The following is a 115,343-nucleotide window of genomic DNA, read 5'->3' as shown; positions in this document are numbered from 1 at the left end:
CTGGAAGCTTGCCATAGCCTGCATAGTAATAATGATACCTATAGGTTATATGGCAATAAAGCTTGAGAAGGACTTTGCTACTGTATATGATAACATCAGTGACCAGACAGCTGAGATAAATACAACTGCTCAGGAGAATATCGCTGGTGTAAGATTGGTTAAAGCTTTTACAAGAGAAAAACATGAAATTCTTAAGTTCTTAAATATGAATAGAACTTACTATGATCTAAATATGAATCAAGCTAAAATAGTAGGGAAGTACTTTCCTCCAATGGAATTCCTAACGAATATATCATTAGTAATAATGATTATATTAGGTGGCGTATTTGTTATAAAAGGCGAGATAACTTTAGGAACTTTAGTAGCCTTCAGTGGATACCTAAACTCTCTTATATGGCCTATGAGGAATCTAGGCTGGTTAACTAATATGCTTGCTCAAAACCAAGCATCTGCTAAGAAGATATTCGATATACTAGATAGAAAGCCAGAAATTTCAAGCAAAGAAAATGCTATATCTCCTGATAAAATAAAGGGAGCTATAAAATTTGATAATGTTAGCTTTAAGTATAACGAAGAGCTAGTTCTTAAAAATGTTAATCTCGATATCCCTGCTGGTAGCTCTGTAGCTATAATGGGAACCACCGGGGCTGGTAAGTCGTCGATACTACAATTGATAGGCAGATATTATGATGTAACTAGCGGTGAAGTTTTAGTAGATGGAATAAATGTAAAAGACATAGACCTAAAGAAACTTAGAAGTAATATGTCTGTGGTACCTCAAGATACCTTCTTATTCTCAGATACTATAGAAAACAACGTTAAGTTCGGTAATAAAGACGCTTCTATGGAAGAAGTTATAGAAATATGTAAAACAGCTTGCTGTTATGATTTTATATCATCTTTCGAAGAAGGCTTCGATACAGAAATAGGTGAAAGAGGTATTGGACTTTCTGGAGGCCAAAAGCAAAGAATATCTATTGCTAGAGCTCTATTAAGAAAAGCCCCAATCCTAATACTAGATGACTCAACTTCCGCATTAGATATGGAAACAGAGTACGAGCTTCTAAAAAACTTACATGTAAAAGAAGAAAAGAGTACAACTTTCATAATCGCACATAGAATTTCTGCGGTAAAGAATGCAGATATTATCCTATTTGTAGAAGATGGGGAAGTTAAAGAGCAAGGTAATCACAGTGATCTTCTAGCTAAAAAAGGAAGATATTATGACATATACTGTGAGCAATTTAAAGACTTTGATATGGCCGAAAGCGAGGTGGTATAATGGCTAAAAATACAGTAAGTCGTGATGAAGAAGGAATGCTTCGAAGTAAAACTGAGTTGACTATAAGGCTCTTACAATATCTAAAGCCTTATAAGCTTAAAGCATTTATAGTTATTATACTATTATTGTTCGTTATGGTTTGCGGCATAATAAATCCTTATCTATTAAAAATAGCAATCGATAGTTATATAGGTGACAGCAACTTTAAAGGTCTAATGTTCATTGGTGCCCTACTTTTAACATTAAACATCCTATCAATGATTGCTTCCAAAATAAGAATAGTTATGATGTCAGCTATAACCAATAATATATTAGTAAATATAAGACATGAACTTTACACTCATATTCAAAAATTATCATTTTCATTTTTTGATAACAGACCCGTTGGAAAGATATTAGCTAGAGTTATGGGAGACGTTAATGCTCTTCAAAATCTGTTTAATCAAAGTATACAAACTCTTATCCCTGAACTTATGAGTTTAGTATGCGTTTCAATAATGATGTTATTCTTAAACTTTAAACTAGCATTAGCAGCTATTGCAATTCTACCATTCTTGGCTGTTGCTATGTTTTTTATAGAAACGCAATCAAGAAAAAGGTGGGAAGTTTATAGAAAAAAACGTTCAAACCTTAACGCATATAATCATGAAGACTTTTCAGGAATAAAGGTGGTTCAAGCTTTTGCTAATGAAGAAAATACGCTTTCTAAATTTAAAGTTATGGTTAGCGAACTAGTCAATTCCTTTGTAGCCGCTGTAAAGTTAAATGACTTCTTCTGGCCTCTAGTAGAGCTATCATGGGGAGTTGGTATAGTAGTAGTATTCTATGCTGGCTACTTATTAGTAAGATCAAATGATGTTACTATAGGTACACTTATAGCATTCTCTATGTATATAGGTATGTTTTGGAGACCTATAATGAATCTTTCAACCTTTTATAACACATTAATAACTAACTTCTCAGCTGCTGATAGAATCTTTGATATAATGGAAATTGAGCCAGACATAGTAAGTGCAGAAGGCTCAAATAAAATGCCTAAGATTAAGGGTGCAGTTGAATTTAAAGATGTTACCTTTGCTTACGAAGAAGGTTCTGCAGTATTAAAAGATGTTAACTTTAAAGTTTCACCTGGTGAGACCGTAGCTCTTGTTGGAGGAACTGGTGCAGGTAAGACTACTATAGTATCTCTTCTTAGCAGATTTTATGACCCAACCTCTGGCGAAGTACTGGTAGATGGAAAAAATATAAAGAATGTAGAATTAGAATCTTATAGAAGTCAGATGGGTATAATGCTTCAAGATACTTTCCTATTCTCAACAACTATTAAAGAGAATATACGATACGGAAAGCTTGACGCTACTGACGAAGAAGTAATTGCTGCTGCAAAGGCAGTAAATGCACATGAGTTTATAATGAAAATGGAGAAAGGTTATGACACTGAAGTAAATGAAAGAGGTTCTAGGCTTTCTTTAGGACAAAGGCAGCTAATTTCTTTTGCTAGAGCTCTTCTTGCTAATCCAAGAATATTAATATTAGATGAGGCTACATCTAATATAGATACTCAAACTGAAAAATTAGTTCAAAAGGGTATAGAAAAACTTCTATTCGGAAGAACCTCCTTCGTAATCGCTCATAGGTTATCTACAATTAGAGACTGCGACAAGATAATGGTTGTAGGCGACGGTAATATAAAGGAATGTGGTACCCATGATGAACTTATCGCAATGAGAGGTGTTTATTATAACCTATACAATGCTCAATACAAGTTCTTAAATGAAGGTGCATAAACCAAACCTTTTACCGATAGCATAGAGACAAAAAATAGCTTAAATAGTTAAAATTATAAAAACAGTTTTTTATAGTTTTATATAGTAAAAAATTGCTAAAGTTAATTCTTTAGCAATTTTTTTGTTTAACTATCATTTCTCTGACAAAATGTATAAATTGTGTTTTATAAATAAGTCTTTTTAGCATATGTTCAATATCTTATTTTTATTTCATTATTTCTTCGCCTAAAGCAGCAAAGGCTTTAAGCATCATATAAACTTTTATATCCATCTTAGGATTGCTATCGATAAGCTTCTTCGCTTCTAGTGGACTAACCATACATACTTCAATGTCTTCATCATCCTCTAAATAAGCATTGGAAATTTCTCCACTACAATAGCAATATACTAAGGCTACTGATTCATCTGTCATTCCTACAGAGACGTAAAGAGCTTTTATATCTTCCTTATTTACTATGTCTACTACCTTAAGTCCAGTCTCCTCTTTAAGCTCCCTGCTTACTGCAAACTTTATATCCTCATCTCCGTCTACAAGACCTGCCGGTAGTTCATAAACATAATCATTTAATGGTACTCTGAACTGTTTTACCAGAACTAACTTTTTACTTTCTTCATGTAAAGCGACTATCATTACAGCATCAACCCGCTCTTCTATCTTCTTTTGAAGCTGCAAATTCAATATATCTATGTTTTTTCTGGAGGCTACTATCCAGCTTCTAGAATCACCTTTTTTGTTTGTATATTCGGCATTATATAAACTGAGATATTTTGTTTCTGCCAAGGAATTTAAGTTATTAATCTTAGGTTTAAGCTTTTTCATGTTATCACCTTCATCGATAAATTTAAAGAAGTACCACTTCAATCCAAAATGTATTGCTAAAGCTTCTCTGGTTTATGAGAATAACTTTGGAAAATATAAATTTTATTGTAAAGTGGTTCATCTATAGTAATATAAAAATTTTAACACAATACTATAATTATAAGAAATACTTCTAAGCAAAAATTGCATTTAATGATTAGATAGTATGAGTAAAGTGGCTTAATCACTATAAATTCTTAAGAAGTTATATTTATAAGAATTTATCTTTTTAAATTTTTGCAGTCATCCTATCATAAATTTACTTATGTGGTTGGTATAAAAGCAAAATGGATTCAAAGATAGAATTATCATTTGACCTTATTACCCCACTTACTTAAAACTTCCCACGAAAAAGACAAGCTTTTTCATTATATCTTTGTGAGATGCTTAGACTTCATGAAATATTTTTAAAAAGATTTTTTTATTCTTGATAATATATGAAATTTAAAGGTATAATTAGAAAAAATTAGATACAATGAGCTAACATATCAGCTTGACCAAAAATGGTTCAGAAACATTTAACTGTTATCCAAAACACTTTTTGCGTTATTCAATACCACATTATATAATTACATCATGAGTTAACCACTTTAAGATGAATCTTCAATAACTAATATCTAAAAAAACTATTAGCTATATTGTGAGTAAAACTTAAAGTTTAACTATAACAAAAATTATTAAGGGAGAGGTTTTTTTATGAGCCACGAAACAATCTTATTATTAGTTAAAGTAGGGATAGGAATCTTAGCTTTCTTCTTACTAGTTTGGGTGTCAGGATTTAGAATTATACCTAACTCCAAAGTTGCCATCATAGAAAAATGGTGGTCATCAAAAGGGTCGCTAAAAGAACAAATCATAGCATTAAACGGTGAAGCTGGATATCAGCCAAATGTACTAAGAGGTGGTATTCACTTTTTAAGTCCATTAGTTTATAAGGTACACACAGTTCCATTAGTAACAATACCACAAGGTAAAATAGCATATGTATTTGCTAGAGATGGTAAACCACTAGAGCCAACACAAACTCTTGGTAAGATAATTCCTGAAAGCAATAACTTCCAAGATGTTAAAGGCTTTATCACAAATGGCGGTCAAAAAGGACCACAAAGAGGTATCATTCGTGAAGGTACTTACGCATTTAACTTAGCACAATTTATAATAATAACAGAAAATAAAACATACTATTTGCCAATGGGTAATGACTCTGAACAGAAAACAATAATGGAAATGGCCCAGAAAATAGCAGCTAGAAGTGGTTTTGACCCTGTAGTTATCCAAGGTGAAACCGATCAAGTTGGTATAGTTACAGTTCATGATGGCCCTTCACTAGGAAGAGATACTATAATCTGTCCTACTGTCGGTGATGAACCTAGTGATCCAAACTATCATAATAACTTCCAAGATCCTGAAAAGTTCTTGTCAGCAGGCGGGTATAGAGGTAGACAGTATCAAGTGCTTGCAGATGGTACTTATTTAATAAATAGACTATTTGCCACAATAGAATTTATACCTAAAACAGTTATTCCAGTAGGTTATGTAGGCGTAGTTGTTTCATATACTGGACAAAAAGGCGCAGATTCATCAGGAGATGATTATAAGCATGGTGAGCTAGTTCAAAAAGGATTCAGGGGTGTATGGAGCGAACCTCTTATGCCTGGTAAATATGCTTTTAATACTTATGCAGGTAATATAATAAAGGTTCCTACTACTAACGTAATTTTAAAGTGGATAAGCAATCAAAACGGTAATCATAGATATGATGAAAATCTTAAAGAAGTAAGCTTAATAACTAAAGATGCATTTGAGCCTTCTTTACCTCTATCAGTTGTTTTCCATATAGATTACAAGAAAGCACCAATGGTAATACAAAGATTTGGAGATATAAAGATGCTAGTTGATCAGACTCTTGATCCTATGGTATCTGCTTACTTCAAAAATATAGGACAAACAAAAACTTTAATCGAATTAATACAACAAAGAAATGAAATACAGAATCAATCTTCTGTAGAGATGAAAACTAAGTTCACTCATTACAATCTAGAGCTTGAAGAAGTTCTTATAGGTACTCCTACAAGTTCAAAAAATGATACAAATATAGAACAAATATTAACACAACTTCGTTCAAGACAGATTGCAAAAGAGCAGCTTGAAACTTATTCAACTCAACAGTCAGCTGCTGAAAAGGAAAAGGAACTTAAGGAAGCAGAAGCAATAGCAAAACAACAAACATCACTTACTGAATCAGATATTAATATTAAAATCCAAGAGAATCAAGGTAAAGCAGATCTTATGAAATCAAGACAAGATGCTGAAAAAATCCAAAGACTTTCTGAAGCAGATGCATATAGAGTTAAACAGCAAGCCGAAGCTGAAGCTTATAGATTGAAGCAACAGGCTGAAGCAAATGCATATCAAGTAAAACAACAAGCTGATGCAGAAGCCTTTAGACTTAAACAAACCGGTGAAGCAGAAGCCTTCAAGATAAAGACAGTTGGTCAAGCTGATGCAGATAGAGAAGCTAGGGTTGGTATATCAAAGGCTATTGCAGCAAAAGAACAAGTAAATGCTTTTGGTGGAGCTCAATATAAAGTAGTACAAGAAATAATGAATAACTTTGCTGATGCTATAAAAACATCAAAAGTAGATATAGTTCCAAAGACTCTTATAACTTCAGGAGGAGGCGAAGGAGAAAACAACTTACACAATGCTTTTGAGAATCTAGTTATGCTTTTATTAAGTGATAAACTTACTTCTCAAGCCTCTAATGTCAGTGAGTTATCTGAAGAAGCAGAGATACTAAAAAAAGAAATATTAAGCAGCGTTAAACCTTCAGATATAAAGAACAATAATTAAACAAAATAGACAAACTATGAAAATAGTTTGTCTATTTTTATGTTATATATTTTATTAATTCATATATTAGCGAACTCCTATTTTTTTCAGCTAATATATATATCTTATTGATAGCTTTAAATCTTGTATCATCATCAAAATGTAAAATTATATATTTTTTATCTTCTATCTTAACAATCTCTTCTCTTACAGTTCTAAATTTTTTATCCTTCTTGTGATTTACAATAGATAACACAGCCGTTATATCCTCTCTGTTAGATGGATTAAGCTGCCATATTATTTGATTTTCCCTTAAGTTAAGATGTTTCTTTATAGCCGTAATATCAGATTTTATATATTTGCTATAATGATTGACATCATCATCTAAAACACTATCATCTATATAATTATTAACTCTTATAACACTTTGAGGAAAGCTCCCCTCTATAAGACCTGAGTTTTCATAAACTTCATCAGTCATTCTAACCCCAAAATTTGCTCCTGCTATTTTTCTTATTTTTTCTTCGATTAAACCTAATTCAGTTTTAAGATTTATTTTTCCATCCATTAAGTCAAATATAAGAACTATTCTTTTACCATAATTAGTTAATACTAAATATCTATTAAATTTAACTTCAGATAGTTCATGTTCAACCTTCCTAGCTGTTTCTAATACTTCAGCCCTTAAACAATCGCTAAGCGAAAATAAAATCAAATCACTTACCTCCTTAATAAACCAAACTATAAATATAGTTCATATCTTTAGTTATATAAATAATTAAATTCTAAATACTAAAATGGGCTTAAAAAGAAAAAAACTTTCAATCTAAAAAATAAATGTTTTTGTTCACGTTAAATAGCACACAATATACATTATACATTTTTGTAAATTATATACAACACCTCTTTTGCTCCATTTCATATTTTTCAGATTTTTTTTACGCATATTTCAAAAAAAGATTATTTCTATTAAGAAAATATTTTTATATAACATCTTATTTAACATTTCCGTAATACCTAAAAAGTTTTCATCCCCCATAAATCAAACTACATTAAATAGCATATCATCTAACTATGAACTCTATTTAACCTTTTCTTAAATAAAGAATAATTAATATACTTTAAAACATAGATTTTTGTTTATCAATTTATCTTTATAAATTATAATATAGATAAAGGATAAGTTATTAATAATATATTTACTTATCAGAAATCAAAAGATTTTTTTCGGGATGTAAACCATACATTAATAGAAGTTATAAAAAAATATTGTTTTATTTATTTAGGGAAGCGCTTACACATCTACATCCTTTTAATTAATTTCGTAATGGATACACTATATAATAAATTTATTTTGCGAGGTGTTTATAATGATAAAAAGAGTCATATGGGTTGTCTTAGATAGCGTTGGTATGGGAGAACTACCTGATGCTGAAAAATATGGAGATATTGGTTCCAACACAATAGGGCATGTAGCTGAATTTAATAATGGATTAGCAATTCCTAACATGGAAAAGCTAGGACTAGGAAATATTACTGGTATGGTAAATTTAAATAGGGTTGCAGAACCTATAGGTTGCTATGGAAGAATTCATGAAGCTTCAAATGGCAAGGATACTGTCACTGGTCATTGGGAGATGGTCGGAGTGAAATCAGAAATAGCTTTTCCAACTTACCCAAATGGTTTTCCAAAATCAATAATAGATAAATTTGAAGCTTTTACAGGAAGAAAGGTGATAGGAAACAAATCCGCTTCTGGTACTGAAATACTTGATGAGCTTGGCGAAGAACACATGAAAACAGGCGCTCTAATAGTCTATACTTCTGCTGATAGCGTGTTCCAAATAGCTGCTCATGAAGAAATCGTTCCACTTGATGATTTATATAAATACTGCGAATTTGCTAGAGAAATGCTTACAGGTGAAGAATCAGTAGCAAGAGTTATAGCTAGACCTTTCTTAGGAACTCCTGGAAACTTTACAAGAACTCCTAACAGAAGAGATTATGCTTTACTTCCACCTCATGATACTCTACTAGACGTTCTAGCAAAAAAAGGACTAAATGTTATGGCAGTAGGTAAGATTGAAGATATATTCTCAGGCAGAGGCATAACTGATGCTGTTCATACAAAAGATAATATGGATGGCATTGATAAAACTATAGAATATCTAAAGCAAGATAAAGATGGTCTAATATTTACTAATCTTGTAGATTTTGATATGAAGTGGGGCCACAGAAGAGATGCTAAGAGCTACGGAAAGGGCTTAGAGGATTTCGATGCAAGACTACCTGAGATTCTAAACAATATGAAGGATACTGATGTATTATTCATCACTGCTGATCATGGCTGTGACCCTACATTTAAGGGAACAGATCACACCAGAGAGTATGTACCATTCTTAGCTTATGGAAGTGAGTTAAAGAAAGGCTTTGATCTTGGAACAAAGTTCGGGTTCTTTGATATGGGGCAAACAATTGCAGATATCTTTGATGCTGATAAAATAAAAAATGGAATAAGTTTCTTAAATGAGATAAAATAATCATGTTACAATTAAATAATATTTACTTGAGGTGAAAAAATGGATTTAAGTAAAAAAATAGAAGAAGCAGCACAATTTATTCTATCTAAGAGCAAATACAAACCACAAATAGGTTTAATTTTGGGTTCTGGCTTAGGTGCAATAGCTGATGATATAGAAGATGCTGAATACTATAATTACAATGAACTTCCTAACTTTCCAGTATCCACAGTTGAAGGTCATGCAGGCAGATTAGTAATAGGAATGTTCCAAGGAAAACAAGTTGTAGCAATGCAAGGAAGATTCCACTATTACGAAGGATATGCTATGGACCAAGTAACTTTTCCTGTAAGAGTTATGAAGCTTCTAGGCATAGATACAATAATAGTGACAAATGCTGCTGGAGCTGTAAATACAAGCTTTAAACCAGGAGATCTTATGATAATAAGCGATCATATAAATCTCTCAGGTTCTAATCCTTTAATAGGAAAAAACCTTGATACCTTTGGAACTCGTTTCCCTGATATGTCAGAGGCTTATAATAGAGAGCTTATGGATAAGGCAAAGAAAGCGGCTTTAGAGTTGAACATAGATATTAAGGAAGGCGTTTATACTATGTTTAGTGGTCCTACTTATGAAACTCCTGCTGAAATAAGAATGGCGAGAGTTCTAGGTGGAGATGCTGTTGGTATGTCAACCGTTCCAGAAGTTATAGTAGCTAATCATAGCAAGATAAAAGTTCTAGGAATTTCTTGCCTTACAAACATGGCTGCTGGGATATTAAAACAACCTCTAAGTCATGTTGAAGTAATGGAAACCTCTGCTATGGTAAGAGACAACTTTATAGCACTTATGACTAATATAATTAAAAGCTTATAAAACGAAGGTTGATGGCGCTATACTTAGCCATCAACCTTTATCTTTATTAGGTGTTCTATTTAAAAATCTATTGTATTTATTTAATGCATCATTAAATCTTTTGCCAGCCTCGATAATATCTTCTGACACAAGATTTCCTTCTCTAACTTTTATTAGGTATTCCAACTTTTCTCTAAAATAGGTAATATCATTTAGTAAAATATCTTTATCAGTCAAACTAACACCTCCACTTATATTTTTTACATATAGTTCCAATTATAAACATAGTGGATTAAGTTTTATTGCCTAGTTTACACAAATATATTAATATCTATGATTTATACGCAGACTTACCTAAAAAAACTTCACAAATAATACTACTCTATAGAAGGTTTATTTTAAGGCTATGCTTAATTTAAACATTCTAATTTAAGACAGACTATTTTAATACTCTTAATTCTTTAGAATAGTTATTTAATACCTCACAGCCATCTTCTGTAACTAATACTAAGTCTTCTATTCTTACACCTACTTTTCCTTGTAGATATATTCCTGGTTCAATTGAGAAAATCATCCCTGGCTTAACCTCTTCTTTGTTCACAGAGCTAACATCACCGAAGTCATGTACCTCTATGCCAATAGAATGCCCTGTTCTATGAGTAAAATACTTTCCGTATCCATACCCCTCTATAACATCCCTAGCAGCCTTATCAATATCGCAGAATCTAGTGCCAGGCTTTACCTTACTGATACCAGCTAAGTTTGCTTCTAGAACTATATTATAGACCTTTCTAGCCTCTTCTGAAGGTTCACCATAGAAGAATGTCCTTGTCATATCAGAGCAGTAAAATTCATTTCTACATCCGGTATCTACTATGATACTATCCCCTATTGCTGGTAGAGATAAATCTGTTTCATGATGTGGATCAGCTCCATTTGCACCATATGCAACGATAGGTGTAAAAGAAAATCCTTGAGTACGCTCTTCTTCATACAATTCGCCTAGTATGTTACTTAGAGCTTTTTCAGTTTTGTCTTTTGAAAATCTTTCTACAGCTCTTCCAATAACCTTATCGTTTATAGCAGAAGCCTTTCTCATAAGCTCTATCTCTTCAGCATCTTTTATAGTTCTTGCTTTATCAATTATTGGAGAGCCATTAACAAAAGCAGTTGCTGCACCTTTTTCCATAAGTCTTATCAAAAAATGTGCCTGCCAATTTTTATCTATACCCAATGTTTTAGATTTATCTATTATATCGCAAAGAGCCACTATAGGATCTTGAGTATCGTTATACCAAACTAAGTCTAATCCTAAGTCTTCATGTATCGGGAAAAGCTCATTTATAACTAGTTTTTTATCTCCATTTGTATTTATATATAACGCTAAAAGCCTCTCTCCAGACTCAATCCATTTTCCAGTAAGATAAAAAATCGCTGCTGGCGATGTTAAGATCATCTGATTAAGATTTGTATTACTCATTTCTCGTAAAATATTATTTAATCTATTCTGTTTCATTACACTATCTCCTTAAGCTTACAATTTATATCAATATAAAAATAATAACTTCATTCCATTATTAATTATATACAAAAAATTATATATAATCCATTTAATTAAACTATGAAGTTAGAAACCTGTGTATGCTAATATAATGTTTTTAAAAACTTTATGAATAATAAATAAACAAAATTATGAATATGTATTAAGTGGTATAATATAGATATCAATAAATTTATGTAGTGCACAATTTTCTTTAAGGATAATAACCTTATTAAAGATATAAAATATGTAAACTTATTATAAATTTATAGAGCTATAATTAATCTAAAGCGGTCCATATAATTAAAACTAGGAGGAAAAAGTATGAGAATTGCAGTTATATCAGATATACATAGCAATCTTTATGCTCTACTTAGAGTTATCGAGGATATAGATAGTCAAAATGTAGATACAGTAATTTGTTTAGGTGATTTAGTAGGGTATGGTCCTCAACCAAATGAAGTAATTGCTATGATAAAAAGAAGATCCATATTATGCATAAAAGGTAATTATGATGCCTCTGTTGTGGATAATGGTTTCACATATATAAGAGACACTAATATAAATTCATTTTCTTTGCCTTGGACTGTAGATGAACTTAGAGCCTCAAACAAGTACTATCTGGAGAATCTTCCAAGTAGTATTACTCTAAACATCGACAACAAGAAAGTCCTTTTTGTTCATGGTAGTCCTAATAGAATAGATGAATATTTGTACGACAACAATCCTGACTTAGAAAGTATAGTAAGTAATATAGAAGAAGATATTTTAGTATGCGCACATACTCATCTTCCTATGATAAAGCAGATCAATGATAAAATGATAATCAATGGAGGAAGTGTAGGAAAACCTAAGAATGGCTCTCCTGACTCAACTTATGCAATTATAGACATATCAAAAGGAAGAAGTGTCAAAGCGGAAATAAGAAAAGTAAGTTATGAATATAAAAGGACTATGAAGGATATGGAGATGAAGAAGTTTCCTTCTCAGTTAGTTCATTCCTATGAAACAGGATATGAATAAACTTTACACAGTTATGTGAGCTATAAATTAAGGTATAAGTATCATACAATCTAAGCTTTATAGAATTTTGTCACACTTATACCTTAGTATTTTAATCACTAATCTTTCAGCACACCAACTATTCGTATATTTTTTAGAAGCTGTTTATTAAGCTTGCCTGAATTAAACTCCTAGGAAAGATCTGTCCCTGCTTTTATTCCTAAGCCTGCTAACACATTAAATAATTTTTCACCAGTTATATCATATACGGTGCCATTTACAGCTATATAGGCAGAATTGTCTCCTAGCCCATTGTATTTTTCTAGATCTTTCATACTAAAATCCCTAGCCCTATACACTTCTCCCCTCTTATTCGGTTTGATAGAATCGTTATTCACCTTCGTACTACTGTAATCCAACATGGTTTCGATCTGCAAAGTTAAAGTTTCTATATCCTTTATAAAATCTAACCTATCTTCCTTTGTAGCTGTTAAAAGCATCTTTTTACAAAAATTTATCTTATTGAACTTTTGTATTATTAACTCTTCCATAGAATCAATCATTGCTCAACCTCTTAAATATCAATATATATCTATATTTTATGAGTGAATAATTGCATTTATTAAACTATTAGTGTAAAATAAATATTATTTAAGGGTTAAAGTGTTAAAATTAGTAGGCTTAACCGGTTACAACCGTTATATTTTAAGAACTACAAAACTATTTATAAGGTCATTTTTATGACAAATTAGATGGTACCGTGAAAATAAAGCCTTTCATCCATAAAAGTGGATTGATAGGTTTTTTAATGTTTATGTACAAATTAATAAAAATGCTAATTATAACCTATAAAATACTTTTGAAACGCAAACAATAATTAAGAAAGCGAGGTCATAAAATGAACACTACATTAGTAAGAGCTCTTTATAGAGAAACACAAGAGCATATTGAGAAAAGTGTAAAAATTTCAGGTTGGGTAAGGACATTAAGAGCATCAAATGCTTTCGGGTTTATAGAAGTTAATGATGGCTCATTCTTTAAAAATGTTCAGGTAGTATTTGATTCTAATATTTCAAACTTTAAAGAGGTATCTAAGCTACCAATAAGTTCCTCAATATCTGTTATAGGTAAATTAGTACCTACTCCAGAGGCAAAACAACCTTTTGAAATCCAAGCAGAGGAAGTTATTATAGAGGGTATGTCATCAGCTGATTACCCATTACAGAAGAAAAGACATACATTTGAGTATTTAAGAACAATAGCTCACTTAAGACCTAGAAGTAATGCATTCTCTGCAGTGTTTAGAGTACGTTCTGTAGCTGCTTATGCAATACACAAGTTCTTCCAAGACCAAAATTTTGTTTACGTTCATACACCAATAATAACTGGAAGCGATTGTGAAGGTGCTGGAGAAATGTTTAGATTAACTACTATGGATCTAAACAACGTTCCTAAAACAGAAGATGGCAAGATAGACTTCAAAGAAGACTTCTTTGGAAAAGAAACTAACCTAACTGTTTCCGGTCAGTTAAATGGAGAATCTTATGCTTTAGCATTTAGAAATATATATACTTTTGGTCCTACATTTAGAGCTGAAAATTCAAACACAGCAAGACATGCTGCTGAATTCTGGATGATAGAACCTGAAATATCCTTTGCTAATCTTGAAGATGATATGGAACTAGCTGAGCAAATGCTTAAATATGTCATAAAGTACGTTATGGATGAATGTCCAGAGGAAATGGATTTCTTTAATCAATTTGTAGATAAAGGTCTAAAAGAAAGATTAGATCATATATTAAGTTCAGAATTTGGTAAGGTTACTTACACTGAAGCTGTAGACTTACTAAAGAATTCTGGTAAAACCTTCGACTACCCAGTTGAATGGGGTATCGATTTACAAACTGAGCATGAAAGATACCTAACTGAGGAAATCTTTAAGAAACCTGTATTTGTAACTAACTATCCTAAAGAGATTAAAGCATTCTATATGAGATTAAACGAAGACGGAAAAACCGTTGCTGCAATGGACTGCTTAGTACCTGGAATAGGTGAAATTATAGGTGGAAGCCAAAGAGAAGAGAGACTCTCTATGCTTGAAGCAAGACTTGAAGAGCTTGGTCTTAACAAAGAAGATTACTGGTGGTACCTTGAACTTAGAAAATATGGTGAAACTGTACACTCAGGCTTCGGTTTAGGCTTTGAAAGATTAATAATGTATATTACAGGAATGTCAAACATAAGAGACGTAATACCATTCCCAAGAACAACTGGTCAATGCGACTTTTAATCAATAATCCCCAGCAATCATGCTGGGGATTATTTTAATCTTTAAAAGACATAACTTCATGACTATTTATTATGTTTTTCCTTTGTACTGCTCTTTTCGCTTTCATTTATTGGCTTATTGCCTTTCTGTTTCTCCTCTACATTGCCCTTGTTTTTGTTATCTATATTAGTATCATGCTTTGCATTATTATTATAGCTATTATTAATATCCCCATTAGTATTTTCTTTTTTATTTATATTATTATTCTTTTTATCTTTATCATTATTTCTATCTTGCTCACTATTATTATTCTCTTTTTTGCTATTATCACTGCTGTTTTCTGTATCTTGCTTATTGCTACTATCCCTATGTTCTTTGTTTTCTATATCGTTATTTTTTTCAGCTTTACTTAGACTGCTGATTTCACTTGTTACGGTGTTCATATCTGGATTCCCCTTTATTGGTTTAACGCTTAACTCCGAATATGAAGCTACTATATTCTTGTCCTTAACCTCATTTGAAAGCATTATCAAGCCATCATTCAAAGACATATTCTTTACTTCATCAACATTTATTACATCCTTAATCTTTTTATCATCTGTACTTACCCTAACAATTCTATTCCATCTATTAGCTTCTAATAATATTTTTGATTTGGCACTTAACTCTACAGCCTTTACTGGGTTATAGTAATCTACTATACCAATTGTGAATATTAATAAAAAGCTTGCTGCCAGCACTGCTATCCTTTTCATAGAACTTCCGTTACCTACCACATTCCCTTCATAAGTTTCTCCTTTTATCGGCAATACTTTAGATGCTTTCACAAGTGTAAACTCTCCGCTGTCAGTAAGTATAACCACCTTGTTTCCCTTTATATCAACAACTAATCCTTTTTTATTCATTATACTACTCCTTCCTTCTTATATTTAGATAGGATTTTAGATATATGTAATCCTTGCTAGAAAGTAATATTATTAATGAAATTATGTACTTTCTCCATTTCTCAATAAACTTTCTGTTTCTTCCTGTTACCTCAATCATTCTAACTATAGGTAACTTCTTACTATCGTATAGACTTCTCATTATTTCTTCATCACGAACACACAATAGAGCCAAATTAAGAATATCTTCTCTAGTATCTCTATGACTTGGCGAACTCTTAGTAAGATCAAAAAAATCTATTTTGTATTCTTCAAGTTTTTCTTTATATGAATTAATTTCTTCTAGCCTACTTCTATGCTCCATCTCTCTATCGTATTTATCTAAGGATATTGTATTATCTATTTCTCTAGCCCCTTCGTCTTCTTCAAAGTAAAGCACTGGAATATTTTTAGAGTTTCTAAAATAATCAATCAATGAGTTTCTTATTACTGTTTTTGCATAAGAAAAGAAATTACCTCTTTCTTCTGAGAAGCTATCCCAAGCCTTATTAAATGCTTCCATAGCTATGCTAAACTCTTCATCATTGCTTTTATCTAATCTTTTCTTACATATAAAAGAAGAGGTTTTATGTATAAAATCTATATTTTTTTCTATAAATTTATTTTTATCATCTATAAAAAACTGTTCACTCAAGTTTTATCACCATCCTACTTAGAGCATTTTACTAGAATCTAAGTGATACACATATTTATATACGTGTAAGACTAAAAATTTAAGGGGATAGTATATCACCCCCCTAAATTTTTTTTATTCCCCGTATATTTAAGTGCAAGGGCGATTTATGAAAGTTATTTTTCACTTCATATAAAACCCTATGTCTATAATATTATTTTTAATTAACGGGAGGATTACTCATGAAGAAAAGATTTATTTTAGGATTATCAATAGCTTACTTACTATCATTTTCAGTTCCAGCCTTTGCAGCTGAGACAACCACTACAAAAGCAACTAAAGATTATACTTCTTATGCCGGCTTAACACCTAACAGCATATTTTATCCTTTAGATAAAGCTATAGAAAACATAGAGTTACACTTTACAAAGGATCCTGCAAAAAAAATCGAAAAACTTTTAGCATTACAAAAAGAAAGATTAGGCGAAATACAAAAGTTGATAGATAAGAATAAGGAGAGCTTAGTTTCTACTTCCTTAGCTGGCCTTGAAGAAGTTAATACACAGACTATGGAAGAAACTCAGAAGCTCATAGCTGACAATACAGCACCTATTGAGAATAATGCTACTGAGGTTGATCAAACTGCTACTGAACCTACAACTGAAGGGACTACTACAACTTCACCTTCAGATACTGCTAATCAACCTAGTGATGATGCTACTACTAATCCAACTACTGATAATAGTACCGATATTGTAGATACTACTACTGGCTCTGTAGAAGATGTTACAGAGGACTCAAATGAAATACTTGACTCTGTAAAAGACAAGCTACCAGAGCAAGCTCAAACTAAACTAGCTGCTGTAATTGATATGCAAACTAAAAGAAAAGAAGCTGTAAAGCAAATGGTAACTGCTAGACATGAACTAAATGCTGCTAAAAAACAAGTATCTATAGCTAAAAGAGATCTAAAGAAGGCAACTAAGTCTGGAGATGCCGATGCAATATCAAAAGCTCAAGAAGCATTAGCTACAGCAAACAGTAGCTTAACAGAAAAACAAAATACTTTTGTTGCTACAAAGGAAAATAAGAAACAGGTGATTGATCAGACGAAGATAGGAGGCAAAGATTCAGATAACAACGACGAAACCACTCCTAGTTCCGATGGTACAACAACTACTGCTCCACAAGATTCAACTACTGTACCAGAAACTGATCCAGCTACCACTGCACAAGAGCCATCAAGCAATGATACTACTGCAGCAACTGAAGACAAGGTAACTGTAACTTCAGTACCTACAGTTACTAGTAGTGCTAAGATAGCTACTTCAGATAATAGTAAAAAGTCCAAATCAACTCAAAGTAATAGCATTGCTACATCAAATAAGAGCAATACTGGAGAAGTAAAAAGAGAAGCAGTTACTGAAAAAAAGGAAACTAAAGCTGCTGAAAAGGCTGTAAAGAAGGAAGATAAGTCTACCGAAAAAGACAAAGGTAAATCAACTAAAAGCCAAAAAGAAAATAAAGCTTCTAAAGAAGAAGAAAAAAGTAACGACTAATTTGTGAGTTTTAATCTCTAAAAATACTACAAATACACATAAACACTACCATCTCTGGTAGTGTTTAATATTTATATACAGTATTAACTTCTAGCTTTTGCTAATTCATAAAGAGTTCTTACTCCTGCTCCAGTTCCACCCTTTATAGAGTAGTCCTCTGCAGCATCAGCCCATGCTGTACCTGCTATATCAAGATGAAGCCAAGGTTTATCTTCAACAAATTCTCCTATAAATAAACCAGCAGTTATAGTTCCAGCATTTCTTCCACCTATGTTCTTAAGATCTGCTATATCTGATTTTATTAATTTCTTATAATCATCAAATGCAGGAAGCTGCCAAACCTTTTCTCCTGATATATTAGAAGCCTTAACTAGCTCTTCGTAGAACTTATCATTGTTAGTTACTACTGCAGTAGTTGTTGTTCCTAGTGCTACTAAAGCAGCTCCTGTAAGTGTTGCTAAGTCTATGACTTCATTTACCTTTTCTTTTCTAATTATATAAGTAACAGCATCTGCTAAAGTTAATCTTCCTTCAGCATCAGTATTTAATACTTCTATTGTTTTTCCAGCCATTGAGCCTATTATATCTCCTGGCTTATAAGCCTTACCTGATACCATGTTTTCACAAGCAGCTACTACTGCAACTACATTAAGCTTAAGCTTGCTCTTAGCAATAGCACTCATAGCACCTATAACTGCAGCTGCTCCTCCCATATCTGACTTCATGGTTACCATACCATCATTAGGCTTAAGTGAATATCCACCTGAATCATAAGTAAGTCCCTTTCCAACTAATCCAAGTACTCTATCCTTATTTTGATCATCACCAAAATATCTCATTACTATTAATCTCGGTTTCTTCTTAGAACCTCTAGCAACTGATAAGAATGCATCCATCCTTAAATCAGATATTTGATTTTTCTCAAATACTTCTGTTTCAAATCCATATTTTATTCCAGCCTTTATAGCCTCATCTGCTAAAGTTTCTGGATATATTACATTTGCAGGCTCATTTACAAGGTCTCTAGCCAATATTGTAGCTTCTACTAGAGTATTTGCTTCTGCTATATACTTATCAACCTCTATAGCCTTTATATCATCTACATTAGGACTACCTAAAGAGAATTCAAATTCTTTTTTGTCTTTGTTATCAGTTTTATATTTATTAAAGGTGTATGTACTTAGTCCAGCACCTTCAACCATAGCCTTTACTAAAAGGCTTAATTCAATCTTATCTGTATCCACAAGCCTTAAGAACACCTTTGAGCTTTTAAGTTCCACAGCTTTCTTTAAAGCTTTACCAACAGCTCTTCTTATTTTTTCAGCATCTATAGATTCTTCCTTACCAAGACCAACTAATACCATATCTTGTGTCTTGCCATCTATAGTCCTAACAAAGTTATAAACTTCTCCAAACTTACCTAAGAAGCTCCCCTTACCTTTAACATATTCTAATATAGAATTAACGTCGCTGTTAGGAGTTTGCAATTTATCTTCAAAAAGAGAAATTATAGCTACATCTCCTTCTGAACATCCAAATTTCTTAAATCCAATATTCATTACTTTTACACCTCTTCCTAATAACTTATTAAGCTTTATTTAAAGCTTCTTTGAAATAGCATTAATAATTTTAATGCGAACTTTTCATATTTTTTAATTTATAGGGTTCCAACTTCAACTATTAAGTTTTCGTAATGTAATCCTATATAGATGTACCACTTCGTAATAATATTTTTAATTCTCCTCTCAAAACCCAGAGGAGCTTTGAAAATTAACTTCGAAATGAAGTGTTACATCTTTATACAAGCTCTAAAAAGATACTTCAATTCTGTTATCTAGATATATATATATACTAGAAATATTTAGTAACTGTAGAAACCTAATCAGAACATGTATTATTGAATTATTATTACTTAATAATATACCATATTTAGATAATTATAGATAGATTACATTTATATTATGTTAAAATTTTTTTATTGTTTTATCAAATTCCTATCTATATATTTACTATCGTACATAACTTTAGAATGATTTTGTACTATTAGCTTCTCATCAATTATATTACCATCAATTTTATTAATTATTCTTCTGAAGACTTTATTATTCCTATAATATCCGTCCTTTTCTAAAGAAAAGTTCATATCTTTTTCTATTATGTGATATGATAACTTTTGCTCATTTAGGCTTCTTAACTCACCACATAGATGTTCATCCGTTGTATAGGTGATTAACTGATAAGTGTTGTCTGTATTATTCTTAAATTGATAATCTAAATAATTATAGACAATAGATGTACCTGTACCAAAGGGTAAGGCCCTATTAAAGTCTGGGAAAAGATCAAATTGGTCATGGTGATGATGCTCAACAATAGTTAACTCACTATGAAGAACCATCCAATGAATTAGATTTGTAAACTGACACATGCCACCGCCTATACCTTTACTAGCTCCAGCATTATTTATAGTAAGACCTTCCAAATAGCCTTTTGACTTAGTGCATCTTCCTACCAGCTTCCAAAAAGAAAAAGTCTCTCCTGGTCCTATTATTATGCCATTTATCTTAGGGGCAGTAAGCGAAAGATTTTTTGCTTTATTTTCTTGAAGTTGTATATCCACATTTCCCAATTTTCTTCTTATAAGTGATTTATGAGAATAAATTAAGATAGGTAATTTATCTTCAGAACAATGCTTAGAATATCTTTCCTTTGTAAAAAACCATTTTGTATACCTTTTAAATTGTTCCTTTACCACAGAAATCTTGTAGGTTAATGGGCTTATCTCGCAAAATAATCTTCTAGCCATAACTTTACTCCTTTTATAAATTAATTAGTTGTACTTATCGGTTGTCCTATTTGCAAATTACTGCAATCACACCACTTTACTGTAAAGTTTATCTTTTCAAATTCTCCTATCAAATCAAAAATTATTTTTAATAATATCCTTCAATTAAAGCATTATTTATTTAAATAACCATATTTATATACGATATTCCTAAGGTTCTAGTTACCAGTAAGCTTCTACATTCCGCTATGAAATAGATTTAATTCTATTTAATTACGACAAAAAAGGCTATAAATCTTTATAAATTTGGTATAATTGATTATGTTGAAACTATTAACTTAGGAGGAACTAGATGTGAAAAGGTGGATTAAATCAGCTTTTTTAATTTTTATATTTCTAGTTATATTATTGACTGGAATAAACTACTTTCAAACCTTTATAATAGATAATTCATTTCAAAATAATACAGATAATATAGCTAAAGTAGACAACATAAATATAAACTATAAGATAAGTGGTAATGATAAAAATCCTCCTATATTATTGATACACGGATTATTTTCATCATCTGATGATTTTCTTAATTTATCTAAAAAATTATCTGATAGATATAGAGTTATATCTTTAGATCTAATAGGTTTTGGTTTGTCAGACAAAGGAAGTAATCTAGACTATAGCAGTGAAAACATGGCAAAGCTATGTAATGACTTTATGAATAGCCTTGGATATAAAAAGTTTTCCGTTCTTGGCCACTCTATGGGTGGAGGTGTAGCTATTCATATGGCTCTTAACTATCAAAACTCTATAGACAAATTAATCTTAGTAGATAGCACCGGTATCGGCGAACATTTACATATTGATCCACCAAAAATACTATTAAAAGAAGGGCTACTTAGCTATTTTCCTCAGTTAGCTATGTACAGCTTAAACTTTAATAATCCTAAATATATAAACTATAGTGTCTTTGAAAAAAATCTTTTTTACAATAGACATATGGACAGTAACACAGTAGAAAAAGTAATAGAAAACTGTAAATCCATTGATAATGTAAAGGATAGATTAAAAGACATTCATGCTAAAACATTAATAGTATGGGGTTCTAAAGACGATGTACTACCTGTAGACAATGCTTATGTATTTAATGATCAAATAAAAGATAGCAAGCTTTCTATAATATCAAATTGTGGTCATATGCCTTTTGCTGAAGCAGAAGACTTGTTTGTAGGTGAGGTATTATCATTTATGGCTAGTTAAAAAACTTCTCTTATAAACTGAGGCCACTGAAAGAATTTAATAGCTTTTTTCAGTGGCCTCTATAAACTAGAGGAATTATTTAATTAATTTCATCTCGATGCAAAACATATCTATTCAACTAAAAATTTGAATTCTATTAGTACATAGTCACTATATTATTATCTCTCAAGGATTCCTTCACATCTATTACTCTTTGATTGGAAGAACCTCTATATCTTATGTTCTCATCTTTTAAACCTATTTCAAACCTTCCGTCTACTAATACATCTATATTACTTATAAGCCTTTGCCAATAAGGTTTATTAGAAAGATTTTGTACTATGTACTCAAAAGTATATCCTGTGTAGCACCAAATATTAAGACCTAAGTCTTTTATTTTTTTAGCCATGTAAGAAAACTTATCTGCCTGCTCAAAGGGATCTCCTCCACTAAAGGTTACTCCACTTATTATAGGATTATTTTTTAAATCCTCTATTAGTTCATCCATATCTCTAAGCTCTCCGCCATCAAAACTATGTGTTTCTGGGTTGAAGCAGCCTTCACAGTTATGTATGCATCCTTGAGAAAAGAAAACTCTTCTGATCCCTGGTCCATTAACTAAGCTTTCGTGTATTATTCCAGAAAGCCTTATCATCTTATTATCCATAAAACTTCATCCCCTCAATTTGAATATCATATATTTAAAAATTAAAATCCAATTATATTAAACAATAGTATTTAGATTTCTCCATCCCATTCTTTATAAAACCTTTCTAAAAACTGCTCCATAAATTCATGTCTCCCCTCTGCTAATTCTCTTCCTCTTTTAGTATTCATCATGTCTTTTAGAAATAGCAGCTTTTCATAGAAATGGTTTATTGTATTACTTTCACTATTCTTATAAGCTTCAAAGCTATCATGAAGCTGATGCGCTACCTTTGGGTTATACATTTCTCTACCTTTAAATCCACCATAAGCAAAAGCTCTTCCTATTCCAACAGCTCCTATAGCATCTAATCTATCTGCATCCTGAACAATCATTCCTTCAATAGATTGCATATTGTTAGTAACCTTAGCCCCTTTAAAGGTCACATTATCGATTATTTCGCAAACTCTCACTATAACTTCCTCTTCAGCATCTTGTTCCCTTAGCCATTGTCTAGCAACTCTACTACCTGCCTTCTCATCGCCGTCATTAAACTTCCAGTCAGCTATATCATGCAATAATGCCGCTAATTCAACTATTTCTTTATCACATTTCTCATACTCGGCTATATTTTTAGCATTTTGCCACACTCTATATATATGCCACCAATCGTGACCACTTCCCTCACCTTCAAATCTTTCCTTAAGCATATCAGCAGTCTTTATTATTATATCTCTCATACTTATCCTCCGTATCCTTAGCTACTCTTTAAATATAATTATCCAATATAACTATACACATTAAATTATAATACATAGAAATAATTAAATCACATCCACTTGTTAAAGTGCTAAAAAAATCTTGTATTTTCCTGCGAAAAAAACGACCTCTTTTTCATTATACTTTTGTGATGACTTTTTACATCATACTTTTGTGATGACTTTTTACATCATAGGGGATTATTGTACAGTAAAAAAAGTATAAGTTGCTATAAAAATTCTATAACCACTTATACTTTATACCTTTATTAATTATTTTTAATTATTATACTACATTAATAATATATCTACTATTTATCATTCTTAAAGCCTTGCTTCTCCATAGTTTCTTTTACTTTAGGATAATAAACTGTTTGATATAATGATGAAGTCAAGTTACTCCAGTTACCTTCTTGTTCTCTTCCAATCTCTTTCAAATACTTTTCCATGTATTCATCATAGCTATCTATATCAGCCTTTAAAGTTTCCTTATGATATTTATCTACATGCTTGAAAGTTTCAAAAGGCAACCTTGGTTTTTGCTTTGAATTATTCTCAGCATATCCTAAAACTAATCCACAAACTGGATAAGTAAATTCAGGAAGCTCTAATATCTCAATAACTTCCTCTGGACTTCTTCTTATTCCACCTATAGGCACTACAGATAAGCCTAAGGACTCTGCAGCTATTATTGCAGCTCCCATAGCTATTCCAGCATCAAATACTCCTGCTGCAGTTCCTTCAACACTTTCATGTATGATCTGCTTTCTATCATACTTTTCAGCACCTATATTTGTTTTATAAAAGTCCATTACAAAAACTAAGAATACAGGGGCTTTATCTACATATACTTGATTTCCTGTAACTTCAGAAAGCTTTTTCTTTTTTTCTTTGTCTCTAACAACTATAACTGATGTTTGTTGTCCATTTATTGAGTTAGGCATGGCTTGAGCTGATTTTAAAATCTCATCAACTAGTTCTTCCGAAATGTCCTTATCTAAATACTGTCTTATGGATCTATGTTGTTTTATTATATTTATAGTTTCATTCATATTAGCACCTCTATTGATAATTATTATTTAATGATATTATATATCAACACAATTAAATTGTAAACAACTTAAATTATATTATTTATAATTTTCACGATTATAATAAAAAATATTCAAAAAAATCACAAATACACTTCCTAAACAAAAGACATTACCTTTATATTAAACTTTTCAAATAGCATTAGTTTTCATAGCTGATTTCTAAATAATAATAAAAATAAGAGATGAATAACCTTCACCTCTTATTTTCTCAACTTATTATTTTTCAATATGATAGCTATGCTTATGATTTTCTGTATGCGTTACTCTGTCTTCTCTTTCTTCGTACTTACCTGGACCAAATCTTTCATCAAGACTTAGGTACCCTGTTACTCTTGAAACACCTTGAATATCATGGCTTCCACAACAAGTACATTTTGATTCACCATTATTTAAATAAGTTCCACAGTTTTTGCAGTATCTTATGTGGAAGTTTATTCCTAAGTAGCTTATATTAGTGTTTTTATAAGCATAATTAAGAATATTCATTATTGTTTCTGCATCAGGAGTTCCATCCACCTCAAGGTAGGATATATGACCACCATTACAAATCTTATGATATGGCGCTTCTATCTTTATTTTATCAATTATAGAAATTGGATATCCTACAGGAACATGATAACTGTTTGTATAGTAGTCCTTATCAGTAACACCTTTTACTATGCCAAATATCTTTTGATCTTGTTTTATGAACTTACCACTTAAGCCTTCTGCTGGAGTCGCATAACAACTCCAATTTAAATGAGTTTCCTCTTTAAGCTTATCTGTGTATTCTCGTATATAAGATATAACTCTAATTCCTAGTTCTCTTGTAGCATCATCCTCAGCATGATGCTTTCCAACTAGTGCGATCAAGGTTTCTGCAAGGCCTATGAACCCTATAACCCAAGTACCTTGTTTTAGTATAGGCTCAATATTATCATCAGGACTCAATCCTTCTGCGCCCTTCATAAGTCCTTGGCCAGCTACGAAAGGTAAATCTTTAACTTTCAAATTCTTAAGTACCGAATATCTGTGCATTAAAGATTCTTTTGCAAGTTCTAATCTACTTTGAAGTATATCAAAAAACTTATCTACATTTCCTTTAGCTTGAAGTCCTATTCTTGGCAGATTAATTGTTGTAGGTGCTATGTTTCCTCTTCCCTTACAACCATGATCACCATTTATGTTGTTCATGAGATAAGTTCTACATCCCATAGTTGCAGGCATATATCCCTTATCATAATACTCTTTATTAAAATCTGCATCTATATTCATAAATGTAGGATTCATTCTCTTTGCAGCAACTCTACATGCTAATTCGAATAAATAGAAATATGGATCTTCCTTTTCTCTATTTACCCCTTCCTTAACTCTAAAAATTATGTTAGGGAATATTGGCTGTTCTCCTTTTCCAAGTCCCTTCTCATATTCTAATAAGAATACTTCGCATACTAATGCAGCATCTTCGTTGTTTGGTATTCCTAAATTAATCGATGAAAATGGTACTTGAGAACCTGCACGGGAATGCATTGTATTTAAATTGTAAACAACCCCCTGCATAGCCTGATGAACACTTTTTCTAAGCTTAGTCTCAACTAACTTATCTAGAGCTTCACCTTCTATTCCATAGCTTGAAAGCTCTTCCCTTATCTCGCTTCTTGTTGGTTCAATAAATATTGACATATCATTGTCAAAGTCTGGATGAGATTGTCCTCCAAACATATCATTTTGAGTTGACTGAAGCAATATACAAGAAAGCTCTGCTGCTGTTTCAATTCTTCTTGGTTTATTTATTGTTCCATAACCAGTATTAAATCCATTCTCTAACATCTCTTTAGTTGGTATATGTAAGCAGTTAGTAGTTAAGTTATAGCTATCTAAATCATGATAGTATACATCACCATTTTCATGAGCTTTAGCCAAGTGTTTTGGCATTGAAGCAAGATTATGCCACTTATTTGATTCTGAAGCTATTCTAAGTAGTTTTGAAGAGAAGTTATTTCCTACATTTGCATTATCTCTATCAGTTTCAATTCCAATTTTACCTATAGCTTTCATTAAGTCCGATTTTATCTCTCTGACCTTTGTTCTTTCGTTTCTGTAAGTTGAGTATGCTTGAGCTATGTTTTTAAACCCATTATCACTTAAAGCTTTTTCAACTAAGTTTTGAATTTCTTCTACTGTAACATTTGATTTCTCAGACATTTCAATATAATTGATAACTTTTTGTATAGTATCAATTACTTGACTTTCCTTCAAACTTTGACCAATTTCTTCTGCGGCACCCTTTATTGCCTTCCCAATTTTCTCAGCATTAAAGCTAACCCTTCTACCATCACGTTTCACAACATCTAGCATACCGACGACCCCCATTGCACTATATATTGTACTGACTTATTATACTTCACTAAAAACTTATAGGCAATTTCAAATTGAACTTTTTTTAAATAATAGCAAAGTATATGTCATTATATCTTCTATTTTTAAACTTTTTTACAGTATTTCTATTGTTGACATTAGTAATATTTAAGAAAATACTGGCAAATTAATTATACTAATTATGATTTTCGTTCAAATCTTAATTATATTAATACATTGTCGGCATATATTTTAATATAACTGTAGAAAATAAAATTTTTATTTAATTTGGACATGCATACCAACTAATGAAGTTTTATTTCTCCAGAATATATTAAATAACTGGGAGATGATTTTATGAAAAAAATCGCCTATTTTATAATTCTAGCAATGTGTATTTCTTTGTTTGGATGTACTTCAAACGAGAGAAAGACATCAATAAAACCATTCAAAAGAGAAGAACCTCCACTAATCGATTTAAACGACAGTACTGATAACAAAGATGACGCTTGCTGCTACACAGAAGAAAATTTAACTGAAGATGAGAAAAATAATACCGCTTTCATGGCAATAATAGAAAACTCAAAGGATGCTAGACCTCAAAGCGGTTTAAGTGAGGCTGATCTTGTTTTTGAAACTATGGCAGAAGGTGGAATACCTAGATTTATAGCATTATTTCACAAAAACAGCCCTAAGCAAATTGGTCCTATAAGAAGTGTCCGACCCTACTTTATATCTATCGCTAAAGAATTTAATGTTCCATTTGCACATTGTGGTGGTAGTGAGGAAGCGTTATCAATAATTAAAAGCACTTCCTCAATAAATAATATAAATGAGATATCCAATGGTGAATATTTTTATAGAGATAATTCACGAAAAGCACCTCACAATCTGTACACTACCGCAAATCAAATACGCAAATATATTAGTACAAAAAATATAAAAACAGACCTTAAATGTAACTTTAACTTTGATAACAAGTTTTGGGAACGCGAAAACATGGACAAGGCTACAACAATTGAGCTTGGCGTAAATAAGAGCTATTCAACTAGCTATAAGTATGTAAATGGAAGGTATGAAAAATATATGGATGGTGTTAAGGTAATAGATAAAAACAACAATCTTCCGGTTACTTTTTCAAACGTAGTTATACAAAACACCGACATAAAGTTACAATCCGATAATACTCACTTAGATATAAATTTGATAGGTAAAGGCACTGGATTTGTATTTTCCTCAGGTAAGGTAAAGAGAGTAACCTGGCAAAGAAATTCCGAAAATGAGCAGACAGAGCTATTCACTGAAGATGGCAATAAAGTCTGTTTTTCTAAGGGAACCACTATATGGCACATAATCGATAATTCTGTTACCTCAAAATACAACTAATGAGTTACTAAAAACATAAGGTTCACTAAAAGCAATATCTTCAGTGAACCTTTTTTTACTATCTAGGAAGTTAGAATCTTTTTTTCTTTTTTATTTATATACATGTTTCTATCTGCTATTGAAAGTATTTCATCCATACTTAATTTACTTTCTCCATCTACCTCTGCCAGACCATAACTAAAATCTATAAGATTCCTTTCATCACAATTTATATGTAAATACTTTTTTATATTCAAAATCTTATTTCTCGCCTCTTTTTCAGAACAGTTTTTAAATACAATGACGAATTCATCTCCTGACATTCTTGCATATAAATGATTTCTATCTAAATTGAACTTTAAAGCCTGTGACATTATAGTAAGAGCTTTATCACCTTCATTATGCCCATAGTTGTCATTGATAAGCTTAAAATCGTCCAAGTCTATAAGAGCTACTTGAGATATATGTTTTTCACGATTAATTTTTATCAATTCCTTGCTAAAGTTATCCTTAAAGCTTCTTCTGTTATAAAGGTCTGTAAGCTCATCATGAGTAGCAATATACCTAAGCTTTTGGTGAGATAAAAAGTTCTTAAGAGCCAGTTCTAACTCATGATTAATATACCTCATTTTTACTATATCTTCCTTGTTAAAGCTTGTATTTGTTCTAGTAATATCAAGATTGATCACTGCTATAACTTTATCATCCACATAAATTGGAGAAAATAGGGCACTGTTGATCCTATTATAATCTCCCATATCATCTATTCTACGTGATACTTCATCATCAAACAAACTTTTGTTATTATCCGCTTTTAAGTTGAGTACATGTATATCTCCAAATTTATTAAGTCTATACAAATACACATCTTCTTTTTTCAACTTCATATTAAGTAGCTCTTTCGAATACCCCTTTACAGCCTTATACTGAAAATACTCATCATCCTCAAGTACTAACACACTACCTCTGTCTGCCTTATCAATTACCGTCATAGCTGATTGGAGCATTACCTCATAAACTAGCTTTTTGCTGCTAATATTGCTTATCTTTTTTCCCATATTATAAATTTCTTTTTTTATTTCCTCTGTTTCCATAAGATTATTCTTTAACTTATAATTCTTTATAAGAAGAATTATTATGAAAAGTATTAGAAACGAAAATAATATAATTATAAAAAAATCCTTCTTCAAGAACTTCACCTCATAATATTTACGAAAATGCTATAAATATTGTTCTACTGTTGTTTATTTATGTTACATATATAACTATTATAATTAATTTTCTAATATAATTAAATATAATAGTAATTTATTTACTATATTTTTAAAATATATTGTAATAAATTTTAAAATACTTAATTATTTTAAACAACTATATCACTATTGATATAGTTATCACTTGTGATATAATTTAATCATAACAAAGTCTTTTAACTTAAAGGCTTAATTAATAACTTATGAGCTTATGATAGCAATATACAGCTTAACAGAAAACATTAACTTTACTATAAATAGTATATTTATGAATATGAGGAGGAATAAAACTTGCAAAAAATAGCTTTAATCACCGATAGCGGTTGTGATTTAGAAAATGAAACATTAAAAAAATATGGTATTTTCTTTTTGCCATTAAGAATTATATATAAGGATAAAGATTATTTAGATAGAATTGAAATAAGTCCTGAAGACCTATATTCATCACTTGAAAATGAAATACCTAAAACTTCACTTCCTGATGGAAAATATATGGATGATATTCTAAACAAGATAGAATCAGAAGGATATACACATGCTATAGCAATAACTATATCTTCTGGTCTTTCAGGAACATCAAATAGCTTAAGAATCATTGCAGAAAATCATCCTAACCTACACACACATATTTTTGATACTAGAATCTTAAGTATGCCTCAAGGAGTCTTAGTGCTAAATGCAATCCAAATGTTAGAAGAAGGCAAGAGCTTTGAGGAGATAATAGAAGTATTGCCTAAATTAAGAGAAAAAACTTATGGCTACTTTACTCTAAACACATTGGAGTACTTAAAAAAGGGTGGTAGAATAGGAAAAGTTTCTGGAACAATAGGTGAAATGTTAAATATAAAACCAGTTATTTCTGTAAATGATGATGGTATTTACTATACTCATTCTAAGGCAAGAGGTAGAAAACAAGCTATTAGTAAACTTAAGGATATATTAAACGAACATTTGAGTGTATCTAAGTGTAAGATCTGGGTTCTACAAGGTGGTGCTTTGGAAGAAGCAAAAGCCTTATTTGCTGAAGTAAAAGATTGGGCTAATATCAGTTTTATAGATATAGCTACAATAGGCCCTGCTCTAGGAGTCCACACAGGTCCAGGACTACTAGGACTTGCAGTTCAAAGGGAATAGTGTTTTATTGTGGATGAGTTTAATTTCAATAGCTTAGAGGATATAAAAGCTGAAGAGAGAAGATTATATAATGAATATAAGCAAAAAATTAATGAATTAAAAAAGGTTCAAAAAGAAAAAGAAGCTGTAGGTCAAGTACTTACGAAAGGTCTTCTTCCAATATATGTTCTTTATATATTAAGCTTAGGTCCTACAAATGGAAATGATATAGCTCATAAAATAGGTGAAAGAACCAACGGTTTATGGATTCCTAGTACTGGTGGAATATATCCTTTGTTAAAAAAGTTTGAAAAAGATGGTCTTATATCAGGCGAGTGGGATGATCCTAAAAAGAAGTTTATGAAAATCTATACTCTAACAGAGAATGGATTCAAAGAATTTGAGGATAGAAAAACTCTCCTTAAGGTTAAGATAGAAGAAGCCTTAGAAGTCTTCAAAATCATCTATACTGACCTCTATTAAAGCATAATTATTATATAAAGTAAGGTTATAAGATATAGCCTTACTTTATTTTTCTTTTTAAAAGATTCTAACATACTATCTATAAGTGAAAAATCAAGATTATAATGATTAAACTACCTGTCTTTTTATAATCATTAAAATTTTATTCCTTCCAAGAAAAAAAGAAGTATATGATTTCAAGTATAAATCTTATATCAAAGTAAAGAATACTATATAAATCATATTTTAAGAGGTGATAACTTGAAAGGAAAAGTTTTAGATATGAACAAAACTGATGCTTTTATATCTCTCGAAGATGGTACAACAATAGATTTGTCTGTATCAAGACTATCTCAAAATGTTAAAGTTGGAGATACCATCGATGTACCTATAAGTATAAGAAATTCAATAGATAACAGCTCCTTCTCACACGATAAAGCCACTAGTGACAAACTGATTGATTTTTTCTAAAATCTGGAGTATAATTGTGGTAAATTAAAATAGTGTGGCTAGGGGTGCCTTTAAGGCTGAGAGATGATTCTTATCATTAACCCTCATACCTGATCTGGATAATACCAGCGTAGGAAAGCGTTATTGATATTATATCAACCGTATTCCTTCTGGAATGCGGTTTTTTTGCTCTCGCTTTCCACTCCTCATACACTAAAAGGGGGTTCTTTTTATGATTAATTATTTTAAACAATTGTTCGGAGACTTTTGGGAAGCAATGTCCAAGTTTGGTAGCTTACCAAAAAATATCGTTGACATCTTTACAAATCCTACTTATGTTATAGCTATATTAGGCTGTGCAGTGCTTATCGGTGTTTTTGTTGCTTCTAAAAAGATCAAATTTGATGCTAAGCTTATAGCAAGAATAGCTTTAGCCTTAGCCCTAGCAACTATACTTCAAGCGCTCAAACTTTACCATTTTCCTCAGGGTGGTAGCATAACTCCAGGTAGTATGATTCCAATAATACTTATAGGATTGATATACGGTCCTTCAGTAGGACTATTAACAGGCTTCTTATATAGTTTAATAAATCTACTTACTGATCCTTATGTAGTTCATCCAATACAACTATTATTTGATTACCCATTGGCTTTCACAGCTCTTGGTATATCAGGATTTTTCAAGAATAGCAACATTCTAGGAAGAAATACAAAACTATTAGCTTGTATCGTAGCTATATTTGGAAGATTTATATGCCACTTTATATCCGGAGTAGCATTCTTTGGTTCATATGCTCCAGCTGGTACATCGGTATGGATATATTCGTTAACTGTAAATGGATTATTAATGGGTGCAGAAGCAGTCATATGCGTTGTGATACTTTACTTCTTACCTGTAGAAAGATTTATTAAGCAAGCTTCTTTAAGCTCTTATTAAGAGGTGTATTAGATGGTGATAGCAGATATAGCCGTAATGCCACTTATTCCATGTGTTACGGAAGATGAGATGTATAAAGTAGTTGATAAGGTTATTGAATATATAGAGAACACCGGCTTAAAATATGAAGTAGGTGCCATGAGTACCACTTTAGAAGGCGACTTTGACGAAGTTATGGAAGTGGTAAAAAGAGCTCATAGGATTCCTTTTGAACTTGGAATAGAAAGAGTTATAACAGTAGTTAGACTTGATGAAAAAGCTGGCGGAATATCTATTGATGAAAAACTAAAAAATCATAGATAGGGATGTACGCCTTCATTCCAAAAAGTATTTTTAAAACTCCTCTGGCTTCTGATAGAAGAATTAGAAAATTAAATTGGTTAAAAATAATATTACTTTTAAAGTATATTTATAAATTATTATGAATAAAAGCCATGCATAAAAGGAGATTAATTTACCTTTTTATTGCATGGCCTCTATTTTTAAAAGGGCTTCTATGCCTTATGTAGCAGCCCCTATCAATATCATTACTATTCTACTGATATTGCGTTAACTGGACATCCCTCTTCTGCTTCCTTAGCTGAATCCTCAACATCCTCTGGAACCTCTGGGTTCACTGCTGCTGCCTTTCCATCATCCTCCATATCAAAAACTTCTGGACAAATAGATGGGCATAATCCACATCCTATACAAGTATCCTTATCTACATTAGCAGTCATAAAAATTCCTCCCTTAAAAAATAATTAACACCTATATTATTTACTAAAGTTTTCATATTATGTATATTCACACTATCTATATGTGAAATTTTAAATAACATCAGCCTATAGACAAATATAGCTTTACCTCTTAAGTTGGATTATAACTAACAGATAATCAATCTATATACTAATATAATGATGAAAACATCATATCATAAAGTGCATTTTCCGCAACATAACTTTCAGCTTTTCCTTCTTCTAAGGCTTCAGTTAAGTCTACATTAATTGGTAACTCACATATTAGTGGTAAACCTAAATAATCTGCATGTTCTTCAGCTGACTTTTTAGAGAACACTCTCATCTTAGTACCGCAGCCATCACACTCTATGTAGGCCATATTCTCTACAACACCTCTTATAGGAACTCCAACCTTCTCTGCCATTATTACAACCTTTTTTACGATCATAGAAACCATGTCTTGAGGTGTAGAAACTACAACTATCTCATCTATTGGGAAACTTTGCATTACAGTTAAAGCTATATCACCTGTGCCTGGAGGCATATCAATTAGTAAATAATCTAATTCATCCCATACAGTATCTGTATACATCTGATTTAGAACTCCAGTTACTACAGGGCCTCTCCATATTACAGGCTGAGCCTCCTCTGCTGTAAGTAGGTTCATTGAAATAACCTTTATTCCCATTTCAGTTTCAACTGGAATGAACTTAAAGTTATTCTTATCATCTATAGGAATCATTTGAGCTCTCTTTTCATTGATTCCAAAAAATCTTGGCATTGATGGTCCAGTTATATCTGCATCCAATACACCAACTTTATATCCCTTTTTTCTTAAATGAGTCGCTATTATACCAGTAACAGTAGATTTACCTACTCCACCTTTACCACTTATAATGCCTACTATGTTTTTTATATTTCCATACTTAGGCATGACCTTCACGCATACATTAGTACCACTCTTAGCACTTGAGCACTTATCTTTGCTTGCACATGTTGAACAACTTCCCACTTTTAGTTCCTCCTATTTTTACCAGCTATCTGGTTTTTTATCTAATACGCTTATCTGCCATGCATTAAAATCATCATATTTTGCATCTACATAATAGTTAGTTTGAGAATTATCCTTCTTACTAGTTATAGTAACTATTGTCTTAAAAGTCGTGGTCTTGTATCCTTGATTCTTAACACTTATTAAAGTATCGTACTTGTCAGTATCTTTAGTTACTAACTCCCCTTTAGGAACAACTGCTTTTATATCCCTTTTGAACTGTTCTAAGTCAGTAGATAGTATATACTGTGCACAATCTCTATCTTCAGAGATATCTACACCTATATTTCCACCATCTTGAATTAGTTTATCTTTATCTTTTTTCATTACGTCAATGATAGATTGATAATATACGTGTTCAAACTCTCTTGGCTTTCTAATAAAAGAAAGATTTTGTATTATATCATTATCTAATCTTTTAGGTACTACATATGTGGATTTATCATCATAGAAATTACCGGTCTTTTTATCATATATACCTACAACATAGTTAAATTTCTTTATATCTTTACCCATTTGCATTTCAAAAATATAATCAGGGTCAAGACTAGACTTTTCTGACACAGCCTTGGCTGATGACAATAAATCATATATCTCAGATATGGTACTCTTATCGGTTACTACAAACCTAAATCCAGTATCTCTAGTGCTCTGAATTACTATCTTATCAACCTTATTTTGTTTTATATATTCAAAGTCTTTGTTTTTATTACCAAGCTTGCTTTGTATGGCATCGGTTATACTACAGGATACAAGTATTAACGATACTAAAACGGATATCAATGATAAAATAATATACTTTTTACTATTCACTATGTACCAATCTCCCCTTATACAGATGTACTACTTCGTAATTAACTCATAATTTAAGATTATTCTAAAGTCAAGAAATAATCTTATGCTACATAAAATTCTAAGTATTCCATACATCTATCAGTTAATTCTCAAACTAAAAACAATATTTAAAGGAGAAGCTTTATGCTTCTCCTATTTTGTTTATTTAAATTATAATACTAAAGAGTTCTAAACTCAACCTTTTAAAATTATCAACCTTTATGGTATTAACTATTTGTTGCTTTTAAAACTTTCAATCACAGTATCAAATACAGAAGTTAAGCTTTCCTTATACTGGTCTTGGCCTATGCTAAAGTCCACCTTAAAAAGTACTCCATCTGACTCACTAACATAATATGTACTGTGATATACTAGCTTCCCCTTATTGAGCTTCTCTTTATAGTTAACTTTTTTGCATTCATTACCATTAATCTTATCGCTTACTACCTTATAATCTAATATCTTTTCTGTACTCAATCTATTCTTATCATCACTGACAACCTTGTCCAACTTTTCATTTGAGTTTATAACCTGAGCATAGCCTAGTATACCTAAGTCATCATTTTTAAAATTATTATCATAGACTATATAATTTCCAGGATAGCTCTTTTGCTCACTTTCCCATTCACTTGGTAGTTTAAATGTATATTTACCATTAACTACAGAATACTGCTTAAAATCCGTTATATTACTATTCATTAATGATACAATTCTAAACCTATCATTAAACCCGGTTTGAGCTATAAATAGCACTGCCATTAAGGCTATAAGAATTAACATAACTCCTAATTGTTTTCTATTAATGATCTCTTTCACCTTACCCCTCCCAAAATATATGTTATATACTTCAGTATATTAAGGGTACAAGCTATTTATTACAAATAAAGGTGGTGAAAAGATATCCTGCTTTAACTTAATTAGTTTAAGTAGACTATCCAATCTCACCACCTTGATTTTATTTCATTGGCACAACTATCATCGAATTCTTAAAATCATAGAACATTAACCAATAACCATATTCCCTTTCCTTTTTAGGATCTGGCATCCAGGTTACAAATCCTGACTTACCTCCATAAGGTTGCTCCAGTTTATCCTTTGTTCCTGGTACTGCATACACTAAATACTTAACTCTTCCCTCATCATCACATTTGAATCCAATCATAAAATGACCATACTTTTTAATATATGGATAATAGTTTATCATAGGATAGTATACAACTGTATACTTATTATAATTTGATATGTTGCACATAACGTCTAAATCTTTAACGGGAACTTTGTACCACTTGCAGTACTTTATGTCTCTAAAGCCTTTAATCTCTTCGAAATCCTGAACAACATTTTCAAAAAATTCTCCTATGCTTCCCCTAATAGAAAAGTCAGGTTCTTCATATTGTTCTTCTGGCTCCTGGCGACTATCCTCAAAATTAGCTTTCGAATCAATAATAGATCTCTCATACTGATCAAATTTGTCGTCTTTTGGTTCGTCTTCTTCTCTATCATCTATATTCTCTAGAATAGCTTCCACAGGCTCATCACTTTCAGAAGAAGTCTTCTCAACTTTGTCCTCTACCCTAGTTGATACTTCATCTGCTACCTGTTTAGACTCATCACTAGGTTGTACTGATTTTTCTTCAGCCTTTACAGAATCCTCTGCCTCTAAACCAACATCCTTTGATTCTGCTTTACTTTGTTCTTCTCTGTTGATTTTCTTTTCGATTTCTTGTTCAATCTCTTCTTTAATCTGTACTTTAACCTTTTCTTCTTCATCATGATCTAGTTTTTTATGCTCATCTTTATGATCATCTTTATGATGATGCTCATCATGATGTTCTACTTTTTCTTCTACTTTGACCTCTACTTTTTCATCAACCTTTACCTTTGCACTAATTACCTTATAAGACTTCCAATCATCAGAAGGAGTTTCACCGTTCATAAACCCACCTAATACAAAGGTCAATTTTCCATCTAGGTCTTTAGCAAGTGCTGCACCAGAAACCTTATCAAACAGGATTCCAGCACCGCCGATATCATTTGCTAGATACTCAAAGCTTGTTTCTGCCTTACCTTGTTCAGTTATGTTCACCGGACCTAAATTAATTAATTGCTTATTATCTTTTTTTGAACAAATAAGTATCATACACAGCTTGGTATTATCTTTCTTTAAGTTCTGCGCATAGAAGGTTATCTTACATTTATCATTCTTAGCCTCGATCTTCGCATATCCTGACAAAGGCTTATCTGATGATACAGAATGCCCTCTTTCGTCTTCTTGAAGTATAATAAAACTCCTATATAATTTTCCGTGTGACAACTTAATAGTCCCTCCACATTATATTTATTCCTTATATTATATGTGGAAAGTCTTATAATATGATTGAAAAGCATTCATATATAGTTATACTACTTGCTTAGTCTATTACTCATATCATCATTATCACCGGTTATGTTTAAGCATATTCTTGAATCTAGGTGGTTATACAAGATATACTATGTAATTAACAAAAAAGTATTATGTACTAGCACTATTTCACTTTGTCCTTTTCATCATAAATAGCATCACTAAGCGCAGCAAATTCTTCTATACTTAAAGTTTCTCCTCTTCTCTTTTGGTCAATTCCACTACTTTCAAAAGCTCTTTCCATATTTTCTTTAGGAAGACCTATACTCTTCACAGCATTCCATAAAGTCTTTCTTCTCATATTGAAAGAACTTCTAACTACATCAAAAAACAACTTTTCACTCCTAAGCTCTACTCTAGGTTTCTCAAGTCTATCTAACCTTATAACTACAGATTCAACCTTAGGTCTTGGAATAAAGCAATTAGGTGAAACATATCTTATTATATTTGTATCACAATAGTATTGAACAAGAACTGAAATAGATCCGTATTCCTTACAATTTGGCTCTGAGTTTATTCTTTCAGCTACCTCTTTTTGAATCATTACAGTTAAAGACTTAAAGTTGTACCCTTCATTTAACAACCTAACTATGATAGGGGTTGTAACATAATAAGGAAGGTTAGCCACTAGCTTTACACTTTTCTCATCTCCAATAAGTTCATTAAAATCTACCTTAAGTGCATCCTTATGGATTAATTGAAAATTAGGATTTTCTCCAAGTTCATTTTGTAATATTGGAACCAATTCATCATCAAGTTCTATAGCTATAACTTTCTTAGCTTTTTTAAGCAGCTGAGCAGTTAGTGTTCCTACTCCAGGACCTATCTCTATGACCACATCTTCTTCAGTTACTTCCGCTCCATTTACTATATCCTCTAAGACTGAATCATCGACCAAAAAGTTCTGTCCCAAGCTTTTAGTAAATTTAAAATTATATTTTTTTACTAACTCTTGTGTCTTTACATCTCTTATATCCATATATCTATTCTCCTATACTTAGCTTTTTATCTACCTTTTTCATAGCTTCCACAAATTCTTCCTTAGTTATTCCATAATTATTTAATCTTGAAAGGAGCTGATTTCCATTTCCATAGCCTATACTTAGCTCTTTACCTAGTGCAGCTCTTCTATTCTTGGCATCACCATCTCCAACTAACTTAAAATATAAAAGATCTTGAATTGTAAAATCTTCTCTCTTCTCCTTTTGAGTTGCCTTAGCCTCCGTAAGTGCACGTATAATAACTTCAGGAGTTGCATTTTCTACTCCTATATCACCATCTTTTGTACCATCTTCCCTTGCAATATAAGCATGTTTTATGCCTTCTACCCTCTTTGAGATAATTCTTCTTATTTTTTCACCAGCAAAATCAGGATCAGTTAAAACTATAACTCCCTGCCTTTTTTGAGCCTCTTTTATCCTACCAATAACCCTTGCGTTTATTCCAAATCCACCAACAGCTATAACCTCTGCATCTACAGCTTTCTTTACAGCAGTGACGTCATCTCTTCCCTCTACTACAATAACTTCTTTTATCACAAAAAGACTTCCTTTCTCAATTTGATCATACTCTTAATTTAACTAGTTATACTATTTATGTCAACTTTTTAGCAATCTACACAGATTCATTAATATCTTTATCTAAAATATAATTTTATAAAGAAGAAAATAGAGATAACAGTCTGTTATCTCTATTTTCTCATTATCCTTGACCTGGATAAGCAATAATGTAAACATCTACGTTTCTAACACCCCACGAATTTGCATCGCTATTTGAGTTCATGTAAAGATCAACTCTATTATTCTTTATCGCACCACCAGTATCATGTGCAATAGCAAATCCATAACCAGGTATATAAACCTTTGTTCCTAAAGGAATTACCCTAGGATCTACTGCTATAGTACTAGTTCCACTAGAATTTCTCTTGGGTATGTTTCCAGTTGCAGTGGTACCATTTCCAGTATAAGCTGTTGCAACAACCGACATCTTTTTCTTGTACGATATTGAGTCTCCTCTGGACAATGCCAGAGTATTCATAGTTCCCTTAACAACAACTTTGTTCTGCGGATCCTTTACAACCCTTTCAGCTACTGCTTTTCTACTTACTTCTTTACCATTTTCAACGATAACCTTATAAGTAACTTCCTTCTCTCCAGGAGCACCTTCCTGAATTGTTTTTACAACGCTTCTGTCCAAATTGTCATCATTATTAACAATAGTGCTAAAGTCTAGCTGTTGACTTTCTTTAACAACCTTTGACTCTACTCTTGTAACTTCTATTTTCATTCCTGCTGTTATTTGGGTGTTTACTGCCGGAGATATCTTATCAAATTCTTGAAGCTTTATACCTTCAGCACTTAACATTTCATTTACGTTACCTTCTGCGGTTTGTATCTTTAGCTCTTTTCCATCAACTCCAACCTCAACATCAACTGCTTTTTTTATGTTAATCTTTATCTTGTTCTTCACAGCTTGATCTAGAGATGGTTGAATCTTGTCCTTAGGGCCTAGAACTATACCGTTATCGTGTAATGCCCCTTTAACAGTCCCTTTAAATGTCGTTAATGTCTGTTCATTTCCGTCTATACTAACTATTACAGTCTTTCTCATGTTGAAGATAATTATAACCAAGCCTGCTGCAACAACAAGCCCCAACACGATTTTTGCCTTAGGACCATTAGAAAAAATCTTTTTTACATTACTTCTTATTTTTTCTACCATTTATTTTCCCTCCTTTGGCAAGAGCGTCTGTAGCATTATAACTTAAAAGATCGATTTTTGTCAAATTTTAGCCTCTTGCTTTGTTATTGACTGTCTTTAAATGCACCATCTGCATATATTGGAATAACTTTATTAATTAAAAATGAGAGCATTAATGAGGAAACAGTCAGTTTGGGGGATATTTACAGATAAATGGCCCAAGTTTATTACTGTATATATATATTAGTTTTATCGTTCAGTTATTACTATTATTTTCTGCTTCCATAAAATGTAAAACAGTATGTATATTTTAACCTATTATCATAATTTTAGCAACTCTTTTATATTTCTTACAAACTGTTCATTAATTTCTTTTAGTTCTACTCCTTTTATCTCTGCCAATTTTTCTATTATATATCTTATATAGTCAGATTGATTTCGCTTACCTCTATAAGGCGTAGGAGCCATATAAGGACAATCTGTTTCTACTAGCATTCTATCTAATGGAACCTCACTAGCTACTTCTAAGATCTTCTTAGCATTTTTAAAGGTCACCACACCAGTAAAGCCTATATAATATCCTAACTTCAGGCATTCTTTGGCAAACTCAACACTACCAGAGAAACAATGAATAGTTCCTTTTACATTTGGAAATTCCTTAATTATTTCAAGAGTATCCCCATGTGCTTCTCTATCATGTATAACTACTGGCAACCCCAACTCATCTGCCAGCTGCATTTGAGCCCTAAAGGCCTTCTTTTGAACTTCCTTAGGTGGGTTTTCCTCCCAATAATAGTCAAGTCCTATTTCACCAATAGCCTTTACTTTATCATACTTAGCTAATTCTTTTATTCTACCAAAGTTTTCGTCATTAAATTCATTGGCATTTTCCGGATGTATTCCTACCGCTGCATAGAATATGTCGTACTCTTTGGCCAACTTAACGGACATCTCAGCACCATGCATTGAGGATCCACAATTAAGTACTCCTATAACGCCATTATCTTGAATACGTTTTACAACTTCAGCTCTATCTTCTTCAAATGATTCATCGTCATAATGAGCATGGGTATCAAATATATTTAATGTCAAATCACCCATAATATTCACCTCGCAAAATTGAATATATAAATTATCACATAAGATGTATAAGCTGTCAAATTGAATTTTCAAACAATTCCATCAATATGGATAATTTCTAAGCAAACCCAATATCTAATTGTTGTCATAAATTAACAAAAATATACAACTATGCCCCTATAGTAGCAAGTAGAGGAGATAAGATTCCTAATATACCACCTAAAAGGGCGCCAAGCCAAGTTATAGCCGCTAACTCCTTATTTGCAATTTCTAATATTATTTTTTCAGCATAATCTACGTCAAAAGAGTTAATTTGCTTTTCCACTACTTGTGGTATATTAATTAAGTTAATAATACTCGAAGCCTCATTATTGATAAACTTATCATATATCCTCTCAGCTATGCTATATATTTCATCAGCTACTTTATTATCATAAGGCATTGCTATAGACATTGAGTTATCTAGTATATCATCCAAAGTTACCCTTATAACATTGTTAATTTTAACAGAAATATCACTACTCTTAAAAGTATTTCTTAATACTCTTCTTATATAATCAGTTATCTTATCCTGATAGTTCTCTGATATTCTAATTAAAATTTGGTGATATGAATGAAAATTATCCACTTTATCTGTAATAAATTTCAATCCTTCATCTATTATTTCCTTTGATAAGGCTTTTTCTACTATAGATTTTGATATAGTATTCATTATACTTTGCTTTGAGTTCTCTGGAACTGCGCTCAAGACTTCACCAACTGTTTTTTTACCAAAGTTTGATGCAGCCTCTCCCAGATAGGATACTATATAAACTATATTATCTTCTTCGCCAAGGTACCCGTCTATAGCGACAAGAAATTTGTCATATAAAGAATCTACATTTATAAACATTGATGCTAAAGAATTCATACCTGATAGAACGTTATTCTTTATAGCTTCTTTAATTTTAATTTCCACTTCCTCTTCTCTAAGCATAGACAAAAGTTTATTTACTATACTATGCCTTTCATTGAACATATAAACATTTAACGCTGCAAATATTTCTGAAGGAATTAGTTCTTCTATACACTTATCTTCATTTATAAACTTATTTAAGTCCTCGTCTAGATTACGACATATGAAACTTGACAACTTTTCCTTATCTTCTTCATTTGCAAATTTGTTTAGGAACAGTGCATAAAACTTATCATTCTCTAAAACAGCCTTTAACTTATCTGGTTTTTCTGATAATCCAATTATTATTTTGTCTGTTACAAACTTCGAAACAGTATCGATAAGCCCCTCATCATTAAATCTATTTAATATATAGTCTGATATTTTATACTCAGCTTTTATTCTTAACTTAGTATAATATTTACCAAGCTTCAGTTGTAATACTTCATTAATAGATTGATTCGAGTTAGAAAACTCATTTACTTGTTCTTTTATTATGTTTTTGAGATGTATCTTTATATTATCATTGTTCAACGCATTTATAATAACTTCATTAGTAAGTAAGTGATTACCTACAGTTTCTCCTATGCTCTTAGATATCCTACTTTTTTCCTTAGGTATAAGTCCTGGTGTAAAAGGCACCTTAAATCCCAATATCCTTTTTTCATAATGAGGTCTAAAAAGCATTTTAATAGCAACCCAATTGGTTATATACCCTATTATGGCTCCAATTAAAACACCAAAGAAATACTTCATAATAATCAATCCTTTCTATAATCATCTTGTCTTTACTCTATGTGTAATAGAATTCATACCACAAATTTGTTTGTAAAGTTGTTAATTTACATATCTTTAGATATAATATCTATTAATATAAAAGCAGCATAATGTTTAGGCTATAAAGATTTTTATATAGTGTAAATTATGTACTTTTAAAGTATCCTTATACGGTTGGTGATAATATGAATAATACTAGTTCAATAATTATAAATCTTCAAAAATGCAAGTTATTTTCCCACTTTAATGAAGAAAATCTTAAATCTATACTTTCAAATAGTAAATCATCCTTAAAACGCTATGGTACAAATGATATTATCTTTATAGAGGATGAGCAATGTAAGCATCTTAGTGTTATTCTATCTGGCAAAATTGATATACAAAAATTTGATTCTGATGGTAATGTACTTGTAGTTTCCACCATAGAAACCGGAAATGTATTTGGTGAAAACTTATTATTTGGAGATACAAACAAGTATCCTATGTCAGTTATATGTAAGGAACCTTCTGAGGTACTCCATATAGCCAAAGAAGCAGTGTATGAGCTTTGTGAAAAAGACCATGTATTTATGCTAAAACTATTTAGGATACTGTCTAACAAAGCAGTTGCCTTAAGCTCAAAACTAAAGCAAGTAAGTATGAAATCATTACGTCAGATGATATGTCATTATTTAATGATAAAATATAACAAATCAAATAATCCTTTAATAGAACTTAATATGACTAAAAAAGAATGGTCTGATAAACTAGGTGTTCAACGACCTTCACTATCTAGGGAGCTTATAAAGATGAAAGAGGAAGGTTTAATAGATTATGATAGAAAATCTATTAAGATATTAGATATAGAATCCATAGAAGCTCAAAGTTAAATTTTGTGTTCATAATTTTTTTATGTTTTTGACATCAAACCGACATATTAATGATTTATAGTTATATATGTAAAGTAGCTAAGCACAAAATAATTTTACCCCTTAAAACCATTTATAAATAGGCTAAAACCCTTGAAAGTTGTTCCCCTTACACATACTTTCAAGGGTAATTTTTTTACTGTCTAGGCCTTACCTGCTTTTAATCTCATGACCTCATATTCAATTGTCTTCTTATCAATTCTTTCAAATAATAAATCTAAATTATTTATTTTAATATCTTTTAGTTCTTGTAGGTTCCAACTAGCCTTCTCTATACCTAAGAAGCCTCTTAACTTTTCACAAGAAAAAGGTATTATAGGATTTAGTAAATTCGATAAATTAACTATAATCTGAACACAATTGTATAGGGTCTCCCTGCATCTTTTTTCATCTTCCTTGATTGTTATCCATGGTGTCTCTTCGTCAAAAAGCTTATTGCCTTTCTTCACTAGTGCAAATATAGTGTTTATTGCATCTTTAAACTCACCATTTTCAATACTTTTTCCTGCATCAGTATAGGTCTTTTCTATATCATTTCTTATCTTTAAATTTAATCCACAGTTAGGCAATGTTCCATTGTAGTTTTTGTTGATAAAAGTTAGAGTCCTGTTGATAAAGTTACCAAAGCCCCCTAAAAGCTCACTATTGTGAGCATTTATAAATTCTCTCCATGAAAAATCTGAATCTCTCTTTTCAGGGCCATTTGACATTAAAAAGTATCTTATAGAGTCTGGATTATAGTGTTTTATAATATAAGGAACCCACACTGCCCAGTTTCTACTAGTTGAAAACTTTTTTCCCTCCAGATTCAAATATTCGCTAGATACTATTCTAAGGTTCACATCTTCAAATCCAAGCGCAAAAAGTATAGAAGGAAATATAACTGTATGGAACGGAATATTGTCCTTACCATGTATTAAGTAAACTCTACTATCCTTTTCACTCCAGAATTTCTTAATCAGATTTTTATCCTCGTTGCAACATCTAAGAGAAGCTGACAGATATCCCATAACTGCTTCAATCCAAACATATATCTTTTTGTCCTGGAAGCCTTCAATAGGAACATCAATTCCCCATTCTAAGTCTCTTGTCACAGCTCTATCTCTAAGACCATCATTGATATATCTTTCAGTTAACTTTACTGCATTGTCTCTCCAACCATGTTCTGAATCCAAAAGGTTTCTTAGCTTCTTATCAAAATTAGAGAGTTTAAAGAATAGATGTCTACTTTCTTTTACAACTGGCTCTGAACCACATATCTTGCATTTTCTATCTATTAAATCTTCAGGATCAAGAATCTCTGAACACTGTTCACACTGATCCCCTCTGGCAATTCCTCCACAATGAGGACATATTCCTTCAATATATCTATCTGGAAGAAATTGATTACAGCTTTCGCAGTAGGTTTGTGCTACAACTTTTTCATATATAAACCCATTATCATATAATTCCTTTATATACTCTTTTACCACCTTGTGATGATTAGCGCTATCAGTTTTATCATACACATCATAAGATATTCCTAATGATTTAAAGCAGTGTTCGAACTCTCTATGATAATAATCTGATATCTCTCTTGGAGCCTTCTTTTCTTCCTTAGCTTTTATGGCTATAGGTGTTCCGTGACAGTCACTGCCTGAAACAAATATAACCTCATCACCTTTCGCTCTATGGTACCTAGCAAGTACATCTCCTGGAATTACAGATGATAACCTACCTAAATGCAATGAACCATTGGCATAAGGCCAAGAATTGCCTATAACTACTTTCATTTATTTAGCCCCCTATTTAGTATTGATTAAGCAAAAACTCGCCTATCTAATAGACGAGTTTTTGCTAGTTCTTATCTTACAATGCTTCCAGTTTCAAGATCGCCTGGATCAACTACAAACAACTTACCGTCATCATCAGTTGCTGCTGCAAGAATCATTCCTTGAGAAAGTTCTCCTCTAAGCTTTACAGGCTTTAGGTTAGCCACTAAAACTATATTCTTGCCAACTAGCTCTTCTGGCTTATAGTATTGTGATATTCCAGATATAACCTGTCTTTCTTCTCCACCTAAATCCACCTTAAGCTTTAATAATTTCTTAGCACCTTTTACAGGTTCACAAGCAATTACTTTCGCAACTCTTAAGTCTATTTTTTCAAAATCTTCAATAGTTATTTCTTCTTTAATTGGCTTCATTTCAGTTTTTTTTGTAGCTTTAAGCTGAGCTTCTCTTAGAGCTTCTAGTTCCGCTAGCTTTGCATCTACATCTATTCTTGGGAATATAACTGCACCTTTATTAACCTTATTACCAGCACTAGTTCCATCAAAAGCTGAAAGACTATTCCAAGTTGTAACCTCAGCATTTATCTGTTCATTGATCTTTGTACTTGTTGTTGGTAAGAAAGCAGATATCATAACTGAAGCAAATCTTAAGCTTTCTATTAGGTTATATAAAACTGTCCCAAGTCTTTCTTTCTTAGCTTCATCTTTTGCAAGTATCCAAGGAGTAGTTTCATCTATATATTTATTAGCTCTACCAATTAAGTTCCAAATAGCTTCAAGAGCTTCAGGAATCTTTAATTCATCTATTGCCGCTTCTACTTTTCCAGGAGTGTCTAAAGCTAATCTTATTAATTCATCATCAATCGCTTCTTTTGCAGTTGGAGCTGGAACCACACAATCAAAGTATTTCTCTATCATAGTTATTGTTCTTGATAAAAGATTGCCCAAGTCGTTGGCAAGATCAGAATTTATCTTCTTTATAAATATCTCGTTATTAAATAATCCATCAGATCCAAATGGTATTTCTTTAAGAAGATAATATCTAACTGGATCTACTCCAAAGCTATTTACAAGAGCCACAGGATCTACTACATTACCCTTTGACTTTGACATCTTTCCACCATCTACTAGTAGCCAACCATGACCAAATACTTGCTTTGGCAGTGGAAGGTCAAGAGCCATTAACATAATTGGCCAATATATTGTATGGAATCTTAATATATCTTTTCCTATTAAGTGAACATCTGCTGGCCAGAACTTCTCATAAAGAGTTGTATCTTCATTGCCATAGCCTAAAGCTGTTATATAGTTTGAAAGTGCATCAATCCATACATATATTACGTGATCAGTATCAAAAGTTACTGGTATACCCCAGTTAAAGCTTGTTCTTGATACACAAAGATCTTGAAGTCCTGGTCTCAAGAAATTGTTTAGCATTTCATTTTTTCTTGATTCTGGTTGTATAAATTCAGGATGCTCTTCGATATATTGTATCAATCTATCTGCATATTTACTCATCTTGAAGAAATAAGCTTCTTCCTTAGCCTTTTCTACTGGTCTACCACAATCAGGACACTTTCCATCTACAAGTTGAGTTTCTGTCCAGAAGGATTCGCAAGGAGTACAGTACCAACCTTCATATGAATCTTTATATATATCACCTTGGTCATATAGCTTCTTAAATATATCCTGAACTGCCTTAATATGATAGTCATCTGTTGTTCTTATAAATTTATCATAGCTTATATCCATAAGCTCCCATAAACTCTTTATTCCTGCTACTATCTCATCTACGTATTCTTTTGGTGTAACCCCTTTTTCTTCTGCTATTCTTTGTATCTTTTGTCCATGCTCATCTGTTCCTGTAAGAAACATAACATCATACCCTGTAAGTCTCTTAAATCTTGCAAGCGCATCTGCTGCAACTGTAGTATAGGTATTTCCTATATGTAGATTTGCGGATGGATAGTAAATTGGTGTTGTAATGTAATATGGTTTTTTACACATATCTATGTCCTCCTAATGTACATTATATTTATATTATTTCCTGTATTATTCTATAGATTAATAATTATACATAATATGAACTTACAAAATTATATTAAATATAGCTATTCATGAATTTTCTTTATACTAAAACCACAAACGGCTAAACTTTTTAATATCAATCCATAAAATAAAGGCTTTGTTAACGTAGCGTGTTGAAATTAAACACATCAAAAACAAAAAACCTCTGCACAGACTATATATGTCCATGCAGAGGCGAATTCACGCTGTACCACTCTACTTTATATCTATCTCACAATAGATACCTTATTAAGTGACTCCACTAAAAGCTTTCATCACTTTGCAATATAACGGTTGCTACCGTACTTCCCTAAAAATTCAGGAAATCTACTCCGAGTCCATGTTCATGAAACTTTCTGTCACTGGCTTTCACCTACCCCAGCTCTCTTATAGGCAGTCCATATCATTACTCTTCTCTTCAATGTATTTCTATATATTATATTAGTTTACATTAAAACCAATGTCAATAGCTTTATTATATTATAGCTCATCAGCTAATTCTTCTTATTCAGCCTTATTTATTCCCTGAATACCAAGGTATAAATATACAAGGCCTAACACAAAAGGTAATATTGTAGTTCCACGGAAGTTTAATCCTGCTACTGCAAAAATTGCACTTAATACTACCGAAGGAGTCGTAGCATATAAACTTAATTTATATCTTTGACCAAAGGTTGTTTCACCTTTAAATATTGTTCCCAACAATGCAACTAATAATGCTCTAATATAAAGTCCTATTATAAATGTAATAGTTGAGAATCCAAATAGTAATGCTGCTAGTGTAGCATGCATGTTTAAAAAGTTTCCAATCTCTGCTTTACCAACTTCTAAATTCAACAAAGAGTATTTTTGATTTAAAGCAGTTGTCCCCTCTGATCTTAGCACTAAACTATCCCTTCCAAAGATCACGGCATTTTTATATTTATCTGCCAAAACATTAACATCAGAAGTGTTATCTAGTACAAAAGTGCTTTTATCACTTACTATCTCAGCACCTTTATTATCAGGTATTTGTAACTGTCCACCTTTTATCTGGAAATCAGGCACTTTTTCATTATACTCACTAGCTAAATCCTTCATAGTACTGTTTACTTTGTATGTAATAGGACCGAAGGCCACTATAGAAAAAACAATAGCTAAAAGTAAGCTATAAAGAAATGATTTACCTCCTGATTGCTTTTTAAAAACAGCATAACTTTTGAAGTCATAAAAACTTTTAATGAATCCCTTAAAAATATTCATTATAATACCACCCTTTTCAATTATAATTATTTTCTTAACTCATATTATTATTGTAGAGCTGAAAACTTAAGTTCACCTTAAGAAAAGTTTATGACTATCTTAAAATTTACATAGATATAATTATATTCCATAAAAAAAGTTACTTCAGCGACCTTTCCTTAACATTAAAGAAATCACTGAAGCAACCTAGATAGTAAATTACTTTATCTGAACAAATCCTTAAGTTCTTCTAAGGACATATCACTAAAAGTACTATAATCTCTTATGTCTTCGCCTATTATCTTTTGTATAAATTCTTTTTTCTTTCTTTGCAGGTCATATACACGTTCTTCTATTGTGCCCCTAGTAATAAGCTTAATAACTTCTACAGCTTTCCTTTGACCTATTCTATGAGCTCTATCAGTAGCCTGTTCTTCTATTGCTGGGTTCCACCATGGATCGTAATGCACCACTATCTCTGCTCCTGTTATATTAAGTCCAGTGCCGCCTGCTTTTAGTGATATAAGGAAGACCAAATCATCTCCAAGATTAAAGCGCTTTACCATCTCAGTTCTTTCTTTTATGTCAGTATCTCCATCTAAGTAAAGATATCCTATATTATTCTCCTCAAGATGAACTGCTATATTTTTAAGTACAGTTGTAAAAGAAGAAAAAACTAAGATTTTCTTTCTATTTGCCTTTGATTTTTCTACTATATTCATTAAAGCCTCAAGCTTTCCGCTATGTCCCTTATATCCTTCAATGAGCACAGATGGATCGCTACAGATCTGCCTAAGCCTCGTTAATGCGCCAAGTACTTTAAGCTTAGGAGCATCTAACCCCTGTTTCTCAAATTCTCTTAATGCCGCCTTAGAATAGGATGCATATATCTTCTTCTGCTTATCAATCATATCAACAGAGATAGAATACTCTATCTTAGGAGGTAGCTGTTCCAGTACCATATTCTTAGTTCGTCTAAGAATAAATGGCTTTATCTTTCTATTTAATTCCTCTAGTGCTCCTGTATCTCTATCCTTCATGATAGGTGACTCATATCTAGTGGAAAAATTCATTTTACTCAAAAGATATGTTGGCATTATAAAATCAAATATTGACCATAAGTCTCCAAGGTTGTTTTCTATAGGGGTTCCAGTTAGAGCGAACCTACAGGTTGCTTTTATCTTCTTTACACTTTTAGCATTCTGAGAATTATTATTTTTAATATTCTGTGCCTCATCTATTATGCATACAGAAAATTCTTTATTTGAATATAACTCTATATCTCTTCTTAAAAGAGCATATGAGGTAATGATAACATTATAATTTTCATATTGCTTTAGCAAGCTTTCTCTAAGCTCTTTATTCCCTTGAACAATTGCAACTTTTGTATCAGGTGAAAATTTATCAAATTCATCTCTCCAATTATATACAAGAGAACTAGGCACTACTATTAAAGCTGGTAATCCAATATTTATTGACTTTAGAAAACCTATAGTCTGAAGAGTTTTTCCAAGCCCCATCTCATCCGCTAATATACCCCCAAATCTAAACTTGTATAGCATATTAAACCATCTGAAGCCATCCTTCTGATAATCTCTCATAATCTTATCAAAAGCTTTAGGTATATCAATATCTGAAACATCCATTTTCTTTGTTCTAAAATACAGATTATCAAATTCTCTGGTATTCTTCATAAATTCCAATTGATTCTTTTCTATAATATCTTCTATGTAATACCCTTTGTAGGAAGGAACCTTAAAGCACCCATTATTAAGTTCATCTTTTCTTACCTCTGCATAAGCAAGTATTTCTTCTAAAACCTTTAATTCCTTCTCTTCAAGGGTAATAAAATCACCATTCTTAAGCTTGTAGTATTTCTTCTTCTGCTTTATCGAGGCAAATATGTTCCATAACTCCCTATTATCTACCCCTTCTATAGAGAAATATATTTCTAAAAGTCCATTGTCACTCATTCTTATAGCACCTTTGTAACTACTAGGCGTATGTACCTTTAGCTTTTTAAAACTCTCAGAATAATATATTTCTCCTAAACCTGATAGTGCCACCACTCCCCATCTTAAAAATTCCACTACCTTTTCTTCCTCCTCAAGAACAAACCTATCTTCTTGAGTAAAACCATAGCTATTTATTCTATTTACAATCTCTTGCTCTTTAACCTTTTCTCTAATGATATATTTAGGTACGTCTACTTCTTTAAGAGGATCAATCTCATACTGGCCGTAACAGTAAACTATATCTATAAATATATTGTCATTATCTCTATCTATGTAAAATCTAGTTTTAAGAGGCACTACTTCTAGTTCTTCCCTAGATACCTCATCTATGTTAACAAAACTACTATGTTGGCTTAAAGTTGGCAACACCAAAGAAGTAAGTTTATCTCTATCCTCATTTTCAAAAGATATTGATGCTTCCTTTTTCAAAATATTAATTATAGGCTTAAGGACTTTAATACTATTTTCATCAGGCAAGTATATATTATTGTTAAGAAACAATACGTCATTTGTAGAAGTTAATGCTATTGGAATGTCCTCGCCGTAGGAAAGTTTTATTGTATTCTCATAAGCATTAATTATAAAATTCATTGGATTGTCTTCTATTATTTTTACACCGCTATATTCTCTTCCATTAATGCTACAATCTATATCTCCCTTAATTGTTCTAAGGAGCCTTTTTAATTGAGTTAAAGACAGATAAACCTTTCTACCTTCTATCAATCTCATATTGGGAGTAGAATAATTGTATAAGTTTCTTGTAAGCCTATCATTTTCATCTATCTCTCTTATAAGCTCTATAATCTGTTTACTGTCTTCGCTAAAATAATGAATAGCTCCATCAAATTCAAAATTTTTAGATAAGCTTACTATTTTCCCCTCATCGTAAGCTTGCAAGAATTCCTTTATGTCCTTTACTAAAAAATTTCTTTCTTTCCCAACCTTTATTTCCATTGAACTCTCAACAAAATTCATTCTATTGAACTCGAGTTTAACACTCAGATTAAGCTCTTCTCGTTCTTTACTCAATAAGGCTGTACTCATCTCATCAAAAATCTTTCTAACCTGTAGATTATTTCTTTTATAAGCTACAGTATTCTGCTTTTCCCTAAAAAATCTTACCATTACCGCAGCTATGTGCTTACATATTCCTTTTCTCCTATACTCCTGATTAAAGAACTGACAATTACAATTGAAGCTTGTAAAGCCAACATTATCATTTAATGAAATACGTACATTATACCTATCATCATTAATGTCCGATTTTACATATGTATCTATAAAATAAGAGTTAGCCCCCTTACCTTCTAATGATTTTATATTTATTGAAAAATCATCAACTAGACTATCTTCATAACATTGTATTCCCTTTAAGTATTGTCTTTTATCACAATAATTCAATATAGAATTCTCTTCCATAGATATAGCCTTTCTCCGTTTCTAAAAATGCCCCACCTCAATGCAAAAATATAGCTCTTAATATTAAGTGGTACATCCATATATAACTTTATAAAAAAATTATACTTTGAATAATAAAAAAAATATACTTATAATTTGATGAATATTTATAGTGATTTTTCTAAAAATATACTATTGTTACCAAATAAGTATAGAAATCTATCTAGTTTTATGTAAAAATAATACTTGTTATAATTTGTTAATTATATCGTTTTTTTCAAGTATATGAAAGGTGGTATGTTATGGAAGAAAAAAAAGAAAAGCGAAAATTCCTAAATAGATTTAATGCGCTTCTAATTATAATGCTGTTTGTCTTTATATGTATAATATCAAGGTTGATATATCTACAAGTTTTTAAATATGATGATTATACGGAAAAAGCCAACACTCGATCAAGGAGAGTTATATCAGAAAAAGCTGCAAGAGGTAAGATATTTGATTCTGCTGGTAATATACTCGCAACTAATAAAACTATTTATAAGCTTACTTTTACTACAACAGATGAGTCCTCAGCAAAGTTTTATGATACCATGAGAAAAGTATTTAAGATATTAGATGATAGAGGCGATGAACAACAAGACAGCTTTAAACTTAAAATAGATAAAGATGGAAAGCCTTACTTTGATTTTACTGGTGATTCTGATGATACACGAAAGAATCAAGAAATATCTTTTAAAAGATCCAGAAATCTTAACGATGTTGTGAAAAAGACTATCCCAGCTTTAAAAGATAAAAGCGACCTTACCTTTGATGAAGAAAATCAAATTAATGAAAAACTTTTAAAAATCAGTGCAGAAGATACTTTTAATTATCTACTAAAGTATTATAACATGTACGATATACTTAACCCCACAGATAAAGAAAAAAAGAACTATAAAAATAGTTATACACCTAAGGAAATAGCAACAACACTATTAAAAAAATATTCTATTCAAGAGCTTAGAAGATATATGCTAGTTAAAGATGCTATTAAAATGCAAGGTTCTTCAAACTTTAAACCTATTACAATAGCATATAATCTAAAGCAAGATACTCCTTACATCTTTTATCAAAAGCTTAATGACTTGCCAGGAATAGATATATCTGTAGAGCCAATGAGAACTTATCCCTATGGCAAGGATACTTTAGCTTCTGGTGTAATAGGCTATGTTTCATCAATAGATAGTTCAAAGAAAGATAAGTACGAAGAAAGAGGCTATGATGTATCCACTGACCTTATTGGTAAGTCTGGTATAGAGTCAGCTTTCGAATCTGTATTAAAGGGTAATACAGGTCACACAATCGTGAATGTAAATTCTGAAGGAAGAAAAACCGAAGAACTATTTAAGCAAGACTCTAGTCCTGGTGAAAATATATACCTAACTCTAAATAAAGATATTCAATATGCTGTTGATAAAACCCTACAAGATAGGCTAAACTTTGTAGCAACACAATATGTGGATCATGAAGATGGCAATAAAAGCAACTTTAATGCCACAAGAGGAGCTGCTATAGTTATGCAGGCTAAAACGGGCAGAGTTCTAGCACTATCCAGTTATCCAGGCTATGATGCTAATATTATTTCTGATCCTAGTCTACTTACTCCAGAAGTATCTAAGCAATACTTCTCCCCAGACTACGATAAGATTGGTCAGGACTTCATAAACAAACATCATCTAAATAAGACTGTTGATGATTTGTTTCCTAAGGATAAAAGTGGTGTAAGACAAGATCCATATGATCTTATTCCTAAGCCTTTTTATAACTATGCTACCACGGGGCTTATTCACCCTGGTTCTACCTTTAAACCACTTACAGCTTTAGCAGGCCTTCAAGAAGGAGTTATCGATAGTAGAACTACTGTTAATGATGCTGCTCCTTTTACAGATAAATTACTAGGAAGCCAGCAATTTCATGATGATGGATATCACGGTTCTGCAGTAGACATAAAAAAAGCTATAGCTGTTTCTTGTAATTATTTCTTTTATCAAACTGGACTAAAGCTTTATGAGAAAAACGGAATGAACACTTCCGCCTTGGACAGCTTAGCCAAATACGCTTGGCAACTAGGCATGGGTAGCGACCCTAAAAGTAAAACAAAAGGAAGCACCGGAATAGAAATAGGTGAAAGTTTTGGTCAGACTTATAATTATCAATATGCCAAGGATCAAACTCTACTGTATGCCAAATTTGAACTTGTCAACGCCCTTGAAGCAGGAAAGTATGGCGATAGTACTACATTTGTACCTCTAGATATAGCAAGTAAGGACGACGACAGTGATGACTTAAAAGCTACAAAGCAAAAAATTAAAGACTATATTTTAAATTTTATAAAGAATACAAACAGCTCAAATATAGTAGGGTTAAATGATTTCGATAAAGGCTTAGATCCATTACTTAACCAGCTCCAAAAAGATTCTAAGGTTTTTGAGGATAGAGTGAAAAAATATACTGACTCTGGGAAAAAATACTCCAACTATAATGTAAAAAAGGCTATTGAGCAGTTTATCTACGATAAAACTGCTATCATAAACACACCGGCTCAACTAGTTCTCGCATCCATAGGACAGGGTATGAATGACTTTTCAATAGTTCAGTTAGCAAACTATATAGCTACTATAGTAAATGGTGGTACTAGATATAAGGTACATCTAGTAGATAAAATAACGGATTCCACAGGTAAAGTAGTGCAAGAATTTAAGCCTGAGGTATTAAATAAAATAGATATTAGTCCTACAAATTTAAATTTAATAAAACAGGGTATGCAACAGGCCAATACAGATGACTTAGGAACTGCTAGTTCAGTATTTAGGGACTTCCCAATACCTACAGGAGGTAAGACTGGTACAGCAACTTACAACGAACAAACCCAGGAATCAATAGGAAGAAGTGCATACGGAGTTTATGTATCTTGTGCGCCAATAGACGATCCTGAAATAGTTGTAGCTGTAGTAATGTATGATGGTGCACATGGTTTCTTAGCTGCAGATGTAGCAAAAGCTGCTTACGAAGTATACTTTAAGGATAGACTTCAAAAAGAATTTCCTAACTATCAGCCTACTTTTCCTTATACATTTACTTCTGGGCTTCCTGACTATAAAGACGACACTAAACCTAGATAGTAAAAAACAGGCCATATCATCCAACAGACATTGGACGATATGGCCTGTTCTACTTTAAATTACCAGACCTTATTATTGATATTAGAAGCCAAAGTGCAAATATTCCTGAAGCAAAGTATCCTGTTATACCTATAACGGATATATCTCTTACCTTTGGGCCAACATTGGAACCAGTTATTATAGAAGAACCAATGATCATACCTGCTACTATAAGTCCAAAAACTACTCTATTGATCATCTTATTAAGATGGTCAACTGTTTTTTCAAGGTCTGGGATTTGAAGGTTAACCCTAGCTCTTCCTTGAATTACACTATCCGATAGCTCTACTATTTTTGATGGAATCTTTATACTGTCTCTTAATATAGTATAAGTCTTTAAAGCCAGCTCATCACTTTTTAACTTGTTTAAGATAAAGTACTTGTTCTTCGATTTTACAAAAGGTATTGCTACATCTAATATATTCATATCAGGAGCAATTTCAGCTATTACTCCTTCTAATATAACCATTCCTCGAACTAGTATTATTAGTTCTGTCGGAAGCTGTATGTTATTTCTTTCTGCAATATCAAAAACTTCTCTAAGTAAAGTGGATATTCTTATATTTTTTAAGGAAGTGGATAGATAGTTGGTAAGGAGATACTCTATATCATCATATAAAACCGTTCTATCTACTCTACCTTTCTTTACTCCTACCTCCATTAAGAAATCCATTACTTTGTCTATATCCTTTAAGGCTATAGCCATCATAGCATCATTTAATGATTCCTTTATTGATTCTGAAAGTTCTCCCATAAGTCCAAAGTCAATAAAACATATCTTACCATCTCTTATTAGAAGATTACCTGGGTGTGGATCTCCATGAAAGAAGCCATCATCAAATATTTGCTTACAATAGGAAAGAGCCAGTTTTTTTGCAATATCTGTCCTATCATAGCCTTCTTTCATTATATTATATATATCATTGATCTTAAAACCCTGTATATTCTCCATAGTAAGCACTCTAGTTGAAGTAAACTCTTCAACCACATAAGGTACTGCTATGCATTTAACACTCTTATTTAGGCTCTTAAACCTGCTTATATTATCTCGTTCTCTTTCAAAGTCCAGTTCCTTGCTTGTTGCATCCATAATCTCTTGTAGAGCCTCTACAGGATCCATAAGCATGCCGTTAAACCTAGTTTTCGTTAACTTTACTATCCTCTTAAGTATGGAGATATCCAGTTCCATCTTTTCACGTATATTAGGTCTTTGAATCTTTATTACAACTTCTCTTCCATCTTTCATAACCCCTTTATGCACCTGAGCAACTGAAGCAGAAGCTAGCGGAACACTCTCAAGATATAGAAAAACATCATCAATGTTCATATTAAACTCTTCTTGAAATACTTTTGCTATAACACTAAAAGCTTCCCAAGGCACATCATCTTGAAGCTTAGCCAATTCCTTAGTGTATTCTTCGTCTAATAAGTCAGTTCTAGTACTAAGAATTTGGCCAATTTTTATAAAAGTAGGCCCTAGTTCAACAAAGGCTTTTCTTAAATTTTCTGGTGATTTATTTGCAGAAGGTTTCACAGTGGTATTAATTAAATATCCAAAACCATAGTAAGCAAAAACCTTAACAATTTCTCTAAATCTCTTTAGTGTTTCTTTTCTCATAGTTCACCTCAATACATAAAGGTAAAGGGGTGCAAAAAGCCCCCTTATTGTTGTTCTTTATTTTCATCAATATTTTGCAAATCCACTTTTCCCATTATTTCTGAAAGCTTATTTTCTAGATATTCAACCCTATCTTTTAAAGAATCAAATTCTATTCTTGTAGGAATATCTTTATCCTGTAGCTCAGTATTTAGTTCTTGCTTTGTAAGAGGCATCATATCGTCAATCTTATCCATAACCTTATTTGTTGTAGTTGATGCCTTTCCTTTAAAGTCCCTCATAAGTTCTTCGGATAATTCTTTTCCTTCATCAACTGTTATCTTGCCTTTTTCAACCATCTCATTTACGATTTCATTAGCTTTTTCATAAGTAGTTGCAACAGCTCCTACACCTGCAAGCATAACCTTTTTTAGTTCGTTAAACATATAACCATCTCCTCATAAATCAAGTTTTCATTTTAAACTCATTGGCACACTTTTTACAAGTAACAACTATCTTCCCTTTACCTTTTGGAAGCCTTAGTTTTTGACTGCAATTAGGACATTTTACTATCTTATAATTTTTTCTTTCGTTATACCACGAAGCTACCTTATCTTTATAATTGCCAAAATTAAAACCTTTATTACTATACATACTACTGCTACCATAATTATTTCTATTGGACAAAACATTACCTAGCTTATTTCTTATAAAACTCTCAAATTTGAAAGCTTCATTACTTCTTGCAGTTATATTCTTTGAAAAAGCTCTATAGGTTCCATATGCCACCAAAGCAAAACCAATAGTGAGAGTAATGATGTTTCTCCAAACCAAGAATATTAACCCTAGTAGAACTAATATCTTAGATAAGAGATCAAATCCATACCTTCCTTGAAAGAATCCCATTTAATCTCCTCCTATAACTTAAGAAATTATCTATTTGCCATAAACTTTTCAATATCCTCAACTGACTTTATCATTTCTTTTGTAAGAACTTCATTGCCACTTTCAGTTATTAAAACGTCATCTTCTATTCTTACTCCAATTCCCTCTTCTTCAATATATATGCCTGGCTCTACTGTATATACCATCCCAGGCTTCAAATCCACATTTCTCTCTCCAACATCATGAGTATCTAAGCCAAGTCCGTGTCCTATACTATGCCAATAATAATTTCTGACATCCTTCTTATCTTTTATAAGTCCTAGCTTGATACATTCATCAGCAATTAAGTCCGTTGCCTTATTATTTATATCTATATAGTTCACTCCTGGTTTCAATGCTTCTATTATAGCTTCATTTACCCTAAGTACAGCTTCGTATACTTCCTTCTGTCTAGCAGTATACTTGCCGCTTATAGGGAAAGTTCTTGTTATATCTGCATTATAATAGTTATATTGAGCGCCTAGATCAAATAATATAAGATCATCTTCTTTTATTACACTATCATTATCTACATAATGAAGAATAGTTGCATTTTTTCCAGCTGCTGCTATTGTCTTGAAAGCCACATCTTTAACACCACTTTTCTTCAAATGGAAATCAAAGAAGGCTTCAAGTTCATACTCTTTGATACCAGCCTTAGCATTTTTCATTAGAGAGTTTACACCATCAATAGTTATCTTAATAGCCTCTCTCATCTCGTCGATTTCTTCCGATGCCTTTATTGTTCTAAGCTCTGATATAATACCATAAACATTTTTTATAACTATATATGGATATCGTCCTGCTGCTTCCTTAGCAAATTCCTCTGTTAAAGTAGTTCTTTCCTCAAAGCTTCTTCTTTCTAAATCCACGTAAAGAGCGTTTGCTTTACCAGAAGATAACTTTTGATTGATATATCCGTTAAAGTCTTCTAAATATAAAACCTCTTCTACTCCAGATACTTCAATAGCCTCATTATCTCTTATAGTTTTACCAACCCATCTTTCCTTAACTGGATCTGGTTTTTGTATAAATAGAGCTTCTTCTACTTTTCCGTTTATTTTAGAAATTACTACTTTATGCTTTTCTTCATCTATACCTGTAAGATAATAAAAGTTTCTATTTGGGGTAAAAGGATATGCTTCATCTGCAGTCTTTTTTGGAGCTTCTCCTGCTAGAAGTACTACCACTGATCCCTCTTCTAACTTTTCGGACAACCTTTTTCTGTTATTTATAAAAACCTCTTTCTTCAATTACGTCACTCCCTTGTTATAATTATATAATTTAAAATGGTTTGATATATTCAAACCATAAGCTTTTCTTATAACTATAAATTTTCTGAATATTAAAAGTTGCTTGATAATCTTATATTAATTGTAATTATATCATAAATTATTCCATTGCAAACAGTTTTACCTTAATTACTCCTTTAAGTGTATCAATCTGCTTAATCAAAGCCTTAACATCAATCTCTAATCCAGCAATATCCAAGGTTATGGTTGCGTTAGCAATCATATTCATAGGTATATCTTGATTTATTGTAAGGACATTTCCTTTCATTTCAGCTATCTTATCTAAAACCTTTGAGAGAACCCCTGCTTCATGGCTCATGCTCACTGCAAGAGTTATCTTCTTAGAGTTTATACTTTCACTCATAGGAAACACATGATCTTTATACTTATAGTAAGCACTTCTACTTATACCAACTTGCCTTATTCCCTCAGTAATATCCTTAACCTCACCTGTATATAAAAGCTCATTAACCTTCAATACTTTTAAAAAGATTTCGGGAATCACTCTCTCACTCACAACATAATATCTGTCATCTGCCACCTAATTCACCTACTTACCCTTATTTAGACTTGTTTTATTATTTAATTATATCATATATAGGAATTGGCAAATCATTTATAATTTACACATATGAATTTACAAAAAACTAGATTTTATATATTTACTTGATAGAAATCATAAATTTATTCGTATTTGTTTAATGAAGAGCTCTTCAGGAGGTAGACTATGAGTATTGTAAAACGAATTTTATATTATATTTAAAGGAGTCTCTAAAGATAAGAAATATAGAATTGCATCAAGTAGATTAGATAAGTTCTATAAGATTGATGAAGCTTCGAAGTTTACTATAGATTTGAAGTAATAATTATAATAGCTAAGGATTTATCCTTAGCTATTTATATATGTATCCGCCCATAATAGCTTTTAAGGAGGAAACTTTATAGGACAGATGACTATCGTTTAATTTATAAAATAATAAAGTAATAATAAACTGCAACAATGAATACAGCTAAGACATTAAGTGAAATATTAATTAATACTCTGATGCTTGACATAACTCCCTCCACTATATAAAACATAATTATGAACATTATTAAGTTTACTCTTCCAGAAGTTCCATAAAGCGTTCCTATATTACGCACTTTTCAGTTCTTTGAAGAGATCCCTAGAGCTGCACTTACAGCTATATTAAATATTTCACCACTCCCCAAAAATAATTTGTTAAAAGTTGTATAATTTATCTAGTGTATAAATACTATCAGATTTTTATATGAATCGCTATACTTATATACCAAGATATACTATTTAGCTTCCCAAATATACTATTTTGTCTTCGAAACATACTTTTTTATCTATGTTAATTATATTGTACATATTAATAACCCTGTGATGGCTTATATATTAAGTCCTTAAATATAACTTTCTAAGTCTTAACTTGCTATGTCTAATATATTATTTTATAGTTCATAAACAGCAAAAAGCACCTGAGTATTCAGGCGCCTATTAGAACTACTATCATTCTTCCTAATATGGTTGGGATTTTAGACTTTATCAAGTTCAAAGTATGCTCCACCACCATATAGAATCAATGTATTCTTGTCCTTTATATAAAAGTTACAATGATTTCCCTTTGAGTCTTTAACATTTACTTCAGTAAGAGAATTAGCTTTTACGCCAAGTTTCTCAAAGGTTACTTTATTTTTATTACCTTCATCAAACTTACTTTTAGATATAGATGTTTTATTATATACAGGATTATTTATGGTCTTATTCAAATCACTTACCTTTTCAACAAAGCAACTTGATTTATTCTTTGAAAAACTCAACCTTTTACCTACCATCTTTTTTATATCAGCCTTACTTAAGGTCTGTACTGGACCAGCGCCTACTTCTTTTTTTACTACCCATGTACCGATGTAGGTTTCTTTAGCATTTGAATCTTCAGTGGTTTTGGTGTTGGATTTATCATCTTTAGCCTTGCTTGCAGAATCATCCTTATCACTAGTGGCTGACTGATCTGTAGAATCAGTTTTATCTTCATCTTTAGAGTTTGTTGTAGAATCCTTATCTTTAGAAGTGTCAGAAGCTTCCTGAGTTTTTGTACTATCAGAAGCAACATTTTTCTTATCCTGAGCCTTACTACACCCTTGAAAAAGAGCCATTGTTATAACCAGTAAGGTAGCTACTAACTTTCTATTCATTGGATTAATTCCTTTCTTACTTGTATTTAATCACAAGATCCTTGCAAAATAATATGCACTATCTATAGATAATTTAACTTCAGCTGAATAATTACCATATTTTTTCTAGGACATTGTAAATTATAACACAGTAGCTTTTTTAAAATCAATGAAAAAAAGATTACTATTTGGTAACATCTTACATAAACCATAAATAAATTCTTTACCCGAACTCATCTAATCATCGGATGACTTACCAATTAATTTCAACACAGTACTTTAACATAGTCTAAAATTAAAACTTAATTTTATCTAACAAAGCTTTAGTATAACTTTTTGATAGGCAACAGGTCTGTCCATTTCTCATGTATATTAATTTCTCTTTTTTATCTATTGATTCAATATTATCTAAATTTACTATAAAAGACTTATGGCATTTTATAAATCTCTGATCCAAAGATTCTTCTATGTCCTTAAGCTTGCTATAAAACTCTTTACTCCTATTAAAACAATTGACTTTTATTTTATTTTTTGTGCTTGTAGTTTCAAAAAATAGTATATCTCTAAAATCAATCTTTGTTATAGACCTTCCATCCTCTATGGTAAAGTACTTGTCACTAACATTACTATTACCTAACCTCATGTTAATCTTTAACAAAGCATCACTAATCCCTCTGTATAATTGTTCTCTAGAATTCTTAATTATGTAATCAAAGGCTTCAACCTTATATTTGAAGGTTAGGTGAGTCATTTCTGAATGACTGGTAATGAATATTATAAAGGAATAGGGATCCTTGTCCCTAATTTTATCAGCTAATTCTATGCCATTAATATTGCATTTAAGATCTACATCTAAAATATATACGCTTAGCTCTGGAGTATCTTTTATTGACTTTATAACATCGTAGGGATTTTCTGTAGAAAGATAAACCTTCATATTTAAGTAGTTTTTTCTTATTATGTTGTCTATCTGTTTTACAATATCTATTCTTTGCTTTTCAGAATCCTCACAAACTATTATATTCATTTATACTCCTCACCTACCTTACTTGTATTTAATATGAAACTTAGGCTCTGTTAAAGCACCGTTTTTAAATTAATCAATCAGTAATCAGATGCTTTAATCAGCTTGCTCATAGAGTAGTTCCTTCATTACTACTGTATTTAAACAATAATCTTAAACACAGCTAAAATTTCAAACTTTTTAATAATTAAAATAACGTTTACTAAAAGTTAAAAATCGATTATATAAGCTCCTTGTTACATATTACAAAATAGATAAAGCCACTCTTTCTTTACCATTATAAGTAATATAATTATATTTTAATTTAGATATTTTGTAAATATATGTTATCCTTTGCACCTAATTACACCATCTATCAGACTTATGATATAATATTTAAGGTTTTCTATAATGTTCAAGAAAGGAGCACTTAATGAAAATTCATAAATCTACGATTTTAGATGTTTTAACTATAGCACTGCCAGCTGTAGGCGAAATGATCTTATATATGATGATTGGCGTCTTTGATACCATGATGGTAGGAAAATATGGCGGCAACTTAGCTGTAAGTAGTGTTGGACTAGGCACAGAGATAATATACACCTTCTCTAACATACTAGTTGCTAACGGAATATCAATAGGTATATCTTCTTTAGTAGCCAGAAATATAGGTGCAAAAGAAACTGAACTTGCAGAAGAGTATGCTACTTTAGGTTTCCTAGCTTCTTCAGTAATATCTATATTTGTGTTCATTACTCTGTTTATGGGTTCGTCCATAATATTCAAACTAGTAGGAGCTGAAAATGCTATAATCAATTTAGGCTCTCCATATATGAAAATAGCTTCTATAGGTATTACTTTTAATATGTTCATGAATAGTCTTAACGCTTCACTAAGAGGCTCAGGAAATACTAAAATACCTTTGATAGCTTCAATAATAATAAATATAATAAACATAACCTTAGACTATATATTAATATTTGGTAGACCTGGATTGGCTCCTCTTGGAGTTATGGGTGCTGCAATTGCAACAACCACTGCTCAAATAGTTGGATTCACTTTTATACTTTTTTATATGTACAAATATTCAAAAATAAAAGTACGATTAAAATATATAACTTCATTAAATTTAGATATGTTCAAAAGTCTTATGAATTTATCTGTACCTTCAGCCTTGCAGGAAGGTGCCTTCAGTATAAGCAGACTCTTAAGTAACTTCTTCATTGTTTCATTAGGTAGCTTAGCTTTTGCAGCCAACCAAATAACTACCTCTATTGAATCAATATCCTTCATGCCAGGGTGGGGTTTTGCTGTAGCTGCTACTGCACTAGTAGGGCAGAAAATCGGAGAAAAGAACTACAAAATGGCCAAAGAATATGCTTATTGTTCAATATCTCTAGCAACTATAGTTATGCTTATATGCTCAATATTGTTCCTGGTAATACCTAAGGTTTTAGTATCGCTATTTATCAGTCCATCTGAGACAAAGGTAATAAATGAGGGTATCATTTGCCTTATGATAGCGGCTATAGAACAGCCCTTTATGGCTTTATCCATGGTTGCTGGCGGTATACTTAAAGGCTCCGGAGATACGAAAACCCCCTTCAAAGTATCTATGTTCTCAAGTTGGGTCATAAGACTACCTTTAATGTTCTTAGCAATTTATATCCTCAAACTTCCTGTTATGTATGTGTGGATAATAACAAGTGTTCAATGGGCAGTGGATGGATCAATTATATTTATGTTGTTTAGAAGAAGGTTTAATGAACTACAATGTGTTAAATAAGTAATAAAAGCCACTGAAGCCACCTTCTTCAGTGAGCTTTTTCTCGTCTTTCTTCCTAAATGAATATGAGAAAAATGTAGTAAAAAAGGGTTTGAAATGATTTCTTCATCTCAAGCCCTTTTATTATTTATTAAATTACTTTTCTTTATTGCTAGTAATCTTTTTATATATAGAATATACAGCGGAAACAATTATGCCAAATACCCCACCTAAAGAAAATCCTAGAGGAATATTATTTATAAAGAAGCCTAGAATTAATCCAGCTGTGGTACCTATTCCTATACCGTATGCCAAATACTTTATATCATCATCTGTAACTGATAAAAGTTCTTTCAACTTCCTTTCCATAAACACTCTCCCCTGGATTTATTTAAGTTAAAAATTCAAACAATCCAACTCCCCTTGGATAGCTTAATATTTTATGCTAGGATACCATATAATTAAGAAACTTATTACTCCTTTCAAAGGATTTTCAATCCATCAAAAGTAGCTTTATTTATTTAATTCATCATATATATAGACGTAATAAGTGAACCAAAAGTTTCATACCTTTTATATATTTAACACTTATTTAACATTTCATAACATGTCTAGTCTGCTATCTTATTAAAAAGCTTATACCCTACTGTGCTTAAAACCTTATACAGTAATACATCTGCTATCAAGGTAAATAATGCCAATGCAAAATAAGATATGATATAATTAGCACCAATAAATATAGTCGCTGCAGTACCTATTCCTCCAACAACCAAGCCTAAAAGCAAAGATTTCATTGAATTAAAGTTCTGCTTAACAGCTTTTTGTTCATCATCCCAGACAAGTTTGGGCGAGTGAAGATCTATTAATAGACCTATCATTGCAAACATAACTATTTCTAACATTGCTAGTATAAATATTAATAATATTAAAGTAATTGGTACCTTTATAATAAGTGCTCCTATAGCAAATACTACTATCAGTATACTATTTATAGCTACAGAGCTTAATACCTTTGCCATCATCTGAGTCATAAAACTTACAGGCAAAAACTTTGATACATAGACATTGTCGCCTTCTCTTGATATAGAGGTTGAAGCCACTGGATTAGATGCAGTAAAGAATATTATAACCGCAAAGGCAACAGCAATAACTATATTATAACTCTTGGGCTCAGCTAAAATTTCGCCTACATCTTTAGAAATATTATCGATACTACCACCTTGTGAAAGCATAGGAATCAGCATAACAACTGGAATAATAACTATTGTTGATATGCAGTTCAGCAAATAAGCTGGAGTCCTAAACAAAAGTACCATCTCTTTGTTAAACCAAGTCATAAGCTGAGACTTTTCCTTAGTGCTCTTATCTAGTACTTCTTTCTTTAATTCTTTTCTAGAGCTAAAGCTTTCAGAATTGCCTACTGCCCCCTTAAGATATAAGGCATCAGCTATAAATATAAACATTACTATTGCTAGTATATTTATAAGAACGAATAACAATAAGTTAACTGCCATCTTTGAAGGAGTTTCTGCTACAGTAGCATAAGTTCCGATCTTTGAAGTTATAAATACATTTGAAAGACTATCTAAAGCTGAGTTCTTATTTGTCATCCAATGTTCAAGAAGTTGTCTTTGGGCTTCTGGATTAGCATTAGCCTTTGAACCAAAGGAATTTGATACAAGATTTATGCCTATTGGTATACATATAGCTATAAGACCTGTTATTACTCTAAAGCCATCCTTATGCTTAGCTAGATTAGTGAATCTCATAAGAAGCATAGCTACAATAGAACAATAGGTTACTGGAAGTATTGGCATAAATATAAAACATACAAGACCTGCTAGATAGAATTGTACTCCTGCTCCAGTTCTAAAACCATATATACCTATCGCCGGCAATAATATGAAGGCCTCCAGCATATATTGATATACCACAACGGTGATATATTTAGCTAAGGTTATTTCATGAGGTTTGAAAGGTAGTGGCAGTACAAAATCAATATCCTTAGAAAAATAAAATATACTTATTACAGACATCATACCAAATACAAATATAATTAAAGAAACCAAGCTATATGAAAGACCTATTAAAAGTGCATCTTGATTAAGCATATGAAGTCCTTCATAAATACCGAACATCATAGCACCAACACCAAACATAATCAAAGGAAGTGTAATAAGAAGTAATATTATATTACCTATCTTTGAATTAGTCCTTTTTTTACCTCTTCTTGTGTTGCCAAAGCCAGTTTTAAAAAATATCTTAGTCAATAACCAAACTCTATTCATTTTCTGTCATCTCCAAGAACATCTGCTCTAAGGACTCATTGGTCTTAAAGTGTTCCTTCATTTCCGCTAAAGTTCCACAGAACAGGATTTTACCCTTATTTATTATAGCTACTCTGTCACAGACCTTCTCTGCTACATCTAATACATGAGTTGAGAAAAATACGGACTTACCAGAGTTAGTATGTTCTCTCATCATCTCTTTTAGTATAAAAGCAGATTTAGGATCTAGCCCTGTAAGCGGTTCATCTAATATCCATACCTCTGGATCATGTATCAATGCTCCCATTACAACGATCTTCTGTCTCATACCATGTGAATAAGATTGTAGTTGATCTGAAAGCGCTGACTGCATATCAAATCTTTTTGCAAGCTCCTCTATCTTATTCTGCCTTTGATTCTTTGGCACATTATAAACATCTGCCATAAAGTTCAAGTACTCTATACCTTTTAATCTTAAAAACATATCAGGACTATCAGGCACATAAGCAAACTGCTTCTTAGCTTCTAAAGGATTTTCAGTAATACTTACCCCATTTATTTTTATGTCACCTTGAGTTGGAGAAATAATACCTGTTATCATCTTTATAGTTGTAGTCTTACCTGCTCCATTAGGTCCTAAAAAGCCAAAAATTTCTCCATCGTTTATTGTGATGTCTACATTGTCTACAGCATTGCTAGTCTTATTGTAGCTCTTAGACACATTTTTTATTTCAATCATCTTTCTCTCCTCCTTTTATAGAAAAATTTTACCATAGTTTTCTTAATTTAATCTTAAGATTAGTAAAAAATTTGCTAAAACTACTTTCTTTAGTTATTCTGAATAAATTTTATTTTTTTAAACATATAAAAGGATTTAACCATTCTATTTAAAGAACATTATTTTAACTACAGTGACAGCTACTATTATGGCTGTCAGGTCTGCCATAATGGCTCCCCATAAGGTATGTCTTATCTTTTTTATTCCTACTGCTCCATAGTATACCGTAATAGTATAAAAAATAGTTTCAGTAGTTCCCATTATTACCGATCCTACCATCCCTATATAGCTGTCCGCTCCATATTGTTTTAGTATATCCGTAAATACCCCTAGCGCACCACTTCCTGAAAGAGGCTTTACTAATATAAGTGGAATTAACTCCTTTGGAAGCCCTATAATAGAAGCTGCTGGTGCTAAAAGGTTATTAAGCATGTCCAAAAGTTTTGCTTCCCTAAATATCTTTACAGCTATTATCATTGATAAAAGATAAGGGAATATTCTATAACACACATGAAGTCCTTCTTTAGCTCCCTCTACAAACCATTCATAAACCTTTCTTCCCTTTATCATTCCATAAATCAATATTGCTATAAAAATTATAGGTATTATGCTTTTTAATAGATAATTAAACATAAAATCCTCCTAAAAGTATTTCTCCAGTATTTTTGTACAAGTAATCCCAACTATGGCAGCACATCCTGTTGCTATTAAGGATGGGATTATTATGGATCCAGGGTTAGAGGACCCAGCTGCAGCTCTGACAGATATAACTGTAGATGGTACAAACTGAACACAAGCAGCATTTATCACTAAGAATAAAGCCATATCATTTGAAGCAATACCTTTCTTAGGATTTAGCTTGTCCATACCTTCCATAGCCTTAATTCCAAAAGGGGTTGCAGCGTTAGATAAACCTAGCATATTGGCTGTAAGATTCATAACAATAGAACCTAAAGTCTTTTCATCTCTTGCAGCATCTTTAAACAATACCTTTAATATTGGTTTAAGTAAGCTTGCTAGTATATTTGTAAGACCACTTTTTTCTGCAACCTTCATAGTTCCACACCAGAAACACATAATCCCTAAAAGACCCAAGAGTAAATCTGTAGTTGATGCTGTAGAATCAACTATTGCTTTTGATATAAGCTCACCATTTCCTGTAAAGATACCTACGGCTATTCCTAAAAGTAACATGAAAAACCATATGTAATTAATCATATTTTTCCTCCAATTAATATTATTAAATGATACATCTTTGGGTATCTATACAATATATGCCTTGCACTGCTGGTTTAGTAATGATAACATTAAACTATACTTTATAATATTTTTTATAACTAAAGTAAAGGAGATTACTTATGGATGAAAATAACCTTAAGCTTGCTCAACAGGATATTGAGGAAGCACTAGCTGCTGTAGAAGAAATTGAAAAGAGCATTGATGAAAATGAATCAAAGGATGGATTAAAAAAGAAATTCATCGTATTAACTGAAAAAGTTCAACAGCTTGAAGATATATTAAAAACAGAAGGAATTCTATAAAAACAATACTAAAGCATTAGTTTTAAGATTGTTAATTTTCTAAGGAATAAAACAAGGGACAGATAAATTCTACTTAAGAATTATCTGTCCCTTTTACAATATCTAAATATAGATTATTACTTTAAAGCTTTTACATCTTTATAAAACACTATAGCTGTTATAAGTGCTGAAAGTACATCAGATATTGGTCCAGCAAGCCATACTCCATTAAGTTTAAAGAATATAGGCAATATAATAAGTAATGGTATTAAAAGTATCACTTGTCTTAGAAGACTTAAGAACATAGCCATCTTAGCTTTACCTATACTTTGGAAGTAGTTAGCACTAATCGCTTGGAAACCTACCACAGGAAGCATGAACAAGAATATTCTAAGTCCATTGCTACCAACTCTTACAAGCTCTGCATCACTATTAAATATAGTTATAACAAAATGCGGCACGATTTCTACAACTAAGAACCCAACCACTACTATTGCCGTAGCTCCTATAGAAGCCTTCTTAACAGCTTCCTTAACTCTCTCATACTTTTTAGCCCCATAGTTATACCCTATTATAGGCAATGATCCCTGATTTATTCCGAAAATAGGCATCATGAAAATCATAGCTACTGAGCTTATAATGGACATTGCTGCTATAGATACATCTCCACCATAATTTCTTAAGGCATTATTTGATATAATCTGAACCACACTAGATGCCAGCTGCATAGCAAAAGGTGAAATACCTATAGCAAATATACTTATGATAAATTCCTTTTTCAATTTAAAGTTCTTTACTCTAAGCTTAAGAATACTATTTCCTCTAGTAAAATAATTTAGTATCCATAACATAGAGATGAACTGAGAAATAACTGTTGCAGCAGCTCCTCCTCTTACGCCTAAATGAAGCACAAATATAAATATAGGTTCTAAAATAGTATTTAATATAGCACCTATAAGCATTGTGAACATAGCTATTTTAGGATTACCGTCTGCTCTTATTGAGTGATTAAGTCCAAAGCCCATTACATTAAATATTGAACCAATAAATATTACTTGAATAAATTGTTTTGCGTATTTTAACGTTACCTCGCTAGCTCCAAAAGCATTTAAAACAGGCTCCATTGTCAAAAGACCTACAATAGTTATGACTACTCCTGTTATTATCAAAAGTACAAAAGCATTACCTAAGATATTTTCTGCTTCTTCCTTCTTTCCTTGTCCAAGTCTTATTGATATTGCCGTTGCGGTACCAATACCTACAAGCATACCAAAGGCCATTATGATAGTCATTATAGGAAGCGTTATTCCCACCCCAGTTAAAGCATCTTTTCCTATATCAGGAATATTTCCTATAAATATTCTGTCTACTACGTTGTAAAGAGCATTAACCATCATGCCGATTATTGCCGGCACTGAAAACTTTAATAATAAAGAACCTATCGGTTCTTCACCTAATCTCTTTTGTCTATCCATTATCCTTTTCCCTCCCTGCGCATATTCTTTGGTTTCTAGATATCTTTGCCATTACCTCAAGGGTAATTTTTTTTTCTTCCTCACTTAAATCTGAAGTTAGTTTATCGTTCCAATTCTTTAGGACTTTCTTAATATCTGCTTCTATTTCCTTAGCCTTGTCAGTTAAAGAGACTTTATACATTCTCTTATCTGCTCCATCTCTAACTCTTAATACATACCCTTCTTCTTCAAGCTTCTTAATTGCTCTTGCAGTAGTTCCCTTATCTATGTATAGCATCTCTGCTAATTTCTCCTGACACAAACTACCATTCTTATATAATTCCATCAGAAATCTAAATTGGCCATATCCAATATTAAATTGTGAAAGCTCCTTAGAGATAAAAGCACTTCCAATCCTATACAATTGAGATATATAAGCTCCGAGCATTTCATTATTATTATCCATAAAAAGACTCCCATATTATAAAGATAATTTTTACGACAAAAATTAGTATAATAAAAAATGGTTGCAACTGCAACCACATTTTTTACCAATTTGTTTTAGTAAACGTTCTTATTGTAAAATTATTTTAAGGATCTTACTACCAATTACAATACTTACTACTACTAGTATTAAGGAAATTTCTTCTTTCTTTATAGTCTGGGATTATTTTCTCAACTAACCCCCAGAATTTATCAGAATGATTTCTCTCTAAGGTATGACACAATTCATGAATTATTACATAATCAATTATTCCCTCAGGCATGGAAATCAGCTTTATATTGTAGTTTATATTATTCTTTGAGGAACAGCTCCCCCATATGGTTTTAACATTCTTTATGTATACCTTGTTTACAGACAGCCCTAACTTATCAGCCAATTCAAAGGTTCTCTTATTCAAGTATTCTTTTGCCTCCTTCCTAAACCAATTCATAAGCATATCTTTAGCTATTTCCTCAAGAAGTGGATTTTTGCCATTCTTACTGGCCTCTATGGTAAAAACAAATTTATTTTGCTTAAATTGCAAAGAGTTTTTTAAACCATAGTTAAATTCTAGTTCATAGGGCCTTCCTAAATAATATACTATTTGTCCATCAACATACTTTAAGCGTTTTTCACTTCTCTCCATAATCTTTTTATGAGTTTGCTCTATCCACAACTTATTTTTATTAACAACACTATCTATGTAATCTTTTGAACATCTATATGGACATTTTACAATTATTTTATCTTCCTTAACCTCAATTGCTACTGTCTTTCTTTTAGTTCTTACTATTTCATACTCCATTTTAATCTCCTAATATTACAGCAAAATTTCTACGCCTTCTACTTTTCAAATAGTAAAGCATAAATTTTATATAAAATTACTAAGCAAGATTTAATTCAGGCTATATTTGATAATATTGTTGAAATATAAAATAGCCTTAATTTAAAATACATTATTATGAATACATATTAATATTATATAATAAATTTTTATATATTAGAGGAATTAAATATAATGGATAGAATAAGTAATAATAACTTTAATGGGAGGTATTGTATGAAAAAGCGTTTCTTTATTATATCCGGGCTTATGGTGGTCTTAGTAGGCTGTAGCTTAGCATTTAATATATATAGCAAATCTCAAAAGAAGACTTCGACTTCCTCAGAGGCTAGTAATAAAACTAAAGAAGAAAAACCTAAAGAATTGTCTTCGCTTAGCACAACAAAACCTTTAACTACAACTGAAACCCTATCCACTGATCTTAAGACGAACTCTAGCGGTTCACATAACACAGTAGATGATGTAAATACATTAAGCAATTACCTTAATGGTGGATATGTAAGATATTCAAAACCATACTTATTTATCTCGCCTTATGTACTTGCGTCAGACACCCCTAAGTTAGTATACTCAATGGAAGATGGCACAACAATGTTTAAAAAGTTAGATTTTGAAGGTATCTACGATATGAATATAGTAGATGATTCTATAATTTATAGACCATTTGCACAACCAGACCTCTATAAAGAAAAGATACAAGCCCCTCATGAAGAAAAAAAACTTTTAAGTCAATGTGGCGCCTATTTTATATATAACGATTGGATTTATTTTATAAGCACTGCAGATCTATCTATAAAGAAGATGAATCTTAATGGTGATTCCTTAACAGATATAAAGACTAATTTACAACTTCCTCCAAACTCATCGCTAAGCTTTTCTCCTTTTATTTTTGTAAACAATGATAAGATTTATTTTTCATCAATTTCAACCTCAGGCAGCGGCAATGATGAGAAGTGGAAAAACACACTTTATTCAATGAATCTTGATGGATCAGGCTTCCAATCTGTTTTAGAAGATACCTTTATTCAGGTTAATATATATAACAACAGCATATACTATTTCAAAATGCCAATTATTGCAAAGGATGGTGAGATTCCAAAACAAGAATTAATGAGGTTCGATTTAAATACAAAAAAGACCTCTACTATATTACAGACTGATTATAGCTCTCAAGGCTCCATAAATATATATAAAGATGAACTATACTTTATCTCCAACTCCTCTGATTTGAATGTTGGGGGGACACAATTTACTTTTAGGCTTCAGAAGTATAATCTAAATACTCAAAAAATATCCACTGTATCAGGTCCACTTCAAATGCCAGGTAAAATATTCATATTAAATGATAGGATTTTTGTTCTTCCTGAAGTAAATACAGATAGAAATCAATATATTTATTACTCTATAAAAACCGATGGAAGTGAAGAAAAATACGTAAAATAAAAGCATGCCGTTTGGCATGCTTTTATTTGCAGCTATCTCTTACGATAAGCTGATGATCAAGTACATAGTGACCTTCTTCTATTGTCTTTTGATTAATAAGCTTAATGAGCATTCTCATTGCTATAGACCCCATATCATATACAGGCTGAGAAATTGTTGTAAGCTTTGGATAAAATACTGACGCAGCGTAAATATTATTAAATCCAATAACACTGATGTCCTCTGGAACACTGATGTTATTTTCTCTTAAAGCATTTACCGCTCCCATAGCGATTTCATCTGAAGCACATACTATTGCATCTGGTCTATCCTTACTTTCAAGAATATGAAGTACACCTTCGTGTCCTGTCTTAGTTTTTAAAGTATCAAAGTATAGGTGTGCTTCATTTATTTCTATATTGGCATCTTTAAGCGCATTCTCATAACCTATATATCTATTGCTCCATGCATTATTAGTATCTTTCTTTATACCAATAAAGGCTATTTTCTTAGCACCTTTGTCCAATAAGTATTTTGTAGCATCATATGTAGCCTTAGCATTGTCTATAGTAACACTAGGCAATAAACCTTCTTTATCCTTACTCTCTACTAATACAGTTTTTAAATCAAGCTCGTTTACCAAATCTACAATCTCATCATCTAGGGAACTACTCATATAAAGAACACCATCAACCATCTTTTCTTTAAGAACCTTTAGGTATTCCTTTTCTTTTTCAACATCCAAGTCAGAGTTACACAGTATTACATTGTAATCATATATGTTAGCAACATCCTCTGCTCCTCTAACTATTTCAGGGTATATTTGGCTAGATATATCTGGTATAAGAATCCCTATAGTTTTTGTCCTTTGTGTTTTTAGACTTCTAGCAACAATATTAGGTCTATATCCAAGTTTTTTTATTGCATCCAAAACCTTTTTCTTTGTCTCTTCATTAACAACATCGATGTCGTTTAATACTCTAGATACAGTTGCAATTGAAACTCCAGCTTCTTTTGCAACGTCTTTAATTGAAACTGACATTATCCCATCAACTCCTATTATGAAATTGTTTCAATAAAAAATATTATAATGGCAAAATTATGGCATTACAAGGAAATATGCTCCATTACTTAAGTTTATTTTTTATTTTATGTAAAAAATAATAAATTACTCTTTCTTTAAACGTTTTCTATATTCTATTATATGAAATAATAGAAATAAATTCAATTAACAACATTTATTTTGTAACTTTATCCATTTTTATCCACAACTTATTTATTTATATACTAAAATTATGGACCATTTTTATTAGATTCAATATTATATCTTTTTAGTATACTATACATTTTCTAACAAAACAATTAATCTGTACATATATAAAATCTAAAATTAAACAATACACTATGCTCCAAGCAATTATGTGTTACCAATAAGTATATATTCGTCTTATTATTCCAATTCTTAATAAAGCACAAGAATAAAAGCGCAAATAACTTTAGTATATTTTTTATATCAAAGCTTTAACGTTAGTTTTACCAAAAAAACATCATGCAAAAATATTTAATATTTTTAATTGTTAAATCTAATCACTTAAATTAAAATGTACTATAGATTAATAACCTAAAAGGAGGAACTTTAATGAATCAAATAAACATAACTGATGCAAAAAAACTTCTAGCTGACAATGATGGCATACTTATATTAGATGTTAGAACTGATGAAGAATTTGAAGAAGGACATATAGATGGTGCCGTTCTTATCCCTGCTAACAAGCTACCCTTCAGATATGAAGAAATCCTAGACTATGAAGACAAACCTGTTTTGGTTTATTGCCAAACTGGAGGAAGAAGTCCAATGGCTACAAATTTTCTCGAAGAAAATGGATTTTCAGATATTTATCACTTATATGAGGGCTTTGCTCGTTGGAAATAAGTTTTATACATAAAAGGTAAAAAGGACTGCTACTATTGTGGCAGTCCTTTTTAGATACTAAACTCTCTTTACAGCTACATCAAGTTTTTCTCCATTAATATTACATTCAGTATATTCAACTTCACTGTTGAATAATATATCTACAGTTAAAGTTTCTCTCTTTATTGTATCTGCAAACTTATTAACTACACCAGTTAGCAAGTCATTGTTTGCTACATAAAGATTTATCTTATCTGATACTTCGAAACCACTTTCTTTTCTCATGTTTTGTATCTTTGATATGATTTCTCTTACATGACCTTCTTCTCTTAGTTCATCAGTGATTGTTGTATCAAGAACAACACCAACTTCACCTTCACCAGCAAAAGCAAATCCTTCTAAGCCTTGCATAGTTACAAGAAGATTCTCATTGTTTAATTCTATTTCAGTACCATCCACATTTATAGTTTCAGTACCTCCATTTTGTATCTTTTGCGCTAATTCCATTTGGTTTTTAGCAGCTATTTCTTTTCTTATTCCAGGTATCATCTTACCATAAGCCTTTCCTAACACTGGAAGGTTTGGCTTGATCTCAAAGTTAACATGCTCAGATAAATCTGCACCAAATACTATTTGTTTTATATTCAGTTCGTCTTTAACTATATCACCATAATATTCTGGTAATGACTTAACTGAAACCAGCATCTCTGATAACGGCTGTCTGTTCTTTATATTTGCACCATTTCTAGCGCTTCTTCCAAGCTTAACTATAGCATATGCAAGTTCCATTTCTTCCTCTAGCTTTTTGTCAACAGCATTAAGGTCAGCCACTGGCCACTTGCATAGATGAACACTTTCCTCAGCTTTTTCATCTAAGCTTAAAACAAGACTTTGATATATATTTTCACTCATAAATGGTACAAATGGTGCTGATATCTTACTTAGGGCAACTAGCACTTTATATAAAGTAGTATATGCTCCTATCTTGTCATCATTTAATTCTGTAGTCCAGAATCTAGCTCTATTTCTTCTTACATACCAGTTTGAAAGTTCATCAACAAAATCTTCAAGAGCTAAAGCTGCTTGAGTTACTCTGTATCCTTCCAAGTTTTCTTCTACTGTCTTTATAAGTGTATTAAGTTTTGATAATATCCATTTATCCATAACATTTTCAGACTTAAATTCACTGTACTTAGTAGCATCGAATTTATCTAAATCAGCATATAAAACATAGAATGAATATACATTCCAAAGTGTGCTTAAGAACTTTCTTTGAGTCTCTTCAACATCATCCTTTGAAAATCTAGTTGGAAGCCATGGTGCACTTGATGTATAGAAATGCCATCTTGTTGCATCAGCTCCTACTGTGTCTAAAACATCATCAGGGGCAACTACGTTACCTTTTGATTTGGACATCTTAAGTCCCTTTTTATCAAGAACGTGACCCAAAACTATACAGTTTTCAAAAGGATTATTATCAAATATAGCAGTTGATATTGCAAGTAAAGTATAGAACCATCCTCTTGTTTGGTCTACAGCTTCTGATATAAATTGAGCTGGGAAGTTAGCCTCAAATAATTCCTTGTTTTCAAATGGGTAGTGATGTTGAGCAAATGGCATTGAACCTGAATCAAACCAGCAGTCTATAACCTCTGCAGTTCTCTTCATCTCTTTTCCACAACAGCTACATTTAAGCTTTACACCATCTATATATGGTTTATGAAGTTCTATATCTTCTGGAACATTTATACCTTTTTCTTTAAGCTCAGCTATACTTCCTATAAGCTCTCTATGTCCGCATTCACATTCCCATATTGGAAGTGGTGTCCCCCAATATCTATCTCTTGATATCCCCCAGTCGATTACATTTTCAAGGAACTTACCGAATCTTCCTGTTCTTATGTTGTCTGGATACCAGTTTATCTTATTATTGTTTTCTAATAGTTTATCTCTTAAAGATGTCATTCTTACAAACCAGCTAGCCTTTGGATAGTAAAGAAGTGGTGTATCACATCTCCAACAGTGTGGGTATGAGTGAGTATGCTTCTCTGCTTTGTAAAGTGAGTTTTGATCTTTAAGATAATTTAATATCTTTTCATCGGCCTTCTTAACAAATATTCCTGCAAAAGGAGTAACTTCATCAACAAACTTACCTTCTGCATCTACTAAGTTTATCAATGGCAATCCATTTTGCTTAGCTACTATATTATCGTCTTCACCATAGGCAGGTGCTATATGGACTATTCCTGTACCATCTGAAAGTGTTACAAAGTCTCCATGTATAACAAAGAATGCTTTTTCTTCTGGTTTATGGAAAGGCATTAATTGTTCATATTCTAAGCCAAGAAGTTCCTGACCCTTAAATTCTCTTATTATTTCATAGTCCTCTGAAAGAACTTTACCTACTAATTCTTTAGCAAGTATATAAACTTCACCATTTTGCTTAACTTCAACGTAATCATAAGCCTTATTGATCGCAAGACCTACGTTGGAAGGTAATGTCCAAGGAGTGGTAGTCCAAGCCATTATATACTTGTTTTCCTCACCTTTTACCTTAAACTTTACAAAAGCTGTGTTATCCTTAACATCTTTATATCCTTGAGCAACCTCGTGGGATGAAAGAGATGTTCCGCATCTTGGACAGTAAGGCATTACCTTATGACCCTTGTATAGTAGATCCTTATCCCACATTTGTTTTAATGCCCACCATACTGATTCTATGTAAGAATTATGATAAGTAACATAAGGCTTCTCCATATCAACCCAGTAACCTATTTTATTGGACATGTCTTCCCACATGCTTACATATGTGAATACAGAATCCTTACAAAGCTTTACGAACTCTTCTACACCATGTTCTTCTATTTGTTGCTTTCCTGATATTCCAAGTTTCTTTTCTATTTCAAGCTCAACAGGAAGTCCGTGAGTATCCCATCCTGCTTTTCTTATAACTTTATACCCCTTCATTACCTTGTATCTAGGTATTATATCTTTTATTACTCTTGTTATAATGTGTCCAACGTGTGGCTTACCATTGGCAGTTGGAGGTCCATCATAGAAAGTGAAGTATTCACCTTCTTGATTTGATTCAAAACTCTTTTTGATGATTTCTTTATCTCTCCAGAGTTTAGTTACTTCTCTTTCAAGTTCAACAAAGCTTTTTGAAGAATCTAGTTTTTTGTACATGATTTATTCCCCTTTCATTTATGTTCAAGTAAAAGATCAAACAATTTAAAATAAATGTTTAAAAAATAAAAAAACTTCATCCCATAGGACGAAGTTATATTCGTTATACCACCTTAAGACACCGTAATTTAGATTTATATATAAACATAAATCTACGGTTCAATTTCGAGTACATACATACTCTATCCTTTAACGCAGGATGACGAGATAAGCTTATTAATGTTAAAACACTTTCAGCCTCCAGCTCCTAGGTGATTTTCATCAAGTAAATACACGATTTTGCACCAACCAATCGCTCTCTATAGTATTACACTTAAATACTTGCCCTAATCATAACTTTTCAATGTAAAAATTATATATCAGCTTGAAGTTATTGTCAACATCTCTTAATTTCTATATATTTATTAATATATTTAATAAATGAAAACATTTACTAAATATTATATGATATTATTATAAATGATATTAAATAACTCTTTACAAATTAATTGATATGTTTTAATATAATAAATGTAATCATTAAATTTTAGAGGTGCTTATCATGTTGATGTATCTATTTAGATTATTTATATTGAGTCTTGTAATCTTTTCTATGATCTTTATAAATCCTAATTTATTTTTCAGTTTTTTCTTTTAGTATTCTAGCTACTGGAAAGAAATATCCTTAGTTAAAGCTTACTGCAAAAACTACACATAATATAATTCAATAGATTATAAAAATCCCACTTGAGATGTTAAGCATTATATATTTATTAACTCTCTTATTAACTTATATCCCAAATATTTAGATATTACATATACTATATATCTAAAACTCATTAATTATGGATATAATTATAGTGAGAATAATATGAGGACAGAAGATTTTATTTAATAATTATTACTAATTACTATTGACTTTCAAATAGCAAAGTGGTTTAATATAGTTAATAAGATTTTCCATCCCCTTTAATAGTCATCCTAAAAGTATGGAGGATTAGATATGGAAAATAACTTAAATCAAGAAATTTTAGATAAGCTAACAAAAGTCTGTTTATGTAAGGCCATCCCCAGGTCTAAGATAAAAGACGCTATAAGAAAAGGTGCTCGTACACCTGACGAAGTTACTAAAGTTACCGGCGCACGCACAGGCGGTTGCGGTGGTAGAAGATGTACCCCTAAAATTCAAGAATTGATAGACGGATACCTAAACAACCAATGGCTTTAATTCCCCTTTATTGTTCATTAGTTAATTATTTTTATCTCCCTATCGTAATATTGAAAAAGCACTAATGTATTTTCATTAGTGCTTTTTTGCAAGTTTTAGCTGTCTTTTCTTAACCAACCTAAAACCCCTCTACCAGCTCCTATTATAGGCTTATCATCCTTATAGGTTATATAAAGATTGTCCCTTGGTTTCCCGTGGACATTTTGCTGTACTATTTCTATATAATCTTCTCCAACTTTACTTACTATACCTAAGTGTCCATACTGTCCTATATTGAAAACTATTATATCATTCACTTTTGGTTTATCACCTTCACCATTTTTAAACTGAAGGAGCATTCTTGTGTTATTCAACTCCCCATTATTGATCCTTGAATCAAAATAATCCTTGGCGTTTCCTCCACCAGGTATGCTTGTTCCAAGTTTGTCGTGATAAAACCTATTTATAAATTCTACACACTGCCATTTATAACCGTAAACGTAACCATCCTTGCTTTTACTTATTCCATTCTCAACAGAGCTATCTTGTCCATTATTGTATATAGGTATCCCCTGGTAAGTATCAGCCACCTTGCCAACTTCACTTCCAAACTTATATGCTAAACTTGTAACTATAGACAATACCACTCCTAGTATCAATACTACTATTACAGCAACAAACATTGTCCTTATAAAATTATATTTTCTTCTCCTATAGTACATAAATTCCTCTCAATAACTATAATCTACCACTGAAATTCCATTAATGGATCTTGCAAATTCCAATTAAAACAGTGTCTAGGGTATCCCTTTTTAGTAAGATCACCAACTACATACATCTTTCTTTGCCCAATACTCAACGAATTAAGCTCCCGTATAGTCTTTAATATATATTCTACTCTTAAGTTGTATATAGTCTCTATTTCCTTAATTACCTCTCCCCAGCCAAGTATTATATAGTCAGCTTCTTCTATGCAACGCTTTATTATATCATCATTACGTATAGCTACATCATTTAACTTGAATAAATCATCATTGCCAGTGGCAAAGCATTCTCCCCTGGTATTAAGTGCGTATTCTATACTACTTCTTTCATATTCAATAACAGTAAATAAATTTACGACACTAACTTTATATATATCTCCAAATTCTTCTCGTCTACTGTCAACGTATTTCAAAACCCTTTGTATTAATTTATCACACTTAAAATCATTGCAAAGCTTAGGGGCTCTTCCTATAACCAATATATTCTTATTTCCCTTCTTGCTTATGGGAAATGTAAGCTTATAACATCTATCATTATCATAATCCTCCAATATTTCCATGGAGCTTTTACAAACAAATCTAGGATATTTACTTTTCTGCATCCTCCAAATCCCCTTTTCTTATTTTGTAAAGCTTTATTAATACATATTTATATTTGTATTAATATATTCCACTAATATATTCAGATGTGCATCTAAGATATAAATTTATGTTTGATAATTTAAATAAACAAAAGCCATGCATAAAAGGAGATTTATCTACTTTATATACATGACTTTTACTTTCACAAAGAGCTTTTATGGATTTTAAAAAACTCTTTATCACATTTTTCCAAGCATATCTTTTATTATGTTTACTTGCTTTACGGAAAGGTTTAAAGATTCTCCAATTGTTCTTGGATCCATTCCTGCATGAATGAACTCTTTTACCTTCATAAGAAGCTCTGGATCTGTAACTATCTCTTCTACCGCATTTGAATCTCTTTGAGTTACATCTTTTAAGTGCTCCTCAATTTTATCGTCAAGATTTAATTCTCTCATCTTATCCCATACCATATAAAAAAACCTCCCAAGAATGACTTTATTTTTATTATCTCTCAGAAGTTTTTTTTTACTCTTTATAATTTTATAATTTATTTAATAGAACTCAAATATCCCTTACTTACAAATTGCCGTTCTCTATATAACTGTATTGATTTTAGAATTTTCGACCTTATTATAAGCCTTATATATTCTCATCAACCTGTTCTTCAGACATACGCTTAATAAGTGTGTATGCTATTAGTGCAGGTATGCCTATTGATATAACAGCCCAAATTGAGTTTCCAAGTGTAAAACCACTTGAAACAAAGGCAACTATATTTTTTATTATAGCCAAAACTATAAAAGCATACATAGCTATCTTATTCCATGCAAAAACTCCTATTACAGCAATCAATGTAAGTATACCTAGTATAGTTGAAATTATAATTGCTGTGTTGCTTAAAGGAAACTGCTTTGCAATTTCTGGAGCTAAGTTTTGACTTAATTTAGTTGTTGGGTATGATAGAGCGCTAAGTATTCCGCCTATAAAACTTAATATTAAATATCCTGTTATGAGACAGCCTCTTTCTCTCGAATCTTCCATATATATTGTACTCCTTACTATAACCATTTTTACAAGCTAAATATTTTCTTTATATCTTCATACTTTTCATGAGTTAATAAAGCATCCTTATCTGTGTTCTTAAGTTTAACTATATAAGTCCATCTGCCATAGGGATAAATTCTAGTAATTAATGATAGATTTATTATATAAGACTTGTGACTTCTAAAAAATTGATTTTTATCTAACTTTTCTTCTATCTCTGTTAAAGTAGCTGAAGTAATAAAACTATCGGAATTGGTATATATGACAGTGTTATTTTCCTCTCTTTGTATAAGCACAATTTCCTTAGAATCAATAAAACTTATGCCTTCTTTATTTTTTATCATAAGTTTTTCTAATCCTTTTTCATGCTTTATTATCTTATCTATTCCATAATGCTCTGAAGGTTCACTTAGCTTCTTTATCCTATCAAGAGTTTGATTAAGTCTCTCCATTTTGAAGGGCTTCACTAAGTAATCAAAGGCATAAACCTGAAAGGCATCTGACATATACTGAGAGTGAGCAGTAGCAAATATTATTATTGTTTTAGGATCAATGTCTGATATCTTTTTAGCTAGATCAATGCCACTACAACCTGGCATCTCTACATCTAAGAACACTACTTCTGGCCTCTTATCTTGAAATAGACTTATAGCGAGCTCGCCATCTCCAGCTTCTCCCACAACTTCAAAGCCTTGAGCCTTCTCAACTACTTTTCTTATTATTAATCTCATGCCCTTCTCATCATCTACTATTAATACCTTCATTGTATACCTCTCTTTAAAAATTAGTCATATCTTAAAAACTTCTGTTAATAAAGTTAACTTAGTGGAAATTTATATAGATGCTAAAGCATTATTATAATACCTTAGCATCTATATTTTAAACTTGTAACTATATAAATGTATCACTTCATAATAAAATTTATATTTTCGGATTGAAGTAATCCATCTTTATTAAACCCTTCTAAAGCCATTCCTCTTTCTCTTGCACACTGGCTTATTTATAAGTTCAGAAAGGATGATAGCCTGTTGTAGCTTCAATGGCGTTATTTCCTGAGCAATTCCTTCTAAACCAAAGCCATTTTTATCAATAGCCTGCTCTTCTATAATAACTTCAGTAGCACCTTTTGATACTTCTACCGCAGGCTCTGCTGAAGCTTCAACGCTCTCAGGTTTAACTATAGGAGGCACATATGGTCTGTACCTTTCTGATCCATATTGAGCCATCTGCTTATATTTTTTAAAGCTATCTGTTATCCCTTTGATGTCACTGTTATCTGAAATATTATCCATAATATCAGATATAATATCCTTTAAGTCCACACTTATCACTCCCTTATGGAATAAATAAAGGCTTTAGTATAATTACTTTTCTTCGTTATTTGATTTGATTTCCTTCTTCTTTTGTCCTGCTTCCGAAATAGATGATCTCATTCTTGTATCAGCTATAAGATTTTGCATATCATAATAATCCATTATTCCAAGCTTTCCTTCTCTAAGTGCTTGAGCCATTGCTCTTGGAACTTCTGATTCGGCTTCAACAACTGCAGCTCTCATTTCTTGTTCTCTAGCTACAGCCATAGCTCTTCTTTCTTCTGCTTTAGCTTGAGCGATATTCTTATCTGCTTCTGCTTGAAGAGTTTGAAGATGTGCACCTATATTTCTTCCTACATCTACGTCCGCAATATCTATAGATAATATCTCAAAGGCAGTTCCTGCATCAAGTCCCTTATTTAAAACAGTTTGTGAAATAGCATCTGGGTTTTCAAGTACTAGCTTATGGCTTTCTGAAGAACCTACATTAGTTACTATACCTTCACCTACTCTTGCAAGGATTGTAGCTTCACCAGCTCCACCAACAAGTCTTTCTAGGTTAGTTCTAACAGTTACTCTAGCTTTAACTAATAACTCTATACCGTCCTTAGCAACAGCTGAAACGTTTGGTGTTTCTATAACCTTTGGGTTAACACTCATCTTAACAGCTTCCAAAACATCTCTACCAGCAAGATCTATTGCAGCAGCTTTTTCAAAGTGAAGATCTATATCAGCTCTATGAGCAGCTATAAGTGCATCAACTACCTTATCTACATTTCCTCCTGCAAGGTAATGTGCTTCTAGTTGGTTTACGTTTATCGTAAGACCAGCCTTAGTAGCCTTGATAAGAGGTAGTACTATTCTACTTGGTACAACTCTTCTAAGTCTCATACCTACTAAATTAAATACACTTACTCTTACATTAGCAGCTAATGAAGATACCCATAAGCCCAATGGAACGAAAGTGAAAAAGGTTCCAACTACAAAAACAATGATTACGATACTAATAATGATTCTAATAGCAACAGCGTCTCCCATGACAATCCTCCTAAAATATAATTTATTTTATTTTTCTAACTACTAATCTAGAGCCTTGAACTCTAAATATCTCGACCTTAGTATTTCTAGAAATATATTCTCCGTCTGCAACTACATCAAACTTAACTCCATCAAAATCTGCTGCTCCAGCAGGCCTTAGATCGGTAATTGTTATACCAGTCTTATGAAGTAAGTAATCTAAATCAACAGAGCTTATATACCCTTTATCTTTATGCTGTTCTTCAGTTAATATCAAGGGTTTAAATAGTTTGCCTTTTGTAAAAGCATTTAAAACTATTGCAAGCAGTATCCCTAGTATTGCTAGTATTCCTACAATCATTATAAGTGCCTCTTCAAAGGATCTGACTGTTATAAATACCGCAGCTAAAAGACATATTGAGCCTGCTATACCAGGCACTCCAAAACCAGGAACTACCATTTCAATTGCAACTAAGATAAAACCTATAATTAAAAGAATAATAGTCAATGCAGAAAATGCCGAGAATAAATCCATTTGTTTTCCTCCCTTCATCATCCTTTTAATCATATAATACAACCTTTTTTAGTATAAGTAATATTAAATCAACAAAAAATACATTTTTACTCTCCAAATGTCTTTTTATGTTGTTGATTTATCTATGAAAGTATTTCTGGTGCCTTTGGTATAATAAAATAGAATGCGGTTCTATCATCATTTGATTCTACATTTATATCTCCACCGCAGTTATTGAGTATTTCTTTTACTATAAATAACCCCATTCCGTTGCCTTCATTACCCTTAGTGGTAAAGCCTTCACTAAATATTGATGGAATCACTTCTTTAGATATCTTAGGCCCATTATTCATCACAGTGAATTTATAGTTACTTACTGTTTCAGTAAGCTCAATAAACAAGAATCTGTTGTCGCCTTTAAGCTGTAATGCGTATATAGAGTTATCCACAAGATTTCCTAGAATTCTGCAAAGCTCCCAAGCCTTTATAGGAAGTCTTTTTAATTCTGTCTTAACTTCTATTTCCACAGTTATATCTTTTTGCTCGGCCATTTGAAGCTTTGCCTGAAGTAATGCGTTTACCGCTGGCTCAGAGGTCTTTAAAGCTTTGCTAAGCTTTATTATATCTTTATAAACTGGCTCCATATAGTTTTTAGCTTCTTCATACTCGCCTATTTCCATAAGTCCATAGATTATCTGAATATGGTTAAGATAATCATGCCTCTGCTCCCTTAAGGTTCTGTTTAGCTGCTCCAGATTTCTCATTGATTCAACTAAACCTTTTTCCCCTTTTCTAAATAGAATAGAGTAAAAACTAAATACAGATATCAAGCTGTTCATAGCTATCATTAAAGCTATTATGTATATCTTAGCGGTATTATCTCCTATGATATTATCCGCCTTGTCAAAAGCTATTAAAGAAATCATTAATACTACCTGAACTACATTCATTAAGGTTGAAAATAATAAGATTTTTCCTAGACTAAACTTAAACTTATTTAATTTCATTATATTTATGCCCAGCCTCTCTTTGTGAAATAACCCCATCTTCTATAATACCATATTTTTCATCGTAAACCAATTTGTTCTTAGTGGTTTACGATAAAGTAATTATACAAACTAAATTATGAATGAATAAAATGTCGTCTATGTGTTATAATCTTATAGGATTATATAAGATATTAATTATTATATTAATATTTCAGTAAATATTTGTAACTTAATAGTTACATAAGGAGTGGAAAAATGGCTAGTAAATTTTATTTACATAAGATTGCAAACAAGAAATTATCAGCAGGTCGCCCTTGGATATATATCGATGAAATAAATGAATATGATGGCGACTATGAAAACGGAGACATCGTAGAAGTATATACTGAAAAGAATGAATTTATAGGAAAAGGTTATATAAACGACAGAAGCAAAATAACCATAAGACTTATGACTAAGGATATAGATGAAGCTATAGATGAAAACTTCTTTAAAAAGAGATTAAAGAATGCTTGGAGTTATAGAGAAAAGGTTATTGATACCTCAAGCTGCAGATTTGTATTTGGAGAAGCAGACTTCCTACCTGGGCTTACCATAGACAAGTTTGAAGATTACTTCGTTATACAAATATCTACTTTAGGAATGGATAAGTATCGTGACTTAATTGTTAAGATTCTTAAAGAAGATTTCGGAGCTAAGGGAGTTTATGAGAGAAGCGATATAGCTACAAGAGAAATAGAAGGTCTTGAGCAAAAGAAAGGTTTCTTGACTGAACCTTTTGATACCATGGTACAAATAACAGAAAACGGAGTAAAGTATTATGTTGATTTGGAAAATGGTCAAAAAACAGGCTTCTTCTTAGATCAAAAAGAAAATAGAAGAGCAATACACAGAATCTGTAAGGATGCAGAAGTACTTGACTGCTTTACACATACAGGCTCCTTTGCTTTAAATGCTGGGATAGCTGGTGCTAAATCAGTATTAGGTATAGATGTATCTCAACATGCGGTGGACTTTGCTACAAGAAACTCAGCCCTCAACAACCTTTCTGATGTAGTTAAATTCGAATGTCACAACGCTTTTGATATCCTTCCTAAGTGGGCTAAGGAAAATAGAAAGTTTGACGTAGTTATCCTGGATCCCCCTGCATTTACAAAGTCAAAAAATACTGTAGTAGGAGCAAAAAGAGGCTATAAGGAAATAAATCTTAGAGGCCTAAAGATGGTAAGAGAAGGCGGTTTCCTTGTGACTTGCTCTTGTTCACACTATATGAGTGAGGAGCTTCTAAAGAAGACCATAGAAGAAGCTGCTAGAGATGCAAAAAGACAGCTTAGACAAGTAGAATTCAGAACTCAATCTGCAGATCATCCAATACTTTGGAGCTCTGACGAAAGCTATTACTTGAAGTTCTTTATATTCCAGGTGATATAAAAAATCAAGCTGGATCATTATAAGCAATGGTCCAGTTTTCTAAATATCAATTATAATATATAACTTTCTAAACAGTAAAAAAGAGCCTCCTGACTTATAAGTTTTCACTTATAATCCTTAAGCTCTATGCATTCCCAACTTATTATATTGTAATTTCACCTTGTTTATATTCTGGAACTATTGAAAATAGATCTTTTTTAACACAATACTGTATATCAGCCTCTAGATTTAAAGACTTTAACACCTCATAATGTCTTGCATTCTTTATATAATCAAGAACATTATTATTATTGTCATAAACATACTTAGCAGTAAAGGCTAAATCACTAATTACAGCATTGCTGTTTTTTGATAGACACTTTATCATGTAACCTGCACATATAAAATCATCTATTGAAAACTTGCCTAGGGTTCCTGCATTGACAAAAACCACATCTTTATCTAGCTCAATTAGCTTATCTGCAACAGCTTTAGCATTTAACATACACCCTATGTATATCTTATCAGCTTCTAGACAGTTATTTATTGCCTTAGTTCCATTGGTAGTGGATAATATTACAGTTCTGCCTTCTACTTCTTTTCTGGTATATTCTAGTGGCGAGTTAGACATATGGAAGCCATCTATCTTTACTGCTCTTCTTTCTCCACCTAATATAACTTCGTTGTTTAGGCTTTCTGCAATTTTAAATGATTCTTCAACAGTTAGTACTGGAATTACCTTTTCTGCTCCATTTGCCAATGCAGTAGTAATAACAGACGTAGCTCTTAGCATATCAATCACAACCACAACCTTATTTGTAATAAGCTCTGGTCTTATATCCTCTGCTGAAATAATCACATCTATATTCATTAAGCTCTTCTCTCCTTCCAGATAAAAAACGCTATTATAAATATTGATGCTTGTTTGAAATTCCTTATATCATAGCCAGTATCTTTGTAGATTTTATCTAGTCTATATATAAGTGTATTTCTATGTATATATAACTTTTTAGCAGCTTCGCTTATATTAAGTCCGCAATTTGCAAACTCTTCTATGGTACTTAGTATTTCAGAATCAAACTTAGAGAATTTATCTTTAAACTTTATAAACAATTCATCTTTCATGCCATCATTTATATTGTATATTAATTTTTCTAATATGATCTCTCCTGAATTATATACCATCTCTTTAAGGTCATACTTTTTGCTTAAGGTTATATATAAAGAAGCATCATTGAAAGCAGCCTTTATATCATCTGCTCCTCCGTTAAATGTACTGTAACTTATGTAGCACTTAGTATATATATCAGAAAGAATAGAGTCTTTAATACTATTTGCATGTTCAAGTTCATCTTCGAAGTTTCCTAATATAACTATAAAATCTTTATAAATCATGCTTACTATATTCTCGTCATCATAAGATTCTTTTATTACATTAAGAGCATCATATCTGTTTTTGCTTAATGATACAAGGAATAAGGTACATCTGTTAGATAGGAAGGGTAAAGCGTTATATAACGCCTCAGTAGATACACCCTTACCTTCCAACATGTTGATAACAAGTTGTTCCCTCATAGAGAATATTTCTCTATACTTAGTTTCTATAGAATATTTAAGCAGTGTTATGCACATTTCAAAGTCTTTGCTGATTGTAAGCTTTGCTTTTTGCGCTCCGAGCCAAAGCTCCTTTTCTAGTAGCGAGATTTCAGACGACTTTATAGAATCAAATAAAGCTACACTATCATCTAACGAAAGTCTAAACTCTACACCACTATTTTCACTCAATCTAGCAAGATAATCCTTGAAATTATACATAATAACGCCTCCTATAGAACTGTGATTTCTGTTTCCTTATCAAATACGTGTATTTTATCAACTTCTAGTGCGAACTTAGCTCTATCTCCTGATTGAAGTTTAGTGCTTCCATTTACTCTTACTGTCATGCTATCTGAACCCTTAGTTACATAAATGTAGCTTTCAGCTCCCATTAATTCTGTAACTTCTACCTTAGCTTCTATTACAGAATTTGGATTCTTAGTTATGAACTCAGCATCATCTTCAATATGTTCTGGTCTTATACCCATTATAACATCTTTTCCTACATAATTGTTCTTTTTTAATGTAGCAGCTTGGTCATCATTTAAAAGAATCTTTTCTCCACCAAGTACAAGATATACCTTACCTTGTTCTTCAGCAACTTTTGCATTTAAAAAGTTCATTTGAGGAGATCCTATAAATCCTGCAACGAATATGTTAGCTGGGTGATCGTATACTTCTTGAGGACTTGCAACTTGTTGAACTAATCCATCTCTCATAACAACGATTCTAGTACCCATAGTCATAGCTTCTGTTTGGTCATGTGTTACATATATGAATGTAGTTTGAAGTCTCTTGTGTAACTTAGAGATTTCAGTTCTCATTTGAACTCTTAGTTTAGCATCTAGGTTTGAAAGAGGTTCGTCCATTAAGAATACCTTAGGTTCTCTTACTATAGCTCTACCTAGCGCAACTCTTTGTCTTTGTCCACCTGAAAGTGCTTTTGGTTTTCTATCTAATAGATGTTCTATGTCAAGGCTCTTAGCCGCTTCTCTTACTTTCTTATCTATTTCATCTTTAGGCATTTTTCTTAATTTTAGTCCGAAGGCCATGTTGTCAAATACTGTCATATGTGGATATAAAGCATAACTTTGGAAAACCATTGCTATATCTCTATCCTTAGGTGCAACGTCGTTTACTACTTTATCTCCGATCCAAAGTTCTCCGTCAGATATTTCTTCAAGTCCTGCTATCATTCTTAGTGTAGTTGATTTACCACAACCAGATGGTCCTACGAATACTATAAATTCTTTATCCTCTATCTCTAGGTTAAAGTCCTTTACTGCAGTTACATCTCCTTGGTACACTTTATATATATGTTTTAATGATAAATTTGCCATTTGTACTCCTCCTTCTACTTTATACTATTATTGTAACCGTTTAATAGCAGTTATTCCATACGAGGAAATCACAAAATTATTTTTAGCTATTTGTAGCAAAGTACAAACCCTGGTAAAAATTACACTTCTTCATATTATTGTCTATTTCGTTTAATATTTCCCACTTCTTTAAACTCCACATAGGACCTATTAAGGAATCCCTTGGTGCATCACCTGTAAGCCTATGAACAACTACATCTTCCGGCAGCATAGTTAGGGCTTTGCATATAAGATTTATGTATTGTTCCTGAGTTAAAAAATTAAGCTTGCCTTGTTCGTATAATTTTACAAGAGGAGTATCCTTTAGCAAATGAAGTAGATGGAACTTAACACCTTTTACTCCACTATGAGCAATGTAATCTACCGTATTTATCATGTCTTGCTCTGTCTCTCCAGGTAATCCAAAAATGCAGTGAGCCACTACGTCTATGGATCTTTCTTTTAGTTTTTTTAAAGCTTCCTCAAAAACTTCTAACTTGTACCCTCTATTTATTATTTTAGCAGTTTCGTCATTTACCGTTTGAAGGCCAAGTTCTATCCAAAGATATACCTTTTTATTAATCTCTTCTAACAAATCTAGTACATCTTCATCTAAGCAGTCTGGTCTTGTTGCTATAGCTATAGCAACTACGTCCTCCTGCGCTAAAGCCTCTTCATACTTTTCTCTAAGCACTTCTACCGGCGCATAAGTGTTTGTATAAGCTTGAAAATAAGCAATGTACTTACCATTCTTCCATTTCTTAAGCATCATATTTTTTATATCCCCAAACTGAGAGGATATTGAAAAGCATCTATCTCCAGCAAAGTCTCCAGAGCCTCTTTCACTACAGAAAAGGCAACCCCCTTTGCTTATTGTCCCATCTCTATTAGGGCAGGTGAAACCAGCATCTAGTGATATCTTAAATACCTTTTCGCCAAACTTTTCTCTTAAAAAATAGTTTAAAGTGTGATATGGCTTACTTCCCCACATTTTCTTTTGTTCCATATAATCAACCTTTCATAAAGAATAAAATATTATATCATCATTTTACTCTTTAATTGTTACTAAAAGCAATGTTATATATTGCAGCTGTTTTGCTTGACTACTCTACAAGTATACTAACGCACCCCTTGGTAATAAAATTTATACTTTTTACTCATTTGTCTTTTCTGAACGTATGTGAATAAATTATATAAGGAGACATAATTTTATTCTTTACTATTTAACCTAAATAGCTGCCCTAATCCCTTAAAATTACTAAATCTAACTACAAAAATTTTTATCTTTTTCTTAAAAGTAAAAAATTAGTCATGCATAAAAGTATAAAATATATTCCTCTATACATGACTTTCAGTTTGTAACAATTAATAACTGTCTTTTTAGCAGAAAACTGTATTTACATATCTCTAAACTTTATCAACCTTAAGCTCTTTGAAATCAAGCTTATACATTCCTATAACATCCTGCCTAACATCATTTCTTCCGCTTACGCCCTTTACTTCAAAGAACATCTCAGTTTTTGTAAACTTAGAAAAAGTTAACTCATATTTGTCAGATGGAAATATCTTATCAAAATTAGCTTCGAGCATACTTCCGCTTGCAACATTATAAGCTTTCACCCTATTTATTGAACCATTTTCTAAATATTGCACCGCCATATAGTTTTCATCTTGGGAAAACATAATCATCTGAACTATTCCATTGTCATATATATCAATAGCTTTTACCTTTTTAGCTAAAGGCTTCTTATCCGGATCCTCTTGCTTGCTTTGGTCTTGGCCTTCACCGCCACCACCACCTCCTCCACCGCCTTGTGAGCCAGCAGTAGGTACTGCATCTTCCACTTCTAATATAGCAACAAAAGATGCATTGCCATCCTTGGTAGATACTCCCATACGCTGCCCTGATGCTGTGAAGTTAATAGCAGTAAACTCTTTAGCAGGTATCTCCTTCTTTAATATGTTTGCTTCATTGGTTTTGGGATACATATCCTTTGGTAAATCTTTTACAGATATTACAAGCTTAGCTTTTGGCTCATCTTTGGCTTTTAGCTTTATCTTATCTTGATCAACAAAAGCTTCAACTAAAGTTTCAGCCTTTACTTCATCAATCTCATATACCTCTCCTTCTTTTTTAGAAATCTTAATAGAGAAGTCATCTATATCTGCTCTTGGCACTCCCTTTTTCAACCTATTTACCTTTGCTCTTATAATTGCACTTTTCCCAGATTGGTTTATCTCACTTACAGAAAAGTCAACTATAGATAAATCCGTATCATGAAGGTCTTGAGTCTTATTGGCAAGCTTAGAACTGCATAGCTTTCTAGCATTCTCAAAATCATTCCTAGAAAGGTATGTCATATAATTTTCGGCAACTCTTATAGCTTGTTTTTCATTTACTAGGCTTTCTGTACTGCTTCCGCTACTTTCTCCACTTTTTTTGCACCCAACAAGTATAGTAACCATAATTAAGAACCATGCTATAATTACTCTTCTTTTTTTCATGCCCTTTCACTCCTTACATTCAGATGCTCATAAAAATAGCTTTTCCATTTAAATAAAAACTATTATAAGTTTTAAAAGTTACTTAACAGCAAAATATTATTCAAAGTTTTAAGAATAAATGTTGGACAATCCCTATATACTTATTATGAACAATACATATGGAGGGATAACGTGAAAAAAGAAGCCCTAAAGGTCTTTCAAATAGCTGCAGTGTTTATAGGCACAATTGTAGGAGCCGGATTAGCTTCAGGAAAAGAAATAACTCAATTTTTTACTTCTTATGGATATAAGAGTTTTATCGGTATAATTTTTTGTGGACTATTCTACATAGCTATGTGTTCAATAATGGCTAAGATTAGTATTTCATTTAATTTAGGTTCCTATGGCGAAGTAATAAACGTAGTAAGTCCTAATTTTTTAGGAAAAATAACAGGAGTTATAACTACACTTTATCTTATATCTTCTGCCTCAATAATATTGGCAGGAAGCGGTGCTCTTTTACACCAGTTCTTTGGTATTCCAAAAATATTAGGCACTTTAATTATGGCTACAGCTGCGTTACTAGCACTAACTCGTGAAACTTCTGGTTTGATAGAAGTTAACTCATTTATAGTTCCATCACTGATACTAGTTATTTCAACCATACTAATCTTATATTTAGTCTTTTATAAAGATGTAATCACAATAACTCATCTTAAAAGTCTAGGTGCACAAAAGAATAATTGGTGGTTGTCAACAATTCTTTACTCTGGATACAATATATTGTGCTGTTCAGGTGTAATGGTTCCGTTGAGTACGGAAATGAAGAAGACTAGAACTATGATCCTAGGAATATCTATCGGTGCAATAGGACTAACACTATTATGTATGGCTATAAATCTAATGCTTATGCTAAATCAGCCATATATATATGAATATGAGATTCCACTTTTATACATCACAAACAGATTTGGAAGGGTTATTCAGGTAGTTCTACTAGCTATAATATGGTTAGAAATGTTTTCAACTGAAGTATCTGATGTGTACTCAATTTCTAAAACTTTAGATAAATCTTTTAATATCAAGTATGATACTGCAATATTCCTAGTTATTGGACTAGCTATATTAGTATCTCAAATTGGCTTCACTAACTTAATATCTACTCTTTACCCAATGTTTGGGGTGCTAAGCCTCATATTTATAAGCCAATGTCTATACTTCTATTTTAAAAAACTTCGGTAATTAATATTTTAAATTAGTTAATTAAAAAAATAAAATTTTTCATCAATTAAAGCCATGTATAAAAAGGTATTGTCTTACCATCTTATACCTGGCTTCTATTTTTCTAAGTGCTTATGAACTTTTAAATATGTTCTTTTATTATTCTCATAGAATAATAAAAAATTTAATACCGCTTTCAAAAAACACAATGGCAGCCTAACTAAATTTCTGAATACCTCTATAATACTCATATTCAACTTTATTTAATAAACTTTTTATCATATTAGCCCATTCTTTGGGCTCTTTAAACAGCAATTCTTCATGATTGAGACCAGCTAAACCAATTATCTCAGCCTTTGGAAAATGCTTTTTATATCTAACGACCAGCTTATCTACATCCTCCTTCATTCCAAATATACAGTGAACTTTGGTTTTCTCTGTTGTGATGCCATCGTCGATTGGCATTATTAAGTCAGTATAATATTCCTTATATAAAGTTTCATAGGTTATATTTTTATAAATTACTTTACTTAGGTCTTTTAGATACTTTTTACTTTCTTCTGATCTAACAAATAATTTAAGAATTCCTTTTACTTCTCCATTCTTAGCATATTTATAAAATACTCTTGCTAATATCTTGGCGCAAATTATTGCCTTTAAACCTGACATATAGTCAAAGTCTGTACTTCCAGTAATAGCATGATCTATTGATATATTCCCCCTTTCCAGCAGTTTTGCTACAATAGAGCCTCCTAAGGAAGAACCATAAATCCCAAATATTTTACTGTTATACTCCTTTTTAATATATGCTTCTAATTTATCCACTTCATTCATTATAGAAACTATTTTAGTGTCATCATTATCATCATGTCCAGTTATAGCTACACAAACTACATAATATTGACCTATTAGTCCTTCTATAACATGGCCAAAGCTCAATTGCCAATGACTGGCTGTACCATGTATTAAAAACAGTGCTGGATTGCTCTTGTCCCCAAACTCATAAAACTTCATTTTTTATTTTCTCCAATCTATTCATAGTACAAAAGTCTCTGAAGTGAGCTTTTTGAACATCTGCCTTTCCAAAGGTATATGAAAAAGAATCTGGCAGGTAAATAAGATTTCTTTTTTACTGTTTACCCTAAATGGCCGTTATAAATCGTTGATATTAATAGATTTAGATAGCAAAACTTTTTATACTTTACTTTGATTATACTCCATCAGGAAAATCATGTATATAATGTAATTAATATCTATAGTTTTAAAAATTAGTAGCCTATTTTTTAAATTACTTTTAAAAGAATTGTTGGCACCAAACTTTTATGCAGTAGACGATATATAAGTGAACTATTGCAATCAGATGTTTTTTTATTTAGAATTGCTTTAAAAAACTAATATTCATATGATTTTATAATTATAGATTTATATAAATATATAGTTTTAATGAGGCTTTCCAAGTTTATGCTTATAACTTTCTAGAGCTTAAACACAATATTTGTGATATTATTTATTTAGATTTTTATTAAAGAGTTGCCATATCAAAACTTTAATTTATGCTCCTTGGAAAATCTCGCAGTCTGTGAACTCTCAGGCAAGTATAAATTAATAATTGGCTTAGGGACTCTATATAGAGGTGTTGAATTTGAGATATTTAGATATGTTAAAGAGCTGTGAGCTTTGTAATAGAAGCTGCAAAGTAAATAGATTAGACGGAAAAGTTGGATTTTGTAAGGCTAGCGAAAAAATAAAGGTAGCTAGAGCAGAGCTTCACTTTTGGGAAGAGCCCTGTGTATCTGGAAGTGAAGGTTCTGGAACAGTGTTCTTTTCTCACTGCAATCTAGGATGTGTTTTCTGCCAAAATCATGAGATAAGTCAAGAGTACAATGGTAAGGAAATAAGTATTGAAAGATTGAGCCAAATATTTCTAGAGCTTCAAGAGAAAGAGGCTAATAATATAAATCTAGTTACTCCTACCCACTATGTTCCTCAAATAATTGAAGCCTTGCACCTTGCTAGGAGTAAAGGTCTAAGTATACCTATACTTTACAATACAAATGGATATGATTCTTTAGATACCATTAAAGCTTTAGATGGACTGATAGATGTTTACCTTCCAGATTATAAATACTTTAGTGCTAAATATGCCATAAACTACTCAAAGGCTAAAGACTATACTGAAAATATAAATGTAGTAATCAGTGAGATGTTAAGACAAGTTGGAACACCTCAGTTTGATGAAAGAGGTATCATAAAAAAAGGCGTAATAGTAAGACATCTTATGCTTCCAGGACTTCTTTTTGACAGCAAGAAAGTTATTGATGATATATTTAATACCTTTGGCAATAACGTGTACATAAGCATAATGAACCAATATACGCCTTTGCATAAGGCTAATGAATTTCCAGAAATAAATAGAATACTAAACCCAAATCACTATGATTCTCTTATAGACTATGCTTTATCTATAGGAGTTACTAATGGCTTTATACAAGACTCTGGCACTAACAGCGAAGCCTTCGTACCATCCTTTAAAAACGAAGGAGTCTAGAACCAAAGCATATCTTTAAGCCATACTATAAGATTGATTTATACATACCCGATAATCTAAGCTTATGGTTATCAGCACATATGCATGAATTAATAGATCAATCTGGATAGCAATATAGAAATTAAAAATCACTAAGTTTAGAATAATTAAAAGCTTATATGAATAAAAACATGCATAAAGACATAGTAAAATGCCTTTCCTGCATGTTTTTTTGTTTAGTATTTATTTTACTTCAGCAAATTCCATTATTACCTTAAAAAGATCGCCGTCTATTTCTATATTAAAAACTCCCTTTTGAAGCTCTACTAGACTCTTTGCTATAGCAAGTCCTAGGCCTGAGCCTTCTGTATTTCTTGATTTATCTCCTCTTTTAAATCTTTCAACTAACTCTTCTGAGTCTATTTCTAGTTCATAAGCTGAGATATTCTTCATGGATATCTTTATCTTTCCTTCTTCATTACTCATTAGAATATAAACCCTAGTTCTACCTAAAGAGTACTTAAGTATATTTGTTATTAGATTTTCAAAGACTCTCCAAAGCTTTTTGCCATCCGCCATTATATATAATTTCTCTTCTGGATAGCTAACTCTAAAGTCCAACTCTGCTTCTTTTATCTTCTCCTCAAATTCCGCTAAGGTTTGCTTAAGAAGCGAGCTTACCTCAACTCTTTCTATATTTAACTCTAGGGCCCCACTTGCAGCCTTAGAAGCCTCGAAAAGATCTTCTATTAAAACTTTTAATCTTTGAGACTTTCTATCTAAGACTTTAATATAATCTCTCATTTCTTCAGGAGAAATATCATCTTTCTTAAGTAAATCTACATAGTTAATAATAGAAGTCAATGGAGTCTTTAGATCATGAGATACATTGGTTATAAGTTCTGTTTTTAATCTATCGCTTTTAACCTCATTCTCTATGGAATTCTTAAGTCCGGCCTTCATGTTATTTATATTATTAGCTAATGTAGCTAAGTTTCCTTTTCCTTTTGCCTCTATGTTATAGTTTAAATCTCCACTGCATATTCTCTCAGCTCCTATAATTATTTTATTTATCATAGCAAGCTTCTTAAAGCTATAAACAATAGTAAACAAGCTAAATGATACTATGAAAATCGAAAGTATTCCCCCCCATAGGTTTGCATCATGTTCGAGCAGCAATATAGTAATAACTGTAGTTGGCAATATAATGAATAGAATAGAAATCATAAAGAAAATAAACTTAAAAAATACACTTTTTACATATAACATTTCTTTGATTGTTCGAATAACTCTCTTGTAAAACAAATAAACTTTGTGAAGAATTGATTTTTTAAGAATTTCACTTCTTATCTTTTCAGTTCTCATTCTAACAACATCTTTTATTAAGATGAACAATGATATAGATGTCAGAATAATAGCTAAAACAATATATGAGTAATCTCTTGATGAAAGAACATAAAACAATCTAGCATCAGTCATTATAAAAAATGTTATACAGAAGCTAGTAATTATAAATGTTAACTTAATTTCAACAGGTACCCTATCTAAAAGTTTTAAATTCTTAATTTCATCAGATCTTTTTTCTCTTATCAATACAAATGAGCTCAATGCTAGTAGTACCGCTGCTATTAAAGCCGTAAGTATCTCTCCATACATAGTTGCCTTCAAATCAAGGTATTTTTTATATTGTAAATACAAAGAGTCTCCCTCAGTTATATACTTATTAACACTTAAATATATCGTGGCGTTATTACTAACTACATTACCTGCCAATCCATCTAATATATTCTTACTGTTATTAGAATCAGAAATCTTTATATTACAATCATAACCACCATACTCTCTATAATAAGTTCTAATGTAAAAACCCAAATCTTTATTTATTACCTTGTTAAAATCATCTATGTTATAACTAGCATTATTATTGCTTATATTGGATTTTACAGTTTTATCTTTGTTGTCTATGATATAATATTTTAGATTTTTATAAGAATTAAGTTTGCTATCTAACATCTTTAAAGATTCCAACTTAATAGCTATTATTTCGCTTTTTATTGTAGCTACATCATTTATCTGCTTTTCATACTTCTCAGTAACTTGCTTAATCTGTTCGTCCTTTTCCTTCTTTAACTTATTTTCTTGCTCTTTATCCTGCTGATTTTTTGCATCACTAATTCTATAAGAAAATTCATTATTTATATTGTTTACTTCGTTTTCTAACTGATTTTTCAAGTCATCTTGCTTTAATTTCACCTCAGCCTCAGGGACATTCTTTATATAGTCTTCATTTTTATATTTTTCTACATAATCAACTAAGTCCTCACTTATATTTCTTACTCTAACCATAAAATCAGAGGTTTTATAGAAACCATCTTCCTCAATATACTCCCTATGCTCAAAAACATCATACCCAACAAACAATACAGTCACCAAAGAAAATGCAGCTACCCATGGTGCAATTATCTTTAAAAGCTTATTTTTGCTTCTCGATTTTATATCCAATTCCCCACACCACCTTTAAGTATTTAGGCTCTTTAGGATTTATTTCGATCTTTTCTCTTATTCTCCTTATGTGAACTGCTACGGTATTTTCACTGTTATAGCTTGGCTCATTCCACACTATTTCATATATCTCATCTATAGAAAAAACTCTTCCCTGGTTTGATATCAGAAGTTCTAAGATTTTATATTCTCTTGGAGTTAGTTTAATCTCTTCTCCATCAACTGAGACACTTTTATCTAAAGTATTAAGAACCAAACCACCTGCTCTTAACTCACCTTTTTCTAAGCTTTTATAATTGCCAAGATTTAAATATCTTCTTAGCTGAGATTTCACTCTTGCTACAAGCTCTAAGGGGTTGAAAGGTTTTGTTATATAGTCATCTGCTCCCATATTAAGACCTAAGACCTTATCAGCATCTTCTGATTTGGCTGACAGAATTATTATAGGTATATTTCTCTCTTCCCTTATCCTAAAGGTAGCCTTTAAGCCATCCAATCTAGGCATCATTATATCCATCAAAATCAAGTGAATGTCGTTATCCATCAAAATATCTAAAGCCTCTAAGCCATCATATGCCTTAAATACCTTTAACCCCTCATTCATGAGATAAATCTCAATAGCATCTGTTATTTCTTTTTCATCATCAACAACTAGAACATTATGCTTTATCAAACTCTCTTCCCCCTATTAATACAATTCTACAATATTATACCATGCAACTCCCTCCTAAACCTTTTCTTAAATAATATAGCTAAAATATTACAAACTACTTTTCATATTTCTTAAGTTTTTCTTACGAAATTTTGCAGATAACTTATACAGAAAGGGGCGGTCATTAAAAATCGCTTAGGCAGTTTTCTTTTATATATCTACCTTTAATAAACTTGCAAAAAATAAAAAACTACCTAACACGAATCCTGTCCCAATTCGTATTAGGTAGTTTTTATTATGTATTAAAGACTATATATTATACTTAGCTAATTCCTTCTTAAATACATCTATTATTCCTTCAATTTTTCTTATGCTCTCTATGGTCTTGTCGATTTCCTTCTTGTAGTCATCAATACTAGCACTTACTGTTTCCGAAGCTGCTGCATTTTCTACAGCTATAGCCGCTAATGAGTCTATACTCTTAAACATCTCTTGTATAGAATCTGCTTCTCTGTTAAGAGCTTGGATAGAAGTATTTATTGCTTGTGAAACTTCTTGTATTGAGTTCTTAGCTTCAAAGCTTATGTCCTTAACGTCTCTAAGTGAGGAAGTTTCTGATTCAAGTATATTATACTGATCATCTATGTTATCCACTAGTACATTTATATCTTTTGCAAAGGTATCTAGGTTTGAGTTTATTTCACCAACAGCATCCTTTGATTGTTCTGCTAGCTTTCTTATGGAATCAGCAACAACTGCAAAGCCTCTTCCTTGTTCACCTGCTCTAGCTGCTTCTATAGAAGCATTTAAAGCTAGCAGATTAGTCTGTTCAGATATTCCAGAAACAATAGATACTATGCTAGTTATATCTAAAGCCTTTTCTTGAAGCCTTCTTCCACTATCTTTTACTCCCATAAAGGATTTAAGTGAACTTTCTATATTTCTGCTTGACTTTTCTACGTGTTCATAGCTATCACCAATCTTTAGAACGGCTTTATCAAGCTCAGCTTTATTCTTATTTTCACTGCTTACTAATGAATTTATTTCCTCAATGTTATGATTTATTTGAGTTAATAGTTTTTCTGTATTTATATCTTGCTCTGTTGCCATATCTGCAACTTGTCCAGAAAATCCGCTGATTTCATCAGTAGTAAACTTCATAGATTCTGTTATATCAAACATGTTCTTAGAAAATACGTTCATCTCGTCTGTAACACTATTGAAGGAAGTTAAGTCTTGAGACCACATATTTTTAACTCCAACAATACTGTTGAATATATCTTCAAACATATCCTTAGATTCCAACTGAAAATTGCTGTATTTTCTTTCTGCCATAGCATTAAGCTCATTTATTATTACCTTTCTTGGTGAAAGCATAATACTTGTAAATAAAGCTGATATAACGGAAGCTACTCCAGCTAATATAAGTCCATTAACTGTTCCAGCAAGTATTACTCCTAAAATAGCTGTGATTACAAAGGTCGGAATCGCTGACTTAACCCCTATATTTCTTATAAAACCAAGAGATAAGATTTTATTAAGTCTAAACTTTTTCCTATTTATTATTTCATATTGAAAAGTTAATTTAAGGGATAGTGAAGTTTCTGTTCTTGCAACTTCTTCTATCGCTATTTCTTCACCAAACCTTTTTGCACTACCTATGAGAAGACCTTGAAAATAATCAAACATTCCTCTTGGTGAATTATATACAAATATAGCTTGGTTCTTACTTACTGGCTCTAATTGAAAAGCAGGCGGCTTTGCTCCGGCGAACTTTCTCATTATAACAGCATGTACATCATTCATTGCTTTTAGGAATGTATATAAATTTAACTTTCTAAAGAAAGCTGGGTAATCATTATAAAAAGTATCTATGTTATTTTCACCTAATATGTGCCAAAGCCTTCCGATCTCCATCTGTCTAACTTCGGCTATGTATCTTATCACATTTCCTATTACCTTATCATCTACATTCTCTAGTGGTGTAAAAATCTTATTGCTATCCCAAGAGACCTTAGTCATAGCACTATCTACAACGTCATCCCCATAAAGTCTTCTACAAGTCTTAAGCCATGTAGAAACTACTGTACCTTTCATAAGAATCCTCCTTATTATTTAATAACCATTATCATCTCTACTAATTATACTCCTATTATCCGAAAATAAATAGTCATAAAAAGACAATAATTCGCCAATATTCTACACATTTTTTGTATACTATTCCATTATAGTTAGCTTTATCAAAAATATAAATATATAATCTACCTATTTAATAAAATTTTACATTTCTATTGCTAACTTCTTTCCCATATGACTTTCCGAATGCATATGATTAACACCTGGTATTCGCAATACTTTTATTTTTTACTATTTACCCTAAACAAATATCATAAGCCATCGATATTGATACGTTTAGATAACCACAAGTTTTATAATAATCTAAAAAATATGCAGACTACCTAAGGTAGCCTGCATTGTATCTGTATTCTTTATTGAAAAACCTTCCTTAATATAAATCATCAAAATATTGTACATAAGGCACATCGTCATTTCTATAAATATTGGTTGATGGTGGGAAGAAGGTTCTCTCTATTCCCACTTCTTTCGTATCATAGCTGTAACCTCTAAGCTCAGCGATCTTACTAACTCCTACATATACGTCTGAAATCTTGTACCAGGTAGCGTAATCTACAACTCCTGTTTGAGGCAAGTTAAATACACCTTGGAATGTCTTAACAGAGTTTGCAGTGTTAGGCCCATAATCTCCATCTACCGATAGCTTTGGAATAAGTGGATATGCTACGGATATTCTATTTAAAAAGGTTTGTATTGTCCTTACAGGTTCACCTTTTGCTCCTATGGTAAGATTATATCCAGGATAAGAGCTTGGAATTCCTTTTACCTGATCTGCTCTATTAAGCTCAAGATCTGTACCATAAAAACTTGTTAGTATATCAAAAGGTGCTTTTCCTTCATCTCCAAGATATTTACTACCCCACTGTGTTAGCCAGCCTGGACACTGAACATTTTTTCCATCACAATATTGAGTTAGAAGCGGCTGTCTTCTTCCTGGCCTCTTTACATAGGAAGAGAATATTTCATCGGCTATTCTGTCTATATTATCAAATATGTTTCTGCCATAACTAAATGCATGGTCATAAGCAGTAGAACTTGTTATATCAAAGTTCTTTCCTTTTCCTCTATACCACTCTGTGTATATTCTATTGAGAGTGAACGATATTATACAATATAAATTCGCCCTTATAGTATTATCCGACCAAGTTGGAAATATTTCAGAGCTAGCTACGTTCTTTATATAATCCTTGTATCTAACTGTGTAGTTAGGTGCTGAAGCATCATTAGGAACGCCTTGATGAACTACTACATATTCAGGAACAACTGGATAAGGAAGTACTACTCCGCTAGCTGGAGGAGGCATAACCTTTTCTGGAGATTCTGGTATCTTAGGTGGAAAGTTACCTACAAGTTTATTGGGTAGTATAACTATGATGTCCTGCTGTTGCCTTGTGTTTGATACTGGTACCATCCTGCACTGCTGAAAAGCAACTCTATCAGGATACACCTGACATCCTCTTACGAATAGTGGTTCAAAACCATCCCTTTCTACTCTTACATTTGCAAGACTATAAGGAATCTGGTTTGTTGGAGCTTGGGAATAATCAATTGGCGGCGTATCTAACGGAACCTGTTGTGTTAATCCTGAAGAATCTGTAATAAGTTGTATAGTTTTAGCATTAGGTGAGACAAATTGACCAGTTGGACTAATTGTTATCCTCGCTCTATCCAAAGGAACATAATTGTCCCCTTGAAAACATTGAATTTTCAAATCACCCCTAAACGGCATTATGTGACTCCTTTAAAATTTCTCTCTAATATATTATGATTTTAATAAAACTTTTGTGAACGATATACTTAGTTTTAATTGTTATAATATATTATTTTTCTATAACATCCTCAATACTAGCCCAATGGTTTTTACCTACCTCTCCTTGGGATCCTTATTAATAAATTTCCCTTATTATATTCTATAAAGTCTTTATCTTGTACATGTGTGTTATTGTCGTATCTTTCTCCATTTCTACTTTTCACTACTCGATCATTACTTATAGCATCCTGTCCGAACACTTCAACAGCTGAATCTGCTTTCATGTTTATAACACTTCTTATGTTGTCAAATACCCCTTTCATATTGAGCATACCATATCCCCACTGTGGATTAGGATATACATCACCTTCTCGTTTTGTAGCGCCCCTATATAGATAGGTTTTTATATTGGCTGCATACATCGTAGGATCGTTTTTCTCAACTACTCCCCATTGTAAAAGTATGGCACAACAACCAGCAGTAACTGCCCCAGCCACACTTGCTCCGGAAATAGTAACCGTTCCTCCTCCAACATCTGTAGTAAGAGCATTTATACCACCAGCGGCTATATCAGGTTTTATCCTATTATCTCTAGTGTATCCTCTGCCAGATTCCCCCACTGTCGCATTATTATTTTGATTATAGTATGCTACAGATATTATTCTTCTCGATGTTGCAGGAGGTGTAAGCGTAGTATATTGATTTCCACTCAAGAATTTAGTATCTGGTGCTAAAAGTTCTTTTTGAAGAAGGTATGCATCATATCTTCCTGATACAACTAAATCACCAATAATCTTAAATTGCCATATACCTTCTCTTATATTTTCTGCCCTTATTAATATTCTTTCATCACCAGTAGTGTTCTCAGGAATAAAATACTCTATATTCATTTTAGTTCTTTCGTAAACAAAATTCACATCTACTGCTTGATTCAATCTAGGAGGGATTCTTTGGATTATCTCTCCTGAAGGAGATACAATAGATAATGAATATTTATCAGGCTTTCCTACCCAAATATCAATTAATATATTTCTCTGGTTCTGTCCTATTCTTAACTCGATAATGCTGCTATCCCCATTTTTAGTTAAAGTTCCAGTGGTATGATTATCAGCCTCACCTTGATTACCTACAGTAGTAACTACTATTATTCCTCTTATCTTTGAAACCTCATCGATGTACCTCTCAATAGATGAATTTCCATCATGTGAACCTAGGTTAGTTCCTAACGGTATATATATAACCATGGGTCTTCTAAGTTGAAGTGCTAGATTGTAAAGATACTTTACTCCTAATAAGACATCCACATTTCCGTATCTTCCACGTCCTTGTCCATAAGCATAAAAATAATCTAAGGACCCTTGAGGTGCTTCCTTTAGCTTAACAATGGCTAAATCACTTCCTGGTGCTGCTCCAACCAAAGCTGGATTTTTACCTCTAGCTGCAGCAATTCCTGCCATATGTGTTCCATGTCCAATCTCATCTCTTGAAGGCACTATAGCATAAGGATCGCTTCCAGCTCTCTTAGCTTTAATAGCAGTATTTAACTGTTGCTCTGTATATTCAGTTCCAAAAGGAAAACCTATGGGAATTTCATTTGGGGTTTGGACAGTCTGGTCCCATATTCTAACTACTCTAGAGGTATCGTCTTCTCTTATAAACTCTTCGTTCAAATAATCTATCCCACTATCTACAATTCCTATTATTACTCCGCTACCATCTAGTGGAAGATATACGTTATTATGAAACAATGGAGCTTGTGAAGCTTCTACTGGTGATAGAGCTGATAAGGTGTAGAGTCTTCCTGTATCAAGGTTAACTACCTCAGGCACATTTTTTGCAATTTCAAACACTCTATTTATTGGTGCTACTAATACTGCATTAAATTCATCTAATATAAGAACATCAGCATCTGGATAGCTACTTATAGCCCGTTTAATATCTCCCTGGTACTCAATAGCAAAATACCTATAGTTAGGATCTAAAAACAAATTGCTCTCTCCACTGATCTGTGGATTTTGATTTGGGCCACCTTCTTGAGCTATTTGAGGTGTAACTGGTATAGTTCCAGTTTGGCCAGCAGCTCCTGTTATAGGTTGATTGGTTAATCCCGTAGCGCCTCCAACTCCAGCACTTCCAGTTGCTCCTTGTGTATTAGCTAGTTGTTCCCCCTGTCCTGTAGCAACAGTCTGCCCAACCTGAAATTGATTACCCTGCAAATTATTTGTGCCTGTAATTTGCTGACCTAAGCCCGCCCCCTGAGTTTGACCTTGCTGAGCAAAACCTATGCCAGTACTCCCAGATGCTCCTAGCTGACCTTGGTTTTGCTGTGCATCTAAATTGGGAGTTGTTCCTGTAGTATTCTGCTGAAACTGTTGAGCATTGTTACCAACTTGATTAGTATTGGATCCAGTACCAGGCTGCTGATTTTGTAATATTGCATTTTGTTGCGGTTGGTTTTGTGGACTATTAGGCGTAACACTTTGCTCTATATTCTCTTGTCTATAATCATCACTCAATTGATATAATCTACCTTCTTGAGAGGCTTTAAGTAGTGAAAATGTATTATCTGCACAAACAGTTCCATATCCCCAGCTTGGATTAGGATATGTGACATCAGTTCTTTCCCTCTTTGCGGCTCTCATAAGATAATACTTTAACCTATCTCCAAACAAGAAAGGATCATTTCCTTTGACAACGCCCCATTGAAGAAGCAAGGCACAGATTCCTGCTACATGTGGAGCAGCCATAGAAGTTCCACTCTTAGAATCGAAACCGCCTCCTTCTACTGAAGATAAAATACCCTCACCCGGTGCAGATAAATCTGGCTTGTTGAAAGAAACATTCAAAAGTCGTCCTCTTCCTGAGAAAGGAGATAAATTATTAGTTTTATAATCATAGCTGCCTACGGAAATAGCAGCTTCAACTGTCGCCGGAATCCCTAAGGTATTGTATACATTAGGCTGCAAGAATCTAGTATTAGGGTTTAGCCCTTCGGTAATTGGCATCCAGATGTCGTAAAGCCCTCTATATTGATTTAATGTCTTTATTGTAAGCGTCCATTCTCCAGGGCTTATATTTTCTCCCACTGGAACAAAGCTTATTATTATTTCTCCAGATATATCAAAAGGTCTGGGGCCTGTATTATAGATAAGACATCTATTGCCACCTATAGTAACATCCTTGTATCCTTCACTTAAGACTATATCTCCACTCCTAACACCAGAAGGTGTGGTTAAAACTATTGACAAGTTACTAAGAAGTGGTTTATAAAGCTGAAGGGATAGTCTAGGTTCACCCTCTGATACTGTAAAACCTATGCTTATTTGTTCTCTTAATTCACCACCTACATGGTGAGCTGCTTCACCTTCATTGCCAGCGGCTATAACTATAGCAACTCTTTCTAAAGTACATACGGTTTGTATATATTGTTCAAAAAGACTAGTTCCATTATGTGCACCATCATTGGTACTCAAGCTTATATTTATAACCAAAGGTTTATTCAACTCAGCAGACTTATCAATTAGGAATCTTATTCCTCTCATTATCTGAGTACTCAATGCATAATTGGCAAAGCCATAACGGGTGGTTTTTACCATTGCTATCGAGCTCTCATAAGCTACACCATAGTACTGTCTATTTATGTTTCCTCCAGCACAGGCAATACCTGCAACATGGGTTCCATGACCAATCGGATCTGTTATATCCACTATAGATAATGGGTTTTGAGCTCTTAAAGCTTGGTTTATAGTATTTCGATCATAAACCTTTCCTAAGGTGCTCAAGTCATATATATAATCTATTCTAGTAGTTCCATCCGCATTTCTAAAAGCTGGATGGGTATAATCAATGCCCGTATCTATAAAACCTACCAATACACCTGCTCCAGTGGAGTTGTATTCACTATAAACTTGGGGCACACAAGCAGCTCTATTACTGTTAATATCAGATGTAAATAGTACCTTTGGTAGCTCTGCATATTGAACTCCTTGTAATTCAGATATTCTATTGATATCCACAGCTTTAATGGTTACTATTCCAAACCCAAACCCCAGGTTTTCAAGCTTCCCACCGATTTTATCCACAGATTGCACAACTTTATCCACATTATCCCCAAATAATACAACAACCTCTATACTTCCTTGATTTATCGTTTCGTTTTCTGATATCTTCGAAAGTTTTCCTACTAGTTCATTTGGTACATTAGTTAATAGATTAAGTGTTGCATCGAATTTTCCGGTATCTATAGTAAATTCCTCCTAAAAATCTTTCCATATACTAAATTATTCAAAAAATAATAGAGTAATGCACTGCATCACTCTATTATTGTATAAATATTTAATTATAGTATTATTTCTAATTTATCTAACTTGCCAATTAGCTTTATATCCTTAACATTAGCAGTTTCTGTTCTTACAGTACCTTTATTGCTAATAAGAAGTACTTTTGTACTATCAAGCTTCTTTATCTGTCTTACTACCCTGTTATCATTAAACTCTAATAAACATATGGCATTGTTTTCAACTTCTTTAATGCTATGACAAAAAGCAATATCTCCTTCAGTGATTCTGAAACCTGACATATCATCATTTTCCACCTTTATATAGAAAACCTTATCTATGCTATGTCCTTCTATTTTGTTGGAGTGTAGTACCATTTCTTTATAGTCATATACTTTTGTCATTGAATAATCATAAATTGGCACTCTCTTAAGTACTGAACCAAAAGCTTGATTCCAAACTTCATCAGTATCACCCTTTGGTGCAACTTCCGACTTTTTAGGTTCATAAACCTTCTTAACTTCTTTTTCTTTTTCTTTTCTTAAATCTTCGTCAGTAACTACCATGTTTACGTCATTTAAGTTTGTATTAAGTACCTTAGCAATCTTCTCTATAAGAGCTTCGTTGAGTATTCTCTTACCCATTTCAACTTCATTTATAAACTTTTCTGCAACACCTAACTTTTTAGCTAGAACCTTTTGAGATATTCCTGCATCTGTTCTTGCTTGCTTTATCTTCTCTCCTACCCTACTCAATTAAACTCTTCCTTTCTGCTGTTTATACCATTCTCTTTCTTCTATCAAGTGTTCTATTAAGTAACTAAAAGTCCACTCACTTGAAGTTGGAGTAACTACTGCCAATATGGAATTTTTAACTGTTGCTCTAACTATTTTAATAAGTTCATGTAATTCCTTGTCTTCAAAATTATTAAATATTAGAACCTTTTCTTGAGGAGCAGCTTTATCTGGTACAGTTTCAAACTTTAATCCTGATACCAAATCCTTTATCTTCATATCTGCCATTTCAGTAGTTATTACTATAAATTTATTTTTTGTAATCTCTAATTCACTTAATTCTTCCTTTTCCAATCCATAGGCTAAAATACATTTTTGATTATCTAACACCTTAACCACCTCCGTTCCATATGATAAAATTCTTAGCATAAACTTACCACTTCGTAATAAATCTTATATTTTCAAACTCTTCCCTCAGAATCCAGAGGGGCTTTTAAAATAGATCTATGATCGAAGTGGTACATCTTTGTATACAGATTGATGCTCTTATTATTTAGAAAAAATCCACACTAAGATACTGTATTAAAGTTATGCCTAGCTTAAAACAACTATATTATAGTGTTTCTGGTTCTCCGATTTCATCTGCACCTTCAACAGTCACTTTTTCCATAACTTGATCTTCATAAGGCTTATCGCTATAGTCTGTCTTTGTAGCTACAATGCTATCAACAACATCTAAGCCTTCAGTAACCTTTCCAAAAGCTGCATACTGACCGTCTAGATGTGGAGCATCTGCAACCATTATAAAGAATTGACTACCAGCAGAATCTGGATGACCTGATCTCGCCATTGAAAGAACTCCCTTTGTATGTCTTAGATCATTTTTAACACCATTAGCTGCAAATTCACCTTTTATTGAATATCCAGGACCACCAACACCTATACCTTGTGGGTCTCCTCCTTGGATAACAAAGCCTGGTATTACTCTATGAAAAATTACTCCATCATAAAATCCCTTTTTAATTAAAGATACGAAATTCTTAACTGTGTTTGGGGCTACCTCTGGATAAAGCTCTGCCTTTATAACTCCACCTTGTGCCATTTTTATAGTAACTATTGGATTCATAATAAATCTCCTTTCAAGATAAAGAAATATAATCTATATTATTGACAATATTTCCTTGTTAAATTCTACATAGGTAAATTATATAATACTTTAAGGGTTAATATCAATAATTGCTATCAGTACATAAAGTGGTAATTCACTAATAGCTTATAAATAAATTTAAGTTATATATCATACTTATCCATATTCTTATCTAAAATACAGTTTAATAAGAAGTAAAAATTAATAAAGGAGTATATTCAAGAACCAATTCTTAAATATACTCCTTTATCATTGATGAAACTTCATATTTGTAGACCATTTCAGCACAATACTCCTAGCAGATACTTAGACTTCAATCCTAATAATCTTAGACATAAAACTACATTAATTGAAAGTTGTTCCCCTAACAACTCTAGAGTAATCTGTAGAATTTGATAAGTTTTTAACATTTATGTGTGAAATAATAAAATCTCTACCGTTCTTGTTTATTAAGTCAGTAAACAAGCAACATAAAAAAGTGGTTGGAACTCTATCAAATCCTTCAAAATCTAATTCAATCTCTTCCCCAATGTTTTCTTGTATTAACTCTCTTAGTAGTATAGCATCCTCTACAGCAAAATTTTCCCCTAAAAACTTTCTTACATTAACTTTCATAAGACCCACCCCTTGATATATATTCATAAAGAATCAATATTCTTTTTTTACAATTTTCAGATAATTTATCCTCTATATATAATATATCAAGAACAGAGTGTCTTGTCAATATTTTAACAAACTTTTTTTATGTTATTTTTATTACTTTTTTATAGTTATTCTAATAGTCTATAACTTAGCTCAATAACCTTATTATCTTTTAAAGAATTATATATCTTTATTTGTCCTTTTCTACCTTTATCCCCCAATATACCATTCTTACCAAGTCTTCTCCTTAACTCCTTAGCAGTACCCTCGCTACCGTCTATAAGTATAGCCTTTTCTCCTAAAACTTTAGATATAGCTTTCTTTACAAAAGGATAGTGAGTACAGCCTAAAACAACGGCTGATATAGTATCTTTATCTATATCTTGAAACTTATCTTCTAGAAATTGTATTAACTCATCACCTTCAGTAACTCCAGACTCTATAAGTTCTACCAACCCTGCACAAGGCAATGGAATTATATCTGCCTCTTCAGCATATCTGTCCATCAACTTTTTAAACTTCTTCTCGGCAAGTGTCATTGGTGTAGCCATGATTATTATCTTACCACCGTCACTCAATTCTACTGCAGGTTTTAGTGCAGGCTCTATACCTATGATCGGAATTTCCTTATAATGCGCTCTAAGCTCATCAATAGCAGCTGAAGTTGCAGTATTGCATGCTATCACAACCGCTTTAACTCCTTGCTTTATCAAGAACTCTGCTGCATTAAAGGTAAGTTCTTTTACTTCATCAACAGTTTTAGTTCCATAAGGCGCATTTTTAGAATCTCCAAAATATATATAATCTTCCCAAGGCATAAATTCTATTGCCTTTTTCATTACACTTAATCCACCTACACCTGAATCAAAAAATCCGATAGGTTTTATATTTTCACTTTTTCCCATATACATCACCCCATGCTATAGTCTCTAAGGCTATTTTATTACTTTACAGCTAATAAATCCAATTTTTTTTCGCACATTCATTTTTTCTGAACATATGTGAAGAAATTCTATTAGGTTAGATAATTTTTCTTCCCTTACTACATTTTCTAACAAGCTGTTCTACACTCTTTATATTGATAGGTTTAAATAGACTTTTTTATACTTTTCTACAAAAAGACAAGTTTTTTTCATTATACTTTGTGGGAACTTTAGACTTCGTAGGGTATCCTAGACAGTAAAATAAGTTCCCATACCATATTAAAAGGCATGAGAACTTATTCTAGCTTCATCACTATAATTCTAAAACATCAAATTTTATATTAAGTTATGCGTATATATTTCATATGATGAAAAACTTATACCTTAAACGTTGAATAGCAACTCACCATAAGTTGGTAGAGGCCATACATCTTTATCAACTAAAGTTTCAAGCTTATCTGCAACAGCTCTTACTGCTTGCATCTTTTCAAACACATCGAACTTGTAGAAATGAGCAACTTCATATGAGTCTCCTTCTAAAGCTTGTGCCTTTTCAACTGAAGCTTCTAACTCACCAATATTCTTCTTTAATGCTACTGCAAGTTCGTCTACTTCACCTAAAAGTTCAGCTTGAACTCCTGCAGCTGCACCAGCAGCTTTAACAGCACTTATTGATTGAGCTAAGCCTGTCTCAAACTTGATAACAGCTGGTAGTATTTGACGTTTAGCAATTTCAAGTGTTGTTTCTGCTTCTATATTTGTAGTCTTAGCATAGACTTCTAGATTTACATCATAACGAGCATGCATTTCTAGCTTGCTTAATACCCCGTGCTTTTCCATTAATGCTACATTCTTTTCTGTTATATAAGCCTTAGTAGCTTCAACAGTTGTCTTTATATTTGGAAGACCTCTCTTTTCAGCTTCAGCTACCCATTCATCAGAGTAACCATTTCCGTTGAATATTATCTTTCCATGTTCCTTAACAATTTCAGTTAAGATTGCGCTTATTTCAGCATCTAAATCAGAAGCTTTTTCAAGTCTATCAGCAACTTCTGAAAGAACTTCAGCTACTATTGTATTTAATACTGTATTACAATCAGCTATGTTTCCTGAAGATGGAACCATTCTGAACTCAAACTTGTTACCAGTGAATGCAAATGGTGATGTTCTATTTCTATCTGTTGGATCCTTAACTAGCTTAGGTAATGCTGCAGCACCTAAATCTAATACTCCTGCTGGTAAAGATGAAGTTAATTCACCTGTCTCAATTTGTTCTATTAGATCTTGTAATTGATCTCCTAGGAATATTGATATTATAGCTGGTGGTGCTTCATTTGCTCCTAATCTATGGTCATTACCAGGATTTGCAGCAGAAGCTCTTAATAAATCTGAATATTCATTAACAGCCTTGATAACTGATGTTAAGAATAATAAGAATTGCTTATTATCGTGTGGTGCATCAGTAGGATCAAGAAGATTTTGTCCATCATCTGTGCTCATTGACCAGTTATTGTGCTTACCCGAACCATTAACCCCTGCAAATGGTTTCTCATGTAATAAGCATACTAGACCATGTCTTAAAGCAACCTTCTTCATAACATCCATAGTTAATTGGTTGTTGTCTGTAGCTACATTAGTTGTTCCGAATATTGGTGCTAGCTCATGTTGAGCTGGAGCAACTTCATTGTGCTTTGTTTTAACTGAAATTCCAAGTGACCAAAGTTCTTTATCTAAATCCTTCATGAAGTCGGATATTCTTTCTTTTAATGAACCGAAGTAATGATCTTCTAATTCTTGTCCCTTTGCAGGTTTAGCCCCAAATAAAGTTCTTCCAGTATATATAAGGTCTGGACGCTTGTCATATAATTTCTTATCAACTATGAAATACTCTTGTTCAGGTCCAACTGTAGTTGTTACCTTAGTAGCTGTAGTATTTCCTAGAGCCTTTAAAACTCTTAAAGCTTCTTTTGAAAGAGCCTCCATTGAACGTAGTAATGGAATCTTCTTATCAAGTGCTTCTCCAGTATATGAAACAAATGCTGTAGGAATATATAAAGTTCCATCCTTAACAAAAGCAGGAGAAGTTATATCCCAAGCAGTATATCCTCTTGCAGCACATGTAGCTCTGCTACCGCCTGATGGGAAAGAAGATGCATCTGGTTCTCCTTTTATTAATTCTTTACCTGTAAACTCTAGCATAACCTTACCGTCACCTGTAGGATTGATAAATGAATCATGCTTTTCTGCAGTTATACCAGTTAGTGGTTGGAACCAATGAGTAAAATGTGTAGCCCCTTTTTCAACTGCCCAATCCTTTAATGCTGAAGCGACAACGTCAGCTGTAGCTAAATCTACAGCTACCCCATCTGCAGCTGCCTTTTTAACAGCCTTGTAAGTAGCCTTAGGAAGACGTTCCTTCATAGTTGCATCGTTAAATACATTAACACCGTATAATTCACCAAAATTGCTCATCGTAATAGCCCCTTTCGTATTCAAACCCTTTTTACACAAAACGTGCCTATCTTTTAATTTGCTATTCAAAATTATATCACCCTAAATTTCTACAATCATCAAATACGGTCCGATACTCATAAAAGCTATTTTTTTTTGTAAAATTAATAATTTGATATATGCATTTTTTCTTTTTTCATATTTTTACAAGTTTTTTTGGTTTTTTTAACTTTTTTTATTGATTTTTCTTTATCATTTCATTGACACCTTAGGTTTGCTTATACTACAATTTTTTTATAATATATTACTTTTCCTTTTACTCTTTATAAGTATAATATGATGCTTTCTATAGATATACCCTTCATAACTGAAATCTAAGCTGATAATTAAATCACCATTAATAGCAAAAAGACTCATCATCTTAGTTTTTTCAGTGGTTGTCTATATACTATTACAAGATTCAATCCTAAAGATTTTGTAATATATATTTTTTCAAAGAGTAAAATACTAATAGTTTCTGAATACTAATCTTAAATGTCAGAAATTACTAACGCTATCCAGTAAAAAACATTTATTCTCTAATAAAGATCTAACACTTTAATCATTAAACTCAGATAAACAATGGGCAGCTTTCATTCTTGCCTTAGTAAACTCTACTTTAAAGTGATTAATCTATAGATGTACAATAATAAACTTCATAGTAATTAATTCAAGGTTCTTTTAAGCATTTCATTTAACAGTTAGTTATTCTTACAAAATCACTAAATTTTATAAAGAAGGGAAGTGAACACGCTCTTACTTAAATATATATTTAGTAAGCGCAAAATATTATGGCAAAAGATTTAATTTATACTATTGGTAATGATAAACATAACAAAGAGGATTTATTAAACTTATTAAGTTCTCATCCTGAAATAAAGTTCGTGTCTATAGTAGGTATAGATTTATCAGGTAACGATACAGATGAAAAGATACCTGTAAGCTTATTTAAGGAGGATATAGATTCATTTTTAAGTGGAACTGCTGTTCAAACTGATGGTTCGTCTGTAGTTCTTCCGGAAATAGCTACATTAAATAATGCCAAGGTAGATATGATAACAGATTTAGATGCAGACTGGTTTGTAGATTATAATTATGAGTTTATAGACTATGAAACAAATAAACCTGTAGGAACCCTAAGAATACCTTGTTTTCTTTATCATGAAGATGTGCCAGTAGATTCAAGGCATATACTAAAATCTGCAGTAGAAACCTTCAAAAACTCATTACTTGATATATTTAATAACAAACCAGAAACTCTTAAGCCATTTGGAATAACTTCAGATGACATAAAGGAAATTGTTATAACCTCTGCAACTGAGCTTGAGTTTTGGGTTAAAACACCTAATGATAAGGTGGAGACAGAAGAACTATCCACTTCTCAAGTGTTGCAAGAGCAATATTGGACTAGAACTAAGGGTATAGTAAGAACTGCTCTTGAGCAAAGCTTAATTCTTATGGAAGAATACGGCTTCGAACCAGAAATGGGTCACAAAGAAGTTGGTGGAGTAAAGGGTAAGTTCGACTCTTCAGGTCACTTCAATCATATAATGGAGCAGTTGGAAATAGATTGGAAATACGCTGATGCAATTCAATCTGCTGACAATGAACTATTTATAAGAAATCTTGTAAAAGAGACCTTTAGAAGAAATGGGTTAGATGTTACTTTCCTAGCTAAACCAATAGAAGGTGTCGCAGGAAGTGGAGAGCACACTCATCTTGGCGTTAGCGTTAAGCTTAAGGATGGTAAGAGAATAAATCTATTCACAGCCACAAAAAATGACTTCCTAAGTACTATAGGCTATGGCGCTATAATGGGGCTTTTAAAGAACTACGAAGTTGTAAATCCTTTTGTTTCTTCAACTGCTGATTCTTTAAGAAGA

At 32.0% G+C, this 115,343-nt stretch carries 97 protein-coding genes, 1 riboswitch and 2 other annotated features (2 of these 100 running past the window's edge); of the genes, 26 read left to right on the top strand and 71 right to left on the bottom strand.

The features are described 5' to 3' along the window. Positions 1–1,282, top strand: the 3' portion of a protein-coding gene (locus tag C1I91_RS02990) for an ABC transporter ATP-binding protein (RefSeq protein ID WP_128211170.1). It extends 455 nt beyond the left edge of the window; the window shows 1,282 of its 1,737 coding nt (coding positions 456–1,737); the start codon falls outside the window, past its left edge; the stop codon is at positions 1,280–1,282. 35 nt (positions 1,283–1,317) lie between these two features. Continuing rightward, a complete protein-coding gene (locus C1I91_RS02985) occupies positions 1,318–3,069 on the top strand; it encodes an ABC transporter ATP-binding protein (protein ID WP_476695904.1) in 1,752 nt (583 codons plus the stop codon). A gap of 205 nt (positions 3,070–3,274) precedes the next feature. Here the strand turns inward: C1I91_RS02985 and C1I91_RS02980 are convergent, their stop codons facing one another. Next, positions 3,275–3,889, bottom strand: a complete 615-nt coding sequence (locus tag C1I91_RS02980) for an NUDIX hydrolase (protein ID WP_128211168.1) — start codon at positions 3,887–3,889, stop codon at positions 3,275–3,277. A gap of 735 nt (positions 3,890–4,624) precedes the next feature. Between C1I91_RS02980 and C1I91_RS02975 the strand changes: the two genes are divergently transcribed. After that, positions 4,625–6,781, top strand: a complete 2,157-nt coding sequence (locus C1I91_RS02975; protein ID WP_128211167.1) for an SPFH domain-containing protein — start codon at positions 4,625–4,627, stop codon at positions 6,779–6,781. 37 nt (positions 6,782–6,818) lie between these two features. On the opposite strand, the gene C1I91_RS02970 is transcribed toward C1I91_RS02975, so the two are convergent. Continuing rightward, positions 6,819–7,475, bottom strand: coding sequence for a hypothetical protein (locus C1I91_RS02970; RefSeq protein WP_128211166.1), 657 nt, complete (start codon positions 7,473–7,475; stop codon positions 6,819–6,821). 655 nt (positions 7,476–8,130) lie between these two features. On the opposite strand from C1I91_RS02970, the gene C1I91_RS02965 reads away from it, so the two are divergent. Beyond that, entirely contained in the window at positions 8,131–9,300 is a 1,170-nt protein-coding gene (locus tag C1I91_RS02965; protein ID WP_128211165.1) for a phosphopentomutase, read from the top strand. 39 nt (positions 9,301–9,339) lie between these two features. Next, positions 9,340–10,158 carry a purine-nucleoside phosphorylase gene (locus tag C1I91_RS02960; RefSeq protein WP_128211164.1) on the top strand — a complete coding sequence of 273 codons (819 nt, stop codon included), beginning with the start codon at positions 9,340–9,342 and terminating at the stop codon, positions 10,156–10,158. Between the two features lie 30 nt (positions 10,159–10,188). On the opposite strand, the gene C1I91_RS02955 is transcribed toward C1I91_RS02960, so the two are convergent. After that, a complete protein-coding gene (locus C1I91_RS02955; protein ID WP_128211163.1) occupies positions 10,189–10,374 on the bottom strand; it encodes an aspartyl-phosphate phosphatase Spo0E family protein in 186 nt (61 codons plus the stop codon). A gap of 202 nt (positions 10,375–10,576) precedes the next feature. Further along, complete coding sequence (locus tag C1I91_RS02950; protein WP_128211162.1) at positions 10,577–11,653, bottom strand: M24 family metallopeptidase; 1,077 nt, start codon at positions 11,651–11,653, stop codon at positions 10,577–10,579. A 348-nt stretch (positions 11,654–12,001) separates the two neighbouring features. Here C1I91_RS02950 and C1I91_RS02945 point away from each other — a divergent pair, with 348 nt between their 5' ends. Then, a complete protein-coding gene (locus C1I91_RS02945) occupies positions 12,002–12,700 on the top strand; it encodes a metallophosphoesterase family protein (RefSeq protein WP_128211161.1) in 699 nt (232 codons plus the stop codon). Between the two features lie 170 nt (positions 12,701–12,870). On the opposite strand, the gene C1I91_RS02940 is transcribed toward C1I91_RS02945, so the two are convergent. Further along, a complete protein-coding gene (locus tag C1I91_RS02940) occupies positions 12,871–13,242 on the bottom strand; it encodes a cytochrome b5-like heme/steroid binding domain-containing protein (RefSeq protein WP_128211160.1) in 372 nt (123 codons plus the stop codon). Between the two features lie 335 nt (positions 13,243–13,577). Between C1I91_RS02940 and asnS the strand changes: the two genes are divergently transcribed. Beyond that, positions 13,578–14,969: an asparagine--tRNA ligase gene (asnS, locus tag C1I91_RS02935; protein ID WP_128211159.1), complete on the top strand. Its 1,392-nt coding sequence runs from the start codon at positions 13,578–13,580 to the stop codon at positions 14,967–14,969. Positions 14,970–15,031: 62 nt separating this feature from the next. Here asnS and C1I91_RS02930 read toward each other — a convergent pair whose 3' ends face one another. Together C1I91_RS02930 and C1I91_RS02925 are read right to left on the bottom strand one after the other, a co-directional pair. Beyond that, on the bottom strand, positions 15,032–15,853 hold the full coding sequence (locus C1I91_RS02930; protein ID WP_128211158.1) for an anti-sigma factor domain-containing protein: 822 nt from the start codon (positions 15,851–15,853) through the stop codon (positions 15,032–15,034). Between the two features lie 4 nt (positions 15,854–15,857). Further along, positions 15,858–16,526, bottom strand: a complete 669-nt coding sequence (locus tag C1I91_RS02925) for a sigma factor (RefSeq protein WP_128211157.1) — start codon at positions 16,524–16,526, stop codon at positions 15,858–15,860. A 221-nt stretch (positions 16,527–16,747) separates the two neighbouring features. On the opposite strand from C1I91_RS02925, the gene C1I91_RS02920 reads away from it, so the two are divergent. After that, positions 16,748–18,064, top strand: coding sequence for a DUF5667 domain-containing protein (locus C1I91_RS02920; protein ID WP_128211156.1), 1,317 nt, complete (start codon positions 16,748–16,750; stop codon positions 18,062–18,064). An 83-nt stretch (positions 18,065–18,147) separates the two neighbouring features. Here C1I91_RS02920 and C1I91_RS02915 read toward each other — a convergent pair whose 3' ends face one another. Further along, entirely contained in the window at positions 18,148–19,623 is a 1,476-nt protein-coding gene (locus tag C1I91_RS02915) for a leucyl aminopeptidase (protein WP_128211155.1), read from the bottom strand. A gap of 416 nt (positions 19,624–20,039) precedes the next feature. Continuing rightward, on the bottom strand, positions 20,040–20,867 hold the full coding sequence (locus C1I91_RS02910; RefSeq protein ID WP_128211154.1) for a VanW family protein: 828 nt from the start codon (positions 20,865–20,867) through the stop codon (positions 20,040–20,042). Positions 20,868–21,200: 333 nt separating this feature from the next. Here C1I91_RS02910 and C1I91_RS02905 point away from each other — a divergent pair, with 333 nt between their 5' ends. Further along, entirely contained in the window at positions 21,201–22,100 is a 900-nt protein-coding gene (locus C1I91_RS02905) for an alpha/beta fold hydrolase (protein ID WP_128211153.1), read from the top strand. A gap of 136 nt (positions 22,101–22,236) precedes the next feature. On the opposite strand, the gene nrdG is transcribed toward C1I91_RS02905, so the two are convergent. The 4 genes from nrdG to nrdD form a co-directional block, all read right to left on the bottom strand. Further along, a complete protein-coding gene (gene nrdG, locus C1I91_RS02900; protein ID WP_128211152.1) occupies positions 22,237–22,746 on the bottom strand; it encodes an anaerobic ribonucleoside-triphosphate reductase activating protein in 510 nt (169 codons plus the stop codon). 71 nt (positions 22,747–22,817) lie between these two features. Next, positions 22,818–23,465, bottom strand: a complete 648-nt coding sequence (locus C1I91_RS02895) for an HD domain-containing protein (RefSeq protein ID WP_205694275.1) — start codon at positions 23,463–23,465, stop codon at positions 22,818–22,820. A 329-nt stretch (positions 23,466–23,794) separates the two neighbouring features. Then, positions 23,795–24,535, bottom strand: coding sequence for an NADPH-dependent oxidoreductase (locus tag C1I91_RS02890; RefSeq protein ID WP_128211150.1), 741 nt, complete (start codon positions 24,533–24,535; stop codon positions 23,795–23,797). Positions 24,536–24,793: 258 nt separating this feature from the next. Further along, positions 24,794–26,914 (bottom strand): anaerobic ribonucleoside-triphosphate reductase, encoded by a 2,121-nt coding sequence (gene nrdD / locus C1I91_RS02885; protein WP_128211149.1) that lies wholly within the window; start codon positions 26,912–26,914, stop codon positions 24,794–24,796. A gap of 357 nt (positions 26,915–27,271) precedes the next feature. On the opposite strand from nrdD, the gene C1I91_RS02880 reads away from it, so the two are divergent. After that, positions 27,272–28,300, top strand: a complete 1,029-nt coding sequence (locus C1I91_RS02880; protein WP_128211148.1) for a DUF3048 domain-containing protein — start codon at positions 27,272–27,274, stop codon at positions 28,298–28,300. 62 nt (positions 28,301–28,362) lie between these two features. Here C1I91_RS02880 and C1I91_RS02875 read toward each other — a convergent pair whose 3' ends face one another. Then, on the bottom strand, positions 28,363–29,469 hold the full coding sequence (locus C1I91_RS02875) for a sensor domain-containing diguanylate cyclase (protein ID WP_128211147.1): 1,107 nt from the start codon (positions 29,467–29,469) through the stop codon (positions 28,363–28,365). Positions 29,470–29,823: 354 nt separating this feature from the next. Between C1I91_RS02875 and C1I91_RS02870 the strand changes: the two genes are divergently transcribed. The 5 genes from C1I91_RS02870 to C1I91_RS02850 all read left to right on the top strand — a co-directional run bounded on the left by C1I91_RS02870 (position 29,824) and on the right by C1I91_RS02850 (position 32,797). Next, the gene (locus C1I91_RS02870; protein ID WP_128211146.1) at positions 29,824–30,666 is read left to right on the top strand and encodes a DegV family protein; all 843 of its coding nucleotides are present in this window, start codon (positions 29,824–29,826) and stop codon (positions 30,664–30,666) included. 9 nt (positions 30,667–30,675) lie between these two features. Continuing rightward, positions 30,676–31,128 carry a PadR family transcriptional regulator gene (locus tag C1I91_RS02865; protein WP_128211145.1) on the top strand — a complete coding sequence of 151 codons (453 nt, stop codon included), beginning with the start codon at positions 30,676–30,678 and terminating at the stop codon, positions 31,126–31,128. Between the two features lie 240 nt (positions 31,129–31,368). Then, positions 31,369–31,578 carry a S1 domain-containing protein gene (locus C1I91_RS02860; protein ID WP_128211144.1) on the top strand — a complete coding sequence of 70 codons (210 nt, stop codon included), beginning with the start codon at positions 31,369–31,371 and terminating at the stop codon, positions 31,576–31,578. A gap of 30 nt (positions 31,579–31,608) precedes the next feature. After that, positions 31,609–31,711, top strand: a riboswitch (TPP riboswitch). A gap of 78 nt (positions 31,712–31,789) precedes the next feature. Continuing rightward, positions 31,790–32,494, top strand: a complete 705-nt coding sequence (gene thiT, locus C1I91_RS02855; RefSeq protein WP_238475915.1) for an energy-coupled thiamine transporter ThiT — start codon at positions 31,790–31,792, stop codon at positions 32,492–32,494. A gap of 12 nt (positions 32,495–32,506) precedes the next feature. Beyond that, positions 32,507–32,797, top strand: coding sequence for an MTH1187 family thiamine-binding protein (locus C1I91_RS02850; protein WP_128211143.1), 291 nt, complete (start codon positions 32,507–32,509; stop codon positions 32,795–32,797). A 227-nt stretch (positions 32,798–33,024) separates the two neighbouring features. Here C1I91_RS02850 and C1I91_RS02845 read toward each other — a convergent pair whose 3' ends face one another. From C1I91_RS02845 to C1I91_RS02800, 10 genes are all read right to left on the bottom strand, one after another. Continuing rightward, complete coding sequence (locus C1I91_RS02845) at positions 33,025–33,213, bottom strand: ferredoxin (protein ID WP_128211142.1); 189 nt, start codon at positions 33,211–33,213, stop codon at positions 33,025–33,027. A 169-nt stretch (positions 33,214–33,382) separates the two neighbouring features. After that, positions 33,383–34,225 (bottom strand): Mrp/NBP35 family ATP-binding protein, encoded by an 843-nt coding sequence (locus tag C1I91_RS02840; protein WP_128211141.1) that lies wholly within the window; start codon positions 34,223–34,225, stop codon positions 33,383–33,385. An 18-nt stretch (positions 34,226–34,243) separates the two neighbouring features. Further along, positions 34,244–35,077 (bottom strand): YhfM domain-containing protein, encoded by an 834-nt coding sequence (locus C1I91_RS02835; RefSeq protein WP_128211140.1) that lies wholly within the window; start codon positions 35,075–35,077, stop codon positions 34,244–34,246. Between the two features lie 252 nt (positions 35,078–35,329). Then, positions 35,330–35,914 (bottom strand): hypothetical protein, encoded by a 585-nt coding sequence (locus C1I91_RS02830; protein WP_128211139.1) that lies wholly within the window; start codon positions 35,912–35,914, stop codon positions 35,330–35,332. A gap of 139 nt (positions 35,915–36,053) precedes the next feature. After that, entirely contained in the window at positions 36,054–37,412 is a 1,359-nt protein-coding gene (locus C1I91_RS02825) for a DUF7922 domain-containing protein (protein ID WP_128211138.1), read from the bottom strand. A gap of 211 nt (positions 37,413–37,623) precedes the next feature. After that, positions 37,624–38,478, bottom strand: coding sequence for a 16S rRNA (adenine(1518)-N(6)/adenine(1519)-N(6))-dimethyltransferase RsmA (gene rsmA, locus C1I91_RS02820; protein ID WP_128211137.1), 855 nt, complete (start codon positions 38,476–38,478; stop codon positions 37,624–37,626). Positions 38,479–38,482: 4 nt separating this feature from the next. Next, positions 38,483–39,037: a ribonuclease M5 gene (rnmV, locus tag C1I91_RS02815; RefSeq protein ID WP_128211136.1), complete on the bottom strand. Its 555-nt coding sequence runs from the start codon at positions 39,035–39,037 to the stop codon at positions 38,483–38,485. Positions 39,038–39,200: 163 nt separating this feature from the next. Further along, entirely contained in the window at positions 39,201–40,220 is a 1,020-nt protein-coding gene (locus tag C1I91_RS02810; RefSeq protein ID WP_128211135.1) for a G5 and 3D domain-containing protein, read from the bottom strand. A gap of 300 nt (positions 40,221–40,520) precedes the next feature. Continuing rightward, positions 40,521–41,300, bottom strand: coding sequence for a TatD family hydrolase (locus C1I91_RS02805; protein ID WP_128211134.1), 780 nt, complete (start codon positions 41,298–41,300; stop codon positions 40,521–40,523). A 148-nt stretch (positions 41,301–41,448) separates the two neighbouring features. Next, on the bottom strand, positions 41,449–42,969 hold the full coding sequence (locus tag C1I91_RS02800) for a DUF445 family protein (protein ID WP_128211133.1): 1,521 nt from the start codon (positions 42,967–42,969) through the stop codon (positions 41,449–41,451). A 206-nt stretch (positions 42,970–43,175) separates the two neighbouring features. Here C1I91_RS02800 and C1I91_RS02795 point away from each other — a divergent pair, with 206 nt between their 5' ends. Further along, positions 43,176–43,859: a Crp/Fnr family transcriptional regulator gene (locus C1I91_RS02795; RefSeq protein WP_128211132.1), complete on the top strand. Its 684-nt coding sequence runs from the start codon at positions 43,176–43,178 to the stop codon at positions 43,857–43,859. A gap of 182 nt (positions 43,860–44,041) precedes the next feature. Here C1I91_RS02795 and metG (C1I91_RS02790) read toward each other — a convergent pair whose 3' ends face one another. The 4 genes from metG (C1I91_RS02790) to C1I91_RS02775 all read right to left on the bottom strand — a co-directional run bounded on the left by metG (C1I91_RS02790) (position 44,042) and on the right by C1I91_RS02775 (position 52,391). Next, positions 44,042–45,670 (bottom strand): methionine--tRNA ligase, encoded by a 1,629-nt coding sequence (gene metG / locus C1I91_RS02790; RefSeq protein WP_128211131.1) that lies wholly within the window; start codon positions 45,668–45,670, stop codon positions 44,042–44,044. A gap of 71 nt (positions 45,671–45,741) precedes the next feature. Further along, positions 45,742–47,676 (bottom strand): methionine--tRNA ligase, encoded by a 1,935-nt coding sequence (gene metG, locus C1I91_RS02785; protein ID WP_128211130.1) that lies wholly within the window; start codon positions 47,674–47,676, stop codon positions 45,742–45,744. Positions 47,677–47,924: 248 nt separating this feature from the next. Next, positions 47,925–48,167: a binding site (T-box leader), on the bottom strand. A gap of 73 nt (positions 48,168–48,240) precedes the next feature. After that, complete coding sequence (locus C1I91_RS02780; RefSeq protein ID WP_128211129.1) at positions 48,241–48,978, bottom strand: DUF1189 domain-containing protein; 738 nt, start codon at positions 48,976–48,978, stop codon at positions 48,241–48,243. A 203-nt stretch (positions 48,979–49,181) separates the two neighbouring features. Further along, positions 49,182–52,391, bottom strand: coding sequence for an SNF2 helicase associated domain-containing protein (locus C1I91_RS02775; protein ID WP_128211128.1), 3,210 nt, complete (start codon positions 52,389–52,391; stop codon positions 49,182–49,184). A gap of 281 nt (positions 52,392–52,672) precedes the next feature. On the opposite strand from C1I91_RS02775, the gene C1I91_RS02770 reads away from it, so the two are divergent. Continuing rightward, positions 52,673–55,531 (top strand): penicillin-binding transpeptidase domain-containing protein, encoded by a 2,859-nt coding sequence (locus C1I91_RS02770; protein ID WP_128211127.1) that lies wholly within the window; start codon positions 52,673–52,675, stop codon positions 55,529–55,531. 49 nt (positions 55,532–55,580) lie between these two features. Here the strand turns inward: C1I91_RS02770 and C1I91_RS02765 are convergent, their stop codons facing one another. The 7 genes from C1I91_RS02765 to C1I91_RS02735 form a co-directional block, all read right to left on the bottom strand. Next, positions 55,581–57,188 carry an ABC1 kinase family protein gene (locus C1I91_RS02765; protein ID WP_128211126.1) on the bottom strand — a complete coding sequence of 536 codons (1,608 nt, stop codon included), beginning with the start codon at positions 57,186–57,188 and terminating at the stop codon, positions 55,581–55,583. Positions 57,189–57,232: 44 nt separating this feature from the next. Further along, the gene (locus tag C1I91_RS02760; protein ID WP_128211125.1) at positions 57,233–57,613 is read right to left on the bottom strand and encodes a phasin family protein; all 381 of its coding nucleotides are present in this window, start codon (positions 57,611–57,613) and stop codon (positions 57,233–57,235) included. Positions 57,614–57,632: 19 nt separating this feature from the next. Beyond that, positions 57,633–58,073 carry a hypothetical protein gene (locus tag C1I91_RS02755; protein ID WP_128211124.1) on the bottom strand — a complete coding sequence of 147 codons (441 nt, stop codon included), beginning with the start codon at positions 58,071–58,073 and terminating at the stop codon, positions 57,633–57,635. A 26-nt stretch (positions 58,074–58,099) separates the two neighbouring features. Next, a complete protein-coding gene (locus C1I91_RS02750) occupies positions 58,100–59,344 on the bottom strand; it encodes an aminopeptidase P family protein (protein WP_128211123.1) in 1,245 nt (414 codons plus the stop codon). Between the two features lie 139 nt (positions 59,345–59,483). Then, a complete protein-coding gene (locus C1I91_RS02745; protein ID WP_128211122.1) occupies positions 59,484–59,924 on the bottom strand; it encodes an ACT domain-containing protein in 441 nt (146 codons plus the stop codon). A gap of 1,001 nt (positions 59,925–60,925) precedes the next feature. After that, a complete protein-coding gene (locus C1I91_RS02740) occupies positions 60,926–61,585 on the bottom strand; it encodes a hypothetical protein (RefSeq protein WP_128211121.1) in 660 nt (219 codons plus the stop codon). Positions 61,586–61,859: 274 nt separating this feature from the next. After that, positions 61,860–62,591, bottom strand: a complete 732-nt coding sequence (locus C1I91_RS02735) for a LytR/AlgR family response regulator transcription factor (protein WP_128211120.1) — start codon at positions 62,589–62,591, stop codon at positions 61,860–61,862. A 409-nt stretch (positions 62,592–63,000) separates the two neighbouring features. On the opposite strand from C1I91_RS02735, the gene C1I91_RS02730 reads away from it, so the two are divergent. Continuing rightward, positions 63,001–64,353, top strand: a complete 1,353-nt coding sequence (locus tag C1I91_RS02730; RefSeq protein ID WP_128211119.1) for an MATE family efflux transporter — start codon at positions 63,001–63,003, stop codon at positions 64,351–64,353. A 135-nt stretch (positions 64,354–64,488) separates the two neighbouring features. Here the strand turns inward: C1I91_RS02730 and C1I91_RS02725 are convergent, their stop codons facing one another. The 5 genes from C1I91_RS02725 to C1I91_RS02705 form a co-directional block, all read right to left on the bottom strand. Continuing rightward, positions 64,489–64,701 (bottom strand): hypothetical protein, encoded by a 213-nt coding sequence (locus C1I91_RS02725; protein WP_238475914.1) that lies wholly within the window; start codon positions 64,699–64,701, stop codon positions 64,489–64,491. A gap of 242 nt (positions 64,702–64,943) precedes the next feature. Further along, positions 64,944–66,620 carry a putative ABC transporter permease subunit gene (locus C1I91_RS02720; protein ID WP_128211118.1) on the bottom strand — a complete coding sequence of 559 codons (1,677 nt, stop codon included), beginning with the start codon at positions 66,618–66,620 and terminating at the stop codon, positions 64,944–64,946. Beyond that, positions 66,613–67,338 carry an ABC transporter ATP-binding protein gene (locus C1I91_RS02715; RefSeq protein ID WP_128211117.1) on the bottom strand — a complete coding sequence of 242 codons (726 nt, stop codon included), beginning with the start codon at positions 67,336–67,338 and terminating at the stop codon, positions 66,613–66,615. The genes C1I91_RS02720 and C1I91_RS02715 overlap by 8 nt, the downstream gene beginning before the upstream one ends. Positions 67,339–67,482: 144 nt before the next feature. Next, positions 67,483–68,010: a spore maturation protein gene (locus C1I91_RS02710; RefSeq protein WP_128211116.1), complete on the bottom strand. Its 528-nt coding sequence runs from the start codon at positions 68,008–68,010 to the stop codon at positions 67,483–67,485. Positions 68,011–68,019: 9 nt separating this feature from the next. Next, the gene (locus tag C1I91_RS02705) at positions 68,020–68,595 is read right to left on the bottom strand and encodes a nucleoside recognition domain-containing protein (protein WP_128211115.1); all 576 of its coding nucleotides are present in this window, start codon (positions 68,593–68,595) and stop codon (positions 68,020–68,022) included. Positions 68,596–68,735: 140 nt separating this feature from the next. Here C1I91_RS02705 and C1I91_RS02700 point away from each other — a divergent pair, with 140 nt between their 5' ends. Further along, positions 68,736–68,918, top strand: coding sequence for a hypothetical protein (locus tag C1I91_RS02700; RefSeq protein WP_128211114.1), 183 nt, complete (start codon positions 68,736–68,738; stop codon positions 68,916–68,918). A gap of 116 nt (positions 68,919–69,034) precedes the next feature. On the opposite strand, the gene C1I91_RS02695 is transcribed toward C1I91_RS02700, so the two are convergent. The 3 genes from C1I91_RS02695 to C1I91_RS02685 form a co-directional block, all read right to left on the bottom strand. Beyond that, a complete protein-coding gene (locus C1I91_RS02695) occupies positions 69,035–70,372 on the bottom strand; it encodes an MATE family efflux transporter (RefSeq protein WP_128211113.1) in 1,338 nt (445 codons plus the stop codon). After that, the gene (locus tag C1I91_RS02690) at positions 70,365–70,817 is read right to left on the bottom strand and encodes a MarR family winged helix-turn-helix transcriptional regulator (RefSeq protein WP_128211112.1); all 453 of its coding nucleotides are present in this window, start codon (positions 70,815–70,817) and stop codon (positions 70,365–70,367) included. Before C1I91_RS02690 ends, C1I91_RS02695 begins: the two co-directional genes overlap by 8 nt. A 136-nt stretch (positions 70,818–70,953) precedes the next feature. Beyond that, complete coding sequence (locus tag C1I91_RS02685; protein ID WP_128211111.1) at positions 70,954–71,640, bottom strand: M48 family metallopeptidase; 687 nt, start codon at positions 71,638–71,640, stop codon at positions 70,954–70,956. 255 nt (positions 71,641–71,895) lie between these two features. Between C1I91_RS02685 and C1I91_RS02680 the strand changes: the two genes are divergently transcribed. Further along, a complete protein-coding gene (locus C1I91_RS02680; protein WP_164880423.1) occupies positions 71,896–73,122 on the top strand; it encodes a DUF5050 domain-containing protein in 1,227 nt (408 codons plus the stop codon). Between the two features lie 22 nt (positions 73,123–73,144). Here C1I91_RS02680 and C1I91_RS02675 read toward each other — a convergent pair whose 3' ends face one another. Further along, complete coding sequence (locus C1I91_RS02675; RefSeq protein ID WP_128211109.1) at positions 73,145–74,143, bottom strand: LacI family DNA-binding transcriptional regulator; 999 nt, start codon at positions 74,141–74,143, stop codon at positions 73,145–73,147. A gap of 597 nt (positions 74,144–74,740) precedes the next feature. Between C1I91_RS02675 and C1I91_RS02670 the strand changes: the two genes are divergently transcribed. Beyond that, on the top strand, positions 74,741–75,034 hold the full coding sequence (locus tag C1I91_RS02670) for a rhodanese-like domain-containing protein (protein WP_128211108.1): 294 nt from the start codon (positions 74,741–74,743) through the stop codon (positions 75,032–75,034). 57 nt (positions 75,035–75,091) lie between these two features. Here the strand turns inward: C1I91_RS02670 and ileS are convergent, their stop codons facing one another. Next, positions 75,092–78,199, bottom strand: coding sequence for an isoleucine--tRNA ligase (gene ileS / locus C1I91_RS02665; RefSeq protein WP_128211107.1), 3,108 nt, complete (start codon positions 78,197–78,199; stop codon positions 75,092–75,094). 81 nt (positions 78,200–78,280) lie between these two features. After that, positions 78,281–78,542, bottom strand: a binding site (T-box leader). A 639-nt stretch (positions 78,543–79,181) separates the two neighbouring features. Between ileS and C1I91_RS02660 the strand changes: the two genes are divergently transcribed. Further along, positions 79,182–79,406: a (2Fe-2S)-binding protein gene (locus C1I91_RS02660; RefSeq protein ID WP_128211106.1), complete on the top strand. Its 225-nt coding sequence runs from the start codon at positions 79,182–79,184 to the stop codon at positions 79,404–79,406. A 95-nt stretch (positions 79,407–79,501) separates the two neighbouring features. On the opposite strand, the gene C1I91_RS02655 is transcribed toward C1I91_RS02660, so the two are convergent. From C1I91_RS02655 to C1I91_RS02615, 9 genes are all read right to left on the bottom strand, one after another. Next, entirely contained in the window at positions 79,502–80,107 is a 606-nt protein-coding gene (locus C1I91_RS02655) for a CHAP domain-containing protein (protein ID WP_128211105.1), read from the bottom strand. Positions 80,108–80,130: 23 nt separating this feature from the next. Beyond that, positions 80,131–80,751 carry a DUF1643 domain-containing protein gene (locus tag C1I91_RS02650; RefSeq protein ID WP_128211104.1) on the bottom strand — a complete coding sequence of 207 codons (621 nt, stop codon included), beginning with the start codon at positions 80,749–80,751 and terminating at the stop codon, positions 80,131–80,133. Between the two features lie 219 nt (positions 80,752–80,970). Beyond that, positions 80,971–81,204: a hypothetical protein gene (locus tag C1I91_RS02645; protein ID WP_128211103.1), complete on the bottom strand. Its 234-nt coding sequence runs from the start codon at positions 81,202–81,204 to the stop codon at positions 80,971–80,973. A gap of 169 nt (positions 81,205–81,373) precedes the next feature. Then, positions 81,374–81,775 (bottom strand): hypothetical protein, encoded by a 402-nt coding sequence (locus C1I91_RS02640; RefSeq protein WP_128211102.1) that lies wholly within the window; start codon positions 81,773–81,775, stop codon positions 81,374–81,376. A 29-nt stretch (positions 81,776–81,804) separates the two neighbouring features. Further along, positions 81,805–82,542: a LytR/AlgR family response regulator transcription factor gene (locus tag C1I91_RS02635; protein ID WP_128211101.1), complete on the bottom strand. Its 738-nt coding sequence runs from the start codon at positions 82,540–82,542 to the stop codon at positions 81,805–81,807. A 189-nt stretch (positions 82,543–82,731) separates the two neighbouring features. Further along, on the bottom strand, positions 82,732–83,100 hold the full coding sequence (locus C1I91_RS02630) for a hypothetical protein (RefSeq protein ID WP_128211100.1): 369 nt from the start codon (positions 83,098–83,100) through the stop codon (positions 82,732–82,734). 42 nt (positions 83,101–83,142) lie between these two features. Continuing rightward, the gene (gene floA, locus C1I91_RS02625; RefSeq protein WP_128211099.1) at positions 83,143–84,129 is read right to left on the bottom strand and encodes a flotillin-like protein FloA; all 987 of its coding nucleotides are present in this window, start codon (positions 84,127–84,129) and stop codon (positions 83,143–83,145) included. 22 nt (positions 84,130–84,151) lie between these two features. Beyond that, positions 84,152–84,643: an NfeD family protein gene (locus C1I91_RS02620; protein WP_128211098.1), complete on the bottom strand. Its 492-nt coding sequence runs from the start codon at positions 84,641–84,643 to the stop codon at positions 84,152–84,154. 122 nt (positions 84,644–84,765) lie between these two features. Beyond that, positions 84,766–85,629 (bottom strand): sensor histidine kinase, encoded by an 864-nt coding sequence (locus C1I91_RS02615; protein WP_128211097.1) that lies wholly within the window; start codon positions 85,627–85,629, stop codon positions 84,766–84,768. Between the two features lie 237 nt (positions 85,630–85,866). Between C1I91_RS02615 and C1I91_RS02610 the strand changes: the two genes are divergently transcribed. Then, a complete protein-coding gene (locus C1I91_RS02610) occupies positions 85,867–87,042 on the top strand; it encodes a class I SAM-dependent rRNA methyltransferase (RefSeq protein WP_128211096.1) in 1,176 nt (391 codons plus the stop codon). 142 nt (positions 87,043–87,184) lie between these two features. On the opposite strand, the gene C1I91_RS02605 is transcribed toward C1I91_RS02610, so the two are convergent. The 5 genes from C1I91_RS02605 to C1I91_RS02585 all read right to left on the bottom strand — a co-directional run bounded on the left by C1I91_RS02605 (position 87,185) and on the right by C1I91_RS02585 (position 92,480). Beyond that, positions 87,185–87,892 carry a 2-phosphosulfolactate phosphatase family protein gene (locus C1I91_RS02605; RefSeq protein WP_128211095.1) on the bottom strand — a complete coding sequence of 236 codons (708 nt, stop codon included), beginning with the start codon at positions 87,890–87,892 and terminating at the stop codon, positions 87,185–87,187. Beyond that, positions 87,892–88,836 (bottom strand): PucR family transcriptional regulator, encoded by a 945-nt coding sequence (locus tag C1I91_RS02600; protein ID WP_128211094.1) that lies wholly within the window; start codon positions 88,834–88,836, stop codon positions 87,892–87,894. Before C1I91_RS02600 ends, C1I91_RS02605 begins: the two co-directional genes overlap by 1 nt. 11 nt (positions 88,837–88,847) lie before the next feature. Next, positions 88,848–89,957 (bottom strand): ABC transporter ATP-binding protein, encoded by a 1,110-nt coding sequence (locus C1I91_RS02595; RefSeq protein ID WP_128211093.1) that lies wholly within the window; start codon positions 89,955–89,957, stop codon positions 88,848–88,850. 82 nt (positions 89,958–90,039) lie between these two features. Further along, positions 90,040–90,981, bottom strand: coding sequence for a tRNA modification radical SAM protein MnmL/YtqA (gene mnmL / locus C1I91_RS02590; RefSeq protein ID WP_128211092.1), 942 nt, complete (start codon positions 90,979–90,981; stop codon positions 90,040–90,042). A 401-nt stretch (positions 90,982–91,382) separates the two neighbouring features. Further along, the gene (locus C1I91_RS02585; RefSeq protein ID WP_128211091.1) at positions 91,383–92,480 is read right to left on the bottom strand and encodes a hypothetical protein; all 1,098 of its coding nucleotides are present in this window, start codon (positions 92,478–92,480) and stop codon (positions 91,383–91,385) included. Between the two features lie 171 nt (positions 92,481–92,651). Between C1I91_RS02585 and C1I91_RS02580 the strand changes: the two genes are divergently transcribed. Beyond that, positions 92,652–93,701, top strand: a complete 1,050-nt coding sequence (locus tag C1I91_RS02580) for a YkvI family membrane protein (RefSeq protein WP_128211090.1) — start codon at positions 92,652–92,654, stop codon at positions 93,699–93,701. A gap of 195 nt (positions 93,702–93,896) precedes the next feature. On the opposite strand, the gene C1I91_RS02575 is transcribed toward C1I91_RS02580, so the two are convergent. Beyond that, on the bottom strand, positions 93,897–94,694 hold the full coding sequence (locus tag C1I91_RS02575; RefSeq protein WP_128211089.1) for an alpha/beta fold hydrolase: 798 nt from the start codon (positions 94,692–94,694) through the stop codon (positions 93,897–93,899). A gap of 643 nt (positions 94,695–95,337) precedes the next feature. Here C1I91_RS02575 and C1I91_RS02570 point away from each other — a divergent pair. Continuing rightward, positions 95,338–96,228, top strand: coding sequence for a radical SAM protein (locus tag C1I91_RS02570; RefSeq protein WP_128215896.1), 891 nt, complete (start codon positions 95,338–95,340; stop codon positions 96,226–96,228). Positions 96,229–96,450: 222 nt separating this feature from the next. On the opposite strand, the gene C1I91_RS02565 is transcribed toward C1I91_RS02570, so the two are convergent. The 11 genes from C1I91_RS02565 to C1I91_RS02515 all read right to left on the bottom strand — a co-directional run bounded on the left by C1I91_RS02565 (position 96,451) and on the right by C1I91_RS02515 (position 113,442). Further along, the gene (locus tag C1I91_RS02565; protein WP_128211088.1) at positions 96,451–98,709 is read right to left on the bottom strand and encodes a HAMP domain-containing sensor histidine kinase; all 2,259 of its coding nucleotides are present in this window, start codon (positions 98,707–98,709) and stop codon (positions 96,451–96,453) included. Then, positions 98,681–99,382, bottom strand: coding sequence for a response regulator transcription factor (locus tag C1I91_RS02560; RefSeq protein ID WP_128211087.1), 702 nt, complete (start codon positions 99,380–99,382; stop codon positions 98,681–98,683). The genes C1I91_RS02565 and C1I91_RS02560 overlap by 29 nt, the downstream gene beginning before the upstream one ends. 288 nt (positions 99,383–99,670) lie before the next feature. Then, complete coding sequence (locus C1I91_RS02555) at positions 99,671–101,458, bottom strand: heme NO-binding domain-containing protein (protein WP_128211086.1); 1,788 nt, start codon at positions 101,456–101,458, stop codon at positions 99,671–99,673. A gap of 409 nt (positions 101,459–101,867) precedes the next feature. Next, positions 101,868–103,226, bottom strand: coding sequence for a peptidoglycan-binding domain-containing protein (locus C1I91_RS02550; RefSeq protein ID WP_128211085.1), 1,359 nt, complete (start codon positions 103,224–103,226; stop codon positions 101,868–101,870). A gap of 131 nt (positions 103,227–103,357) precedes the next feature. Beyond that, positions 103,358–107,491 carry a S8 family peptidase gene (locus C1I91_RS02545; RefSeq protein ID WP_238476020.1) on the bottom strand — a complete coding sequence of 1,378 codons (4,134 nt, stop codon included), beginning with the start codon at positions 107,489–107,491 and terminating at the stop codon, positions 103,358–103,360. 95 nt (positions 107,492–107,586) lie between these two features. Then, entirely contained in the window at positions 107,587–108,279 is a 693-nt protein-coding gene (locus C1I91_RS02540; protein ID WP_128211083.1) for a LexA family transcriptional regulator, read from the bottom strand. After that, positions 108,280–108,687 carry a DUF3783 domain-containing protein gene (locus C1I91_RS02535; RefSeq protein ID WP_205694274.1) on the bottom strand — a complete coding sequence of 136 codons (408 nt, stop codon included), beginning with the start codon at positions 108,685–108,687 and terminating at the stop codon, positions 108,280–108,282. Positions 108,688–108,871: 184 nt separating this feature from the next. After that, positions 108,872–109,384, bottom strand: a complete 513-nt coding sequence (locus tag C1I91_RS02530; protein ID WP_128211082.1) for a peptidylprolyl isomerase — start codon at positions 109,382–109,384, stop codon at positions 108,872–108,874. A gap of 366 nt (positions 109,385–109,750) precedes the next feature. After that, complete coding sequence (locus C1I91_RS02525) at positions 109,751–110,020, bottom strand: STAS-like domain-containing protein (protein ID WP_128211081.1); 270 nt, start codon at positions 110,018–110,020, stop codon at positions 109,751–109,753. Between the two features lie 155 nt (positions 110,021–110,175). After that, positions 110,176–110,952, bottom strand: coding sequence for a glutamate racemase (murI, locus tag C1I91_RS02520; protein WP_238475913.1), 777 nt, complete (start codon positions 110,950–110,952; stop codon positions 110,176–110,178). A 402-nt stretch (positions 110,953–111,354) separates the two neighbouring features. After that, entirely contained in the window at positions 111,355–113,442 is a 2,088-nt protein-coding gene (locus tag C1I91_RS02515; RefSeq protein WP_128211080.1) for a glutamine synthetase III family protein, read from the bottom strand. Positions 113,443–114,251: 809 nt separating this feature from the next. Here C1I91_RS02515 and C1I91_RS02510 point away from each other — a divergent pair. Continuing rightward, on the top strand, positions 114,252–115,343 hold the 5' portion of the coding sequence (locus C1I91_RS02510) for a type I glutamate--ammonia ligase (protein WP_128211079.1). It continues 816 nt past the right edge of the window; 1,092 of the gene's 1,908 nt are visible here — the first part of the coding sequence; the start codon lies at positions 114,252–114,254; its stop codon lies off the right edge, out of view.

It is taken from the genome of Clostridium manihotivorum, assembly GCF_004015185.1.
GTDB lineage: Bacteria > Bacillota > Clostridia > Clostridiales > Clostridiaceae > Clostridium_AR > Clostridium_AR manihotivorum.
The sequence above is the reverse complement of the archived record's forward strand: the minus strand, read 5'-3'. Positions and strand labels throughout refer to the sequence as shown.

Bases quoted from the DNA above. Each gene is read 5' to 3' on its own strand.
- C1I91_RS02985 (WP_476695904.1), top strand. From the start codon at position 1,318: ATGCTTCGAAGTAAAACTGAGTTGACTATAAGGCTCTTACAATATCTA.
- C1I91_RS02980 (WP_128211168.1), bottom strand. From the start codon at position 3,889: ATGAAAAAGCTTAAACCTAAGATTAATAACTTAAATTCCTTGGCAGAA.
- C1I91_RS02975 (WP_128211167.1), top strand. From the start codon at position 4,625: ATGAGCCACGAAACAATCTTATTATTAGTTAAAGTAGGGATAGGAATC.
- C1I91_RS02965 (WP_128211165.1), top strand. From the start codon at position 8,131: ATGATAAAAAGAGTCATATGGGTTGTCTTAGATAGCGTTGGTATGGGA.
- C1I91_RS02960 (WP_128211164.1), top strand. From the start codon at position 9,340: ATGGATTTAAGTAAAAAAATAGAAGAAGCAGCACAATTTATTCTATCT.
- C1I91_RS02950 (WP_128211162.1), bottom strand. From the start codon at position 11,653: ATGAAACAGAATAGATTAAATAATATTTTACGAGAAATGAGTAATACA.
- C1I91_RS02945 (WP_128211161.1), top strand. From the start codon at position 12,002: ATGAGAATTGCAGTTATATCAGATATACATAGCAATCTTTATGCTCTA.
- C1I91_RS02940 (WP_128211160.1), bottom strand. From the start codon at position 13,242: ATGATTGATTCTATGGAAGAGTTAATAATACAAAAGTTCAATAAGATA.
- asnS (WP_128211159.1), top strand. From the start codon at position 13,578: ATGAACACTACATTAGTAAGAGCTCTTTATAGAGAAACACAAGAGCAT.
- C1I91_RS02930 (WP_128211158.1), bottom strand. From the start codon at position 15,853: ATGAATAAAAAAGGATTAGTTGTTGATATAAAGGGAAACAAGGTGGTT.
- C1I91_RS02920 (WP_128211156.1), top strand. From the start codon at position 16,748: ATGAAGAAAAGATTTATTTTAGGATTATCAATAGCTTACTTACTATCA.
- C1I91_RS02915 (WP_128211155.1), bottom strand. From the start codon at position 19,623: ATGAATATTGGATTTAAGAAATTTGGATGTTCAGAAGGAGATGTAGCT.
- C1I91_RS02910 (WP_128211154.1), bottom strand. From the start codon at position 20,867: ATGGCTAGAAGATTATTTTGCGAGATAAGCCCATTAACCTACAAGATT.
- nrdG (WP_128211152.1), bottom strand. From the start codon at position 22,746: ATGGATAATAAGATGATAAGGCTTTCTGGAATAATACACGAAAGCTTA.
- C1I91_RS02895 (WP_205694275.1), bottom strand. From the start codon at position 23,465: ATGAGAGATATAATAATAAAGACTGCTGATATGCTTAAGGAAAGATTT.
- C1I91_RS02890 (WP_128211150.1), bottom strand. From the start codon at position 24,535: ATGAATGAAACTATAAATATAATAAAACAACATAGATCCATAAGACAG.
- nrdD (WP_128211149.1), bottom strand. From the start codon at position 26,914: ATGCTAGATGTTGTGAAACGTGATGGTAGAAGGGTTAGCTTTAATGCT.
- C1I91_RS02880 (WP_128211148.1), top strand. From the start codon at position 27,272: ATGAAAAAAATCGCCTATTTTATAATTCTAGCAATGTGTATTTCTTTG.
- thiT (WP_238475915.1), top strand. From the start codon at position 31,790: ATGATTAATTATTTTAAACAATTGTTCGGAGACTTTTGGGAAGCAATG.
- C1I91_RS02850 (WP_128211143.1), top strand. From the start codon at position 32,507: ATGGTGATAGCAGATATAGCCGTAATGCCACTTATTCCATGTGTTACG.
- C1I91_RS02845 (WP_128211142.1), bottom strand. From the start codon at position 33,213: ATGACTGCTAATGTAGATAAGGATACTTGTATAGGATGTGGATTATGC.
- rsmA (WP_128211137.1), bottom strand. From the start codon at position 38,478: ATGGATATAAGAGATGTAAAGACACAAGAGTTAGTAAAAAAATATAAT.
- C1I91_RS02810 (WP_128211135.1), bottom strand. From the start codon at position 40,220: ATGGTAGAAAAAATAAGAAGTAATGTAAAAAAGATTTTTTCTAATGGT.
- C1I91_RS02805 (WP_128211134.1), bottom strand. From the start codon at position 41,300: ATGGGTGATTTGACATTAAATATATTTGATACCCATGCTCATTATGAC.
- C1I91_RS02800 (WP_128211133.1), bottom strand. From the start codon at position 42,969: ATGAAGTATTTCTTTGGTGTTTTAATTGGAGCCATAATAGGGTATATA.
- C1I91_RS02795 (WP_128211132.1), top strand. From the start codon at position 43,176: ATGAATAATACTAGTTCAATAATTATAAATCTTCAAAAATGCAAGTTA.
- metG (WP_128211131.1), bottom strand. From the start codon at position 45,670: ATGAAAGTAGTTATAGGCAATTCTTGGCCTTATGCCAATGGTTCATTG.
- metG (WP_128211130.1), bottom strand. From the start codon at position 47,676: ATGTGTAAAAAACCATATTACATTACAACACCAATTTACTATCCATCC.
- C1I91_RS02780 (WP_128211129.1), bottom strand. From the start codon at position 48,978: ATGAATATTTTTAAGGGATTCATTAAAAGTTTTTATGACTTCAAAAGT.
- C1I91_RS02775 (WP_128211128.1), bottom strand. From the start codon at position 52,391: ATGGAAGAGAATTCTATATTGAATTATTGTGATAAAAGACAATACTTA.
- C1I91_RS02770 (WP_128211127.1), top strand. From the start codon at position 52,673: ATGGAAGAAAAAAAAGAAAAGCGAAAATTCCTAAATAGATTTAATGCG.
- C1I91_RS02765 (WP_128211126.1), bottom strand. From the start codon at position 57,188: ATGAGAAAAGAAACACTAAAGAGATTTAGAGAAATTGTTAAGGTTTTT.
- C1I91_RS02760 (WP_128211125.1), bottom strand. From the start codon at position 57,613: ATGTTTAACGAACTAAAAAAGGTTATGCTTGCAGGTGTAGGAGCTGTT.
- C1I91_RS02755 (WP_128211124.1), bottom strand. From the start codon at position 58,073: ATGGGATTCTTTCAAGGAAGGTATGGATTTGATCTCTTATCTAAGATA.
- C1I91_RS02740 (WP_128211121.1), bottom strand. From the start codon at position 61,585: ATGAATAGAAAGTTAGTAGCTACCTTACTGGTTATAACAATGGCTCTT.
- C1I91_RS02735 (WP_128211120.1), bottom strand. From the start codon at position 62,591: ATGAATATAATAGTTTGTGAGGATTCTGAAAAGCAAAGAATAGATATT.
- C1I91_RS02730 (WP_128211119.1), top strand. From the start codon at position 63,001: ATGAAAATTCATAAATCTACGATTTTAGATGTTTTAACTATAGCACTG.
- C1I91_RS02725 (WP_238475914.1), bottom strand. From the start codon at position 64,701: ATGGAAAGGAAGTTGAAAGAACTTTTATCAGTTACAGATGATGATATA.
- C1I91_RS02720 (WP_128211118.1), bottom strand. From the start codon at position 66,620: ATGAATAGAGTTTGGTTATTGACTAAGATATTTTTTAAAACTGGCTTT.
- C1I91_RS02715 (WP_128211117.1), bottom strand. From the start codon at position 67,338: ATGATTGAAATAAAAAATGTGTCTAAGAGCTACAATAAGACTAGCAAT.
- C1I91_RS02710 (WP_128211116.1), bottom strand. From the start codon at position 68,010: ATGTTTAATTATCTATTAAAAAGCATAATACCTATAATTTTTATAGCA.
- C1I91_RS02705 (WP_128211115.1), bottom strand. From the start codon at position 68,595: ATGATTAATTACATATGGTTTTTCATGTTACTTTTAGGAATAGCCGTA.
- C1I91_RS02700 (WP_128211114.1), top strand. From the start codon at position 68,736: ATGGATGAAAATAACCTTAAGCTTGCTCAACAGGATATTGAGGAAGCA.
- C1I91_RS02695 (WP_128211113.1), bottom strand. From the start codon at position 70,372: ATGGATAGACAAAAGAGATTAGGTGAAGAACCGATAGGTTCTTTATTA.
- C1I91_RS02690 (WP_128211112.1), bottom strand. From the start codon at position 70,817: ATGGATAATAATAATGAAATGCTCGGAGCTTATATATCTCAATTGTAT.
- C1I91_RS02685 (WP_128211111.1), bottom strand. From the start codon at position 71,640: ATGGAGTATGAAATAGTAAGAACTAAAAGAAAGACAGTAGCAATTGAG.
- C1I91_RS02680 (WP_164880423.1), top strand. From the start codon at position 71,896: ATGAAAAAGCGTTTCTTTATTATATCCGGGCTTATGGTGGTCTTAGTA.
- C1I91_RS02675 (WP_128211109.1), bottom strand. From the start codon at position 74,143: ATGTCAGTTTCAATTAAAGACGTTGCAAAAGAAGCTGGAGTTTCAATT.
- C1I91_RS02670 (WP_128211108.1), top strand. From the start codon at position 74,741: ATGAATCAAATAAACATAACTGATGCAAAAAAACTTCTAGCTGACAAT.
- ileS (WP_128211107.1), bottom strand. From the start codon at position 78,199: ATGTACAAAAAACTAGATTCTTCAAAAAGCTTTGTTGAACTTGAAAGA.
- C1I91_RS02660 (WP_128211106.1), top strand. From the start codon at position 79,182: ATGGAAAATAACTTAAATCAAGAAATTTTAGATAAGCTAACAAAAGTC.
- C1I91_RS02655 (WP_128211105.1), bottom strand. From the start codon at position 80,107: ATGTACTATAGGAGAAGAAAATATAATTTTATAAGGACAATGTTTGTT.
- C1I91_RS02650 (WP_128211104.1), bottom strand. From the start codon at position 80,751: ATGCAGAAAAGTAAATATCCTAGATTTGTTTGTAAAAGCTCCATGGAA.
- C1I91_RS02645 (WP_128211103.1), bottom strand. From the start codon at position 81,204: ATGGTATGGGATAAGATGAGAGAATTAAATCTTGACGATAAAATTGAG.
- C1I91_RS02640 (WP_128211102.1), bottom strand. From the start codon at position 81,775: ATGGAAGATTCGAGAGAAAGAGGCTGTCTCATAACAGGATATTTAATA.
- C1I91_RS02635 (WP_128211101.1), bottom strand. From the start codon at position 82,542: ATGAAGGTATTAATAGTAGATGATGAGAAGGGCATGAGATTAATAATA.
- floA (WP_128211099.1), bottom strand. From the start codon at position 84,129: ATGGGAGACGCTGTTGCTATTAGAATCATTATTAGTATCGTAATCATT.
- C1I91_RS02620 (WP_128211098.1), bottom strand. From the start codon at position 84,643: ATGGATTTATTCTCGGCATTTTCTGCATTGACTATTATTCTTTTAATT.
- C1I91_RS02615 (WP_128211097.1), bottom strand. From the start codon at position 85,629: ATGAAATTAAATAAGTTTAAGTTTAGTCTAGGAAAAATCTTATTATTT.
- C1I91_RS02610 (WP_128211096.1), top strand. From the start codon at position 85,867: ATGGCTAGTAAATTTTATTTACATAAGATTGCAAACAAGAAATTATCA.
- C1I91_RS02605 (WP_128211095.1), bottom strand. From the start codon at position 87,892: ATGAATATAGATGTGATTATTTCAGCAGAGGATATAAGACCAGAGCTT.
- C1I91_RS02600 (WP_128211094.1), bottom strand. From the start codon at position 88,836: ATGTATAATTTCAAGGATTATCTTGCTAGATTGAGTGAAAATAGTGGT.
- C1I91_RS02595 (WP_128211093.1), bottom strand. From the start codon at position 89,957: ATGGCAAATTTATCATTAAAACATATATATAAAGTGTACCAAGGAGAT.
- mnmL (WP_128211092.1), bottom strand. From the start codon at position 90,981: ATGGAACAAAAGAAAATGTGGGGAAGTAAGCCATATCACACTTTAAAC.
- C1I91_RS02585 (WP_128211091.1), bottom strand. From the start codon at position 92,480: ATGAAAAAAAGAAGAGTAATTATAGCATGGTTCTTAATTATGGTTACT.
- C1I91_RS02575 (WP_128211089.1), bottom strand. From the start codon at position 94,694: ATGAAGTTTTATGAGTTTGGGGACAAGAGCAATCCAGCACTGTTTTTA.
- C1I91_RS02570 (WP_128215896.1), top strand. From the start codon at position 95,338: ATGTTAAAGAGCTGTGAGCTTTGTAATAGAAGCTGCAAAGTAAATAGA.
- C1I91_RS02555 (WP_128211086.1), bottom strand. From the start codon at position 101,458: ATGAAAGGTACAGTAGTTTCTACATGGCTTAAGACTTGTAGAAGACTT.
- C1I91_RS02550 (WP_128211085.1), bottom strand. From the start codon at position 103,226: ATGCCGTTTAGGGGTGATTTGAAAATTCAATGTTTTCAAGGGGACAAT.
- C1I91_RS02535 (WP_205694274.1), bottom strand. From the start codon at position 108,687: ATGCTAAGAATTTTATCATATGGAACGGAGGTGGTTAAGGTGTTAGAT.
- C1I91_RS02530 (WP_128211082.1), bottom strand. From the start codon at position 109,384: ATGAATCCAATAGTTACTATAAAAATGGCACAAGGTGGAGTTATAAAG.
- C1I91_RS02525 (WP_128211081.1), bottom strand. From the start codon at position 110,020: ATGAAAGTTAATGTAAGAAAGTTTTTAGGGGAAAATTTTGCTGTAGAG.
- murI (WP_238475913.1), bottom strand. From the start codon at position 110,952: ATGGGAAAAAGTGAAAATATAAAACCTATCGGATTTTTTGATTCAGGT.
- C1I91_RS02515 (WP_128211080.1), bottom strand. From the start codon at position 113,442: ATGAGCAATTTTGGTGAATTATACGGTGTTAATGTATTTAACGATGCA.